Raw genomic sequence first — 112743 nt, 5'->3', positions numbered from 1 at the left:
GAACGCCGGCGGTCACCGGGTCTCCTCTCGCGTCGTGCTCAAGTCGGACGCCTTGTAGCAAAGGGCAGGGCGGCTCAGGGCATGGCGGTCGGTGAGGATCAGGACCGCGACCCGTACCGGAAGTGCAACATCAAGATGGTGAGCCCGGCACCGAGCACGATGCCCACCGGAAGCAGGAACTGGGTGCCGAAGAGGCGATCCAACCCGAACCCGATGCCCCCGTAGACGAGGACACCGCCGATCAAGTAGGACAGGACCCGCCAGCCGTCGCCCCCTCCGGGTGATGGCTTCGGATCCTGATGCTCGCTCATTGGCACCCGAAACGTACCAGTCGGCGACAGTTGCGGTCACATCGGGGCCCGTAACTTCCACCACAGCTCGGGCGTTGTCACCCACGGTGCTCATGCCGTCACCTCCTTGTCGAGGTCGTAGATCGGCACCCGCAGCCGGGACCAGGCCCAGATCTCGCCGGCCATCCAGCCCATCACGACGACCATGGCGACCAGGCCGAGGACGGTCAGGTTCACGTGCTTGTCCAGGCTGTCCGAGCTCAGCGCGATCGCGAGCAGGCCACCGAAGACCGCGATCCGCCCGGTGTACGACGCCATCGCGACGGCGAGCTGCATCGTCGGGGAGGTCTTGCGGGACAGGTGCAGCGCGAGCAGACCGACGCCGGAGAAGACGATCACGATCAGCAGACCCAGCAACGCGCCCCAGAGGCCACGCAGACCGGCGGCGACGGTGGACACCGCGGCAGCGTTCACACCGACGACCAGGGCGGCGACGAGAGCGCCACGCAACATTGCCAGCGCCGGGTGCTTGGTCGCTTGTCCGGCGGGCTTCGGGCTGTGAGCCGTGGGAGCCATCTGGTGGTTCCGTCCTGCAGGCGGGCTGGTCTCGCGGCCAACTCGTCGGGTGGGCGGGGTCAGGGGTGTCGCTGTTCTTTGCTGGTGCTTGTGAAAACTAGCACAAAGTCTGCACGGTCAGCAAAACGAGACCTCTTCCGCTGTACACGGACCACCCTATCGGTAGCCCACGCGACCGAGTGGTCTGGTCCCTCCCAGCGGGGATCAGACCTTGGCGAGCGGTTTCCGGGATCGCCTCGGCAGACCGGTCGTGAGCAGCACCGCGGTGATCGCGACGGCCAGCACGACGAGCACGGTCCACCAGGTCAGGACCAGGCCGAGGACCACCACGCCGTACGCGATCAGGGCGGTCCAGAGGTACATCAGCAGGACGGCCCGGCGGTGCGAGTGGCCGCGCTGCATCAGCCGGTGGTGCAGGTGCTGCTTGTCGGCGGCGAACGGCGAACGGCCGGCCTTGGTCCGGCGGACGTAGGCCATCGTCAGGTCCAGCGCGGGGATCGCCAGGATCGCGATCGGCAGCACCAGCGGGAGCAGCGCCGGCAGCAGGCTCGAGCCGCCGACCTCGTACGGCACCGCGTTCGGGTCCATCTGGCCGGTCAGGCTGATCGTCGACGCGGCCAGCATCAGACCGATCAGCAGGGCGCCGGAGTCGCCCATGAAAACCCTTGCGGGGAAGAAGTTGTGCGGCAGGAAGCCGAGGCAGGCGCCGGCCAGCGCGACCGTGATGAGCGTCGAGGTGGTGGCGCGGTCGAGGTTCTCGTGCACGTTCAGCAGGTACGAGTACGTGAAGAACGCGGTCGCCCCGATCGCGGTGACGCCGGCCGCGAGGCCGTCCAGGCCGTCGACGAAGTTCACCGCGTTGCAGGACACCAGCAGGATGCCGGCGGTCAGCACGGCGAGCTGGGCGGGCGACGGCGAGATCACGCCGCCGGGCAACGGCAGCCAGTACAACTGGATGCCTTGGACAACGAGTACGCCGACCGCGAGCACCTCGCCGGCCAGCTTGGTGATCGCGTCCAGCTCGTACAGGTCGTCGACCACACCGACCGCGCAGATCACCACGCCGCCGACCAGGATCGCGCGGGCGTCGTGCGCGACCTGCAGGCTGTTGCCGAGGAACGGCAGGCTGGAGGCGACCGCGAAGCCGGCGATCAGGCCGCCGAGGATGGACAGGCCGCCGAAGTACGGGATCGGGACCTTGTGTACGTCACGGGCCCGGACCTTGGCGACCGCGCCGTACCGCAACGCGATCTGCCGGGCGACGCCGGTCAGCAGGAAGGTCGTGGCCATCGCCACGAACAGGACCAGCAGGTACTCGCGCACTAGTCCGCAGGCCTCACGTCGGGATCGGTCGTCTTCGCCTCATCCTGCTTGGACGCCACAACCGCCCCGTCAGTTGGCTCCCCACCAACCACCTCACCCGGCTTCTCGTCTACAGGCTCGTCCACAGCCGGCTTCTCGTCTACAGGCTCGTCCACAGCCGGCTTCTCGTCCACCGGCTTGTCCTCGGCCGGCTTGTCCTCGGCCGGCTTGTCCTCGGCCGGCTTGTCCTCGGCCGGCTTGTCCTCGGCCGGCTTGTCCTCGGCCGGCTTGTCCTCGGTCAGCTCGTCTTCCGGTTTGGCCTCGGACGTGTCGGGGGTCGGATCGGCGGATTCGCCGGTTTCGGTGAGGACCTCGGGGACGATCGCGCGGAGCTGGTCGAGGGAGACGGCGCCGATGCGGACCACGCGCGGGGTGTCGGTGGTGAGGTCGACGATCGTCGACGGCTCCCCCGCGGTCGCCTCGCCGCCGTCGAGGTACACCGCGACCGCGTCGCCCAGCTGCTCCTCGGCGTCGTACACGTCCAGCGCCGCCGGCTGCCCGGACCTGTTGGCGGCGCTGACCGCGAGCGGCCCCGTCCGCGACAGCAGCTCGCGGGTGTTCTCGTGGTCCGGCACGCGCAGCGCGACCGTGCCCTGGGTGTCCCCCAGGTCCCACAGCAACGACGTCTGCGCGTGGCAGATCACCGTCAGCGGCCCCGGCCAGAACTCCTCGCAGAGCTTGCGGCCGTTGTCCGGTACGTCGGTGGCGAGCGCGTCCAGCGACTCGACGACCGAGATCAGCACCGGCGGCGGCACGTCACGGCCGCGCCCCTTGGCATCCAGCAGCCGTTGCACGGCGTCGGCCTTGAAGGCGTCGGCGGCGAGGCCGTACACAGTGTCGGTCGGCATGACGACCAGGTCGCCGGCCTCGATGGCGTCCACCGCAGCGCGGTAGGCCGGTGCCAGTTCGTCCCCGGTGAAGTCGAAGCGCTCACTCACGGAGTGAATCGTGCCACTCGCGCGGGCTCCGACTCCAACCGGGCTCTTCCTTACATTCGATTGTCAGCTTTCGCGCCGGGAACCCCGGCGACTCCTTAGGATCCCCGGCATGACTGTGTCGCACGAGTTCCTCGCCGGGTTGCCGAAGGCCGAGCTGCATGTCCACCACGTCGGGTCCGCGTCGCCGCGGATCGTCGCCGAGCTCGCCGCCCGGCACCCCGGGTCGCCGGTGCCGGCCGACCCGGCGCTGCTGACGGAGTACTTCAAGTTCAGCGACTTCGCCCACTTCATCGACATCTACCTGTCCGTCGTCGAGCTGATCAAGACGCCCGAGGACGTCCGGCTGCTCACCTACGAGATCGCCCGCGAGATGGCCGGGCAGCAGAACCTGCGGTACGCCGAGCTGACCGTCACGCCGTACACGTCGGTGATCCGCGGGATCGCCGCCGAGGCGTTCTGCGAGGCGATCGAGGACGCCCGGGTCGCCGCCGAGAAGGACTTCGGCCTGGTGCTGCGGTGGATCTTCGACATCTCCGGCGAGGACGGCCTGCCGGGCGCCGACGAGACGCTGCGGATCGCGACCAAGATCCGGCCCGAGGGTCTGGTCGGGTTCGGGCTCGGCGGGCCGGAGATCGGCGTCCCGCGGCCGCAGTTCCAGCCGCACTTCGAGGCGGCGGTCGCGGCCGGGCTGCACAGCGTCCCGCACGCCGGCGAGACGACCGGCCCGCAGACCATCTGGGACGCGCTCCGGGTCCTGAAGGCCGAGCGGATCGGCCACGGCACGTCGACGATGCAGGACCCGGCCCTGGTCGAGTACCTCGGCGAGCACCGGATCCCGCTCGAGGTCAGCCCGACGTCGAACATCGCGACCCGCGCGGTCGCGTCGTACGACGTGCACCCGCTGCGCGCCATGGTCGACGCCGGCCTGGTGGTCACGATCAACTCCGACGACCCGCCGATGTTCGGCACCGATCTCACCAACGAGTACGCGGTCGCGGCCCGGCTGCTCGACCTGGACGAGGCCGGTGTGGGTGAGCTGGCGAAGACCGCGGTCCGGGTGTCGTTCGCCGAGGACTCGGTGAAGTCGGCCCTGCTGACCGAGATCGACACCTACCTGGCGGACAACGCGCAGCAGTAGCCGACAAGCGTCGTGGGGGGGTGTGGTTGGCTGGTGCGGTGCGGAAAGTCTGTGGGGCACTGGCCGTCCTCATGCTGGGTTTGGCGGCCTGCAGTGACGAGCCGGCACCGGCCGGTCCGCCACCGGCTGCCGCCAGGTCCAGCGCGACGCCCAGCCCCACTCCCCCGCCCGCACCCGGCGGTCTGCCGCGCGGCGGGCGGGTGATCTTCCCCAAGCACCAGCTCGTCGGGTACGTCGGCCTGCCGGGCTCTCCGGCGCTCGGACCGCTGGACAAGGACCTGGACGCGAAAGCGGCCAAGCTGGACAAGCTGTCGCGCGCCTACGCGGCCGGGCGGACCCCGCTGCCGGTGATGGAGCTGATCGCGGTCGTCGCCAAGGGCTCGCGAGGCAAGGACGGCATGTACCGCGGGCGGCTCGACGACGCGAAGATCGAGGAGTACCTGACCGTCGCGCGCAAGCACAAGATGCTGTTGCTGCTGGACCTCCAGCCCGGGCGGGCGAAGATCCTGCCCGAGGTGAAGCGGCTCGAGCGCTGGCTCAAGGAACCGGACGTCGGGCTGGCCTTCGACCCCGAGTGGGCGGTCGGTCCGACCCAGGTGCCGGGCCGGGTCTTCGGTCACACCACGGGCGCCGAGCTCGACAGCATCGCGGCGTACCTCTCGGGGCTGGTGCGGGCGAACGACCTGCCGGAGAAGGTGTTCGTGTTCCACCAACTGTCGACGCGGATCGTCAGCGACGAGAAGGCGCTGAAGCCGCATCCCGGGGTGGTGACGATCAAGTCGGTCGACGGCATCGGCGCCCGGACCGACAAACTCAAGACCTGGGCGAAGCTGACCACCAGCCTCCCGCCGGCGGTGCATGCCGGCTTCAAGCTCTTCTACACCGAGGACACCCGGCACGGTCCGCTGATGACGCCCGCGCAGGTGATGGCGCTGAAACCTCGTCCGGAGCTGGTGATCTACGAATGATCTCGGTCGCGTTCGCCAACATCGCGGGCGGCCGGCTGGTCGGCCCCGACGGGTACGACGACGCCGACCGGACGGCGGACTTCGGGCACGCGCTCGCCGGGCTGCGGCCGGACGTGCTGATCGTGACCGAGCTCGACCCGGACGGCGACCAGCTCGAGCGACTGGCCGCCGCGGCGATGCCGGGCCGGACGGCGTACTACGCGCGGCACGGATTCTCGGACTCGCACATCCCCGGCGTGCAGCGGCTCGGCGTGGGGATCGCGTCGGCGTACCCGTTGACCGAGCTGGAGCGGATCGACCTGCCGGACCCGTCGATCGACTTCCTGCATTGGCGGACCGGTGAACCGATGGACCCGCATCCGAAGGGTTTCCTGGTCGCGCGCGGGGATTTCGGGGCGCTCGGCGAGGTCGATCTCGTGGGTGGTCAGGTGTGCCCGATCCACATGTTCCGGAGCGCTGCGGGGGTCGAGTACACCTACGAGGAGGGCGCGGGGCGGGAGTTCGGCGCCGAGCTGACGGCGTACCTGCGGGACGAGCTCGCGGCGCGCGGCGGGCGGCGGGCGGTGGTCGCGGGTGATCTGAACATGCCGAACCCCCGGGACGTCTTCGGCGAGCCGCTCGGCCTGGTCGACGCGTTCGGCGACCCACCACCGGTCACCACCCCGGACGGGCGCTCGATCGACCGCCTGTTCTCCACCCCGGACCTGGTCGCCCACGAAGTCGAGGTGGTCCACGTACCCGGCGCAGATCACTTCCCGGTCGTCTGCCGCCTCGCCCGCCGCACTCCCCAGCCGCCGCTTATCGGCCGCATCCGCGAGCAGGACCTCGCGCGCCCGCCGGTCCGCCCGGCGCCGAGCGGGACCCGCCGCGGCCTGACGCGGTGATCTCGACAGTACGTATACGCCCACTGGGCGCTCCTGGCGGCTCGCTCAGGCGGGCGGGGTGCCGATGGTGGCCGGCACCTCCTGTCGAGCTGCAGATTCAGATCCGGCGGCCGGTGGCGAAGCGGTGGCGGCCGGCGAGGTCCAGTTGGTCGCGGACCTCGGTGAACTGTCCGGTGGCGGCGAAGACGGCGGGGGCGGACTCGCCCTGGACGTCCGCGTGTTCGCAGGCGAACCAGCCGCCCGGCTTCAGCAGCCGTGCCGCCGTCGCGGCGACCACCTTGATCTCGTCGAGGCCGTCGTCACCGGACCACAAGGCGAGCGCCGGGTCGTGGTCCCGGACCTCGGCCGTCACCGATTCCCAGGCGGTCAACGGGATGTACGGCGGGTTGGAGATCACCGCGTCCACCTGACCGTCGAGCTCCGGCAGACAGCCGTCGATGTCGCCCTCGTGCAGCACCGCGCCGGTGCCTTCGAGGTTGCGCCGCGCCCAGCCGGCCGCCTCGGGCGACAGCTCGACCGCGTGCACCGTGCTGTCGGGGCGCTCCGTCGCGACTGCCCCGGCGATCGCGCCGGATCCGCTGCACAGGTCCACGACCAGCGGATCCTTCAGGCCGGCGATCCGCTCGAGAATCCAGCCGACCATCACCTCGGTCTCCGGCCGCGGCACGAACACGCCGGGCCCCACCGCAAGCTCCCGGTACCGGAACGCCGCCGTCCCCGTCAGGTGCTGCAACGGCTCCCGCGCCGCCCGCCGAGCGATCAACTCGTCGTAACGAACCCGCTGGTCAGCCGTCGGCTCGCTCAGATGCAGCCGACTGGATCCGGTCACAAAGGCGAGCAACTCCGCCGCATCGAACTCAGGCGAAGCAACCCCCGCCTCCCGCAGCCGCTCAGCTGCCTCCGAGACGAGTGATTTGGTGCTCACTGGGACTCGACGGCCTCTAGGCGGCTGGCCAGGTCGGCGTCGGTGAGGGCCTTGATGACCGGCTCCAGTTCGCCGCCGAGGACCTGGTCGAGGTTGTGGGCCTTGTAGCCGACGCGGTGGTCGGAGAAGCGGTTCTCCGGGAAGTTGTACGTGCGGACGCGCTCCGACCGGTCGACGGTGCGGATCTGCGACCGCCGGGCGTCGCTCGCCTCCTGGTCGGCCGCCTCCTGCGCCGCGGCCAGCAACCGGGCCCGCAGCACGCGCATCGCCTGCTCGCGGTTCTGCAGCTGGGACTTCTCGTTCTGCATCGAGACCACGATGCCGGTCGGCAGGTGGGTGATCCGGACCGCGGAGTCGGTCGTGTTCACGCTCTGCCCGCCCGGCCCGGACGACCGGAACACGTCGATCCGCAGGTCGTTCGGGTCGATCTCGACGTCGACGTCCTCGGCCTCGGGCAGCACCAGCACGCCGGCCGCGGACGTGTGGATCCGGCCCTGCGACTCGGTCACCGGCACCCGCTGGACCCGGTGCACGCCGCCCTCGAACTTCAGCTTCGCGTACGGCGCGTCGCCCGGCTCCGGCGTGCCTTTCGCCTTCACCGCGACGGTGATCGACTTGTACCCGCCGAGGTCGGACTCGGCCGAGTCCAGCACCTCGGTCTTCCAGTTCTGCGACTCGGCGTACTTCAGGTACATCTTCAGCAGGTCGCCGGCGAACAGCGCGGACTCGTCGCCGCCCTCACCCGCCTTGATCTCGAGGATCGCGTCCTTGTCGTCGTTGGGGTCCCGCGGGACGAGCAGCGTCTGCAGCCGCTCGGCGAGCTCCTCGCGGCGCGCGGAGAGCCGGGTCGCCTCCTCGGCGAACGCCGGGTCCTCGGCGGCGAGCTCCTGCGCGGCCTCGATGTCGTCACCGGTCTGCAGCCACTCGTCGTACGTCCGGACCACCGGCGCCAGAGCCGCGTACCGCTTGCCGACCCGGCGGGCGTTGGCCTGGTCGGAGTGCAACTCCGGCTCCGCCATCTGCCGCTCCAGCTCGGCGTACTCCGCCTTCAGCGTCTGCACTGCCTCGAACATGCCGCATTCCTCCCTTCCCGACGGACAAACACAAACCGCGCGCCGGTCCCGCCCGGGAACGGGCAGAACCGGCGCGCGGCGTGGAAGCTACTTCTTGGCGTACCGCTTCTCGAAGCGGGCCACCCGGCCACCGGTGTCGAGAATCTTCTGCTTGCCGGTGTAGAAGGGGTGGCACTGCGAGCAGACGTCGGCGTGGATGACGCCGTTCTCCGCGGTCGAGCGCGTCTGGAACGTGGCGCCACAGGTGCAGGTCACCGTGGTTTCCACGTACGTCGGGTGGATGTCGCTCTTCAAGACAGTCTCCTAGGTTTCAGGTGCCCCGGGTCGTTCGCACGGTACGAACGTGAACCGGAACCAGCGATCTAGTCTGCCACGCCGGGCCGTTCCGCCGGAAATCCGGGTCAGGGCCGCCGCCCCACACGACGGGTTATCCCCTCGAGCCGGGGGTTCTTCGCTGGTATGCGATGGAAGAACCCCCAACTCAAGGGGATATCGGTCCGCGGGGTCAGTCGCCGTTGGTGGTGTTGTGCGAGCTGCCGGTCGACGGGGTGGTCTTGTTGACCTGGAGCAGGAACTCGATGTTCGACTTGCTCTCCTTGAGCTTGCCGATCAGCAGCTCCAGGGCGGCCTGCCCGTCGAGGGCGGACAGCACCCGGCGGAGCTTCCAGACCACCTGGGTCTCTTCCTTGGACATCAGCAGCTCCTCGCGGCGGGTGCCGGAGGCGACCACGTCGATGGCCGGGAAGATCCGCCGGTCGGCGAACTCGCGGCGCAGCCGCAGCTCCATGTTGCCGGTGCCCTTGAACTCCTCGAAGATCACCTCGTCCATCTTCGAACCGGTCTCGATCAGCGCCGTCGCGAGGATGGTCAGCGAGCCGCCGTCCTCGATGTTGCGGGCGGCGCCGAAGAACCGCTTCGGCGGGTACAGCGCGGACGAGTCGACACCGCCGGACAGGATCCGGCCGCTGGCCGGCGCCGCGATGTTGTACGCCCGGCCGAGCCGGGTGATGGAGTCGAGCAGGACGACGACGTCGTGGCCGAGCTCGACCAGCCGCTTGGCCCGCTCGATCGCCAGCTCCGCGACCGTGGTGTGGTCGTCGGCCGGCCGGTCGAACGTCGAGGCGATGACCTCGCCCTTGACCGTGCGCTGCATGTCGGTGACCTCTTCGGGCCGCTCGTCCACCAGCACGACCATCAGGTGCACTTCGGGGTTGTTCGTGGTGATCGCGTTCGCGAGCGCCTGCAGCACCATCGTCTTACCGGCCTTCGGCGGCGAGACGATCAGGCCGCGCTGGCCCTTGCCGATCGGGCTGACGATGTCCACGATCCGGGTCGTCAGGATGCCCGGCTCGGTCTCCAGCCGGAGCCGCTCGGTCGCGTACAGCGGGGTGAGCTTGTTGAAGTCCTGCCGCTGCTTGGCGATCTCCGGGTCCGCACCGTTCACGGTGTCGATCCGGACCAGCGGGTTGAACTTCTCCTTGCGCTCGCCCTCCTGCGGCTGCTTCACCGCACCGGTGATCGCGTCGCCCTTGCGCAGGCCGTAGCGCTTCACCATCGACAGCGCGACGTACACGTCGTTCGGCCCGGGCAGGTAGCCGCTGGTCCGGACGAACGCGTAGTTGTCGAGGACGTCGAGGATGCCGGCCGCGGGGACGAGGATGTCGTCCTCGGTGATCGTCGGCTCGGCGTCGTACCGCTCGCCGCGGCCGCGGTTACGGCTGCTGTCGCGTCCGCTGTCCCGGCCGCTGTCGCGGGTGCCGGTGCTCTGGCCGTCGCGGTTGCGGTCCCGGTCGCGGCCCCGGCGGCGCCGGCGACGGCCCTCGCCGTCCTCGCCGCGGTCGCTCTGGTCCTGACGGTCCTGCCTGTCCTGACGGTCCTGGCGGTTCCGCTGGTTGTCACCGCGGTTGTCGCGGTTGCCGTCCCGGTTGTCCCGGGCCTGGTTGCCGTCGCGGCCGTCACGGCCCTGATCGCGGCCCTGCTCACGGCTCTGATCGCGGCCCTGTTCGCGGTTGCCGTCGCGGTTGCGGTCACGGTTCTGGTTGCCGTCGCGGCCGTCCCGGGCGTTGTCCCGGTTCTGCTCGCGGTTGCCGTCGCGGTTCCGGTCGCGGTTGCGGCCCTGGTTGTCGCCACGGTCGTCGGCGCGGTCGTCGCCGCGCTCCTCGGCGCGCTCACCGCCGCGGGTCTCGACCCGCTCGGCCGCGCCGGTCGCGGCAGCCTGCTCCGGCTGCGCGGTCTTCGCCGCGGGCGCTTCGACGGCGGCCTCGAAGACGGCGCCGTCCTGCCGCGGGTCCTTCTGGGTGTCCTGCTCGGCGTCCTTCTGGGCGGCGGCGCGGGTCCGGCGGCTGCCGCCCTCGCGCTTCGCCGGCGCCTCGGCGGTCTTCGCCGCGGGCGCGTCGGCGGCCTCGTCGAGCGTCGGCTGCGTCGCCTTCGGCTGCGCCTTCGCCCGGGTGCCGCTCGTGGCGCCGCCCGCGGAAGCACCGGCGGATCCGCCGGCCTGGGCGGCCTTGATCGCCTCGATCAGCTGGCCCTTGCGCAGTGCGCCGGTGCCCTTGATGCCGAGCGTCCCGGCGAGCTGCTTGAGCTCGGGGAGCAGCATGCCCTCGAGGCCGCCGCCAGCTTTCCGGCGACGCGTCGCGGTGGTCGCCGCGGCGTCAGCTCCGCTGGAGGCTTCAACAGTTTCTGTCACGTGAGGTCCTTCCCACACGGATCGTCGAGGGCCTGCACGGCACATCGACCAATTTCATTCCACCCACGACCGCACAACGGGCACGTGGGGTACAAGAGTGTCTCGCTCGATCTGAGTCCCCCCGGACTTCTCCGACGCAGGCGGCGCAAGGTCACATCCACAGGAGGGTCGCCACACAACACAGGGTGCCGGGAGCACAGCCCGGATCGTGACGAGAGCACACCGATCACCTGGAGGGGATCGGGTGAGTCGAGACTAGCACCACTACAGGTCCTTCTGCCGACTCCAGGGGTTCCAACGCGTGTCAGCAGTCCCGCATTCCCGGCGTCAGCCCGCCTCCATCGACCAGACCTGTACGCCGACTGGATCGATCTCCAGCTCGTACTTCGCCCAGCCGTCCGGGGGCTCCGGCGTACTGCGGAAAAAGTGGCTCTGACCTGCGCTGTCACCGTCCTGACCGCCGAGTACGGCGACGGTCGGGCCGGCTCCGCTGACGATCGCGGCGAGCCCGCTGCCGCGCAGTTTGTGCACCAGCGCGAGGCTCTCCGGCATCGCCGGTTCGCGGTACTCCTGGTGCAGCCGGTCCTCGGTCGCGGTCAGCAGCAACTCCGGCCGGCCGGTCACGGCCGCGACGAGCAGAGCGGCCTTACCGGCGTTGGCGGCCGCGTCGGTGTGGGAAACAACGCCCGGCAGCAGCCCGCGCGCCTCCTTGGTCAGCACGCGATTGTCAGGTACGTAAGCGATCGCGGCCAATCCGTCCGCCGGGTCGAGACGGACCGCGCGGCCCGTTCCGCCTTCTGTCCAAGCGATCGTGAACCCGCCGAGGGCCGCGGCCGCGACGTTGTCCGGGTGGCCTTCGATCTCGTTCGCGAGGACGACGAGGCGGTCGCGGTCGAGGGGTTCGCCGGCCAGCGCGAACGCGGCCGCGAGCCCGCCGACGATCGCCGCCGACGACGACCCCAGGCCGCGCCCGTGCGGGATCCGGTTCTCGCACCGCAGCGTGAATCCGGGCACCGGAGCGCCGAGGGCCTCGAGCCCGGCCCGGATCGACCGCACCACGAGATGGGTCTCGTCGAGCGGCACTTCGCCCTCGCCGCAACCGGTCACCTGCACGGTCACGCCGGATCCGCACGGCGTGACGACCAGGTCGTCGTACAGCGTCAGCGCCAGCCCGAAGGCGTCGAAGCCGGGACCGAGGTTCGCGCTCGTCGCGGGGACCCGGACCCGCACCTGGTCACACGGCCGACGGTTGCCGCCCTCCTGCTCGCCGCCCATCCCGGCACCACCCATCTCAGGCGAGACCGGCGATGCGGGCGACGGCGTCGGTGTCGGCCTGAGTCACCGGCGGCTCCTCGAACGCGACGTGGCCGAGGGCCGTGTCGATGTCCTTCAGGCCGTGGCCGGTGACCGTGATCACCACGGTCGAGCCGCCCGGCAGCCAGCCCTGCGCCTTGGCGTGCAGCAGGCCGGCGACCCCGGCCGCGGACGCGGGCTCGACGAACACACCCTCGCGGGCGGCCAGCTCACGCTGCGCGGTCAGGATCTGCTCGTCGGTGACCAGCTCGATCCGCCCGCCGGACTCGTCCCGCGCGGCCTCGGCCAGCGTCCAGGACGCCGGGTTGCCGACCCGGATCGCGGTCGCGGCGGTCTCGGGCTTCTCGACGATCGCGCCGCGCACGATCGGCGCCGCGCCCTCGGCCTGGAAGCCCCACATCCGCGGCGTCCGGGTGGCGAGCTTGTCCTTGGCGTACTCCTGGTACCCCTTCCAGTAGGCCGCGATGTTGCCCGCGTTGCCGACCGGGAGCAGGTGCAGGTCCGGCGCGTCGCCGAGCGCGTCGCAGACCTCGAAGGACGCGGTCTTCTGCCCTTCCAGGCGGACCGGGTTCACCGAGTTCACCAGCGCGACCGGGTAGTTCTTCCCGAGCTCGCGGACGATCCGCAGGCAGTCGTCGAACCCGCCGTCGATCTGCACCAGCTTCGCGCCGTGCACAACCGCCTGGGCCAGCTTGCCCTTCGCGATCCGGCCGGCCGGGATCACCACCAGCGGCAGCATCCCGGCGCGGACGGCGTACGCCGCGGCCGACGCCGAGGTGTTGCCGGTCGAGGCGCAGACGACCGCCTTGTCACCGGCCTGCGCGGCCAGCGAGATCGCCACCGTCATGCCACGGTCCTTGAACGAGCCGGTCGGGTTGTTGCCCTCGACCTTGAGCCAGACCTCGCACCCGGTCTGCTCGCTCAGCCACTGCGCGGCCACCAGCGGCGTCCCGCCCTCGCCGAGCGTGACCACCGGCGTGTCCGCCGAAACGGGAAGCCGGTCTCTGTACTCCTCGATCACGCCACGCCACTGGTGAACCATTCAATTACTCGCCTTCTACCCGCATCACACTGCTGACTTCACGGACGATGTCCATGTCGCGCAAGGACTCCACGGTCGCGGACAACGCGGCGTCGGTCGCGGTGTGGGTGACCACCACCAGCTGCGCGTCACTGCCCCGGCCTTCTTGGCGGACGGTCTGGATCGACACGTCGTGCTCCGCGAAGGCATGGGCCACCGCCGCCAGCACACCGGCCTTGTCGGCCACGTCGAGCGACACGTGGTAGCGGGTCGTCGCGTCGCCCATCGGCCGCACGGCCCGCTGGGTGTACGACGACTCGCCGACTCCCGGCACACCCTTGAGCCGGTTGCGCGCGGCGGACACCAGATCCCCGAGGACGGCACTGGCCGTCGGGGCGCCGCCGGCACCACGACCATAGAACATCAGCTGGCCGGCCGCTTTGGATTCCACGAAAACCGCGTTGTACGCGTCCCGGACGTTCGCCAGCGGGTGGGTCGCCGGGATCATCGCCGGGTACACGCGGGCGCTGACCGAATCGCTTACCTCGTCCAGCTCGCAGATCGCGAGCGACTTCACCACGCAGCCCATCTCCCGGGCCGACGCGATATCGGTCGCGGTCACCTCGGTGATGCCCTCGCGGTGCACGTCGGCGATCGAGACCCGGGTGTGGAACGCCAGGCTGGCCAGCAACGCGGCCTTCGCGGCGGCGTCGAAACCCTCGATGTCCGCGGTCGGGTCCGCCTCGGCGTACCCCAGCGCCTGGGCCTCCTCGAGCGCCTCGTCGAAGCCGGCGCCGGTGCTGTCCATCTTGTCGAGGATGTAGTTCGTGGTGCCGTTGACGATGCCCATCACCCGGACCACGTCGTCACCGGCGAGCGACTCGCGCAGCGGCCGCAGGATCGGGATCGCGCCGGCCACCGCGGCCTCGAAGTACAGGTCACGCTGGTACTTCTCCGCGGCGGCGAACAGCGTCGGGCCGTCCTCGGCGAGCAGGGCCTTGTTCGCCGTGACGACCGAGGCGCCCTGCTCGAGCGCGGTCAGGATCAGGCTGCGGGCGGGTTCGAGACCGCCGATCACCTCGATCACCAGGTCGAGGTCGCCGCGCGACACCAGCGCCTGCGCGTCGGTGGTGATCAGGTCCGGGTCGACGGCGATGTCACGCGCGCGGCCCGGCCGCCGGACGGCGATGCCGGCGATCTCCAGCCGGGCGCCGACCCGGGCCGCGAGATGGTCCGCCTGCTCGGTCAGGATCCGCACCACCTCGGTGCCGACCACTCCGCAACCGAGCAGGCCTACCTTGAGAGGTTTTGCGTCGTTCATTCGGCGGCCCCCATGTCGAGGAGAAGCAGGTCGTCTTCGGTCTCACGGCGTACGACGACGCGCATGTGGCCGTCCTTGACCGCGATCACCGGTGGCCGCGGTACGTGGTTGTAGTTGCTCGCCATCGACCGGCAGTACGCACCGGTGCCCGGGACGGCGACCAGGTCGCCGGGCCGCACGTCGGCGGGCAGGAACTCGGCCTTCACGACGATGTCACCGGCCTCGCAGTGCTTGCCGACCACGCGGGCGAGCGTCGGGCCGGCGTCGGAGTACCGGTTGGCGAGCGTGCAGGAGTAGTCGGCGTCGTACAGCGCGGCGCGGATGTTGTCGCTGATCCCGCCGTCGACCGACACGTACGTCCGGGAGGCGCCGGCGTCCAGCTCGACCTCCTTGACGGTGCCGACCGCGTAGACCGTGCACATCGCCGGGCCGACGATCGCGCGGCCGGGCTCGATCGACACCTTCGGCACGTCGACGCCGAACGCGCGGCACTCGTGCTCGACGATCTTGCCCATCTCGGTCGCCAGCTGCGCCGGGTCCGACGGGTCGTCCTGGGTGGTGTACGCGATCCCGAAGCCGCCGCCCAGGTCGAGCTCCGGCATGTCGACGCCGAGCTCGTCGGAAACCCTTGCGTGCAAGGCGATCACGCGCTTCGCGGCGACCTCGAAACCGGCCGAGTCGAAGATCTGCGAGCCGATGTGCGAGTGCAGGCCGAGCAGCTCCAGCTCCGGCGCTTCGTTGACCCGGGCAACGGCTTCGTACGCCGCGCCGGAGGTGATCGAGAAGCCGAACTTCTGGTCCTCGTGCGCGGTCGCGATGTACTCGTGGGTGTGCGCCTCGACGCCGGCGGTGACCCGGATCATCACCGGGGCGACCACGCCGCGCTCGCCGGCCAGCGCGATCAGCCGGGAGATCTCGTGCTGCGAGTCGACGATGATCCGGCCGATCCCCGCGTCCAGCGCGCGGGCCAGCTCGGCCTCGGACTTGTTGTTGCCGTGGAACCCGAGCCGCTTCGGGTCGGCGCCGGCCCGCAGCGCGACGGCCAGCTCTCCCCCGCTGCAGATGTCGAGGTTCAGCCCCTCCTCCATCACCCAGCGGACGATCGTCGTGCACAGGAACGCCTTGCCCGCGTAGTAGACGTCGAAGTCCTTGAACGCGTGCTTGAACGCGCGCGCCCGGGCGCGGAAGTCGTCCTCGTCCAGCACGTACGCCGGGCTGCCGTGCTCGGCGACCAGGTCGCGCACGTCCACGCCGCCGACGACCAGCGAACCCTCGGCGGTCTTCTTCGCGGTGGACGACCAGAGCTGCGGGACCAGGTCGTTGACGTCGCGGGGCGCGCGCAGCCAGGACGGGCCGCGGTGGCCGATGTCGGCGTGCAGCGCGCCCGCCTCGTGCGCCCTCACATCCGCTCCGGTGCGGAGACGCCGAGCAGGTCGAGCCCGTTGGCGAGAACGGTCCGGGTCGCGGACACCAGGGTCAGGCGAGCCTTGTGCACCGGCTCCACCTCCTCGTCGCCGCGCGGCAGCACGCGGCAGCTGTCGTAGAACTTGTGGAACGCGGACGCGGTGTCCTCGAGGTACCGCGCGATGCGGTGCGGCTCGCGCAGCTCCGCGGCGGTGGCGACGACCCGCGGGAACTCGGCCAGCGCGCGCAGCAGGTCGCCCTCGCGCTCGTGGCTGAGCAGGCCCGGGTCGAACTCGTCCAGCTTGATACCGAGCTCGTCGGCGTTGCGCAGGATCGACGCCAGCCGGGCGTGTGCGTACTGCACGTAGTACACCGGGTTCTCGCTGGCCTGGCGGGTCATCTCCTCGATGTCCAGGGTCAGCGGCGAGTCGGCCGGGTAGCGGCAGAGCGTGTAGCGCAGGGCGTCGACGCCGCCCTCCTCGACCAGCTCGGCGAGCGTGACGATGGTGCCGGCCCGCTTGGACAGCCGCATCTCCTCGCCGCCCTTGAGGATCTTCACCAGCTGGCCGATCAGGATCTCGATGTTGTGCTCGGGGTCGTCGCCGGCGCACGCCGCGATCGCCTTCAGCCGGTTCACGTAGCCGTGGTGGTCGGCGCCGAGCAGGTAGATACAGGTCTCGAAGCCGCGCTCGCGCTTGTTCACGTAGTACGCCGCGTCGGAGGCGAAGTACGTCGGCTCGCCGTTCGACCGGATCAGCACCCGGTCCTTGTCGTCGGTGAAGTCCGTGGTCCGCATCCAGAGCGCGTCGTCCGCCTCGTACAGATGGCCCTGGTCGCGGAGCTTCTGGATCGCGTGCGGCACGCCGTCCTGCTCGTGCAGGCTGCGCTCGGAGAACCAGACGTCGAACTTGGTCCGGAAGTGCTCGAGCTGGTCCTGCTGCTCCTTGAGCTGACGCTCGTACCCCGCCTCGCGGAAGGCGATCACCTGTTCGTCCTCCGGCAGGGACAGGATGTCCGGCACCTCGGCGACGATCCGCTGGGCGAGCTCGACGATGTACTCCCCGTGGTAACCGTCCTCGGGGATCTGGTGCCCGTGCGCGGCGGCCTGCAGGCTGGCGCCGAACTTGTCCATCTGGTTGCCGCGGTCGTTGATGTAGAACTCACGGCTGACGCTCGCGCCCGCCGCGGCCAGCACGCGGGCGAGCGCGTCGCCGACGGCCGCCCAGCGGGTGTGGCCGAGGTGCAGCGGACCGGTCGGGTTCGCCGAGATGAACTCGAGGTTGATCGTCCGGCCCTGCAGGCTGTCGCTCGTCCCGTACGCCGGGCCGGCGTCGAGGATCGACTGCGCGACCTTGCCCTGGGCATCGGCCGCGACCCGCAGGTTGATGAAGCCCGGGCCGGCGATCTCGACCGCGGTGATCGCCTCGTCGTCGCGGAGCCGGGCGGCCAGCAGCTCGGCGAACTGGCGCGGATTCAGCCCGGCGCGCTTGCCCAGCTGCATGGCGACGTTCGTCGCGTAGTCCCCGTGCTCGGGGTTCTTGGGTCGCTCGACCTTCAGCTCGCGCGGCAGCCCGCCCTCGACGGTGATGGTGCCGTCGGCGGCGAGCGCGGCCAGGGCCTGCAGGATCTTCTCAGCGAGCTGTTCCGGGGTCACCGGATCAGCCTAATGGGCCTCGGGCGAAACCCTTGACTCACCATCCACAGCCCGGTACGCGGGCTGTGCTGCTGCTTCCCCCACCCCACCGCCCTGGTCAGGTCCGCGCACTCACCGTGACGTGACTGTTGCGCGCCAGCGGGGTGTCCCACGGCGCCGGCTTGCCGTCGACGGTGACCAACAGGTCATGGCAGGCGTCCGCGAGGCATTTCGCGTCGTACCGCACACCCCACAGCGTGAAGAACTGAGCCAGCGTCGGCTTCTCGGCGGCGGTCTTGGCCTCGACCCAGACCTGGCCGTCGGTGGTGTGGGTGTGGACGGCCGCCTGCTCGGCGCGGAGCTTGTCGACGCCGATCCCGGCCGGGACCTGCACCGGCCGGCCGTCGACCGTGACCGCGATGGTCAGCGTGTACGGCGAGGGGCCGGAGAAGTCGAGCGGGAGCCGTTCGAAGCCGGCCTTGTCGATGTACGAGACCGCGTCCCGGGGCGCGTCCCAGGGTGGTGCGCCGGTCCGGAGCTCGGCGGCCGCCGGCGCCGCCGGGCCGACCTGGCACCCGGCCAGTACCCCGCAGACGAGCAGGACCGCCGCCGTCGCGACCGACGGGCGCCACCTGCCTGCTCTCATGATGAGCAGGTTGCCAGGTGCGCCGCGACGGCCGGCGGCCGGGGGTCAGTCCTCCGACGGCATCAGGATCCAGAGCACGATGTAGATCAGGAACTGCGGGCCGGGGAGCAGACAGCTGATCACGAAGATCAGCCGCATCGTGTTCGCGGAGATACCGAACCGGCGAGCCAGTCCGGCGCAGACACCGCCGATCCAGCGATCACGCGACGGGCGAACCAGAGAGCTAGCCATGAGAACCGAATTCCTTTCCGCTGTTGGGCTTACCTCCACTATGACGCTGCCCAGGACGGATCTGATCCCCCTCCGCCGCGGTTCCAGGGTCCGCTCAGGGGTCCCCCGTACGACGATCGGCAGGGGTCGGTGTCGCCGGCCCAATTCGGGGTTTCGCCGCACTTCCTGCTACTGTTCTGCTCGTTCCTGAGCCCCCGTAGCTCAGGGGATAGAGCACCGCCCTCCGGAGGCGGGTGCGCAGGTTCGAATCCTGCCGGGGGCGCGACCGATCTGGCCGATCCTTGTGCGCAGAAAGCGCGCACCTGGGATCGGCCGTTGTGTTTTCTGGGGGTGCAACCCCCAGACCCCGCCCGGCGGGGCTTCGCCCCCCGGACCCCCCACAGGTATGTGGCGCGGCGGGAATGTGGCGTTATGCGGCGCGGCGGGAGTGTGGCGTTATGCGGCGCGGCGGGAATGTGGCGTCGGGCGCGGCGGGAATGTACGAGCGCACCCGCGAACTCCTAGCCGTGGCGTCGGGCGCGGCGGGGAGGCGGCGGCCGGCGGGGCGGGGATGCGGCGTCGGGCGCGGCGGGGATGCGGCGGCCGGCGGGGCGGGGAGGCGGCGGCTGGCGGGCTGGGGTTCGGGGGACGGCGGGGTGTGGGTCAGGGGATGCCGGCGGTGGTTCGGCAGTGGGTCCAGAGGTGGTTTGTTTCTGCTTCGGGGCTTTGGGTGTGGCGGAAGTAGTGGGGTGGGCGGGGTTCGCGGTCGTGCCAGAACTTGCCTGTTGGGGGTGTCGGGTGGGTGGCGGCGAGCCAGAGGGTGGTGTCCACGCCTTCTTCGGGGGTTCTGAGGAACGGCTTGGTGAGGCGGGTGAAGCCGGGGAGGGAGTCGGTCAGGCCGGGGGTTTCGGACCAGCCGGGGTGCATGGTGGCGACGAACGTGGGGGCCAGGTCTGCTGCCAGGAGTGGGGTCAGGGCTACTTGGATGCGCTTGCTGCGGGCGTAGGCCGTGGCGCCGTGGTAAGTGCCCTGGAGGTACTCAGGGTCGTCGGCCGGGAGCCGCTGCGTGTACATGCCGCCGGAGGCCACGAAGATGACCCGGCCGTCCTTCAGGTTGGCACGCAGAAGCTCAGTCAGTAGCAGTGGCCCGAGGACGTGGGTGGCGAAGGTCAGTTCGTGGCCCTGGGCGGATTCTGTACGGCTGGGTGGCATGACGCCGGCGTTGTGGACCAGGACGTCGACAGGGCCGGTCAGTCCGGCCGCGTAGCGGCGTACGGCGTCCAGGTCGGAGACGTCGCACTCGTCCAGGACGAGGTCCGCGTCGGGGAGTTCGCGGCGCAGCTCGGTCAGCGTGGCGGCGGCCCGGTCTGCGTCGCGGACGACCAGCCGGACTCTGGCACCCAGGCGGGCGAGGCCCGCCGCTGTTGCCTTGCCGAGGCCGGAGCGGGCTCCTGTGACCACGGCGGTCTTGCCAACCAGAGAGCCTGGCGCTGGGTCGTTGTCCGGCCAACGACGGCTGCGCAGGCGATAGCCGAGACGGGTGTAGCCGGGCACGATCGTGCGGTCCAGAAGGGTGTCCAGGACTCCGCTCATGCGGCCAGCCTTCCCAAGGCGTTGCGGAGGCCTTCCTCGGCCTCCTCCCCCAGCCGGTCGAACGACCTGCGCAGGAAAGGTTCGGCGAGGCCGACGAGACCCTTGAGCCGGAACTCGGCCCGGTAGGTGACCCGGGTCAGGTGGGACTCGCTGTGGAACGTCATGGTGTCGCGGGCAACGATTGTCCGGTTCTCGCCGCGCAGGACGATCCGGTCCGGCCGGACGCACTCCTCGACCACGTAGGTGAGCTCGGTCTCGCGGCCGTTGAAGCGGGAGGTGTTGTGGTACGTCGTGCCGACCCCGCCGTCACCTGAGACCAGCGTGGTGCGCACCGTGCCCGGGTCCCATTCCTGGGTGGTGCGGAAGTCTGCGAGATAGCCGAAGACCCGTGCGGCGTCGGCCGCTACCGTGACTTCGCGTTCGATGACGATCATCTGTTCTCCTCCGTTCGTTCGGCGGCATGGGCGATGTTGCGTTGCATGCCGCCGAAGACGACGTCGTGGAACGGTCGGATGGCCGCCCAGTACAGCTCCCCCGGTAGACCGCGGGGGTGGAACAGCGCGCGCTGCCGGAACAGCGTGCGGCCGTTCCCGTCGGTACCGGCGCGCAACTCGAGCCAGGCCTCGCCGGGCAGTCGCATCTCGGCACGCAGGCGGAGCAGCCGGCCGGGCTCCACGGTCTCCACCCGCCACCAGTCGAGCGGGTCCCCCACGGCCAGCCTGTCGGGGTGCAGCCGGCCGCGGCGCAGGCCCGGGCCGCCGACGACCCGGTCGAGCAGACCGCGGGTCCACCAGCCGAGTCGCCACGAGTACCAGCCGCGGCGGCCGCCGATGCCCTCGATCACCTTCCAGAGCCGCTCCGGCGCCGCGTCGACCGTGCAGTCGCGCTCGTCGACGTACAGCGAGCCGCCGGACCAGTCCGGGTCGCTCGGCAGCGGATCACTCGGCGCACCGGGTGTCGAGGCGGAGGCCCAGGACGTGGTCACGTCCAGGTCGTGCACCTTCTTCAGCGCGAGCTCGACGGCCCGGTCGAAGCCGATGGCACCTCCGCGGCGCGGAGGGACGTACTGGTCGATGTCGTGGTCCTTGCAGACCACCTCGTGCACCAGGCTGTCGACCAGCGGCCGGGCAATGCCGCTCGGCACCGGCGTGACCAGACCGACCCAGTGACTCGACAGGCCGGGCGACAGCAGCGGCAGCGTCACGATCCGCCGCGGCCGCAGGCCTGCCACGGCTGCGTAGCGCTGCATCATCGCGCGGTACGTCAGCACGTCCGGTCCGCCGATGTCGAAGCCACGGTTCACGTCGACCGGCATCTGCGCGGACCCGACGAGATAGCGCAGTACGTCGCGGACCGCGATCGGCTGGATCCGCGTGTCCAGCCAGCGCGGCGTGAGCATCACCGGCAGCCGCTCGGTCAGGTAGCGCAGCATCTCGAAGGACGCCGAGCCGGAGCCGATGATGACCGCGGCCCGGAGCACGGTCGTCGGCACGCCGCTGGCCAGCAGGATCTCGCCCACCTCGCGGCGGGACCCGAGGTGCCGGGACAGGTCCTCGTCGTCCGGGTGCAGCCCGCCGAGGTACACGATCCGGGCGACGCCGGACTCGCGGCAGGCTGCCCCGAAGGCCAGGGCGGTACGCCGGTCGCGCACCTCGAACTGCTGCCCGGAGCCCATCGAGTGGATCAGGTAGTACGCGACGTCGACGCAGTCCAGCGCTCTGGTCAGCACCGCCGGATCGGAGGCGTCCCCGGCCACGACCTCGATCCGGGACCGCCACGGGCGGGTGTCGAGTCGCTCCGGGTGCCGCGCCAGGACGCGCACGTCGTACCCGGCGGCCAAGAGCTCAGGGACCAGCCGTCCGCCGATGTAGCCGGTCGCTCCGGTGACGAGGATCCGGGTCATCGCTGGGCCAATCGCTCGGCGGCGGTCGCCGGGTCCAGGTCGACGTACTGCGCTCCGACCGTCGCCGCCAGCTCCATCGAAGCGCCCGCGCCCGCGAGTGCGACCGATCGGCCGTGCGAGAGCTGGACGAGCTCCGGACGGATCGCGTCGAAGCGCGACCGGTCCGAGGCGGACAGCATCACCAGGTCCGGTCCGAGCGCCCCGGCCGTCCGTTCGACGTCGGCCATCGGCGAGTCGGCGCCGAGGAAGACCACCCGCCAGCCGGAGCGGCGCAGGACCAGACCGAAGGACAGCAGGGCGATGTCGTGCAACTCGCCGGGCGGACAGGCGAGCAGTGCTCGCGGACCGTGACCTGCTCCCCAGCCCGTCGACAAAGCGGCCAGCCGTGACCTGATGACGTTGCTGGCGAAGTGTTCCTGGCCGACGGTCACGTCGCCGCGCTCCCACCGGTCACCCAGCTCCCGCAGATACGGCATCAGCACCTCGCGGATCACCGCCTCGACGGTCAGCGCACCGAACAGTTGGTCCAGGACGGCGTGCGCTGCCCGCTCGTCGAGATCGTCCAGCGCGGACCGCAGCCGCGCCGTGCCGCCGGCCTCGGCCATCCGGACCAGCAACGGGTCCGCGGCCGCCGGCGCTCCGTCGGGCTCGGCCAGCACCGCGCGGGCCGCCTCGGCGGCGGACAGACCGTCGGCGATGTAGGCCCGCATCCGCTGCACCCGGCGCACGTCGGCGTCGGAATACAGCCGGAAGCCGCCCGGCGAACGGGTCGGGGACAGCAGGCCGTAACGGGATTCCCAGGCCCGCAGGACGTGCTCGCTGACACCGGCGCGCTTGCTCAGCGCGCCGATCCGCAGACCGCCCGGCACCGAAGTCTCCATGAGCACACTATACAAACTCTAGACAGACCTTTGACTAGAGGCCCTCGATATGCCTAATCTCTAGACAAACCTTAGACAGCCTTGGAGGCCAGACCATGACCGAGTCCGTGGCTGTGATCGGCGCCGGCGTGTCCGGCCTGACAGCCGCCTATCTGCTCGGCCGGCGCTACGCCGTCACGCTGCTCGAGGCCGAGCCGCGGCTCGGCGGGCACGCGCACACGCACGACGTCACCGACCCCGCCGGGCAGCGGCTCGCGATCGACACCGGCTTCATCGTGCACAACACCCGCACCTATCCCCTGCTGCGGAAGCTGTTCGGCGAGCTCGACGTCCGGACCCGGCCGACCGAGATGAGTATGAGCATCTGCGATCCGGCCACCGGACTCGAGTTCGCCGGCGGCCGCGGCGCGACCGGGATCTTCGCCCAGCGCCGTCGGCTCGCCGACCCGCGCTTCCTCGGCCTGCTCCGCGAGGTGCGCCGCTTCCACCGCAGCGCCGCGCGCTACATCGCGCGCACCGGCGACGACGACCTCGCGACGCTCGGCGAGTTCCTCGAGGCCAAGCGCTTCGGCCCGGACTTCACCCGGCTGTACGCCGTCCCCGTGGTGTCCTGCGTGTGGTCGTGCGGCGGCAACTCGGCGCTGACGTACCCGGCGCGGTACCTGTTCCGTTTCCTCGACCACCACGGCATGCTCTCGGTCAGCGGCTCGCCGCAATGGCTGACCGTCACGGGCGGCTCCCGGCAGTACGTCGACGCCGTCGCCGCGCGGATCGGCACGGTCCGCACCAGCCGGCCGGTGCGTTCCGTCCAACGGCACCCGGACGGCGTGACGATCACCGGTGCCGACGGCACCACGAAGGAGTTCGACCGGGTCGTGCTGGCCACCCACGCGGACCAGGCCCTCGACCTGCTCGCGGACGCGTCACCCGAGGAGAAGGCGGTGCTCGGACCGTTCGGGTACAGCGACAACGCGACGGTGCTGCACACCGACACCTCCTTGCTTCCGGCAACGAAGAACGCCCGCGCCTCGTGGAACCACGTGATCCGCCCCGGCGCGCCGCTGACGACGTACTGGATGAACAAGCTGCAAGGTCTGGAGACCGGCGAGACCTACCTGGTCACGCTGAACGGTGCCGACGCGGTCGATCCGGCGCGGGTGATCGCCCGGATGGACTACCGGCACCCCCTGTACACCCCGAAGGCGGTCGCCGCCCAGCCCCTGCTGGCGACCCTCAACACCAGCCGTACCGCGTTTGCAGGGGCGTATCACGGCTGGGGTTTCCACGAGGACGGCTGCCGCGCCGGCGTAGCGGCAGCCGGGGCCTTCGGGGTTCGCTGGTGACGGTCGCCGGGTTGTACCCCACAACGCCGGCGATCGTCATCGGCTCGGTCAAGCACGGGCGATCCGTCCCGATCCGCCACGCTTTCCGGTACCGGGTGTACCAGTGGCTGGTCGATCTGGACGACCTGCCGCGGCTGCCGTGGTACCTGCGCCCGCTGGCCCGGTTCGACGCGCGTGACCATCTCGGCGGCCGCGGTCCCACGATCAAGGCCGAACTGCGCCGCTATCTCCACAGCCAGGGCATCGAGTACGACGGACGCGTGCTGATGCTCGCCAACGCCCGCGTGCTCGGCCACGTCTTCGATCCGCTGACCGTCTTCTGGTGCGTGGACAGCCCGTACGTCGTGGCGGAGGTGCACAACACGTACGGCGAACGGCACGTGTATCTGCTGACGCCGGACGCGGGCGGCACCGCCGGGACCGCGAAACAGTTCTACGTCTCGCCGTTCAACGATGTCTCGGGCGACTACGAACTGCGGTTCCTGCTGGACCGCGACCGGGTGCGCGTCCAGGTGAACCTGTCCCGCGCCGGCCGTACGGTCTTCGGCGCCAGTTTCGACGGCGCACCACGGCCCGCCACCCGTCGGGCGATCCTCGCCGCCGCCGTCCGGATGCCGCTGATGCCGCAACGGGTGTCCGCGCTCATCCGGCTGCACGGCATCCGGCTGTGGGCCCGCCGCCTTCCCGTCATGCAGCGCCCCGAGCACCAACTCCAGGAGGGACTTCGATGAGCACGCTGACCGTCGCGCAACCACTCTGCCTGCGCCACCCGGCGTTCCGGCCGCTCTGCGTCCGGGCCTGGGTCGCCCGGCTGATCGTCGACCGGATGCTCGACGGCATCGCGGTCCGCGCGGTCTACCCGGACGGGACGGTCCGCGGCGGCGGCGGACCCGACGCTCCGGTCCTGCGGATCGTGCGGCCGGAGTCGATGTTCGAACGGCTGGCGCACAACCCGAAGATCGGGCTCGGCGAGGCGTACATGGCCGGCGACTGGGTTGCGGCCGACGGCACCGACCTCGGTGATCTGCTGACACCGTTCGCGGAGCGCGTCGCCCATCTGGTGCCGGCCGCGCTGCTCCGCTTCCGGCGGCTGGTCGACCGGCGCGTACCCCGCTGGCAGCGCAACACGCTGACCGGTGCCCGCAGCAACATCAGCGCGCACTACGACCTCAGCAACGCATTGTTCGGGGCGTTCCTGGACCCTGGCATGACATACAGCTCCGCGCTCTTCGATCACGACGGACCGGTGTCCGGTCAGGATCTCGAAGCGGCGCAGACCCGCAAGGTCGAGCGGATCCTCGACCTCGCCGGCGTCGGCGCCGGCAGCCGGGTGCTGGAGATCGGGATCGGCTGGGGCACGCTGGCCATCGCCGCGGCCCGCCGCGGTGCCCACGTCACCGGCGTCACACTGTCGACCGAGCAGCTGCAGCTGGCCGAGAAGCGGGTCGCCGACGCCGGGCTCGCCGACCGCGTCGACCTGCGGCTCCAGGACTATCGGGCCGTCACCGGTTCGTACGACGCGGTGGTCAGCGTGGAGATGATCGAGGCGGTCGGCGAGGAGTACTGGCCGGACTACTTCCGCACCCTGGACCAGCTGCTCGCACCGCGCGGCAAGGTCGCGCTGCAGGCGATCCTGATGGACCACGACCGGATGCTCGCCACCCGCCACTCGTACAGCTGGATCCAGAAGTACATCTTCCCCGGCGGCCTGATCCCGTCCCGGACCGCGATCGACGAGACCGTCGCGCGGCACACCACCTTGACGGTCGACGACGACTACCGGTTCGGCCAGGACTACGCGGAGACGCTCCGCCGCTGGCGGCAGCAGTTCACCGCCAACTGGCAGGCCGTCCGGACCGAGGGCTTCGACGAGTCCTTCCGGCGAGCCTGGGAGTACTACCTGGCCTACTGCGAGGCAGGCTTCGCCGCCGGCTACCTCGACGTCGGCCAGCTCCGCCTGACGCGTGATCAGCTGTCCGGCAAGGAGAACGTCGACAGCACGACGCGGTCCTTGCCCGGCGACTCGGCCAGGTAGGGCTCGACGAGTTTCGTGAAGCCGGCCCGGAAGGCTGCCATGTCGTCCGGGCTCAGGTAGAGGGCGAGCTGCGAGTAGCCCAGTTGGTCCAGCCGCGGTTGCAGGTCGCCGCTGTCGACCGCGCGGTCGAAGTCGGCGGCCAGGCGGGTCAGCATCATCAGGAACGCCTGGCGGTGCTGGTCCGCCGTCATGGCGCGTGCCTCGCGCTCGTCGATCCGGCCGACCTTGGTCTGGTCCAGGCTGAGCGTCCGTTCCGTCGTACCGCGGATCTTGCGCTCGCGGACCACGGTCAGGTACCCGGCGTCGATCAGCGCGGCGACGTGGCGGTAGAGCGTCGTGGTGGGGATGTCGGGCAGGTCGCGCTTCAGGTCCGTGGTGGTGACCTCACGACCGAGGGCCCGCTGCGCGATCCGCCAGCGGATCGGGTGCAGCAGCACGTCCAGCACCGGGGTCGGCGACTCGTCCATCGACGCTCCATCAGGGTTCTTTCAGGGTATCCATTGATACCAACGCTGGTAATAATAGCGGCATTGGAAGCATTCCCGTTCGCCCGAGGAGACGTTGACGTGTCGCTCACCCGTCGCACCGTGCTCAAGTCCGCGGCCGCTGTCGTACCTGTTGCCGCATTGTCCACCGCGCCCGCCGCGGCCACCGGGCCCGCCGCCGGTCTCCGGGAGCCGGTCGCGATCGGGCGGCTGGCCGAGAAGATCGAGGCCGGCCTGGCGAAGTACGCGATCCCCGGCGCCGGGCTCGGCGTCTGGTACCGCGGCCGGGAGTACGTCCGTGGCTTCGGCGTCACGAGTGTGGACACCGGCGAGCCGGTGTCCGGCGACACCGTGTTCCGGATCGGCTCGACCAGCAAGACGTTCACCGCGACCGCGATCATGCGGCTCGTCGAGCGCGGCCGGATCGGTCTCGACCGGCCGGTCCGCGCGTACCTGCCGGACTTCGCGACCCAGGACCCGTCGGTCGCGGCGCGGGTCACTGTCCGGCAACTGCTGAACCACTCCGCCGGCTGGCAGGGCGACTACTTCGAGGACACCGGCCAGGGCGACGACGCGCTCGCGACGTACGTCGGCGGCATGCCGAAGGTCCCGCAGCTCACGCCGCTCGGGAAGGTGTTCTCGTACAACAACGCGGCGATCGGCGTCGCCGGGCGGATCATCGAGGTGGTGACCGGGAAGCCGTACGAGGTCGCCGCCCGCGAACTGGTCGTCGACCCGCTGGGACTCGGGCACAGCCGGTTCTTCCGCAGCGAGCTGGACGGCTTCAGCGTGGCCGCGTCGCACAACATCGTCGACGGCAAGCCGGTCGTCGAGCCGACGTTCGACGCGATGCCGCGGGCGCTGCACTCGATCGGCGGGCTGATCTCGAGCGCGCGGGACCAGCTGCGGTACGCGCGGTACCACCTGGGGCATCGGGACATGCCCCAGCTGCTGAGCGACCGCAGCAGGCGCGCCATGCAGTCGCATCCGGGTCCGGGCGGCACGCTGTTCGTCGAGCTGAAGGGCGTCGGGGTCGGCTGGATGTTGCGCCCGACCGCTCAGGGCCCGACCGTCGTGCAGCACGGTGGGGACTGGAACGGGCAGCACTCCGGCTTCCTGCTCGTTCCTGAGCGGGACTTCGCCATCACGCTGCTGACCAACTCCGAGAGCGGGCCGTTGCTGGTCGCGGACCTGTTCGCCGATGACTGGGCGTTGCAGGAGTTCGCCGGTGTCAGCAACCTCCCCGCCGTACCGCGGGAGCTGCCGCCGCGCCGGCTGGCGGAGTACGCGGGCACGTACGTCTCACAGCAGATCGGGTTCGACGGCAAGCCGGAGGAGCTCGGACTGGATGTCTCCGCCGACGGCGGCGAGCTGGTCGCGGGGGTGGGCGGCCAGACGCTGTTCCGGTTCGCGTTCTACCGCAAGGACTACGTGCTTGCGCTGAACCCGGACGGTACGCCCACGCACGTCCGGGCCAACTTCGTCCGCGGCAACGACGGACAGGTCGAGTGGCTGCGGTACGGCGGCCGCCTGTTCCGCTTCCACCCGGCCGGAACGCGACAGGCGACCGCCTTCAGCCACCGCGTGCTCTAGTCGGTGCTCTAGTCCGTGCTCCAGTCCGTGCTGACCATCCACAGGTGGCCGTCGGGGTCGGTGAACGTGGTCAGGTAGGCCCACGGCTTGCGAGTCGGGACCGTCACCTGCACGGCCCCGGCGGCGACCGCCTTGGCCGACGCCGCGTCGACCGCGTCCTCGCTGTCGACGCGCAGGCCGAGGATGCACTCGCTCTGCCCCGGTGGCGCGGCGGGCTGCTCGCCGAGCACCCAGCCGAAGCCGCCGGTCGGGATCAGCATCATCGTGACGTCCGCGGTCAGCTGGAACTGCAGCGGTTCCGGGATGCCGTCCTCGTCGGGCTCGCCAACGGGCGTCAGGCCGAGCGCCTCCTGGTAGAACGCGTACGAACGCGGGCGGTCCTCGATCGGCAGGCTGATGATCATCGGGTCACTCCAACGGTGAATCGGTCGGCGTCACGTCCGGACAAGTGGTTCGGCGGGAGGCTACGACCGCTGAGGACCAGCAGGAGGTCCTGCGCCGTTCCGGTGAGCGGTACGCCGGTGCCGTAGCTCCAGGCGAGATCGGTGGCTCGCAGTTGTACGCCGGCCAGGTCGACGCCGAAGAACTTGACCTGACGCGGCTTCAGCGCGTCGAAGATGATCCGCATCTGCTCCTCCGGCACCCGGCGATCGATGCCCAGCGCAACGGTCAGGTCGAGCCCGTGCGTCACGTCGTGCGCCAGCGCGCCGGCATACCCGCCACCCGGCGGTTTCCACGCGTGATCGACGTTCTGCCGCAGACACCCGACCAGCTCCGCCGGCGTCAGCTCCACCGCATCCCGGCGCGCCTGCCGATCGGCGTACCGGTTGAAGTTCCCTCCCGCCCGCAGCATCCCGGCGACGAACCGCGGTCCAGAGACCCGGAACGGCATGGTGATATGCGCAACCAACTCCCGCACCCGCCACCCGTCACACAACGTAGGCCGGTCCCAGTCCTCCTCCCCCAGCCCGGCCAGCACCCCAACCAACTCACTCCGCTCAGCCGCCACAGCAGCCCTGATATCCGTCATGCCCCACCGACGAACGGCTCAGGCCCGGACAGACACCTCCCGCAGTCTTTTTTCCAGATACCTGCGTTCGGCGTCCGTGGTGGCCAGCGTCAGGGCTTCCTGGTACGCCGTGGTCGCCTCCGGCCAGCGCTGCAGGCGGCGGAGGAAGTCTGCTCGGGTGGCTGGGAGGAGGTGGTAGCCGGAGAGGTCGCCGGTGGCCAGGGCGTCTACTAAGCGGAGGCCTACTGCTGGGCCGTCGGCCATGCCTATGGCTACGGCGCGGTTGAGGGCTACTACGGGGGTTTGTGGGAGTTGGGCGTAGAGGGCGGCGATCTGGGGCCAGTCGGTGTCGTTGGGGGTGCGGGCGGTGGCGTGACAGGCGGCGATTGCTGCCTGGATCTGGTACGGGCCGGGCTCGTTGCGGCGGAGTGCTGCGTCCAGGACGTCAACACCTTCGGCGATCCGGGCGTGGTCCCAGCGGGTGCGGTCCTGGTCGTCCAGCGTGATCAGGGCGCCGTCAGGTGCCACGCGGGCGTCGCGGCGGGCGTCGTGGAAGAGCATGAGAGCGAGGAGACCCGCCGCCTCGGGCTCGTCGGGCATCAGCTGGACGAGCAGCCTGGCCAGCCTGATCGCTTCACCGGTCAGATTGCTCCGGACGACGTCGGTGTACCCCTCGTTGAACAGCAGATACAGCACCGCCAGTACGGCCGGTGTCCGCTGCGGCAGCAGATGCGCCGGCGGGACGCGGTACGGGATGCCCGCGTGCTGGATCTTCTGCTTCGCGCGGGTCAGGCGCTTCGACATGGTGGTCTCCGGGACCAGGAACGCCCGCGCGATCTCCGCCGTACTCAGACCGGCCAGGGTCCGTAGCGTCAACGCGACGCGGGCCTCCATCGCCAGGGCGGGATGACAGCACGTGAACATCAGCCGCAGCCGGTCGTCCGGTACGTCGTACGGCGCGTCCTGCTCGGACCCGACCGCGGCCACCTGCCGCAGCTTGGCCGCACCGACGGCTTCGCGGCGCAGCCAGTCGATGGCCCGGTTGCGGGCGGTCCTGGTCAGCCAGGCGCCCGGCCGATCCGGTACGCCGTCCTTCGGCCACCGCAGCAGCGCCGCGGCGAACGCCTCCTGCGCGCACTCCTCGGCCAGCTCCCAGTCGCCGGTCAACCGGATCAGCGTGGCGACCACCTGGCCCCACTCCTGCCGGTAGATCTCCTCGAAGGTCACACCGGTGGTTCCAGCACGGGCCGGATCTCGATCGTGCCGTAGCCGGCCGCAGGGTGCCTGGACGCGATCTCGATCGCCTCGTCCAGGTCGGCGCAGTCGATCAGCACGAACCCGCCGATCTGCTCCTTCGTCTCCGCGAACGGCCCGTCGGTCAGCAGCAACTCCCCGGCACGCACCCGGACCGTGGTCGCCTCGTCCGGCGGCCGCAGCCCGGCCCCGCCGGCCACCACCCCGCGGGACTCCATCTCCTCCGTCCAGCCACCGCACCCGTCGTTGGCGTGCGCGGCGGCCGACTCGTCTCCACAGATCATCAGCAGGTACTTCACCGCTTCATCCTCGCAGGTCTAGCGTCGGCAGCAAGGGAACTCTTTGGGGGAGGTACAGCAGATGACAGGGCGGATCGTGCACTTCGAGGTGCCGTACGACGACGGTGAGCGAGCGCGGGTGTTCTACCGCGAGGCGTTCGGGTGGAACCTGATGGAGATGCCCGAGCTGAGCTACACGATGGCCTCGACCGGACCGGTCGACGAGCAAGGGATGCCGGCCGAACCCGGCTTCATCAACGGCGGGATGTTCCAGCGCACCGAGGATCTCACCCGGCCGATGCTGACGATCGACGTCCCGGACATCGACGCGGCGTGGAAGACGATCGAGAGCCTCGGCGGCGAGCGGGTCGGCGAGAAGCTGCCGGTCGGCGACATGGGCTTCGCGGCCTACTTCAAGGACCCGGAGGGCAACACCCTCGGTCTCTGGCAATCAGCCTGACCCCTGGCTGTCACCGGAGCCACCTAGACTGCGGAGAGTGTTGGCTCCGGTGGCGTCCTCGGGAGGACTGAATGCCTGACCGTACTCAGACCATTGCGTATCCGGCCCCCGGATCGCGACCGTCGCGGCGGGATCCGGAGCCGCTGGCGCCGCACGTGATCGTGCTGTTCGGCGCCACCGGTGACCTGGCCAAGCGCAAGCTGCTGCCAGGGCTGGCGTACCTGCAGCAGTCCCGGTTCGCCCCGGACGTGCGGATCATCGGCACCGCCACCGAGGAGCTCAGCTGCGACGAGTTCCGCGAGCGGGCGCGGCAGGCGGTCGAGATGTTCGGCACGCACGCGATGAGCGACGCGGAGTGGGCGCAGTTCGCCGAGCGGCTCGAGTACGTGCCGGTCACCGCCGGCCCGGACGCGCTGGCGGCCGCGGTCAAGGCGGCCGAGGAACTGCTCGGCCCGGACACCCGGCGGCTGCACTACCTCTCGGTGCCGCCGAAGGCCGCCCAGGCGGTGATCGCGATGCTGCGCGACGCCGGCCTGGTCGAGCGGGCCCGGGTGGTGATGGAGAAGCCGTTCGGCGACGACCTGGCCAGCGCGATCGAGCTGAACGACTTCGTCCACGAGACGTTCGACGAGTCGCAGATCTTCCGGATCGACCACTTCCTCGGCAAGGAAGCCGCGCTGAACATCCTGGCGTTCCGGTTCGCGAACGGCCTGTTCGAGCCGATCTGGAACCGCAACTTCATCGACCACGTGCAGATCGACATCCCCGAGGCGCTCGGCCTGGACCAGCGGGCCACCTTCTACGAGCCGACCGGCGCGTTCAAGGACATGGTCGTCACACACCTGATGCAGGTGATGTCGTTCGTCGCGATGGAGCCGCCGACCGCCCTGGAGCCGCGGGCGATCTCGGAGGAGAAGAACAAGGTCTTCCGGTCGATGCTGCCGCTCGATCCGGCCTGTGTGGTCCGCGGTCAGTACGGCGGCTACCGCAGCGAGGAGGGTGTCGCGCCGGACTCGGACACCGAGACGTTCATCGCGCTCAAGGTCGAGATCGACAACTGGCGCTGGGCCGGCGTGCCGTTCTACCTGCGCACCGGCAAGAAGATGGCCGAGGGCCAGCGGATCATCTCGATCGCCTTCAAGGAGGCGCCGAAGACGATGTTCCCGGCCGGCTCCGGTGTCGGCTCGGAGGGTCCGGACCACCTGACGTTCGACCTGGCCGACTCGTCGCGGGTGTCGCTGTCGTTCTACGGCAAGCGTCCCGGCCCGGGCATGCGGCTGGAGAAGCTGTCGATGCAGTTCTCCACCCAGGAGACCCAGAGCGCGGGCGACGTGCTGGAGGCGTACGAGCGGTTGATCCTGGACGCGATGCGCGGCGACCACACGCTGTTCACGACCGCGGAGGGTATCGAGTCGCTGTGGGATCGCTCCGCGCCGCTGCTCGACGACCCGCCGCCCGCCAAGCCGTACCAGCCCGGCACCTGGGGGCCGAACGCGATCCACCAGCTGATCGCGCCGCGCGCCTGGCGGCTCCCGTTCGAACGTGAGTGGCGCCAGGCCAAGTCGTAAGCCATTGCCGTCGTCGGCACCGAGGCGCACTATCGAGGTGTGATGTAGGTCATGAACACCTCGGAGGGCGAGGAGGTGGGCGCATGACGGGGACCAAGACGCATCTCACCGGGGAGCGGGCGCCGTGCGGGCGGCTCGGGGATGCGGATCGAAGCCAGGAGGACGACTTCGAGGGCCTCCGGATCGACAACATGCTGTTCGCGTGCGGGTGCCGCCAGATGCGGCACGAGTTCCACGACGGCAGCGTCCGGATCCGGACCGTGCGGCACGACGGCAAGGTGCTGATGGACGAGCACAGCGGCGACCACGAAGCCTAGCCATGCCGGACTATCACGACGTCGTGGTGATCGGAGGCGGCGGCGCCGGGTTGAGAGCTGCCATCGCGGTGGCCGAGACCAACCCGGCGCTGCGGGTCGCGGTGATCTCGAAGGTCTACCCGATGCGCAGCCATACCGTGTCCGCCGAGGGCGGTGCCGCAGCCGTCGCCGGGCCGGACGACTCGCTGGACGAGCACGCGTACGACACCGTGTCGGGCAGCGACTGGCTGTGCGACCAGGACGCGGTGGAGGCGTTCGTCGCGGAGGCGCCGCGTGAGTTGCTGCGGCTCGAGCACTGGGGTTGTCCGTGGAGCCGGCAGCCGGACGGGAAGGTCGCCGTCCGCGCGTTCGGCGGCATGAAGAAGATGCGGACCTGGTTCGCGGCCGACCGGACCGGCTTCCACCTGCTGCACACGCTCTTCCAGACCGCGCTCTCGTACACCGACATCGTCCGGTACGACGAGTGGTACGTCACGAAGATCCTGGTCGACAACGGCCGCGCGTACGGCGTCGTCGCGATCGAACTGGCGACCGGGCGGATCGAGACGATCACCGCCAACGCCGTGATCGTCTGCACCGGCGGCTGCGGTCGGGTGTTCCCGTTCACGACGAACGCGAACATCAAGACCGGCGACGGGATGGCGCTCGCCTACCGGGCCGGCGCCGCGCTGAAGGACATGGAGTTCGTCCAGTACCACCCGACCGGGCTGCCGTTCACCGGCATCCTGATCACCGAGGCGGCCCGGGCCGAGGGCGGCTGGCTGCTCAACAAGGACGGCTACCGCTACCTGCAGGACTACGACCTCGGTACGCCGACACCGGAACCGGTGCTGCGCAACATGGAACTCGGGCCGCGCGACCGGCTCTCGCAGGCGTTCGTGCACGAGGTGGAGAAGGGCCGCACGATCGATACGCCGTACGGGCCGGTGGTCAACCTGGATCTGCGGCACCTGGGCGCGAAACTGATCGACGCGAAGCTGCCGTTCGTCCGCGAGCTGTGCTCGAAGTACCAGAACATCGATCCGGTGCACGAGCTCGTGCCGGTGCGGCCGGTCGTGCATTACATGATGGGAGGCGTCCACACGGATCTGCACGGCGCGACCTCACTCGACGGGCTGTACGCGGCCGGCGAGGTGGCCTGCGTCAGCATCAACGGTGCCAACCGGCTCGGCTCGAACTCACTGCCGGAGTGCCTGGTCTTCGGCAACCGCGCCGGGCGGGCCGCCGCGGTGTTCGCCGGGCGGTACCACCGCGCGATTCCTGCGTCGATCCTCGCCCAGGGCCGGGACGAGGAGCAGCGGCTGACAACGGAAGTCCGGCGGCGTACGGACGAGCGGATCGCGGACCTCCGGACCGAGATGCAGACCACGATGGAGAACGGCGCCGGGATCTACCGCGACGGCGACTCGCTCGCGAAGGCCGCGCACCAGCTGCAGGAGCTGCAACTGCGCTTCCGGCACGCGGGGATCGACGACCACAGCACGAACTTCAACACCGAGCTGATCGCCTGGCTCGAGCTCGGGTTCATGCTGGATGTTGCCGAGAGCATCATCGCCTGCGCGATCCGCCGGGAGGAGTCGCGCGGCGCGCACCAGCGCACCGACTTCCCGGCCCGCGACGACGAACGTTTCCTGACGCACTCGCTGGTCCGGCGCCAACCGGACGGAACCAGCCGCGTCACGTACCTCCCGGTGACGATTACCCGCTGGCCGCCGGGAGAACGGGTGTACGGGAGGTAGCGATGGCGGACGAGATCACTCTGGAGGTCGCGCGCTACCGGCCGGGCGTCGACACCGAGCCGGTGCTGCAGTCGTACCAGGTCCCGCTGCGGGAGCACTGGGCGATCCTGGACGGCCTCACCTACATCAAGGACCAGGTCGACGGCACGCTGTCGTTCCGGTGGTCGTGCCGGATGGGCATCTGCGGCAGCTGCGGTATGACGGTGAACGGCGAACCGCAGCTGAGTTGCGCCACGTTCCTCACCGACTATGCGCCGGGTCCGGTCCGGGTCGAGCCGTTGCGCAACTTCCCGGTGCTCCGCGACCTGGTCGTCGACATCGACGACTTCATGACCAAGCTGCCGACCGTGAAGCCCTGGATCGTCCGAGACGTGCAGAGCCCGGTCGAGCAGGGCGAGTACCTGCAGACGCCGGAGGAGCTGGACGAGTACAAGCAGTTCAGCATGTGTATCAACTGCATGCTGTGCTACTCGGCCTGCCCGGTCTACGCGTTGGACCAGGACTTCATCGGCCCGGCTGCGATCGCACTGGCGCAGCGCTACAACCTGGACTCGCGTGACGATGGTGCAGACGAGCGTCGCGCCGTGCTGACGTCGCCGGAGGGCATCTGGTCGTGCACCTTCGTCGGTGAGTGCAGTGCGGCCTGCCCGAAGGGCGTGGACCCTGCTGGCGCCATTCAGCGCTACAAGCTGACTGCGGCGACTCAGTCGATCAAAGAGCTGCTCATGCCTCGGTCGCTGAGTCATCGGAGCAAGGGATGACCGCCTACCAGCGCCCGGTCCAGTTGCTCTGGTGGCTGGAGCGCCGTTCATACCTGCTGTTCGTACTGCGGGAGCTCAGTAGCGTGTTCGTCGCTTGGTTCGTGGTGTACCTGCTGCTGCTCGTCAAAGCGATCAGCGACGGCGCTGCGTCGTACCAACGGTTCCTGGACTGGAGCGGGCAGTGGTGGGCGGTCGCGCTCAACTTGATCGCGCTGTTGTTCGTGCTGCTGCATGCAGTGACCTGGTTCGCACTGGCGCCGCGAGCCATGGTGATCAAGGTGCGCGGAAAGCGGCTCCCGCCTCAGCAGATCGTTGTCGCACACTACCTGGCCTGGCTGGTGCTGTCGGCCGTTGTCGCGTGGGTAGTGCTCCGATGAACCGCCGGCCGACGCCAGAACCGTTCCTGTGGATGCTGTTCAGCTCCGGCGGCATGGCGGCCGCGCTGATGGTGCCGATCCTGCTGTTCCTGTTCGGTATCGCGATCCCGCTCGAGCTGTGGTCACCGTCGCACGCGCACCTGCTCGCGGTTCTCCGGAACCCGATCACGCGACTCGTCCTGTTCGGGCTGTGCGTGCTGGCGTTGTTCCATTGGGCGCATCGCTTCCGGTACACGCTGTACGAGGGGCTGCAGCTCCGGCCGTACGCCGTACCGATCGTGACGTTCTGCTACGGCGGCGCGATCGTGGGTTCCGTCATTGCCGCTGCGGTGCTGCTGACGGTCTGACAAAGGCTGCGCTGGGGCCGACAGGGCGTTGACCCTGCGCCACGTTGCGCGCACTCTGAGGTTTGAGGGGCGAGTTTCCTCGGGCTGTGGGGGTTGCCATGCCGCGTCGACGCATTGCACTCGGCCTGCTGCTGGTCGTTGCGCTGCTGCCGGCCGGTTGCGGGTCGGACAGTACGGCGGGCGATTCGGGCACGTCGGGCTCCGGTCCGACTGCCGGCACCGGTGGAGACAGCAACGGTGGTGACGACGGCGGGGACAACGGCGGGGACAACGGTGGCGACAACGGTGGTGGGTCGTTGTCCTGGGTGCCGTTCGGGCCGAAGGATCCGCAGTCGCCGACGCCGACCTGGTCGGCGTACAACTATCTTGCCGACGGCAAGTGCGCGGACCTGGCGGGCGAGGTCGCGAACCTGACGGCCGACCAGGGCGGTGACTTCGGGAAGGCGATGGTCGCGCTCTGCCAGGCCGCGGTCAAAGGACAGTCGAAGCAGTGGGCCGTGGTCCAGGCCAACCAGAACGCCGAGACCGGTGCCCTCAACCACGACTGCCTGACGCCCCTGGTCAAGGATCTGATGGAGCGCGGCCTGGCCTGGCGCCGTGCCCATCCCGGCGCAGTACCGAGGGTGCGCTTCCAGCGGGTGACGACGGGCTCGGGCGAGACCGAGTGCGGCCACGCCGCGAACCAGGAGAACGGCGAACAAACCACCGAACCCACCGACGAACCGACCGAGCAGCCCACAGAGGAGACCCCACCGACCGAGAACCCGTCCGAATCGTCGTCACCTGACGCGGCCCCCACCCCAGACGAATGACCACCCCGACCGGCCGGCCGCCCGTACCGCCATCCACCAGCGAACCGCAGCCCAACGGTCGGACCAGCGAGCCGCCGACCACAGAACGCCGCGCCGCCGAACCGGCGAGTGACGAGGCGACGGGTGGCCAGTCGGCCTTGCGGGCTGTGGTTTCGGTGCTCACCACCTTGGGGCCGCCGCTGACGATCGCCACCGCGCTGATGATCTACTTCGGCTGGGCGCGCTCGGATACGCAGGCCCGGGCGATGGGGCTCGACGTCAGCCTGTTCGGCTACACGACGCGCGACTACGTGATGAACAGCATCAGCACCCTGTACCTGCCGCTCCTCGTCCTTGCCGGCCTCACGCTCGCTTGTCTCGCCGTACACCTCCGGATCGACGCGGCACTCCGCCGTCCCGAGGCTCGTCCGGCACTGCGGAAGGCGGGGCGGATCGCCCTGCTGGCGGGCCTCGGCGCGGTGGCGGCCGCGGTCGTCGCAGCCTCGGTGGCCGGGGACGCGGTCGACCTGGCCGCTCCCCTGATCGTTGCTGCAGGCACCGTTGTCGCGGCGTACGGCGCCCGGCTGCGGACGGCCGCGAGCGACAAGTCCGCAGCGGCTCAACGCGGGGCGCTGCCCGTCTGGTACCGGGCGTTCCGGCTGCTGCTCATCGGCGCTGTCGTCACGGCCGCGCTGTTCTGGGCGGTGTCGGACTATGCGACCGCGGTCGGCCGTGGGTACGCGCGTCAACTGCAGGACAACGTTCGGTACCTCCCGCGAGCCACTGTGTTCAGCAGCACACCACTCGGACTCGAGGCGCCCGGAGTCGTCGAGGAACCGATCGTCGAGGGCGGTAGGACCGTGCACTACCGCACCACCGGGCTGCGTCTGCTGGTTGTTTCCGGCGGGCGGGCGTTCCTGCTGCCCAACGGGTGGCGGGCTGGGTCCGGCACGGTCGTGGTCCTTCCTGACAACGATGAGATCCGCTGGCAGTTCTCCCGCTGAGGGCGGCCTCCTCTACGCTGCGGGCATGCGCGAGATTGTGGTGATCGGGGTCGGTGCGGGCGATCCGGAGCAGGTGACGATGCAGGCCGTGTCGGCGCTGAACCGGGTCGACGTGTTCTTCGTGCTCGACAAGGGCGAGGTCAAGCAGGAGCTGGTCGACCTGCGGTCGGAGATCCTGCGCCGGTACGCGACGAGCAAGGACTACCGCGTCGTCGTCGGCCGGGACCCGGAGCGCGACCGCACCACCCCGGCGTACGTCGAGGCCGTCGACGACTGGCGGCGGCGCCGCGCCGACGTCTGCGCGGACCTGATCGCGACCGAGCTGGGCGAGGACCAGGTCGGCGCGTTCCTGGTGTGGGGCGACCCCTCGCTGTACGACAGTACGCTGGCGATCCTGGACGACCTCCAGGCGCGCGGCGAGCTCGCGTTCTCGATCGAGGTGATTCCCGGGATCAGCAGCGTGTCGACCCTGGCCGCGCGGCACCGGGTCGGGCTGAACCAGGTCGGCCGGCCGATCCAGATCACCACCGGCCGCCGCCTCGCGAAGGAGTGGCCGGACGGGGTCGACGACGTCGTGGTGATGCTCGACGCGCAGACCGCGTTCACCGAGCACGTCGACCAGGACGCCGACATCTACTGGGGCGCCTACCTCGGCACCCCGGACGAGCTCCTGATCTCGGGTCCGCTGCGCGAGGTCGCCCCCGAGATCGAGAAGGTCCGCGCCGAGGCGCGGGACCGCAAGGGCTGGATCATGGACACCTACCTGCTCCGGCGTCACAGCTAGGCACAGGTAGGCACAGGTAGGCACAGGTAGGCACAGGTAGGCACAGGTAGGCACGGCTAGACCAAAGTCTTAGTGGCTTTGGCCGTCGGGCCGAAGTGCTGGGGGCGTCTGCCGGCGGAGGGTGCCGGTATGACGAAGAAGAGGATGTTGGCGATGGTGGCGGCGGCCGGGCTGGCCGCAGCCGGGGCGCTGGTGAGTGGCGCCGGGGTCAGCGACGCGGCCGAGCACGTCGTACGGACCGATGCGGGGCGGGTGGCCGCGCGGTCGGTCGGGGACGCGCTGGTGTACGACGGGATCCCGTACGCCGCGCCGCCGACAGGCGCGTTGCGGTGGAAGGCACCGCAACCGGCAAAGCCGTGGAGCGGGGTGCGCGAGTCGAAGGTGGGCAGTGTCTGCGCACAGCAGCCGAACTCGGAGGCGCCGGACGGTTCGGTGGCCGAGGACTGCCTGTACCTGAACGTGACGACCCCCGCCGCGTCGTCCCCGAAACCCCGCGCCGTCGTGGTGTGGATCCCCGGCGGCGGCTTCTTCTCCGGCGCCGGCAGCAGCTACGAGGCGTCGAAGTTCGCCGCCCGCGGCGACGTGGTCGTCGTCACGGTCAACTACCGCCTGGGCATCTTCGGCTTCTTCGGCTACCCGGGCCTGCCAGGCTCCGGCACCTTCGGTCTGCAGGACCAGCAGGCGGCGCTGCGCTGGGTGCAGCGCAATGCCGGCGCGTTCGGCGGCGACCCGCGCAACGTCACGGTGGCGGGCGAGTCCGCCGGCGGGATGAGCGTGTGCGCGCAGCTGACCTCGCCGACGGCGTCCGGCCTGTTCGCGAAGGCAATCATGCAGAGCGGCTCCTGTGCGTTCGACTGGGCCGACAACAGCCAGTACCCCGGCCAGAGCGCGGACTCCCCGTGGGTCCCGGTCAGCCGGACGCAGGCGAACGGCAAGGAGTGGGCCGCCGGCAAGCACTGCACCACGATCGAGTGCCTGCGCGGTCTGAAGGCCGACGTCCTGGTCGACGACCTGCTGCAGTTCACGCAGATCGGGTACGGCGGGAGCCCCGTCGTACCGCTCAGCCCTGCGAAGGCGATGCGGGCCGGGCTGTTCCACCGGGTGCCGATCATCTCCGGCAACAATCACGACGAGGCCAACGCCTGGCTGTCCGCGTTCGGGGACATCAAGGATTACCCGGCGCTGGTGCGGAACATGGTCGGCGCTCAGAAGGCGCCGCAGGTCCTGCGGCACTACCCGCAGGCCCGCTACGAGTCGCCGGCCGCGGCGTGGGGCGCTGTGACGACGGACCGGATCTGGTCGTGCACACAGGTCGCGACAGACCAGCAGGCTGCGCGCAAGGTACCGGTGTACGCGTACGAGTTCGCTGACAAGCACTCGCCGATCGCAGCGCCCGGGCTGGGAGCCGCACACGCCATGGAACTGCCCTACTTGTTCCGGCTCGGTGGATACGACTTCCCGATGTCGGAGACGCAGCAGAAGCTGTCGACCCGGATGATCGACTACTGGACAGCGTTCGCCCGGACCGGCGACCCGAACGGCCCCGACCGCCCGCAGTGGTCACCGACCGGCGTACGGACGGTCAACGGGCTGTCGCTGGCGCCGACGGACCAGGGCGGCATCCGGCGCGTCAATCTGACGGCTGGGCACCAGTGCGGGTTCTGGAGCGGGCTTTCCACGCACGCCTGAAGATCGGCGACAGCAGGAGCAGGAGCATCGCGTAGAAGTTCACGCCTGGCACCAGGGACGCCAGGAGGAAGGCAACCAGGGTCAACCCGGTCAGCAGCAGGGAGCCGACGAGCTCCCGCTGCCGGACCGGGTTGTCCGGCTTCTCCAGTTCGCTGTGCCCGTGGACCATCCAGGTGAGCGCGGTCTGGCAGATGCTGAGCGCCAGAATCGTGCCGGTGTACAGCCCGGCGGTGAACCGGTCGCTGTCGAAGGCGCCGATGATCTCGGTCGGGAACGGCAGGACGACGATCGTGAGCAGCCAGAGCAGGTTCAGCCGCATCATGGCCGGCGTGTACGCGCGGACATGCTCGAACACCCGGTGGTGCCCCAGCCAGAAGTTCGCGATCACCACGAAACTCAGCAGGAACGTGAAGATCTCCTGGCGGTGCTCACTGATCACGCTGACCGCGTCGCCGCCGTCCGCCCGCACCTCGGGCACCAGGTCGACCAGTGGCAGCACCAGCAACGTGATGGCGATGGCGACGACCGCGTCGGTGAACAGGACCAGCCGGTCAGGGTCTCTCGGCGTACTCACGGCCGCCAAGACTAGCCGTGCCGCGGAGCAGGCTGATCGACAGCAAGGCCGCTGCCAGGACGAAACCGGCTGCCGCGAGCCAGGCGGCACCGTAGCCGTCGCGCAGTGCCAGCAGGTTGCCGGCGCCGTCGCTGAGGCGGTTGGAGGTCGTGGAAGCGGCCAGCGTGGCCAGTACGGCGGTGCCGACGGCGGCACCGGCCTGCTGAGCCGTGTTGTTGAGGCCTGAGGCCAGTCCGGCGTCGGTGGCGTCCGCGCCGGACATGGCCAGCATGATCGCCGCCGGGATCGCCACACCGATGCCGGCGCCCATCACGGCCAGCACCGGGCCGACATCGACGACGTACGAGCCGTCGACCGGAGCCCGGCTGATCCAGAGCAGCGCCAGCAGGAAGACGACCAGTCCGGCGACCAGCATCTTGCGCGGACCGAAGCGGACGGTGAGGCGGGGCGCCAGGGACAGCGACATCAGCGCGTTCATGATCGGCGCCGGCAGGAAGGCGAGGCCGGTGGTCAGCGAGTCGTAGCCAAGGACGCGCTGCACGTACAGCGCGGTCGTGAACTGGAAGCCGAAACCGGCCGCGAAGAGCAGGACGACCACACCGTTCGCCACGCTGAGCTGGCGGCGACGGAAGATGCGCAGGGCAAGCAACGGGTGCTTGATGCGTGCCTGCCGCACGACGAACGCGGCCAGCAGGAGCAACGCGGCACCTGCCTGCAGGAGCGTACGGCTGAGAGTCGCGTGCGGCTCCGCCGTCTGGACGATCGTGTAGACCGCGAGTGACAGTCCGGAGGTCACCAGTACGGCGCCGACGATGTCCGCACCGTCGGCGAGGCCCAGACCGGGCCGATGAGCCAGCAGCCGTACGGCGAACACCAGCGAGACCACGCCGATCGGGACGTTGATCAGGAACGCCCAGTGCCAGCCGACGGTCTGGGTGATCACACCACCGAAGATGAGCCCGATCGACGCGCCACTGGCTGCCGTGAAGCTGTAGACGCCCATCGCCCGCGCCTGCTCACCGGGAGCCGGATAAAGGCTCACGATCATGCCGAGGATCACCGCCGACGCCAGTGCGCCGCCGACACCCTGGAGGAAGCGTCCGGCGATCAGGATCTCCGCGTTCCCCGCCACGCCGCACAGCAGCGAGGCCGCGGTGAACAACGCGAGCCCCGCGACGAACACCTGCTTGCTCCCGATCAGGTCCCCGATCCGCCCGGCCAGCAGGAGCAGACCGGCGAACGCGATCAGGTACGCGTTCATCACCCAGGCCAGCCCGGCCTGCGAGAACCCCAGATCGCCCTGGATCGTGGGCAGCGCCACGGTCACCACGGTCCCGTCGAGGATGATCATCAACTGCATCACACACAGCACGACCAGGGCCTGGGTCCGTCCCCGCACCCGCCCGGCCGGCTGCACAGATTCCACCGCCACAGCACTCTCCCGTCTCGATGCCAACAGGAGAGACCATAACAGATAGTCCCGTAACAGACGATCTTTTATGGGATGACTATGCGGTGCGTTGCCGGGAGCGCCGGACGGGCTGAGCGGTGACCGGGGTGGCCAGCGGGCCGTCGACCAGGGTGGTGATGGACTCGACGAAGGTCTTGCGGTGCGCGGCGGTCAGGGCCTCGAGAGCCTCGGCGTGGACGCGGTCGACGATCTGCTGCCCCTCGGCGGCGATCGCGGCGCCGGCCTCGGTGACGGCGATGATGCGGGCGCGGCGGTCGGTCGCGGACGGCTTGCGTTCGGCGTACCCGGCCTTCTCGAGGGCGTCGACGGTGACGACCATCGTGGTCTTGTCCAGGTACGCCAGCTCGGCGATCTGGATCTGGGTGCGTTCGGCCTCCAGCGCGTGCCGCAGCACGCACTGCATCCGCAGCGTCAGGCCGATCTCCGCCAGCGCCGCGGACAACTGGGTCTCCAGGACGTGACCCGCGTGCGTGAGGTAGCCGGTCAGGTCGGGGACGGTACGTTCCGGAAGCTGCGCCATCCTTCGAGGTTAGCTCGGATCATCCGCCCGGAGATCATCCCGAGCCGGATCATCGAGCGCGGAAATGCGACGGCGTGCTCGCTGCCGACCGCGCTGTCGCGAAACCGCGAGCGGCCCGCTGCCGCGGCCAGTTGCCTGGGACGCATGACTGTTCTGACAACCCGGTCGTCGCCGCGGGCGATCCAGTGGTTCGGCGTCGGCGCGCTGACCCTCGGGATCTTCGCGATCGTCACCACCGAGATCCTCCCGATCGGCCTGCTCACCCCGATCGGCGCCGACTTCGCGCTGACACCCGGCCGCACCGGCTTGCTGATGACGATGCCGGGCCTGGTCGCGGCCGTTGCCGCGCCGGTCGTGACGCTCGCGACGGCACGGCTGGACCGGCGTCTGATGCTCTGCGCCCTCATGGTCCTGCTCGCCGTCTCCGGCCTCGTCGCCGCCACCGCACCGGTCTTCTGGCTCGAACTGGTGGCCAGGTTCCTCGTCGGCCTGACCATCGGCGGCTTCTGGTCCATCGGCGCCGGTCTCGCCGGACGGCTCGTCCCGGAGCGATGGGCGGCGCGGGCCACCGCTGTCATCTTCTCCGCGGTCCCGCTCGGCTCGGTGCTCGGCGTACCGGCGGGAACGTTCGTCGGCGAGCTCGCCGGCTGGCGTACCTCGTTCGCTGCGCTCGGCGTACTGGCAGTGCTCGCCCTGGTCGCACTGCGCACCACGGTGCCGCGCCTCCCGCCCCTGCAGGTCACGAAGCCGGCCGTGCTCGCCGCGGCCCTCCGCCGGAGCCGGACCCCTCTGATCGTCACCTCTCTGATCGTCACGGCACATTTCGCGACCTACACCTACGTCACACCGTTCCTGCGCGAGGTCGTGCGTCCGGAGCTGATCGGCCTGTTCCTGCTCGTCTACGGCGCGGCCGGTCTGGTGGGCAACCTCGTCGCCGGACCGACGGCACATCGCCGCAGCACGTTCGTCACCTGTGCCGCACTCATCGCCACAGCCACACTCCTGATGCCCGTGATCGGGCGCAGCACCGCGGGAGCGCTCGTGCTGCTCGTCGTGTGGGGGCTCGGGTACGGCGGCGTGCCCGTCTGCTCGATGAGCATGTTCGCGCAGGCCGCGCCGGAGTCGCGGGAGGCGGCGACCGTGTGGTTCACCTCGTCGTTCCAGGCGGTGCTCTCGATCGGCGCGCTCCTCGGCGGGCTGGTGGTGGACGCGTGGTCGGTCCCGGTCGCGATGACGGCCGGAGGCGTGTGTGCGCTTGCGGCGGTCGGGTTCCTGCTGTGGGCCAGAACACACGAGGTTTCGGGCACGTAGCATCACCGCTGTGGCGAGGACTGAAGGCGATCGGTGCCCTGGTGTGCTGGCAGTGCACCAGGCGGCTGACGGCGGTCTCGCACGCGTACGAATTCCCGGCGGGCGCCTGACGGCCGAGCAGGTCGACGTACTGCGTCTTGCTGCGGCCGAGCTGGGTGACGGCCGGCTGGAGCTGACGTCGCGGGGCAACCTACAGATCCGCGGACTGCGAGCCGACGGGCCGCGGCAACTGTCGGACCGGCTGTACGCCGCCGGACTGCTGCCGTCGATCGCGCATGAGCGCGTGCGGAACATCCTGGCCTCACCGCTGTCCGGTCTGGACCAGCAGTCGAGGTACGACGTCCTCCCCGTGGCGGCTGCCCTGGACCGGGCACTGTGTGACCGCCCTGCGCTGGCTGACCTGCCGGGACGCTTCTTGTTCGCCCTGGACGACGGGCGCGGCGATCTGGCCGAGCTGCACGCAGATGTTGCGGTACGGGCAGTGGACGAGCGGACGGCGTTGCTGAGCCTCGGGCCTCGTGGTGCGCGTGTGGGGTGGAGTGAGGTGCCGGAGCTGATGCTGGCTGCGGCCGAGGCCTTCCTCGACGTACGTGACCAGGAATGGCGGATCGCCGAGGTCGCCGGTGGTGCGGAGCGCGTGCTCGAGCGGCTAGGGCTGCGGGCGGACGAGGCCCTGCCGACAGAGACGACGCGGGTCACAGCGGGTCGGAACGGTGCCGCATTTGTTGTGACCGTGCCCCTCGGCAGCCTGACGCAGGAGCAGTCTGCTGCGCTGGCCGAGTCGGGCGATGAGGTCCGCATCACGCCGTGGCGGTCTGTCGTTGTGCCGGTCGGCGCTGCAGGGTTGGAGGACGTCGGCCTGATCACCTCACCGGACTCGGTCTGGGAAGGTGTCACGGCCTGCACAGGGAAGCCCGGGTGCGCGAAGGCTCTGGCCGATGTCCGCGCGGACGCCGGCCGGCTGGTCCCGGGGATGCGCAGGGACGACCGGCGGGTGCACTGGTCGGGCTGCGAGCGGCGGTGCGGGAAGCCGAGCGGTGTGTTTGTGGATGTTCTTGCTGTCGGTGACGGATATCTGGTGGACGGGAAACGGGTGTGAGTTACGAGTACGAGCGGGACGGCGCGGAGATCTACCGGCGGTCGTTCGCGACGATCCGCGCCGAGGCGGCGCTCGACGGGCTGCCGGCCGACGTGGCGCAGGTCGCCGTACGGATGATTCACGCGTGCGGGATGACCGACCTGGTCGCGGATATCGCCTGGTCGCCGAACGTCGTGAAGAACGCCCGGGCCGCGCTGCAGAGCGGAGCGCCGGTCCTGTGCGACGCGCAGATGGTCGCGGCCGGCATCACCCGGCGCCGGCTCCCGGCGGACAACGAGGTGATCTGCACGCTGCAGGACCCGCGGACCGCGGACCTCGCCCAGCAGCTCGGTACGACGCGCAGCGCGGCCGCGGTCGACCTGTGGCTGGACCGGCTCGACGGCGCGGTTGTTGCTGTCGGCAACGCACCGACCACACTCTTCCGGCTGCTGGAGGTGATCGCGGCCGGGGGTCCGCGGCCGGCGGCGGTGCTGGGCATCCCGGTCGGCTTCATCGGCGCGGCCGAGTCCAAGGAGGCACTGGCGGCGAACGAACTCGGGCTCGAGTACCTCGTGGTGCGGGGCCGCCGGGGCGGCAGCGCGATCACCGCGGCGGCCGTCAACGCGATCGCGAGTGAGGCCGAATGAGCGGGCGGTTGTGGGGTGTCGGGCTGGGGCCCGGCGACTCCGAGCTGGTGACGGTGAAGGCGGCCCGGCTGATCGGGGCCGCCGACGTGATCGCGTTCCACAGCGCACGGCACGGGCGGAGCATCGCGCGGGCGGTCGCCGCGCCGTACCTGACGCCGGGGCAGATCGAGGAGCATCTCGTCTACCCGCTCACCACCGAGACGACCGACCACCCGGGTGGCTACCAGGGCGCGATGGACGACTTCTACGCCGAGTGCGCCGCCCGGCTCGCCGCGCATCTGGACGCGGGCCGTGACGTGGTCGTGCTCGCGGAGGGCGACCCGCTGTTCTACGGCTCCTACATGCACATGCACAAACGGCTCGCGGACCGCTATCCGTGCGAGGTGGTCCCCGGTGTGACCTCGGTCAGCGCCGCGGCCGCGGTCCTCGGACGCCCGCTGTGCGAGCGCGACGAGATCCTCACCGTCCTGCCGGGCACGCTGCCGCCGGACGTCCTGGCGGACCGGCTCCGCTCCACCGACGCCGCGGCCGTGATGAAGCTCGGCCGCACGTTCGCGAACGTGCGGGAGGCGTTCGAGCTGGCCGGCCGCGCCGACGAGGCCTGGTACGTCGAACGCGCGACCACCGACGCGCAGCGCACCGCGCCGCTCGGCCAGGTCGACCCGGACGAGGTGCCGTACTTCTCCCTCGCCCTGCTCCCGAGCCCGATCAACAACACGTTCACTCCCCCGGAGACCAAGACGGCTGCCGAAGGCTCCGTCACGGTGGTCGGTCTCGGACCGGCCGGTCCGGACTGGATGACGCCCGAGGCCCGCGCCGCGATCGCGGGCGCGGACGACGTGATCGGCTACACGACGTACGTCGACCGCCTGCCGGACCGGGCCCGGCAGCGCAAGCACGGCTCGGACAACCGCGTCGAGTCCGAGCGGGCCGCGTTCGCGCTCGACCTGGCCCGCAAGGGCTCCACGGTCGTCGTGGTCTCGTCCGGCGACCCGGGCGTGTTCGCGATGGCCAGCGCGGTCACCGAGGTGGCGGCGGAGCCGGAGTACGCCGACATCGCCGTCCGGGTGCTGCCCGGCATGACCGCCGCGCAGGCGGTCGCCAGCCGGGTCGGTGCGCCACTGGGGCACGACTACTGCGTGTTGTCGCTGTCGGACCGGCTCAAGCCGTGGGACGTGATCGCCCAGCGCCTGAGCGCGGCAGCACAGGCCGACCTGGCGATCGCGATCTACAACCCCGCCTCCAAGACCCGTACGTGGCAGGTGGCGGCGACGCGGGACCTCCTGCTCGACCACCGGTCCCCCGAGACGCCGGTGGTGGTCGGACGCGATGTCGGCGGTCCGGAAGAGGCGATCACTGTGACAACGCTGGCGGAACTCGACCCTCAAACGGTTGACATGCGGTGTCTGCTCCTGGTCGGGTCGTCACAGACGCGTACCGTGCCCCGCCCGGCCGGCTCGCTGGTCTTCACTCCGCGCCGATACCCGGCGACAGGCAGTGACAGCACACCAGGAGTCGGTTAAATCCGCACTCCGGCCGTGTCAGGCGCGGTGCGGGCGGGTAGGGACCGCCCGAAGCCGACCTGTGAGGAGCCCGCGGAGATGAGTCAGCAGTACCCCGGCGACACCGCCACGATCGCCACGCCCGCCGGCGACGCCAGCACCCAGAAGTACGAGGAGGCCCGTGCGGCCGCGAGCCGGGCGATGAGCACGATCTCGGTCACCCCGGACCCGCCGCTGCGGACACCGCCGGCGCTGCCCGGAGACGACGAGGTCGACGCGGACCTGCTGTCGTACCGCGGGTTCAAGTTCGGTGCGGCGTTCTTCGGCTGGCTGATCGCGATCTCGATGTCGGTGCTGTTGCTGGCCGCCGCGGCGGGCGCCGCGCTCGGTACCGCCGAGGTCCTGGACTACACCACCAGCGACGCGAAGGCGCAGCCCGGTGCGGCCTCGATCACCGCGGCCGGGGTCACCGTGTTCATGCTGACGCTGGCGTTCTACATCGGCGGCTACGTGGCCGGCCGGCTGGCCCGCTTCGACGGCGGCCGGCAGGGCTTCGGCGTCTGGATGATCGCGGTGCTGCTCGCCGTGGTGGCGGGCGGCGCCGGCTGGGTGCTGGACAGTCAGTACGGCGTCGTCGACGACATCAACTGGCCGAACGTCGACCTCGCCGGCAACACCCTCCTGCTCGGCAGCATCGCCGCCACAGCCACTCTGCTGGTCCTTACGCTGCTGGCCGCGATCCTCGGCGGGAAGTCGGGCCGCCGCTACCACGACCGGATCGACGAACTGCTCTGAGTCACCCTGAGTCACCCGTGAGTCACCACTGCTGGTTTCACCCTCGGGTACCGGACTCACACACGGGGCTTGTCCGGTGAGGAGAAGCTGACATGACTCAGCAGCATGACGAAGACACCCGCGTCGAGCGGCTCGGACCGTCCGAGGCGTATGTCGACGACCGGCCGACTATGGCCGATCCCGAGCGGGACGAACGGGCCGACGAGGTGCTGGAGCCGAGGCGCCGCGGTTCGGCCGGTGGCTCGGCGTTCTACGGCTGGCTGGTCGCGATCGGCATGATCGCGGTGCTGACCGGGATCGTCGGCGCGGTCGCGGCCGCCGTCGACTACGCGCTCACCATCGACTGGAATGCGGCCCAGGGCAGCGCCGGGACGGCCGGCACCATCGGGATCGCGTCCGTCGTGGTCCTGCTGGTCGTCCTGGGGATCGCCTACTACGCCGGCGGATCGGTCGCCGGCCGGCTTGCCCGCGCCCACGGCGCCCTGCACGGCTTCGGCGTCTGGCTGATCGGGGTCGTGGTGACCGCGATCGTCGCCGGGCTGGCGGCGCTGGCCGGCTCGGAGTACGACGTCCTGAACCGGATGGACCTGCCGTCGCTGCCGATCGCCGACACGACGCTGACGACCGGCGGCCTGGTCGCGGTCGCCGCCGCCGTGCTGATCACGCTGGTCGCGGCGGTCGCCGGCGGCCGGGCCGGGACCCGGCGCACCATCTGAGGATCGACCCGGGCGGCGGATAGCAGCTATCCGCCGTCCGGGTCGTGCTTGCCGGGGGTCGCACCCGGCGCGCAGGATGCGGGGCATGACACGGGGCATGACACGGACCGCGCTGGTCGTCGGAGGAACGAGCGGGATCGGCGCGGCCGCGGCCCGCCGGCTCGCGGCGGACGGATTCCACGTCGTCGCGGCCGGCCTGGGCGCGGGACGTGAGCAGGTCGAGCTCGATCTGCGTGTGGACGGCTCGGTCGAGGACCTGATCGGGTCGCTCGACCGGCTCGACGTCCTGGTCAACGCGGCCGGGATCATCCGCCGGGGCGACGAGCACCGGCCGGACGTGTTCCGCGACGTCGTGGAGATCAACCTGACCGGCGCGCTGCGGGCGTCCGAGGCCGCGCACGGACGACTCGCGGCGTACGACGGCTGCATCGTCAACGTCGCGTCGATGCTCAGCTACTTCGGCGGCCCGCTGGTGCCGGCGTACAGCGCGTCCAAGGGCGGGATCGTGCAGCTGACCAAGTCGCTCGCGGTCGCCTGGGCGCCGGACGGGATCCGGGTGAACGCGGTCGCGCCCGGCTGGATCGCCACCGACCTGACAAGCGCGCTGCAGGCCGACCCGGTCGCCTCGGACCGGATCCTGTCCCGGACGCCGATGGCGCGCTGGGGTACGCCGGACGAGGTGGCCGGCGTGATCGCGTTCCTGGCCGGTGCGGACGCGGGGTTCGTCACCGGCGCCGTCGTACCGGTCGACGGCGGCTACCTGAGCATGTGAAGGAGAACTGGATGATCCCGGTATCGGCAGGTGTCCCGGCGGAGATCGCCGTCCGGGCGGTTCCCGACGACGAGCGGCTCTGGGTGCCGCAGGCTCCGGACGTATGGTTCCGGCCGCTGATGCTGAACACCGTCACCGGCCAGTGGTGCAACCTGCTCAAGGTCACCCGGGCCGGCATCGTCTCGCGGCACCGGCACCCGAGCGCCGTCTTCGGCTACGTGATCAAGGGCAAGTGGCAGTACGACGAGCACGACTGGGTCGCCGACGCCGGCTCGTTCGTGTACGAGCCGCCCGGTGAGATCCACACGCTCCGGGTGCCCGAGGACTGCACCGAGATGATCACGTTCTTCAACATCTCCGGCGCGATGATCTACGTCGACGAGGCCGGCAACCAGACCGGCTACGAGGACACCTTCACCAAGATCCAGCTCTGCCGGGACCACTACGGCGCCAACGGCCTCGGCGCCGGCTACGTGGACCAGTTCATCCGCTGAAGCACCTGGACGACCTTCTCCAGCGCCGCTGAGCGCGGCTGGTCGCGGCGGGTGAACAGCGCCACCTGACGCTCCACACCCGCTTCGTGGATCGGGACGAGACGGACGCCGGTGAGATTGGCGGTCGTCACGGCCAGTTCGTTGGTGACGCCCACGCCCAGGCCGTGGCGGACCAGCGACAGCAGCGTCTGCGGCTGGTTCGTCCGGAAGGCGGACTCCGGGCTCAGCCCCTTCGAGGCGAACGCCAGATGGGACTCGAACTGTCGCGGCCCGTCGCTCTCACCGATCGAGATCAGCGGCAGCTCGGCGAGCTGCGCGAGGCCGACCGACTCGTGGGCGGCGAGCGGATGGGACTCGGGGAACACCGCGACCAACGGCTCACGCCACAGGACCTCGTGCTCCAGATTCTCGCTCGCCACCAGCGGATGCACCGGGCGGACGGCGAGGTCGATGTCACCACGGACCAGTTCGGCCTCGAGATCGACGCTCGGCCCCTCGACGAGGAGCAGCCGGACGTTGTCGGGCAGGCGCCGTACGACCTGCGGGAAGAGCCAGGCGGCCGCGCTGGGGTACGCGCCGAAGCGGACGTCTCCCCCGGCGGACAGGTTCTGCACGCGGCGGAGGATCTCCTCGGCCTGCGGCAGCAGCGCGCGGCCCTCGGGCGTGAGGCGGGGCGGGTGGGCGGTGCGGTCGAAAAGCTGGACGGCGAGCGCGCGTTCCAGCTCCGCGACGTGCTCGCTGATCCGCGACTGGCCCCGGTACACCGCCTTCGCCGCGGCCGAGAACCCGCCGTACCGCGCGACCGCCACGAAGCTGACGATCCAGTCCATCCGGAAGCTGTACGCCGCGCCGAGATCCATGCGCGTCACGGTAGCCGGGAAGACGCGGACCGCGCCGGGCGTTGGTGCTGATGTGCTCGAGGTAGCGGTGATCGGTGCGGGACAGGCGGGGCTGTCGGCTGCGTACCACCTGGTGCGGATGGGGTTCACGCCGTACGACGAGGTCCTCGTCCTGGACCGAAACGCGGCGCCCGGCGGCGCCTGGCAGCACCGGTGGGACTCGCTGACCATGCACGACGTGCACGGGATCGCGAACCTGCCCGGCGTGCCGGTGCCGTCCAGTGCCGGCGCGGAGCAGGCCAACGCGTTCGTCCCGGCGTACTTCGCGGACTACGAGAAGCAGTTCGACCTGCCGGTGCTGCGACCGGTTGCCGTCGAGAGCGTTCGGGCGGTGGCCGAGGGGTTCGAGCTGGAGACGTCCAACGGTCGCTACGACGCGGCGTCGCTCGTGAACGCGACCGGGACGTGGGACCGGCCCTTCATCCCTTGGTACCCGGGCATCGAGACGTTCGAGGGACGTCAGCTGCACACCGCCGACTACGGCGGCGCAGCTGAACTGGCCGGACAGCATGTCCTGGTGGTCGGTGGCGGGGCCTCGGCCGTCCAGCTGCTCGCGGAGATCTCCGAGGTCGCCACAACGACCTGGGTGACGCGCCGGGCACCGGAGTGGCGCACCGGCGACGACTTCACCCCGGAGTACGGGCGACAGGTCGTGGCCCGCGTCGAGGAGCGTGTCCGGGCCGGCCTGCCGCCGCGCAGCGTCGTCAGCGTGACCGGGCTGCATCTGAGGCCGCAGGAGCAAGCCGCGGCGGACCGTGGCGTCTACACCCGGCTGCCGATGTTCTCGCGCATCACGAAGGACGGCGTCGAGTGGGCTGCCGGCACGGGTCCCGACGGCGTCGCCCCGCCGGATCACCTGCGGGTCGACACGATCCTGTGGGCGACCGGCTTCCGGGCCGACCTCGCGCACCTGGCGCCGCTGCACCTGCGTGAGCCGTCCGGCGGTATCCGCATGGACGGCACGGCCACTGTCGTCGACCCACGCATCCACCTGGTCGGCTACGGTCCGTCGGCCAGCACCATCGGCGCCAACCGGGCCGGGTTCACCGCGGCCCGCGCACTGCGCGACCTGCTCAAACCTGTGGCTGCATAACCGGTTCCGGCTCCTGCACCACGACCGGTACGAACAGTCCGGCGACCAGGAACACCCCTGCCGTCAGCAACCAGCCTGGCCAGCCCCACGACACTGCGACCGTCGTGATGAGCAGCGGGGCCACGAGGTCGCCGATCTGGTGCCCCATGGCGTAGGCGCCCTGGTACTGCCCCTGCGCGCCCGGCGGCGCCAACTCGAAGCTGATGCCCCAGCCGCCCGCCGACTGCAGCATCTCCCCCAAGACATGTGCGAGCGCCGCGGCGACAAGCAGACCGATCGTCACCGCTCCGGAGGTCGCGTCGCTCAGCGCCAGGACCAGACAGGTGACCGCTAGCAGCAGTCCGGCGCGTCGACCGGCCCGGGCCGCTCCGCTGAGACGCTCGGTGCCGCGAGAGATCCGGACCTGCAGCAGGATCACAGCGGCCGAGTTGAGGACCAGCAGCACCGAAATGATCCACCGTGGCGCATCGGTCGCCGTCGCGACCCACAGCGGGATGCCGACCTGCGCGAGCGCGCCATGCATGCTCAGTACGCCGTCCAGTCCGACGAACACCAGGAACCGCCGGTCGCGTATCGCCGTCAGCCCGGACGGGCCCGAGGCGGACGGCACCGGCGCGACGGCCGGCATCCCGAACCGCACCAGCCCGGCCGTGACCAGGTACGTCGCCGCGTTCGCCAGCAGCGCCACGACGTACACCTCGCGCCGGTCGACCGCGAGCACGACGCCGGCGGCCGCCATCCCGACGGCCATGCCGATGTTCGTGACGACGCGGAGGATCGCCCGCGTCCGCACCCGCTGATCGGCCGGTGCGACTCCGGCGATCAACGCGCCCTTCGCGCCACGCTGCCCCGAGTCCGCGATCGCGGTGACCGCGGCCACGGCGGCGTACCATCCGAACGACCGCACCTGGGTCAGTGCGGTCATGGTGATCGCCTGGAGCAGCAGGGACCCGACGTACGCCCGGTTGGGTCCAAGGCGGTCCGCGACGACGCCCAGCGGCGTACTCGCGACCAGGCCGACCAGTGCGGCCACTGTCAGCCCTACGCCGACGTGAGCGACCGACAGGCCGACCGCGCGGGTCAGGTAGAGCGCCCCGACGGCTGCGTAGACGCCGTTCCCCAGGGTGTTGACCAGAGTGGCAGCGATCAGCCGCCGGACAGCGGGCGAGAAGGATGAGGTCACAGCTGCTCATCCAACAAGCGGTGGCCCAGCCGCGCCGGTGGATTGCCGACTTCCGTCAGTCGATCAGCGCATGATCAGCGTCAGCAGGTCGGTGCCGAGGGTGGTCAGGGCGTCGTTGTTCAGGCGGTACGCGACGAAGCGGCCCTGGCGTTCGGCGGTGACCAGCCCGGCTCTCGTGAGGGCCCGGAGGTGGCGGGTGACCTGCGTGGGGTGGAGGCCCCAGAGTGCGGCGATCTCGCCCGCGGTCCGGGCCTCGCTGGCCACCGCGCGGCAGACCTGGAGGCGATCGGGTGACGCCAACGCGTCCAGCCGGGCCCGGATCTCCTGTGCGGTGGGTACGGCGGCCGCGCGGCCGGTGGCGGGGTAGATCATCGTGACGGGCTCGCCCGGGATCTCGCCGACGAACAGGTGCGGTGCGATGTAGTTGCTCGGGACAAGCAACAGCGAGCGGGTGCTGATGTCGATCCGCTTGCTCTGCACCTTCTGCAGTACGACGCTGTCCGCGTCCCGGACGGCGATCGCGCTGTCCAGCGAGCGCAGCATGGTGCGGACACCGTCGCGGACGGCCAGGTCGCGGTCCTGCCGGCCGCGAGCAGCCAGGGTGTCGTGTGACGTCTCCCAGAGCTCACCGAACCACTCGCGCCAGCAAGCGTCCAGTACGTCGAGAAACCGGCGGACCGGTTCGGCAGGCGACGTCAGCAGCGACTCGACCAGTGCGGCGACCGACCGGCCGCGGCTGCGAGCCCAGTGCTGTACGGCGTCGGTGTCGATCGACCGGCTGCTCAATGGGCGACCACGCAACGGCCTGACCAGTTCCGCGGCCACGTCCTCCGCCGGGCGTGAACGGAGTGCTGCCAGCTCGTCGGTCCACGTCGGTACGCCGGTGGCGGCGCTGGTGGCGAAGAAGCTGGCCCGTACTGCCCGCACGGTCCAGGTCCACTGCGCCAGCTCCGCCCGCAGCTCAGCAGACAACGGGAGCGAAGCGGCCCAGTCGACCCGGTCGTGATGCGCCGGCTCGGCCAGCACGTGCAACGCACAGCCCAGCTCGATCAGCGGCGAGGCGACATGACGAATCCGCTCCGCATCGAGCCGGGCCACGCCTGCGAGGACGGTCGGCACTCAATCCTTCAGCTTGAACTGGAGGTCGGTGTCCCAGTTGTTCATGTCGGGGACCTCACGCGGGTCGGAGCGGTAGACCTCGAGGCGGGCGGTCCAGTGGTCGCCGTCGGCGTCCCACTCGAGGCCCTCCTTCTCGGCCCAGCCGAGCAGATCACGGGTCGCGCCCAGCAGGCCGTCCGGGTGACCGTGGTGCCTGACCGTCGCGTAGCGCCCGGCCGGCAGCACGCCGGTGACGATCTCGCCCTCGCCGGAGCGCAGGTCGTCGACCGGGAAGCCGATCTCCATCACCAGCCCGGCCTCCATGTCGACCACGTCGTACTTGAAGAACGGCGCGTCGTTCGGCGCGATCTCCTTGGCGGCGAGCCAGGCGATCACCTCGCCCATCCGGTCCGCGAACGCCGCGATCCCGTCCATCGCGACCTTGCCCCGCACCGCGACGTACGGCCGTTCCCCGATCTGCACGATCTCCGGCATGACGTGTTTCCCTCCAAGAACGTCGTTGCCTCAACTTAACCCGAACCGGCCTTGCCGCGGCGCATTACCGAGCGTCTACTGAGAGCTGGGGGTGGCCATCATGGTCAAGGTCAAGCTTCTCGTCGCTGCTCTCGCACTCGCCGTCGGCGGTCTGGGCGCCACGGTCCCTGCTGCTGCCGAGCCCACCACGCCGCTGCCCTACCCTGCCGGTGCGACGGCCACCCGCTACACCGGGCTCGCGTTCGACACCTGTACGGCGCCGAGTGTCGCGCAGATGACCGCGTGGCTGGCCTCGCCGTACCGGGCGGTCGGCATCTACATCGGCGGCGTGAACCGGAGCTGCGCGCAGCCGCAGCTGACCCCGAGCTGGGTCAGCAGCGTGACCCGGATGGGCTTCCGGCTGATCCCGATCTACATGGGCTACCAGGCGCCCTGCACGTTCCGCACCAACGCGGTGAAGATGACCGTGCCGTCGGCGACCTTCCAGGGTGGCCTGCTGGCCAGGGACGCGGTCAACGCGGCCAAGGCCCTCAACCTGCTCGGCGGTAGCGCGATCTACGCGGACATGGAGCACTACAACATCGCCGACAGCACCTGCCGGACGACCGTCCTGCGCTACCTGTCCGCGTGGACCAAGCAGCTCCACGCGCTCGGCTACCTGTCCGGCGTCTACGCACACCAGAACTCCGGCGCGGTCGACCTGGCCGCCGCCTACAACTCCAGCTCGTACGCACGCCCCGACGCGCTCTGGATCGCACGCTGGGACAACAGCAGCTCGCTGACCAACTGGCCGACCGTGCCCAACACGTTCTGGCTGGTCGGCCAGCGCGGCAAGCAGTACCGCGGCGACCACAACGAGACGTACGGCGGCGTGACCCTCAACATCGACAACGACCGCTTCGACGCACCGGCGGCCACGGTCTGGTACACCTACACGGTCCGCGCCACCATCTACTCCTACAGCGGGCCGTCGACCGCGTACGCGATCCGCTCGACCATTCCGGCGAACTCCGCGGTCCGCATCGTCTGCCAGACCTTCGGACCGAAGATCGGCACCAGCACGGTCTGGAACCGGCTGGTCGACGGCACCTACGTCATCGACTACTACGTGCGCACCCCGAACAAGACCGGCTACAGCGCACCGATCCCCGGCTGCACCTTCCCGTACCAGACCACGATCAACAACCTCACCCGCCGGCACGGTCCGGGTACGGCGTACTCGGCGTACCCGAACCCGCTGCCGATCGGCTCGCTGGCGTGGATCAGCTGCCAGCGAGCCGGCTCGAAGGTCGGCACCACAGTGGTCTGGGACCGCCTCACGGACGGCTCGTGGGTCACCGACTACTACGTCGCCACGCCCAGCAAGACGACGTACAGCCCACCGAACCGGCGGTGCTGACCGCTACTTCGACCAGGGCGGCTGGACCGTCGTGCCGTCGGCCAGGTAGCCGGTGAAGCCGGCCGTGATGGCGACGATCAGCTCGGCCTTGCCCTCGCCGAGGTTGGTCAGCGCGATCGGCTCACCGGCCGGCACGACGACGGAGTCGCCCGGGCCGAGCTTGTCGCCGTCCGGCGCGAGCTGCACCGTGCCGCCTAGCACGGTGAAGATCTCGTCGCGGTCGAGCGTGTGCGGCGCGTCGCCGCCGTGGCCCTCGTCGACCGTGAGCCGCCACGCGCACAACCCGGCCGAACCGAGGCTCGGCGCGGCGAACACGGTGAACTCCACTCCCGGCAGCCGGAACCGCGGCGCCTCGGACGCGTGCAGGACGTGCATCTGGTCCCCCTTGGTATTTAGTAAAGCTGACTTGTCCAAGCCAGCTTGACTATCATGGGGCACATGACGCGATCGGGCAAGGTGGATATCGGGATTCTGCTGCTGCTGGCCGACCAGGAGTTCGTCCGCGAGCTCCGCGAGCAGACGGCAGCCCAGGGGTTCGACGACCAGGGCCGGTCGGACGGCTTCGTGTTCCGGACCCTCGACGACGGGCCGACCACGATCAGCGGACTGGCCGAGCGGCTCGACATCACCAAGCAGGGCGCCGGCCAGATCGTCGACGACATGGAACGCCGTGGGTACGTCGAGCGCCGGCCGGACCCGACCGACGCGCGCGCCCGGCTCCTGCACCTGACCGACCGCGGCCAGGCGGCGCTGGCCGCGGCGCGCAAGTTCCACCAGAGCTACGAGCGCCGGCTCCGCAGGAAGTTCGGCGACGAGGCGATCGACAGCCTCCGCGGCGTACTGGCCGGCATGGCCGGCGAGGCCCAGGTCAGCACGCCGCACTTCCGCGCGCTGATGTTCTAGCCGAAGTACTGCGGGAACAGGTCGTGCGTAGGCCAGGACTTCACACCGTTGGCGGCGGTCCACATGGCCGCGTCGATATCGCCGTACGACTTGCCGCTGGCGTCGTCACGACGGTTGAACAGCGCGGCCCAGCTCAGCCCGCCCGACGTGCGGACCAGCAGCGTGTACGTACCGGGCATGCTGCCGGTGTGCCATGTGTTGCGCCCGGTGCCGCTGCTGACCGGGCGGATCTGCCAGCCGAGACCGTAGTACCAGCCGTCGGCGTTGACGCCGGTGGACGGCTTCGCCCACACGCGGCCGAGTGAGGTGCTGTTGAGCACGCTCGACGGCGCGTCGAACATCTTCGCCCAGCGCACCAGGTCCGGCGCGCTCGCGATCCAGCCGCCGTTCGCGTCCTGGATCCGCATGCTGAACGAGCCGTACGGCGCGGCCACGGTCTTGCCGGAGCCGTCCAGCACGGTCGGGCCCGAGTACTGCGACTCGTACGACGTCTCGCCGCTGTGCTTGGCGATCGAATAGCCGAGCGACATCCGCGTGATCTTCAACGGGGCCAGGAGTTTCTGCTTCACGTAGGTCTCGTAGCTCAGGCCGCTGACCTTCTCGATCACCCGGCCGGCCAGCATGTAGCCGAAGTTCGAGTAGGCGTACTTCGCGCCGGGTGTGAAGTCGAGCTTCTGACCCGCCATGTACTTGATGACGTCCGCGTGCTGCAGCTCCAGCGGTACTCCGAGGGTGCGCGAGATGGTCGCGTCCTTGAAGTTCGGGTCACCCGACACCTCCCGGTCCCAGCCGCCGAGGTGCTGCAGCAGCTTCCACAACGTGATCGTCGACCACCGCGAGTCGGCCGGGGTGATGCCGAGAATGTTCGCGACCGGCGTCGACAGGCTGAGCTTCCCGTCCTGCACCAGCTTCACGATCGCCGCCGCGGTGAACGACTTCGACAAGCTGGCGATGCGGAACAACGAGGTCGGCTGCACGCTCAACGCGGTCGACGTACTGTAGCCCCGGGCAAGCACCAGCCGCCCCTTGTACGTCACCGCGAGCTGCCCCGCCGTCACCCCACGGGCCTGCATGAAAGCCTTCATCTGACTGTCGAACCCGGCCAACGCCGACACCGCGGTCCCGGTCACCTTCCAGGTCGCCGCAGCATCCGCAGGCCGCCCGATCACATAACCGGCACCGGTACCAACCGCAGCGGTAGCACCGGTCGCGACCGCAAGCTTCCCCAGATTCCGACGCGACAACTCCACGACCGTCTACTCCTTCAATACGAGACTCCCAAGCCAACGAAAGTCTTTCACCCCAACAGGTCCAACCACGTCAACAGACCAGCAAGTCGGCTACGACGTCGCACCTTCCGCCTGACTTCTCCGAGGCGGCCTGGGCTACAACCCCCGCCCTGCGGCTGGCCGTCGCACAGTTGGCCGGCAAAGACAGGGCTCCCCGCACTCCGCCGAAGGCGGCAACAACAGCCACCGCGAAGCGGTGTCCTTCGTCCGGTGTGGTGGGTGGGTTACTCGACCATGGAGGCGTAGGAGATGACGCCTCGGCGGATTTGGTCTACTACGGCTCGGGCGGTGCTGCGGAGGGGGGTGTCTCCGGCGGCGTCGGCGATTTGTTCGGTGAGGTCGATGAGTTGCTTGACCCAGCGGACGAAGTCGCCGGCGGCGAGGTCGGACTCGTACAGGACCTCGGCGAGCGACGCACCCGACGCCCACCGGAACGCGGGCCAGCAGAAGTTCAGGTCCATCGAGCGCAGGAAGTCGACCCGCATGTCCCGCTCCAGCGCGGACAGATCCCGCCAGATCGAGCCCATCCGCTCCAGCGCGATCCGTACGTCGCCCCGCGGCAACCGCGGCGAGGTCGGCTCGTCCTTGGACCGCGACTCGTACACCAGCGCCGCCAGGCAGGACGCCAACTCCGGCACGGTCAGCTCGTCGAAAACCCCTTGCCGCAGGCACTCGGCCGCGACGAGATCGAGCTCGGTGTAGATCCGCGCGAGCCGGTCACCGGCCTCGGTGGTCTTGTCGCCGTCGAGGTAGTGCAGCGCGTCCAGCACCTGGCAGACCCGGTCGAACTGGCGGGCGATGGTGTTCGTCCGCTGCTCGATCTTGCGCTGCACGTCCCGGTTCTCCCGGTCCAGCCGGAAGTACCGCTCGGCCCACCGCGCGTGGTCCTCGCGGTCCGAGCACCCGTGGCAGGGGTGTGCGCGCAGCTGCGCCCGCATCTCCTGCAGCTCCGGGTCGTCGGCGTGGGACACGATGTCGCGGCTGCGCGACGGCGGTCCGTCCTCGCCGAGCAGGTCGGTCCGGTTCCGCAGCACCTGCGCCAGCTCGCGCCGCTGCTGCGGGTTGCGCGGGTTGAACTTCCGCGGGATCCGCAACGTCCCGATCGCCTCGACAGGGGTCGGGAAGTCGACCATCGACAGCTTCCGCACCTGCCGGTCCAGCGTCAGCACGGTCGGCCGCGGCCCTTCCCGCTCCGAGCGCATCCCCGGGTCGAGCACGAGCGCCCAGCCCGCACTGCGGCCGGCCGGGATCCGGATGATGTCGCCGGTCTTCAGCTTCTCGATCGACTCCTGCGCCTCGATCCGGCGGTCGAGCTTGCGCCGCTTCGACCCGGACGCCTCGCGGTCACCGATCCGCCGGCGCAGCGCGGCGTACTCGAGGAAGTCGCCGAGGTGGCACTCGATCGACTCCTTGTACCCCTCCAGCGCCTCGGTGTTGCGCTGCACCTGCCGCGCCAGCCCGACCACGGCCTGGTCGGACTGGAACTGCGCGAACGACAGCTCGAGCATGTCCCGCGCCCGCGTCCGCCCGACCTGACGCACCAGGTTGACGGCCATGTTGTACGACGGGGAGAACGAGGACCGCAGCGGATACGTACGTGTCGACGCCAGCCCGGCGACCTCGCGCGGGTCGAACCCGGGCTGCCAGAGCACGACCGCGTGCCCCTCGACGTCGATCCCGCGCCGCCCGGCGCGCCCGGTGAGCTGGGTGTACTCCCCCGGCGTGATGTCGACGTGCGCCTCGCCGTTCCACTTCGACAGCTTCTCCAGCACGACGGTGCGCGCCGGCATGTTGATGCCCAGGGCAAGCGTCTCGGTGGCGAACACGACCTTGATCAGGCCGCGTGCGAACAGCTCCTCGACGACCTCCTTGAACGCCGCCAGCATGCCCGCGTGGTGCGCCGCGATCCCGCGCGACAAGGCTTCGGCGAAGTCGTGGTACCCGAGCACGCCGAGGTCCTCGTCGGGAAGGTCCGCCGTCCGCTCCGCCACCACGCGCTTGATCTCGTCGCGCTCCGACGGCTTGGTCAGCCGCAGCCCGGACCGCAGGCACTGCACGACCGCGTCCTCACACCCCTTGCGGGAGAAGATGAAGAAGATCGCCGGTAGCAGCGCGCCGGCGTCCAGCTCCTCCACGACGTCCGAGCGGTACGGCGTGAAGTGGGTCTTGGCCGGCCGGTTCCGCGGCAGGTCGCGGCGGCGGCGCGGCTTGCGCGAGTCGTCACGGAAGATCCGGTTGTCATCCCGCGCGATCCGCACCAGCTGCGGGTTCACCAGGTCCTTCAGGTCGGACTTCGCCGCCTTCGCCGGGTTGCCCGACTTGGACGGCTTGCCCACCGCAGGAGCGCCGACCCGAGCGGTCGGCGCTTCCCCGGCGAACAGGTCGTGCAGCCGCTTCCCCACCATCACGTGCTGGAACAGCGGCACCGGCCGCTTCTCCTCCAGGACGACGACGGTGTTGCCGCGGACGGTCTCCAGCCAGTCGCCGAACTCCTCGGCGTTGCTCACGGTCGCCGACAGCGAGACCACCGACACCGAGTCCGGCAGGTGGATCAGCACCTCTTCCCAGACCGCGCCGCGGGACCGGTCGGCCAGGTAGTGCACCTCGTCCATCACGACGTACGACAGGCCGAGCAGGGTCTGGGATCCGGCGTACAGCATGTTCCGGAGCACCTCGGTCGTCATCACGACGATGGGCGCCTCGGAGTTGACCGAGTTGTCGCCGGTGAGCAGGCCGACCTTGTCCGCGCCGTACCTGCTCACCAGGTCGCCGTACTTCTGGTTGCTCAGCGCCTTGATCGGGGTGGTGTAGAAGCACTTCTGGCCGCGCTCCAGCGCGAGGTGGACGGCGAACTCGCCGACCAGCGTCTTGCCGGACCCGGTGGGCGCCGCGACCAGCACCTGGTGACCGTCCTCGAGGGCGGCGCAGGCGCGCAGCTGGAACTCGTCCAGCTCGAAGTCGTAGAGCGCCCGGAACTCCTTCACCGCGGGATGCTCCTGGTCCGAGCGGAACGAGGCGTACTTCTCGGACGGGGTGCTCATGGGACCCAATCTATGCGACCCCACCCCCAAACCCACGACGGGTCAGCCATAGCGCCGCTCGCGTCAGCGCGGCGTCGGCCTCGTCCATCACGCCGACGTTGAACTGGTACACGTGCGGAGCGCCCGCGACCACGTCCAGGCTCACGTCCACCTCCTGCTCCGCGGCGCGGACCGCGAGCCGCAGCGAGTCGTCGAGCAGCACCTCGGCGGACCCGACCTGGATCAGCAGCGGCGGCAGACCGGCGAGGTCCGCGAGCAGCGGGCTGGCCAGCTCGTCCTTCGGGTCGTGACCGGCCAGGTAGGCGTCGACGTACGCCACGAAGTGCTCCCGGCTGAACAGCGGGTCCAGGTCGCCGCGGGAGTCGATGCTGGCGCCGGACAGCGTCAGGTCGGCCCACGGCGAGAACACGACGGCCGCGGGCGGCAGCCGCAGACCTTCGCGGCGCGCGGCCACGATCGTGGCGAGCGCCAGTCCGCCGCCGGCGGAGTCTCCTGCGATCACCACGTCACGACCGCTTTCCTGCAAGGCGGTGTACGCCGCCAGTGCGTCGTCGACCGCGGCCGGGAACGGGTTCTCCGGCGCCAGCCGGTAGTCCAGCGAGACCGCCGGCAGACCGGTGCGACGGGACAGCGGCGCCGCCAGGTTCGCGCCGGTGCGCGCCGAGCCGATCATGTAGCCGCCGCCGTGCAGGTAGAGGATCATCGTGCTCGCGTCCGCGTCCGCACCGTCGACCTGGACGTCCAGCGCCGGGACGCCGCCCACGGTGGTCTCGACCAGCGTGACGTCGTCGCCGAGCGGCCGCCCGGCGAACCCGGCGTCGAAATCGGCCCGTTGGTCGGCGGGCGTCCTCCGGGGGTCGCCCTTGGTGATGAAGCCGCGTGCCACTCCGCGTTGTTCCCGGCTCATAGCTGCCTCCTGATAGATTCCGAGGAATATAGTTCTCTGCAACTACATTCCTAGGAATCTAATTCCCGTGACCGATCTCACAGCATTGTTCACGGACCTGGTCCGGCTGGAAACGCGGCTCTACAACGTGCTCGACGCGCGCCTGAAGGCCGAGCACGCGCTGCCGCTCGGCCAGTTCGAGTTCCTGCGGTTCATCGCGGCCCACGGGTCCGCACGGGTCTACGACCTGGCGCGGGAGATGGCGATCACGGTCGGCGCCACCAGCAAGGCCGTCGACCGGCTCGAGGCAGCGGGGCGCGTCCGGCGGACGGCGAACCCGTCGGACCGGCGCTCGTCGCTGGTCGAGCTGACCCCCGCGGGCGCCGACCTCCTCGCCGCCGCGACGCCGACGGTCGAGGCCGAACTGCAGACCTGGGTCGGCTCCGTCCTGCCGGCGCCGGTCGTCGAACAGCTCGCCACCAGCCTGTCGATGCTGCGTCAACGCGCCGAGCTCGACGAGCGCACGGACCGCCACCACTCATCAACCGCCGACAGCTGACCGGGCCGACGCTCAGCCGCGGTCGTCAACAGGCCTGCGGCGAGGGTTGGTGAGTGATGGAGATCCGCACTAGCTAGCCGATGTGGTACGGGTCCCCGTACACCTTCCAGTCCAGCGGTGTGTTCAGGTTGAAGTTGCCGTTGCGCAGGAACACCCGCTGCGCGGTGTCGACGCGGCTGGTGTCGCTGTGCGCCTCTTCCTGCTTCATCGCCCAGACGCGGGCGTCCAGGAACGCGTTCAGGTACGTCGTCTCGTTGCCGCCCTGCGCCGGCGGCTTCGCCTTCGCGAGCGCCCGCTTGCGGATCCCGCCGAAGCTGGTCGCGTCGTCACCGTCGCCGTGCATGACGATGGCGTCGTAGTAGCAGAACTGCCCGAGGGTGCGCAGGCCGTCGGACTTGCCGCGGCTGACCGCCGGGTTGAAGTACACCCGGTCGCGCTCGTCGTTCTGGCACTGCTGGAACACCGAGTCCTTGGCCGCGGTCTTCCAGTCCCTGGTGTAGTTCGGGTCGAGACCGGAGTGCGAGTCGCTGCCGTCCACACGACGCAGGGCCGGCAGGTACTTCTCCAGCACGTTGCCCGGCTTCCGGTCGGCGTACAGCTCGACCAGCTCGAGCATGTCGTGGGTGCCCGAGCAGAACCCGATGATGCCGGCGGTGTACCCGCGGCCGTCGTCGATGTCCTCGATGTACTTGTACTGCGCCTTCCAGTCCAGCGACGAGTTCTCCGCGCTGCAGACGATCTGCATCGCGATCTCCTTCTTCGCCGGGTCGTCGAGGCCGGTCGCCTGCACCGCGGCGTCGGCGTGCGGCGCGTACCGGGAGACGGCGAACCCGGTGGCCGGGACGGCGGCGAGCGAGAGGCCGAGCAGCAGGGTGGTCCGGCGCGTGGGGCGGTACTCCATGTGGTCCTCCGAGGGGCGTCCGAGGATGAACTGTTAGGAAGCTTTCCTATCAGAAGAACGCCAGTCGTGAGAACAGCTCACTTCATGTCAGTTGTGTCTCAGGCGAAGACGGTCAGGGCGCCCGGTGCGACCCCGATGTCGACCGGCAGCGGGCCGAGCACCTCGCCGTCGGCGTACGCCGTGATGCCCGGCGACTCGATCCGGACCGAGCGGCCGCGGATCGCCCGCACCGCCGGGTGGCCGACGTGGGTGCCCTTGGACAGCTTCGGGAACAGCTGCAGCAGCGTCATCCGGGACACCGGCTCGATGATCGTCACGTCCAGCAGCCCGTCGTCGATCTCGGCGCCGGCGCAGATCTGCAGGCCGCCGCCGTACGTCGGCCCGGTGCCGACCGCGACCAGCATGGCGCTGGTCTCGATCACCTGGTCGTCGACGGTCACGACGTACTCGAGCGGCGTGAAGGTGCGGAGCTCGGCGAGCGTCGCGACGGTGTAGCGGGAACTGCCCTTGGGCCAGCTCATCGCGTTGGCGCGCTTGTTGACGAGCGAGTCGAAGCCGCCGGCCACGACCGTGGTGATGAACTCGTCCTTGGCCACCGCGAGGTCGATCGTCCGGGTCCGCCCGGCGACCACGAGGTCGGCCGCCGCGGCCGGATCGTTCAGCGGTACGCCGATCCCGCGGGCGAAGTCGTTGCCGGTGCCGGCCGGGATGACGCCGAAGGGCATCCCGGAGTTGGCCAGCACCTGGGCGCCGAGGTGGATGGTGCCGTCGCCGCCGATCAGCGCGACCGCGTCCGCACCCGAGGCGACCACCTCGGCGGAGATCCGGCCGACGTCCTCGGCACACGTGGTGGTGTGCACGTCGACACTCAGCCCGGCGGCGGCGATCCGCTCGCGAACCGCCGGCGCGATCCGCGCACCACGTCCTCGCCCGCTGGTGGGGTTGACCACCAGCGCGATCCGCCGGCTCATCAGTCGGCCAGGAGTTCTTGGCTGCGGCGGGCGCGGCGCTTGTCGTTGAAGCGCGAGATGATCTCGGCGACGAAGAACAGCAGGCACATCGGGATCGCCAGCAGGCACATCGTGAACGGGTCACCGGACGGCGTCGCGACGGCGGCGAACACGAAGATCACCAGGATGATGTACGGCCGGAACTTGCCGAGCGCGGCGGCCGGCACCACGCCGACCATGTTCAGCAGCACGACCACCAGCGGGATCAGGAACGCGACACCGAAGACCAGCATCGTGCGGAGCACGAAGTCCAGGTAGTCGGGCAGCTCGACCAGGTTCTGGATGTCCAGCGGCGTGAAGCCGAGCAGGATCTCGATGCCCTTCGGCAGCGTCCAGTACGAGACCGCGATCCCGGTGGCGAACAGCGGGGTCGCGATCGCCGAGAAGATGTAGGCCCACTTGCGCTCGCTGCGGTGCAGTCCGGGCGCGACGAAGGCCCACAGCTGGTACAGCCAGACGGGCGCGGCCAGGACCAGGCCGAACAGCGCCGAGATCTTGATCCGGAACGTCAGCGCGTTGCCGACACCCGGGAACGTCAGCTGCGGCGTCTTGGTCTGACCGGCGTCCTTGGCCATCTCGGCCACGCTCGTCACGAACGGCTTGGTCAGGAACTCGAAGGCGTGGTTGTAGAAGATCCAGCCGACGACCGTCCCGACCACGATCGCGAGCACACTGATGAGCAGCCGGTTACGGAGCTCGACAATGTGCTCGCGCAGGGTCATCCGACCCTCTGGGTCCTTCGGGTGGCGTTCTTTCTTTTCCTTACGCCGCCCGAACTTCACCATCGACACAGGTGGGGCGTTCGGCTCAGTTGGCCGTGTGCGGCGGCAGGCCGTCGCCCGGCGCCTGGCCGTTCACCTGGTTCGGCTGCTGGGCCGGCTGGGCCTGGGCCTGGGTCTGCTGCACGGTCTGCTGCGCCGGCGGCTGCGAGGCTTCTTCGGTCAGCTCCGGGTCCTTCTTCTTCGGGCCGACCTCCTCCTCCCAGATCTTCTTCGACTTGCCGAGCTGCTTCACCAGCGCCGGCAGCTTGGCCGAACCGAACAGCAGCACGACGATCGCGAGAATGATCAGCCATTCTGCGCCTTGGGGCATACCGATGAGCGGTGCTGCCATGTCGATCTCCCTTTCGAACATCAAACACTGCCAACATCAACTCGGGACTCGAGCCTGAGTTCGTGGCCGAATACTACGCCGGAGCGCTTGCGTCCTCACGGGTCTGTCCAGACCCGGCCGCGGACTGCGCTGCCTCCAGCTTGGACTGGGCGGCGACCAACTCACGCGTCAGTGCCTTGCCCTGGCCCCACAGCTTCCACGCGAGCAGGGCGAGGACGATGAGCCACACCGCCACCACCGCGAGGAACAACAGGAACCAGTACATACCCAGGAGCCTAACCGCTTCCTGCCCGGGACCCACGCCCCGCGGTGCGTCTCCGGGGACAACGGTGTCGGAACGTGATGGTAAAACCGAGTGTCCCGCAGTGGCGGTCCAGCGTGGATCGCGGGCGGTCGGGGCGAGGCGAAGGGGCACGGATGGTGCGGATCGGGGTCGAGGAGCGGCGGACGCGGCTCGGGCGGCGGCACCGGCTCGGAGCGGGCTGCCAGGCGGCCGATCCGGTCGAGGCGGCGGCGTCGATGGTGGCGTTGCACGCGTCCGATCCGGCCACGGTCCACCTGAGCGTGGCCGCCCGTGTGCCAGGCAGTGACGTTGCGGACACGGAGCGTGCGCTGTACGACGAGCGGTCGCTGATCCGGATGCTGGGCATGCGCCGGACCGTGTTCGTCGTACCGACGCCGTTCGCGCCGATCGTGCAGGCCGCGTGCACGAACGACATCGCCGTGAAGCAGCGCAAGTTGCTGGTCAGGCATCTGCTCGAGTCGGAGGTCGCGGAGGACGCTGAGGCCTGCGGGCAGTGGCTGGCCGCCGTCGAGGAGTCGACCGCGACCGCTCTGGCACTGCGTGGTTCGGCCACGGCGCAGGAGTTGTCCGCCGACGAGCCGCGGTTGCGGACCCGGCTGAACATGGCAGCCGGGAAGTCGTACGGCGCCCAGCCGTACGTGACGAGCCGTGTGCTGTTCCAACTGGCCGCCGACGGACGGATCGTGCGAGGGCGTCCGCTGGGCACGTGGCTGAGCGGACAGCACCAGTGGTCGCCGGCCGTGAACTGGCTGCCTGCCGGGCTCGGCGACAAGCTGGCCGCGGAGGAGGCGCGGGTGACGCTCGCCCGGGCCTGGCTGGCGTCGTTCGGGCCGGGTACGACGGCTGATCTGCAGTGGTGGGCAGGGTGGACTCTGGGTCAGACGCGGAAGGCGCTGGCTGCCGTCGAGGCGGTCGAGGTGGACCTGGACGGCCAGGTCGGGTGGGTGCTGCCCGGTGACGAGGCGCCGGAGGTCCCGGTCGAGCCGTGGGTGGCGTTCCTGCCCGGCCTGGACCCCACGCCGATGGGCTGGAAGGAGCGCGACTGGTTCCTGGGTCCGCACAAGTCGAAGCTCTTCGACAACACCGGCAACATCGGCCCCAGCATCTGGTCCGACGGCCGGATCATCGGCGCCTGGGGGCAGCCCGAGTCCGGCGAGGTCCGCTACCAGCTGCTGGAGGACGTCGGTGCGGACACCACGGCATTGGTCGACGCCGAGGCGGCCCGGTGGACCAGCTGGCTGGCCGGTGTGCGGGTCACGCCGCGCTTCCGCTCCCCGCTGGAGAAGCAGCTCAGCCAGGGCTAGACGTCGTACGCCGAGAGCGCGTCGCGGGCCGTGGCGGCGATCTGGGTCGTGAGGTCCTCGGGGTCCAGGACCGTGGCGGCCCCGCCGAGACGGAGGACCAGGCGCTGCAGCCAGGCGGTGTCAGCGACCCGGAGCTTGACGATGAGCGAGTTCTCCGGACCCTCTTCGACGGACTCGTTGGGGTAGTACTCCGCGACCCAGCGGGCCGGCGGGGCGAGCCTCACGGTCGCCAGCAGGTCGCGCTCCGACGGCTGGAACATGCCGTTGGACAGGTCCCGCGGTGTCGCCTCCGGCGGCGGCTCGCTCGGCAGGTCGAGGAGCTTGACGGCGGCGATCCGGTCCAGACGGAACAGCCGCACGTCCTCGGCCAGCCGGCACCAGGCTTCCAGGTAGGTGCGTCCCTCGGACACGACGAGCCGCATCGGGTCGACGTCGCGCTCGGTCGTCTCGTCCCGCGACGGTACGTCGTACGTCAGGTGCAGGCGCCGCTGCGTGGCCAGCCCGCGGTTCACGATCTCGGCGATCTCGGGAGCCGCCGGCTCGACGTGGACGTGCGCGGCCGCGCCCTCGCTCGCCGCCGCAGCCTCGCCGGCCGCCCGCTCGAGCTTCGCGATCGCGCGGTCGACGGCGTCCCGGTCGGCGCCGGCCGTCACCTCACGCAGCGTCCGCAGCGCGGTCAGCAGTGCGAGCGCCTCCGCCGCGGCCAGCCGCAGCGGCCGCGCCAGGTAGTCCGCGTTGTTGATGTGGATGACGCCGTCGCCCTCGGCGGCCTCGATGTCGATCTCGATCAGGTCGCCCATCTGCGCGCCCGGCAGCCCGCAGAACCACAGCACCTTCAGGTCCGCGATGATCTGCTTCGGCCGGACGCCGAACTCCTTGGCGACGTCGTCGACGCGGGCGCCGTCGTTCTCCCGCAGGTAAGGCACCAGCGCCAGCAGCCGCTGCACCTGGTCACGCGCATTACTCATACGCCGGCCACCGTCCGCAGCCGCCAGAGCACTCCGTCCAGCACGTCCCCAGGGCCTTCCACCACAGCGTCAGGTCCGTACGACGCGATCTCCTCGGCCAGGACCGACGAGTCGGCATACGGGACGTGCAGCAGGTCCCAGCCGTCCTCGTACGGCTCGATGGCGTTCGCGCGGCGCCGCAGGCTCACACACGAGCCGGTCCGTGCCCGCACCTTCGCCTCCGAGGTCGGCCGCGGCGGGGCCAGCTCGGTCACCAGCGACCGCAGGTCCGTCCCTTCCGGCACGGTGAACGCGCCCGGCTCCCCCACCGTCTTCACGTCCCCGCCGATCCGCGACAGCCGGAACATCCGGGTCGCCTCGCGGTCCCGGTCGCGACCGACGACGTACCACCGGCCGTGCCAGGACACGATGCCCCAGGGCTCGAGGGTGCGCGTGGTCGGCTCGGAGGCGCCGCTGCGCAGGTGCTGGAAGCGCACCGCCTGCCGCGCCACCACAGCGGTCCAGAGCGGGTCGAACGCCGGCTCCGACGCACCGACGTGCGGCTCGATCGCACTGAGCGCCGACTGGTCGGTCTGGATCCCGGCCGCCTTCAGCTTGAGCACGGCCGACGTGGTTGCCTCGGACAGGCCGGCGTGCTGCCACACCCTGGCCGCGACCCCCAGGACGGCGGCCTCGTCCGGCTCCAGGTGCACCTCGGGCAGCTCGAAGACGTCCCGGCGGATCCGGTAGCCGACGTCGTCGGAGAAGAACTTGTCGATCGTGCCCATCTCGATCGGGATCCCGAGGTCGCGCAGCTCGTCCTTGTCGCGCTCGAACATCTTCTCGAAGGCGTCGTCGGTCTGCCCCGCATACCCTTCGACGGCCTCGCGGATCCGCTCCTTGGTCACATAGGTGCGCGCGACCAGGAGGCAGATGACCACGTTGAGCAGCCGCTCACTCTTCCGCGCCGACACCCGACCACCTTACGGCCTCCAGGCGTCCAAAACCCGCCATTTCGCACCGAAACTTCGAACACCGGTTCGACCCAGTAGGGTCAGGCTGTGATTCGGTGGCGGGACGGTGTGGTGGCGCAGGCCGGGCGGAGCTGGGCCGGTGCGCTGGAACTGACAGTAATGGTCGGCGAACAGCCTGTGCGCGCGCTGGCCTACCCGGACCTGGTCGGTACGCCGGTGCCGGGTGACCGCGTGCTGCTCAACGTGAGTGCGCTCGACCGCGGCCTGGGCACGGGTGGCTACGCGCTGGTCGTCGCCGTACCGGACCGGCTGCCAGAAGACCCTCCCGAGCGCGGGCATCTGGTGAAGGCGCGGTACACGCCGCTGCAGGCGATGGTGCTGGGGGCCGACGAGCAGGACTCCCCCGACCACGACGTGCTGCGGGACGCGGACGACCTCTTCAGTACGCCGGTGGTCGTCGCAGACCTCCACTCCGCGCTGCCGGCCGTGCTCGCGGGTGTGTACGAGGCACGGCCGACCACACGGGTGGTTTACGTGATGACAGACGGCGGGGCGCTGCCGCTGGCGTTCTCGCGGAGCGTTGCGACGCTGCGGGACGCCGGCTGGCTCAGTGGGACCGTGACGGTCGGCCAGGCGTACGGCGGGGACCGTGAAGCGGTGACCGTCCACACCGGGCTGTTGACCGCCGTACAGGTCCTGGCGGCCGAACTGGTCGTCATCACCCAGGGCCCGGGCAATCTCGGCACCGGGACGCGCTGGGGGTTCTCCGGCGTGCAGTCGGGCGAGGCGGTCAACGCGATCGGCACCCTGGGCGGACGAGCCGTCGCGTCGCTGCGGATCTCCGAGGCGGACCCGCGTCCCCGTCATCGCGGTATCTCGCACCACAGTCTCACGGCGTACGGCCGCGTGGCGCTCCAGCCGGCCGATGTCGTCGTACCGGATCTCCCTGGCGACTTCGGTGACGCAGTACGGGACGCGGCAGAGCCGTTGAAGGCACGGCACCGGGTGGTGCGTGTGGGTGTCGACGGCCTGTACGACGCGCTCCAGGCCGCGCCGGTGAAGCTGTCGACGATGGGGCGGTCGCTGGACCAGGACCGCGCGTATTTCGAGGCAGCCGCGGCAGCGGGACGCCACGCGGCCGGTCTGGTGGACGTACCACCACCTGCAGTGGGGTCGCAGTACTCCTGATCTGACGGGCTCACGCCGCGACAGTGGTTGGTATGAACAGCACCAAGCACCGCGACCTCCCGCTTCGACCCGTCGCCCGGCCGGAGCCGCCGCTGGCGGTTCGCGGCGCGGCCACGCTGTGGTTCACGGCCGTCGGTGCCGGTGTCGCCGAGTCCGTCCTCGGGGTCCTCGGCGCCATCGCCGACGGCGCCCCGGTCCTCGGCCTGCTGGTGCAGATCGCTTTCCGCGCGATCGTGTACGGCGGCCTGTTCGTGGTCATCGACCGCTACTTCCGGCCCGGCGTCGGGTGGTCCCGCTGGTTGCTCACCGGCCTGCTGGGCACCGTCGGCGTCGCCTCGCTGGTCGTCGGTCCGATCAGCTGGTTCGTTCGCGACGGTGACTTCGGAGCACTCGACTGGTCCGCGTCCTTCATCGCGTTCGCCGCGATCCGCTGCGTTCACCTCACCGCCGTGATCAGCGCGATCGTGCTCAGCTTCCACGCCGACGCGAACCGCTGGTTCAGCGGCCGCCCGGTGCGCCGGACCCGCTGAAACGCCGAAGGACCGGCCTCCCGTGAGCGGGAGCCGGTCCTTCGGTGGCGACGCTGCTACTGCCCGGTCTGCTTGGGGGCCGGGAAGGCGTTCAGGACGTCGATGACCGCGAAGGCGTTGACGACCTTGCCGGCCTGGTCCTTGGAGGCCGGCAGCTCGACGAGCACGCGGCTGCCGACCGGGATCCCGACGAAGCCGTCGAGCGGTCCGGCCTGGGCGCCGCCGACGGTCGGGAGCTGGTCGGTCGGAGCGGCGGGCTGGGCCGGGCTCTGCGCGGTGGCCGGCTGGGCGTCCCAGGTGCTGGCCTGCTTCTTGCCGGCGTAGTCGTAGATGACGAACCGGCCGATCAGCTGGTCGCCCTTCTCGATCGGCTTGCCCTTGCCCTGCGCGAACACGACCGGCTTGCCCGGCTTCGCCGGCGGCTTGGTGCCGGCCGGGACGGTCACCGTCGGGGCGGCGTTCAGCGCGCCGGAGACCTTGATCTTGGTCGGCGCCGACGGGGTGACCGGATCCGCGTTCAGCGGGGTGTCGTTGGCGGCCGCGCCGACCAGGTCGACGACGAAGATCAGCGTGTCGTCGCCCTTGATCCCGGCCTGCTCGTTGCCCTGCGTCTTGTAGCCCTTGTCGGACGGGATCGACAGCAGCACGCGGCTGCCGATCTTCTTGCCGACCAGACCCTCGTCCCAGCCGGTGATGACACCGCCGACACCGATCGGGAACGACGACGGGGCGCCGCGGTCGTAGGAGTTGTCGAAGACCTTGCCGTCGCGCCAGATCTGGCCGAGGTAGTTCGCGGTGAGCAGCTCACCCTTCTTCACCTCGGGACCGTCGCCCTCCTTGAGGACCTCGGTCACCAGGGTCTTGTCCGGTTCGCCGTCGCGGTGGGTGATGGTCGGCTTCTGCCCGAAGTCCGAGGTCACCTTGATACCGGCCTCCCCGAACTCGTCCTTCTTGTCGGAACCACAAGCCACCAGGGACGCCCCCAGCGCCGCGACCACGACGAGACTCAACAACTTGCGCACGAAACCAGCACCTCGAACCATCCCGGCGCTCGCGTGCGCCGATTGCCTCCGGTCAACAACGCCGACCACCCTAGCCTGCGCATTCAACCGCGTGACCGGCCGCCCGCGTCACTGTTGCGTCACACCACGCACAGTCACAAGCTCAGAAACCGACTGCGTTGTGAGGAGCCCGGTCGGGCCGCAGCAACGCGTCCAGCCGCCGGACCGCGCCAGGTCTGCGCTCCACGATGCGGCCGGCGTACGCCAGCTCACTCGCACGCACACCGCCGAGGTACAGCGAGCCCAGCTCGTTCACAGTCAAGCTGAGGTCTGCCTCTGCGTCTGTAGCAGTACAGGCAGCCCCGTCAGGTGCAGCGTCGAGTCGCCAGCGTCCGGCGCCGTACAGGTCGTCGGCCACGTCCAGCACGAGTGAGTCGGTTGCTGCGTAGCTGCGGACCTCGAGAGCCCGCCGTACGTCGAGTATGCGCAGCCAGAGGTTGTCCCGGGTCCGGCTGAGCTTGAGAGCGCGTGGATTGGTCAGCATCCACCGCAGCGGCTCGTCGACCGGTCGCCGCGCGGCCACAACGCGCTTGGTGAGGTCGAAGTCCAGCAGCAACGCCCAGAGCGCCCGGTACGCGTCCGGTGTCAGCGCTTCGAACGCCTCCACCTGCAGTACGCCGGCCCGCGCCGGATCCGGCGACCACGGCAACCGGAAGATCGCCGCACCGTCCACAGCGCCCTTGGTGTTGCGATGCACCAAGTGGTGCGCCGGACCCGATCCGTCCGCGGGCAGACCGCCGGCCGCGAGCCCGTCCCACTTCCCCGGCAGCGGGCTGACCTCCCCGACCCGCTCGGCCCGCACCTGCTCGTGCAGCACCGGCCACACCTCGGCCGCGACCGCACCGTCGGCGAGCTCGAGCTCGCCCGGATCCGTGAACTCCGAGCGGAAGGCGACGTCGGTACGGCGTACCTCCCACCGGTGCTGGAACGTCGCGGGCGAGAACCCGTACCGGCCGTAGATCGTCGCCTCGCTCGCACTCAGTCCGGCCAGGAACTCGCCGCGCTCACGGCAGTCGTCCAGCATCGCCGCCATGACCTTCCGCAACAGCCCGCGCCGCCGGTACGTCGGCAGTACGGCGGTCGACGTCACGCCGCCGAGAGCAACCTGCCGCCCGCCCGGCACGGTGACCTGTACCGAGACGATCGCCGACCCGCCTGCGATCTTGCCGTCCACGAACGCCGCCTGCGGCCGGAACCAGTCCGACAGCAGCTCCGCGGCGTCCTGCTTCAGCTGCGCCGCGGTCCGCTGCACCTGCGGCGGCCAGGCCGCGCTGCCGGCGTACCAGGCCGACGGCTCGGGCTCCTCCTGCGGGAAGCCGTTCACGTACGGCAGGACGCGCAGGTACTCGGTTGCCTCGGCCGGTGTGATCGGCCGGATCTCGATCGCCATACCAGAGTTGTAGGCGGCGCGATCCGGCCGAGCACTGGATTTAGCGTCGCCCTACATGCTGGCGATGAGCTTCTCGACTCTTTCGTCGTGCGACTTGAAGGGGTCCTTGCACAGCACGGTGCGCTGGGCCTGGTCGTTGAGCTTCAGGTGCACCCAGTCGACGGTGAAGTCCCGGCGGCGCTCCTGGGCGCGCTTGATGAACTCGCCGCGCAGCCGTGCCCGCGTGGTCTGCGGCGGCACCGACTTGGCCTCGAAGACCCGCAGGTCGTCGACGACGCGCGTGACCGCGCCCTTGCGCTCCAGCAGGTAGTACAGCCCGCGCGGGCGGTGGATGTCGTGGTAGGCGAGGTCGAGCTGCGCCACCCGCGGGCTGGCCAGGCCGAGGTTGTTCTGCGAGCGGTAGCGCTCGATCAGCCGGTACTTGATCACCCAGTCGATCTCGCGCTCGATCCCGGACAGGTCGCCGGACTCGATCGCCTTCAGCGTCCGCTCCCACAGCGACAGCGCCCGCTCGACGGCCGGCGTGCCCAGCTCGCGCCGGTCGACGAAGTCGCGGGCCTTCGTCAGGTACTCCGTCTGGATGTCGAGGGCGCTCGCCTCGCGGCCGTTCGCCAGCCGGACCTCGCGGCGGCCGGTCATGTCGTGGCTGATCTCGCGGATCGCCCGGATCGGGTTGTCCAGGGTCAGGTCGCGCATCACGATGCCGGCCTCGATCATCCGCAGCACCAGGTCGGTGCTGGCCACCTTGAGCAGCATCGTGGTCTCGGACATGTTCGAGTCGCCGACGATCACGTGCAGCCGGCGGAAGCGCTCGGCGTCGGCGTGCGGCTCGTCGCGGGTGTTGATGATCGGCCGGGACCGGGTGGTCGCGCTGGAGACGCCCTCCCAGATGTGCTCGGCCCGCTGGCTGACGCTGTAGACCGCGCCGCGCGGCGTCTGCAGCACCTTGCCGGCGCCGCAGATCAGCTGCCGGGTGACCAGGAACGGGATCAGCACGTCGGCCAGCTTGGCGAAGTCGCCGTGCCGGCTGACCAGGTAGTTCTCGTGGCAGCCGTAGCTGTTGCCGGCCGAGTCGGTGTTGTTCTTGAACAGGTAGACGTCGCCGAAGATGCCCTCGTCGTGCAGCCGCTTCTGGGCGTCCACCAGCAGTCCCTCGAGGATCCGCTCACCGGCCTTGTCGTGCGCGATCAGGTCGGTGACCGAGTCGCACTCACCGGTCGCGTACTCCGGGTGGGAGCCCACGTCGAGGTAGAGCCGGGCCCCGTTGCGGAGGAAGACGTTGCTGCTCCGCCCCCAGGACACGACCCGCCGAAACAGATACCGCGCCACCTCGTCCGGGGTCAGTCGCCGCTGCCCGCGGAACGTACAGGTGACGCCGTACTCGTTCTCCAGACCGAAGATTCGCCGGTTCACATCACCCACACTACGGCGCGCCCCCGACAACCGGGGTGTGTCTCAGGCGCGCCGTCGTCCGGCGTTATCCCTTTGATGCCCGCAACAATGAGGCGTCCGCCCGCATCGAGACCGTTGACGAAAGGTTTTCAGATGATCAGATACGGGCGAATGCTCGCCGCCGGAGCGCTGCTCGCAGCAGGGTTCGCGGCCATACCTGCCAGTGCGGCCCCGGCCGGCGCCACCGCGGACTGCTCGCTACGGCTCGGCTCGGTTACCCCCGGTGGTGACCACACCTCCCAGACCATTACGGCGGCGCCCTCCGCCGGTGTCCGCCTCCTCGGCCCGATGAACCTCTATCCGGACGGCCAGGCCCACCTGCCGACCTCCGTGCGCACTGAACTGGTCGTACCGGCCGGTGAGCAGCGCAACGGGCTGGTAGCCCTCGGCCCGCGCATGTACGGCACCAGCTACATCACCGACGGCACCGGCGTCTCGGTCGTCCCGGGCACCGTCAAGCAGACCCTCGTCGGTGGCGGCTGGGACGAGCTGCACAAGTACGTCGAAGTCAGCCAGTACTCGGCAGCGGGCTACAGCCGGTCCAACGTCTACTCGCTGATCAACCAGTTCACCGACGGCCTGATCGCTCGCTGGACCGTGACGCCGGGCGGCTGGAAGTACTACACGACGTTCGGCGGCTTCAAGTCCGTCAAGACGATGGTGCTGATCGGCCAGGGACGCACGTACGACACGTTCCTGGCGACGACCAACGGCGGCGCGCTGTACACCGTTCAGGTGCCCACGGGCTCCGGCAAGCCGGTGGTGACCAAGATCCGTACCTCGACCTGGCAGGGCTTCGAGACGCTCATCGCCGAGAAGTGCGGCAACTACGGCACCCTGCTGCTCGGCATCGACAAGGAAACCGGTGCGGGCTTCCTGTACGCCGTCGGCCACGCCAACGGCGCCGCCACGGTCATCAACGGCCTCGGCAAGGTGCCGACCACCTTCCCGGCCACGGACTCGTACTTCCGCTACTACACGGCAGGCACTCAGCTGACCGGCGCCTGACGACCCCACCGGCATCTCCACCCGGGGCTGGAAGTCCAGGTGGAGATGCCGGTGCATCAGCTGACCTGCCGCGGCAGGCATGCCAGCGTCGTCGGCATGAGACGACGAACCTTCCTCACCGCCACCGCCGCCTCCGCACTCCTTCCGCTGCAGACGGCCAACGCTGCGACCGACCTCACGCTGCGCCTGCCAGCCCCTACGGGACCCTGGCCTGTCGGTACGACGACGCGCGCACTGACCGACCCGCACCGCTCCGACCCGTGGAACGGCGCGCCCGCCCGGGAGCTCGCGCTGACGGTCTTCTACCCCGCACGCGCCGTACAGGGGTATCAACTCGCGCCACAGCTCGCTCCAGCCGCAGCAGCGGTCTTCAAGGACCTCGACGCCGGCGTACTGCATCCGGAGCTACCCACGAGCGGCGTTAACTGGGCCGCCACGCTGACCCATTCGTACGTCGACGCGCCCGCCCTGCCCGGCCAGCGCCCCACCCTGCTCTACAGCCCGGGCGGTGCGGACCCACGCACCGTCGGCACCTCCCTGGCCGAAGACCTGGCCAGCCACGGGTACGTCGTACTGACGCTCGACCACCCCGGCGAGGCGAGCGAGGTGGTGTTCCCGGACGGACGGTTGCGGGTCATCGAGATCAGTCCGGACGTGCAGACCGATCCGGTGCGGTCGCGCCTGATGATGGACACGCGGTTCGCCGACCTGCGGTTCGTACTCGAGCACCTCCCTGGGCTGCACGCCTCGATCGACCTGCGCCGCGTCGGTGTCTACGGGCACTCCGCTGGTGGCGCGACCGCGGCTGTGTCGCTGGAGCAGCCACAGGTCCGAGCTGCCGCCAATCTGGAGGGCTATCTGGACACGCTCGACGGTGAGCTCTATCCGATCGCACAGCACGGCACCCGGAAGCCCTTGCTGCTCGCCGGCACCGACGGCTTCCGGGACGAGCGTTTCGACCGGACGTGGTCGGCCGTGCTGTCGCACGGCGGTCCGGTGCGTCGGGTGCAGTTGTCCGACGCGAACCACTGGATCTGGACGGACTACGCCGCTTTCGCCCCGCAACTGCAGTCCGCCGGCCTGATGACGGTCGCCGCGCGGGCCGAGCTCGTCGGGGCGTCCCGCTGCGCCGTTCCCGCCGTCCGACGGCTCGTCCGCGAGTTCTTCGACCGGTCCCTAACCTTTCCGGCATCCTCTGCATCGAGTGAGTGACACGACTCCTCGAAGGGGGCTGGATGACCAGAACTCGGATCGCCGCGGGTGCGCTGGGCGCGGCGATGACGGCGGCGGCGGTAGTCACGGCAGTGCCGGGACCGGCACAGGCTGCCGCCGGGCAGGCGAGCGCGGCCTGCTCGATCACGCTCGGCACCGCGACCGTGCAGGGTGACCACAAGTTCCAGCGGATCACCGCGACCGCACCGATCACGGCGTCGCCGCCGAGCGTCGGGCCGAAGGCGTTGTTCCCGGTGGACCGGGTACGCCTCGCGTCGGCGGTCGGCTGGGAGCCGGACCCGCCGTCGGGTACGGCGCGGAGCGGGTACGTGGTGATGGGCACCGAGCTGTACCGGTTCCGCTACGTCACCGACAACACCACCGGTGAGCTGGACCCGGAGTCGGTGCAGAAGACGCGGGTCGGTGGCGGCTGGATCCACCAGACCTACCTGGAGAAGTCCACGTCGCACGCCTACGCGTTGGAGGGTGACGTGATCACGCGCTGGGCGGTAGAGGGGTCCGCCTGGCGCAGCAAGTCGACGTACGGCGGGTTCTCCGCGGTCAAGACCATGACGCTGATCAGCCAGACCGCGACGTACGACACCTTCCTCGCCAACACGCGCGCCGGGGCGCTCTACACGATCCGGATCCCGTTCAGCGGCGCACCCGTGGTGAAGAAGGTGCGCACGTCGACCTGGCAGACCTTCGAGACGCTGATCGCCGAGAAGTGCGGCACGCAGAGCACACTGCTGCTGGCCATCGACAAGGACACCCGGCGCGGCTACCTGTACGCCGTCAGCCACGCCAACTGGGCCGCCACGGTCATCAAGGGCCTGGGCCGGGTGGGCGACCAGCTCGTCGCGCCGGAGGACAAGGCGTACTTCCGCTCGTATCCCGGCGCCCCCGAGGCCGGCGTCCTACTCTACGGAGAGTGAACATGATGAAACGCGCAGCCGGGCTTCTCGGCCTCGCGATGGCCGCCGGTGCACTCGTCCAGGCGGCGCCTGCCGCGGCACACACCAGCGAGGTGCCGTTCTGCCAGATGTCGCTGGCCTCGACCACGAGCGGCGGCGACCTGATCCTGCGTGGGCTGTACGGAGTGGTCCCGCCGGGTGCCAGCCCGAGCAGCTGGGGCGGCAAGGACCTGCTGCCGGACGACGAGGTCCGGCTCACCAGCGGGCTCGGCACACAGATGAACGCCGAGCAGCACGGCGAGTCCCGCCGGCAGTACGTCGTCCTGGGCGGCAGCCTGTCCCTGCTGACGTACAAGGTGAACGACTTCTACGGCGACGTCGATCCCGCCTCGGTGCAGCGGACCCCGATCGGCGGCGGCTGGGGAGACGTCCGCTACCTGGAAAGCTCCCGGTTCAACCGCGGCACCACGCTGGTGCGGCACAACGCGTACGCCGTTCTGGGCGACACCATCCTGCGCTGGAACGTCGACGGGACGTCGTTCAGCGCGAAGACGACGTACACCGGGTTCAGCGCTGTGAAGACGATGGCGCTGATCAGCCAGACAGCGACGTACGACACCTTCCTCGCCAACACGCGCGCCGGGGCGCTGTACACCATCCGGATCCCGGTGTCGGGTCAGCCGGTGGTCAAGGTGGTCCGGCGTTCAACCTGGCAGGGATTCGAGTCATTGGTCGCGAACGGATGCGGCCTCAAGACCGTCGTGCTCGGTGTGGACCAGGAGACCGGAGCGCCGTACCTGTACGAGTTCGGGCACGCCAACGGCACCGCGACGGTGATCAGGGCGCTGGGCAAGGTCCCGCGGACGTTCACCGAGGTGGCACACGCCCGACGCTTCGAGGACGACGAGGAATACGCGCAGCTGTCCGGCGAGTAGGCCCCGGCGCCGCCGCCAAACGAGGGGTTATCCCTCCCAGCGGGGCGTTCTCCCCTGGTACACCAACGGAGAACCCCCAACTGGGGTGGATAACCCCTCGTTTGGTCAGAGGTCGACGAGGTCGAGGAGCTGGCCGAGTTCCTTCGAGTCGAGTTCGCGGAGCTCACCGGTGTGCAGGTTGCCGCGGCGGACCGGGCCGATCGCCGTTCGGGTCAGCCGCTTCACCGGGTGACCGACCGCGTCGAACATCCGCCGGACGATCCGGTTGCGGCCCTCGTGGAGCGACATCTCCACGAGGGTCCGGCCGGGCACCGTCGACACGATCTTCACCGTGTCCGCGCGGGCCGGCCCGTCCTCGAGCTCGACGCCGTCCAGGAGGCTGCGCAGGACAGCGGGTTTGACGTTGCCCTCGACCTCGGCGACGTACGTCTTCGAGACCTCGTACGACGGGTGCGCGAGCCGGTGCGCGAACTCCCCGTGATTCGTGAGCAGCAACAGCCCTTCGGTGTCGGTGTCGAGCCGCCCGATGTGAAACAGCCGCTCGGGCCGGTCGTGCACGAAGTCGGTGATACAGGGCCGCCCCTGCGGATCGGACATGGTCGTCACGACGCCGCGCGGCTTGTTGAGCACGAGATAAACGTTCGCACTGACCGGCGGGATCCGCGCTCCGTCGACCCGGATGACAGCCGTCTCGGGATCCACCCGAACCCCGAACTCCGTCACCACCCGCCCGTCGACCTCGACCCGCCCCTCCTCGATCAAAATCTCCGAACTCCGCCGCGAAGCCACCCCCGCCCGCGCCAGCACCTTCTGCAACCGAACCCCACCGTCATCCCCCATCCCGAACCCCACCCTCCACACCACGCACACCATCCACGCGAGAGTCCGCGTCGCCGGACCCCGCTTCCTCTACACGCCCGCCGGCATCATCCGCCCCCACGCCGTCCACAACCAGTCCGTCCGCGTCGTCGACGTCCGCATCCCCGCCGCCTGAGTCGCCCGCGTAGCCCGCACCATCCGGCTCCAGTCCGTCCAGATGCCCGGCGCCCGCGTCGTCTGCGTCTCCGGCGTCCGCCTCGTACGCACGGCCGCCCGGCTCACCACTCGCCGTACCCTCCGGCACCAGTTCGCCTACGTCCTCAGCGCCCGAGTCCCCGGCACCGGCGTCCGCGGCCCAGCCGCCCGCCGGCCCCTCGTCAGATGCGTCGTTGGCGTCCTCGACAGCATCAGCCACAGCCGACGCCCCTACTGCACCGTCATCCCCGTGGTCCTCCACGTCCAACTCACCGCCGTCCACACCATCGACACCACTCACCGACGCCTCAGCTCCATCGGCTCCAGCAGCAGCGCCGCCCGACGCCTCCACGTCCAGCTCGCCACCATCGACACCACTCACCGACGCCTCAGCTCCATCGGCTCCAGCAGCAGCACCGTCCGACGCCACCGCGTCCAGGTCGCCACCATCCGCGCCATCCACACCACTCGCCGACGCCTCGGCCTCATCCGCTCCCGCGGCAACATCACCCGACGCGTCCGTGGCCGGCTCGATGTCTGCGCCTACGTCCTCCGTGCTTCCGGCGTCAATGCCCGGGGCTTCCGTGGCCTCAGCTTCGCCGCTCTCGGCCTCCGGGGCTGGTGTCTGGTCGGCGTCCGTCGACGTGCCTTCGGCTTCCTCGCCCTCGGGGGTCGGCTCGGTGGGAGCTTCTGGGGGTGGGAGGGTTTGGGCGGCGAGTTCGTCCTCGATGTCGTCCATGTCGGGGAGGTACGGGGCGAGTTCGGGGAGGTCGTCGAGGGACTGCATGCCCATGCGTTCCAGGAAGTACGACGTGGTGCGGTAAAGCGTCGCCTGGGACTCGGTGTCCGAGCCGGCCTCCTCGACCAGCCCGCGCGCGACGAGGGTGCGCATAACACCGTCCACGTTCACGCCGCGGATCGCGGAGACTCGGGCGCGGCTGACGGGCTGTTTGTACGCGACGACCGAGAGGGTTTCCAGGGCGGCCTGGGTGAGGCGTGCCTGCTGGCCGTCGAGGACGAAGCGTTCGACGTACGGTGCGCAGTCGACGCGGGTGTAGTACCGCCAGCCGCCGCCGACCTCACGCAGGTCGAATCCACGGCCCTGCTCGGTGTACTCCGCCGCCAGCTCCGCAAGCGCCGCGGCAATATCACCCGTCGGCCGGCCAACCGCCCGCGCCAACGTCAGCACCGGCAACGGCTCGTCCGTCACCATCAGAATCGCCTCGAGCGCCCGCCGCATCGTGTCGTCGTCAACAACCCCCTCATCCCCCACCGGCACCGAAGTCTGCCCCGGCGGCAAGTAATCCTCATCATCCCCACCACCACCCGCAGCCCCAGTCCCTGAAGCATCAGCCGGGTCAGCATCCTCAGCAGCCGCGGCCACCTCGGAAACCTCCGCGCCGCCCGAGGAGTCGGCGGCGGCGTCGGTCGCTTCGGCGGTCGCGTCTGTCAGGTCAGCGGGCTCTGCGGCGCCTGTTGAGCCGTCGGCGTCCGCGGCTGCGGTCGCGTCCGCGGGGTCACTCGCTTCGGCGGCTGCAGGGGCTGCGGCGTCGGCTGCTGCGGTGACGGAGGAGGCGGACGCGTCAGTTGGGTCGGTCGGCTCTGCGGCACTCGTCGGGTCGTTGGGGGCCACGGCGTCGGTTGCGCTCGACTGGTCGGCTGCCTCGTCGGCGTCGGCGGTGGCTTCGGTCGCGTGCGACGGGTCAGCTGCGTACGCGGAGTCGGCGGCGTCGGCTGCGTGCGACGGGTCGGCTGCGTACGACGGGTCGGTGGTGTCAGCGGCTTCAGGTGGGGTGGACGGCTGGTCCGTGGTGTTGGTGGGGGGTTGGGTGTTGGTCACTGGTCTGCCGTCTCGGGGGTGTCTGGGGCGGGGGGTTCTGGGTCGGTGTGGCTTTCGCCTGGTTCCAGGAAGTCGGGGTCGTCCTCGACGTGGGGGGCTTCGCCGGACTCGTCCGCCGGTTGTTGTTCCTCGTCGAACTCGTCGCTGACGGCGATCTCGCCCTCGTCGGTGCCGGTCCAGCGGATGGTGAGTTCGCCGAGTGGGGTGACCTGGTCGAACGACACCGCCGCCTCGCGGAACAGCTCCAGCAGCGCCAGGAACCGGCACACCGTCGTGACCGTGTCCGGCGAATCAGCCACCAGCGAGCGGAACGTGGCGCTCCGCTGCCGGCGCAACCGGTCGACGATCACTTCGGCCTGTTCCCGCACGGTGACGGCCGGCGCGTGCAGGTGGGCGAGCGACACCCCGGCGGGTACGTCGTCCTTCGGCGCCATCGCCTTCGCAGCGAGCGCCGCCAGCCCGGCCGGATCCAGCCCCAGCAAGACCTCGGGCAGCAACTCCGCGAACCGCGGCTCCACCCCGACGGCCCTTGGGAACCGGCGGGACTCGACCGCCATCCGCTCCTGCACCAGCGCCGCGATCTGCTTGAACGCCCGGTACTGCAGCAGCCGCGCGAACAACAGATCCCGCGCCTCCAGCAGCGCCAGGTCCTCGTCGTCCTCGACCTCGCCCTTGGGCAGCAGCCGCGCCGCCTTCAGGTCGAGCAGCGTCGCCGCGATCAGCAGGAACTCCGACGTCTGGTCGAGGTCCCACTCCGACCCCAGCGCCTTGATGTGCGCGATGAAGTCGTCGGTGATCACCGACAGCGCGATCTCGGTGATGTCCAGCTTGTGCTTGGAGATCAGCTGCAGCAGCAGGTCGAACGGCCCCTCGAAGTTCACCAGGTGAACGCTGAACCCCTTGCCCTCGGCAACAGCCGGGGCGGCGTCCAGGTCCAGCGGCACCGCGTCCGAGGAGGACACGGTCACTCCGACGCCTTCAGCCGCCGTACCAGCACCGAGTCCGGTCCGTGGTCGACGAAGTCGGCGAGCAGGACGTCGATCGCCTCCCGGACGATCCGGCCCCGGTCGGCCGTCAGGCCGTGCTCCGCACGGAGCGCGAGTCTGGTCTGTTCCAAGCCGAGCAGCTCCTCCTCCGTCACGTACACGGTGATCTTCGTGTCGTGCCGGATCCGACCACTCGACTTCCGGTCGTCGACGACCGTGGTCCGGGACCGCACTGAGGACGGTCCGTCGGTGGTGCGCTTCTCGGGTTGGGTCTGCTTGGGTGCCGCACCCCCGAAGAGTTCACTGGCACCTGGCAGGCTCACCCGGCGGGACAACGCGCCAGCACCTCCTTGGCAAGATCGCGGTACTGCGTGGCCGCTTGGGACGAGGGGGCGTAGGTGGTGATCGGCTCGCCGACGACCGTGGTCTCGGGGAACTTGACGGTACGCCGGATGACGGTGTGGAAGACGCGTTCGTCGAAGGCCTGGACCACCCGGTCGAGGACCTCCCGGGCGTGCGTCGTCCGCCCGTCGAACATGGTGCCGAGGATCCCGACGATCTCCAGCTTCGGGTTCAGCCGGTCCTGCACCTTGCCGATCGTGTCGGTCAGCATGGCCAGGCCGCGGAGCGCGAAGAACTCGCACTCCAGCGGTACGACGATGCCGTTCGACGCGGTCAGCGCGTTCACGGTGAGCAGACCGAGCGACGGGGCGCAGTCGATCAGGATCACGTCGTAGTTGGGGATGATCGGGTCCAGCACGCGCTGCAGCGTGTACTCCCGCGCGACCTCCTGGACGAGCTGCACCTCGGCCGCGGACAGGTCGATGTTGGCCGGCAGCAGGTCGAGGTTCGGCACGTTGGTCGGCTGGATCACCTCGTCGGCGGTGATGTCGCGCTGCATCAGCAGGTTGTAGACCGACAGCTCGAGGTCGTGCGGCTGGACGCCGAGGCCGATCGACGCGGACCCCTGCGGGTCGAAGTCGATCAGCAGCACCTTGCGACCGGTCTCGGCGATCGCCGCGCCGAGGTTGATCGTGGTGGTGGTCTTGCCGACGCCGCCCTTCTGGTTGCACATCGCGATCACCTGGGCCGGGCCGGTCCTGGTCGGGGGCTGCGGCTCCGGCAGGTCCGGCAGCGGCCGGCCGGTCGGCCCGATCTTGTGACGCGGACCGTTCGGGTCGTTCACGGGTGCAAGGTCCTCCGCGGTCAGCTTGGCCGTCGGCTTCGGCATCTCCGCATAGTTGTCGGGCAGGGCTCGCGGCGGCGTGGGGGCCGGCCGGGGCGGGCTGCTGGGCTGGGGGGCGGGTTCCGTGCTGGGGTACGTGCCGGGAGGCACGCTGGGCGGCGTGCTGATCGGCCGGACCGGCTCCGGGTGGTGCCCCGGAAGGTGGCCCGTCACGTGTTCGGTGCCCGGGAATGTCGACTCGTTCATGACTCGTCAAACCTTTCAACCGATACGGGCGATCCCAGCGACTGTAAGCGTGCATTCAAGCACTCTCAACCAGCCACTCCGCACCGGGGTGGGGTGGTTTGTCGACAAAGCTCCGAACCCGGCCGATCACCCTCCCTGAGTCACCAGCCGTAGCCAGATGATCGCACACCGTTCACAATGCCGCGTCATCGGGGGTCAGGACGACAGCGCCCTCGGGTGGGACGTCGCGTAGACCTCACGGAGCTTGTCGACCGTGACGAGGGTGTACACCTGGGTCGTCGTCACGGACGCGTGTCCCAGCAGCTCCTGGACCACGCGGACGTCGGCGCCGCCGTCCAGCAGGTGGGTCGCGTACGAGTGCCGCAGCGTGTGCGGGGAGATCTCCTTCGAGATCCCGGCCCGCTGTGCGGCCCGGCGCAGTACCGTCCAGGCGCTCTGCCGGGACAGCCGGCCGCCGCGGGCGTTCAAGAACAGCGCAGGCGTGCCGCGACCACGAGAGACCAGATCAGGACGCCCGCGGACCTGGTACGCCGACAGCGCCTCACGGGCGTACGTGCCGACGGGTACCACCCGCTCTTTACTGCCCTTGCCGCGCAGCAGCACCGCACCGGCGTCCAGGTCGATGTCGTCGACGTCCAGCCCGACGGCCTCGGAGATGCGGGCGCCCGTGCCGTACAGGAACTCCAGCAGCGCGGCGTCACGCGTGGCGAGTACGGCAGGCTCCGCCTCGGCGCCGGCGGCCGCTGAGAGGATGCGGGTGACCTCGTCGACAGACAGTGCCTTCGGCAGCCGTTGCGGCGGCGTAGGTGGCTTCACGGCCGCCGCAGGGTCCACAGCGGTCAGGCCCTCACGCACACAGAACTTGTGGAACCCGCGGACCGCCACCACAGTCCGCCCCGCGCTGGACGCGGTCAGTGGCGGGTGGTCCGCGTCGCCTTCGCGCAGCCGCATCAGGAAGTCGCTGATCACGGCCTCGGTGATCCGCCCGAGGCTGTCGATCCCGGACGCGGCCAGGAACCCGCCGTACCGGCGCAGGTCCCGCCGGTACGACGCCAGCGTGTTGGCGGCCAGGCCCCGCTCGACCGTGAGGTGGTCGAGGTAGGCGCTGACCGCCCGCGCGATGTCGTTCAGACCAGCACCTCGTCGAGCTTCAGCTGCGGCAGGTCGTGTGCCTCGGCGACCGGGCCGTACGTGACGTGGCCGTCGAACGTGTTCAGGCCGAGCGCCAGGCTGTGGTCCTGCTTGAGCGCCTCCCGCCAGCCCAGGTTCGCCAGCTCGATCGCGTACGGCAGCGTCACGTTGGTGAGCGCGTACGTGGACGTGTTCGGCACCGCACCGGGCATGTTCGCGACGCAGTAGAACAGCGAGTCGTGGACCTTGTACACCGGGTCGGCGTGGGTGGTCGGCCGGGAGTCCTCGAAGCAGCCGCCCTGGTCGATGGCGATGTCGACGAGCACGCTGCCCGGCTTCATCCGGCGGACCATGTCGTTGGTGACCAGCTTCGGCGCCTTCGCACCGACCACCAGCACCGCGCCGATGACCAGGTCGGCCTCCAGGACCGCCTTCTCGATCTCGTACGCGTTCGAGGCGATGGTCAGCAGGTGGCCCTGGTAGATCTGATCAGCCTGCCGCAGCCGGGCGATGTTGCGGTCGAACAGCTGCACCTGCGCCTGCATACCGAGCGCGATCGCGGCCGCGTTCATCCCGGACACGCCCGCGCCGAGGATGACCACGCGGGCCGGGTGGACGCCGGACACGCCGCCGAGCAGCACGCCCCGGCCGCCGCCCTGCGCCATCAGGTGGTACGCGCCGGACTGCGGGGCGAGCCGGCCGGCCACCTCGCTCATCGGCGCCAGCAGCGGCAGCGTGCCGTCCGGGAGCTGGACCGTCTCGTAGGCGATCCCGGTGGTCCCCGACTTCAGCAGCGCGTCGGTGCAGTCACGGCCCGCGGCCAGGTGCAGGTACGTGAACAGGACCTGGTCCTTGCGCATCCGGTGGTACTCCTCCGCCACCGGCTCCTTCACCTTGAGCACCAGCTCCGCGTCCGCCCAGACGTCGTCCGCCTGCGGCACGATCCGGGCCCCGGCGGCGACGAACTCCGCGTCCGGGATCAGCGACCCGCCGCCCGCCCCCTGCTCGATCAGAACCTCGTGCCCGCTGCGCACGAACTCGTGCACGCCGGACGGGGTGATCGCCACCCGGTACTCGTGGTTCTTGACTTCCTTGGGAACTCCGACCTTCACAACTTGCCCCTTCTTTCACGATCCAGGTGTGCGGCCCACGTCGTTGTGTCCGCGGCCCGGCGGTTGAGGGGTGGTTGCCAGGTCGCTGCCGAGTGTATGCCCGCGGGGTTCATACCACCCGGCCGGATGGTCTGATCGTGACTCGACACTCTGCCGGTACCCCAGCGGTAACCGAACGGAAGCACAGCGGCAAGCAGCCGGACGCGGAACGGAGACGTTCGGCTACCTTCCGGATACGCCGTCCAGGTTGACGCGGCAACCATCATTGACGGCCATTCGTGGCGGTCAGGGATGCTTGCGGTAGGACGCTTCACGAGAGGAGCACGGCGTGGCGATGGAACTGGGACGCTACGGGGTCTGGCACGGAGCCCAGCACTACGGGCCGGAGCTCGCCGCGGGACTGGAGCAGGCCGGGTACGGAACCTTGTGGCTGGGCAGCTCGCCGGAGGCCGGCCTGCGCGACGCCGAGGTGTTGCTGGCCGCAACGAGTTCGGTTGCCGTCGGCACCAGCATCGTCAACATCTGGAAGTCGCCGGCCGCCGACGTCGCGGCGTCGTACCACCGGCTGGAGGACGAGCACCCGGGCCGGTTCCTGCTCGGCGTCGGGATCGGGCACCGGGAGGCCACCGGCGAGTACCGGTCGCCGTACCGCACGATCGTCGGTTATCTCGACGAGCTGGACGACGCGAAGGTGCCGGCCGACCGGCGGGCGCTGGCCGCGCTCGGCCCGAAGGTGCTGCAGCTGGCCGGGGCCCGGACCGCCGGGGCGCTCCCCTACCTGACGACGCCGGAGCACACCCACGAGGCCCGCCGGATCCTCGGCGGCGGGGTCCTGCTCGCGCCGGAGCAGATGATCGTGCTGGAGACCGACCCGGACATCGCCCGCGCGACGGCGCGCGACCGGCTCGCGTCGTACCTGCAGCTGAGCAACTACACCGCGAGCTTCCAGCGCCTCGGCTTCACCCCCGCCGACTTCGCCGAGGGCGGCAGCGACCGGCTTGTCGACGCCATGGTGCTGCACGGCTCGGCGGTCGAGATCGCGGCCGGTCTGAAGGCCCACCTGGACGCCGGCGCGGACCACGTCGCGATCCAGCTCCTGGGCCACGAGGGCATCGACCTGCTCCCCGGCTACGAGGCCCTGGCGACCGTTCTCGGATAGGGCTTGATTCCGGCCCGGAACGGGGGAACATCAGCAGTAGGTGCACCACATCGGCGTGGTGCGCGTTGGAGGTGTTCCCCATGACTGAGCGACACGAGTTGCGATGGGGCGGCTTCGCCGGACTGGCCTTCGTCGTCCTGGCGATGCTGGGCAGGTTCCTGCCCGGTACTGCTCCGACGGTCGGTGACTCCGACAGCACGATCTCGAGCTGGCTCTCCGACACCCGATCCATGATCCTGCTCAGCTCGCTGATGTGGGCGGCCGCGGCCGGACTGGTCATCTGGTTCTCGGCGGCCTTCGCCGAGGCGATGCGGGAGCGGGCCGAGCGCAGCGACGTCCATCTGGCGTTGCTGGCCGGGTCGGTCCTGGTCGGCGGCGCGATCTTCGTGAATGCCGCGCTCACCGCCGCGGCCGCGTTCGGCATCGCCGGCCGGGACCTGGCGATCACGACGACGTTGTACGAGCTGAGCGCGGTGATGACGACGATGATCGGCATCGCGGCGGCGCTGCCGCTGGCCGCGGCCGGGATCGGCGTACTGCGGACGCACGTGATGCCGAACTGGCTCGGCTACCTCGCCCTGCTGGCCGCCGTGGTCTCGTTCCTCGGTGCGTTCGGCGTGTTCGCCGACAGCGGCACGTTCGTTGCCGGCGGCACGTTGATGACCACTGTCCCGCTGCTGCTGTCGGCGGTCTGGATCGTCTGCGCGAGCGGCTACATGGTCCGCGAGCACCTGCCGGAACTGACCACCGGGGAGAGCACCGTCCCGCAGCTGTAGATCGCCCGCTAGCGCATCGTGAAGTCGGCGAAGTCGAAGCCCGGTGACACGATGCACGACACCAGCACCGCCTCGTCACCCTCGGGCCGGGCCGCCTGCCAAGCGCCCGCCGGGATCACCACCTGCGGCCGTTGACCGGCGCGTACGTCCGGCCCCAGGGTGACCGACTGCTCGTCGTACTCGAGCGTCAGCGGGCCGCCCGAGTGCCACAGCCAGAGCTCCGTCGAGCGCACCCGGTGGGACCGCGACTCCTCGCCCGGCGCCAGCAGGAAGTAGATCGCGGTCGCACTGGCCCGGCTGCCGCCGTACCCCTCCGGTTCGAACTCGACCGGCGAGCGCCACGTCTGGCGGTACCACCCGCCCTCCGGATGCGGTTCGAGATCCAGCAGGACGGCCAGCTCCGGCTTCTGCATGATCCGATTCTCCGGCAGAGTGCGGTCCATGAGCGATCTGCCCTCCGAATACCACCGACGGCTGCCGTACGGCGAGCGCGTGTCGGCCGAACCGTTGCTCGGCGAACCGTTCTTCCCGTTCGAAGGTGATCTCCAGGTTGTCAGGCTGGCCGACCCGGTGCTGCCCGAACCGCCGCGCCGCGGCGAGGACGGCGGTCAGCCGTGCCCGAAATGCACGGATCCGGACCAGTTCGTGATCTGGCGCGACGACCAGTGGTCGCTGAAGGCGTTCGAGCCGACCGGGCTGCCGCTGGTCGCGCTCCTCGAGCCGCACGAGCACTACCGCCTCGACAACCTGCCGCCCGAACTGACCGCCACGCTCGGCCCGATGATCCAGCGTGTCGCGAAGGCGATCCAGGACATCGACAGCGTCGGCCGGACACACTTCAGCCGCTGGGGCGACGGCAGCGAGCACTTCCACCTGTGGTTCCTCGCCCGTCCGCTCGGCATGATGCAGCTGCGCGGGGCGATGATCGCCGCCTGGGACGACATGCTGCCGAAGATCCCCGCAGACGAGTTCAGCGCGAACGCCCGCCGGGTCGCCGCCGCCCTCGCCGAGGACGGCGGCGAAGCGATCGGCTAGCGGGTCCCGAGGGAGCGCGCGACCAGGATGTCGGTGGTGCGTACCGGCGCGCCGTCGACCCCGTCCGGGTCGTCGGGCGTCGGGGCGATCCCGCCGGCCGCCACCCGGTCCAGCGTGGCGAGCCCGAGCCGGTCGACCGAGCCGAAGACGGTGTAGTCCGGCCGCAGCCGCGAGTCCGCGAAGACCAGGAAGAACTGCGACCCGTTGGTGTTCGGGCCGGCGTTCGCCATCGCGACGGTGCCCCGCGCGTACACCTTCCGCGTGCCGGTCGGGTCGTCCGGCCAGTTCGGCAGGTCGGTGGGCAGCTCGTCCTTGTACGAGTAGCCCGGCCCGCCTTCGCCGGTACCGCTGGGGTCACCGCACTGCAGCACCTTCAGCGTCGGGTACAGCGTGAGCCGGTGACAGGTAGTGAAGTCGTAGAACCGGCTCTTCGCCAGGTGCAGGAAACTCTGCACCGTGCACGGCGCCTTCGCCCGGTCCAGCGACAGGATCATCGGCCCCTGGCTGGTGGCGACGACGACCCTGACGATCCCCTTGTCCGGCGTGTGCACCGGGTCCGGCGGCAGCGACACCGGCCGCGCCGGCGGATCGTCCGGCGTCGACGTGTAGCCGCAGGGTCCTGTGGTGCTGGTCGGCGTACCGGCCGCGTCCGCTGGTGCGGTCGCCACCAGCAGACTCGCCACTGTCAGCACCGCGATCACGATGGTCTTCCTCATCAAGACGTCCCTCCCGCAACGGTGAAGATCCGTAGGTCACGATTCGTAGGCAGCCTGATACTCACCGGCGTCCGAGTCAACGTCACAGCTGCGGTCGCGAAGATGTGAGTCGTCACGTTGTCCTTTCCGCCGCCGGACTCGTTGCGGTACGGCGTGGTGGCGACGATGGCGTTGCCGTAGTGAACGGTGTCGCCGCCCCCGCCCAGCGTCCAGTCGCTGAACGACAGGTCGATCTGCGACGTCGTACCGTCGGCGTAGTTGAGCGTCGCGGTGGTCTGCTGGTTGCCGTTGACCGCACTGCCGATGAAGGACAGCTTGGTCGTACCGGCGGGCAGGTCCAGGTTGAGCAACTGTCCGTCGGCTGGCACGTTGTCCGGGTCGCCAGCTGGTACGTCGGGCCACGTGAAGCTGAGGCCCTGGACCGTACCCGTTCCACCGGCGGTCAGACCGGCCGCGGCCAGCGCCTGACGGGAGTAGCTGACACCGCCACCGTCGTAGTCCGCCTCGGTGTGGTCGCTGGCGTCGTCGGAGATGCCTACGCCCTCACGTAGTACGAAGAACGAGTTCGGCCGGCCGACGACGACGGTGAAGCCGACTTGTGGCAGGGCCGTTCCGTCCGCCGCTTTCATCTGCACTGTGACCGGGTAGCGGCCGTCCGGCGTACCAGCGGCCGCGGTGATCGTCACTGACGCGCTACCGACCTTGTCGACGTGGAACGCGCCACTAGTCGGTGTCGCCGCGAGACCCGGCGGCGTCTTGACGGTGTAGGTGACGTCCTGCGCGGTCCCACTCAGGCGGTAGGCCTGCAGTGCGACCGGTGCGCTCGTCGTACCGGGCGCGACCACCAGACGGCTCGTGTCGGTGGAGGTCTGGAACGGGATCTCCCCGGTCCGCCACGACGGCGGCGTGTCCGTCGCGCCCCAGGTCTTGTTGGGCGTCGTACCAAGGGTGAAGTCCAGCGTCCCGCCACGCTGCACGAACGACTCCGGCAGCCACGGCTTGGTCGTCGTCTTCCCGTTCACCTTCAGCGACTGGACGTACTGTGCGTCCGCGCCTGCCGAGTTGATCCGGATCGTGTTGCCGTCGCGATGGATCACCGCGCGCGGGAACAGCGGCGCCGCGACCTGGAGCTCCGCCCGGCTCGGCACGTCCGGGTACAGACCGAGCGCGGTCCACACGTACCACGACGACATCGCGCCGAGGTCGTCGTTGCCCGGGATCCCGCCGGTGGTGGTGTTCCACAGCTGGTTCATTGCCTGCCGCAACGTCTCCTGCGTCTGGTACGGCCGGCCGGTGTAGTTGTAGATCCAGGGCGTGTTGATCGACGGCTCGTTGTCCATCTCGGCGTGCAGCTCGCCCGCTCCGGTCAGCGCCCAGGTCCCGTCCGGGTTCTTGAAGAACGCGTCCAGCCGCTGGTTGACGGCGTCCGTACCGCCCATCGCGTCGACCAGACCGGCCCGGTTGTGCGGCACCATCCACGTGTACTGCGCGCTGCTGCCCTCGGCGAACCCGTCGTACGTCGACGGCGTGAACGCTGGCCAGGCGCCGTTGTCGTCCCGGTTCTGGATGTAGCCGCCGTTGGCCGGGTTGAACACGTTCTGCCAGTACTGCGACCTGGCGAGGAACTTCTGGTACGTCGCCTTGTCGCCGGTGCGCTGCGCCAGCTGGGCCAGAGCGAAGTCGGCCGTCACGTCCTCCAGCGTCTCGACCGCACCGCCCCAGGCGTTCGACTTGGTGGGGATGTAGTGCAGCGCCAGGTACTTGTCGAGCGACGGGCGCTGACCGATCGACATGACCGGCTTGCCCGCGGAGCTGAGGTCCTTCTCGGTCGGAACAGTCGCTGCTTTCACCAGCGACCTCAGAGCTTCTGGTGCGTCGAAGTTCGTGCCGCCGAACGCGTAGATGCCCGCCACTGCTGGTGCGGACGGGTCGCCGGTCATGACCGCCGTACTGCCGGAGGCATGGGTCCAGCGGTCCCAGATGCCGCCGTTGTACGTTGCCTGGTTGAGCAGCGACTGCGCGATGTCGCCGGCCCGCTCCGGTTCCAGCAGGGTCAGCAGTTGCAGCTGCGACCGGTAGACGTCCCAGCCCGAGAACGTCGCGTACTGCGCCTGCTGTCCGCGGGAGAGGTAGTGCGGCTTCTGGTCGAAGCCCCAGTACTGGCGGTTGACGTCGCTGAATACGTTCGGGTGCAGCAGCGCGTGGTACAGCGCGGTGTAGAACGTGGTGCGCTGGTCCGTCGTACCGCCGGTCACCTCGATCCGATCGAGCTGCTTTCGCCACGTCTGCTGGGCTTTTGCGGCTGTGACGGCGACCGACGTGCCGCGCGGGTTCTCGGCGCGCAGGTTCGCGAGCGCGTTGGCGGTGCTGACGTAGGAGATGCCGATCCGCATGGTCACCTTGTCGCCTGCGAATCCCACGTAGCCGCCGGAGCCCTTGTTCGGCGGCATCCAGCCGTCGGCGCCGTACGTCGTACCGCCGCTCGCCTGAGCGCTCCCCGGCGTGACCGTGGTGTCGGTCCAGGTGCCCTGGTTCTTGAACGGCTGGTCGAACTCGGCGACGAAGTGCAGGGTGTAGTAGCTGTGCCGTCCGACGCTGGCCAGGTAGCCGCAGAAGTTCCCGCTGGCCACCGACCCGCTGACGGTCCGGTGCGCGGCGTCGATGCTGATGTTCGCGTCACTCGACCCGACCTCGGAGTTCGACGTACGGAACATGAGCGTCTTGGCCTTGTCGGCCGGGAAGGTGAAGGCGGCCGACCCGGTGCGCGTCGTCGCCGCGAGCTCGGCCGTCACACCTGAGTCGAGCCCGACCTTGTAGTAGCCGGGCTTGGCGACCTCGCTGGCGTGGCTGTAGGTCGACGCGTAGACCTCGTCCTTCGCGTCGCTCTGCGGCGAAGTCGTCACGTCGCCGGCCAGCGGGAAGATCGGGATATCGCCCGACCCGCCCGCGCAGCCGGTCCCGCTCATATGCGTCAGGCTGAAGCCGCGGATCCTGGTCGCGGAGTACAGGTACCCGCCCGGCGCGGCGGTCCGGTACGCGTTCCCCCGGCTCGTCTCCGGGCTGAACGAGAACATGCCGAACGGCAGGACAGCACCCGGAAACACGTTCCCGGCATTCGTCGTACCGATCAACGGATCCACCTGCTCGGTCGGATCGAGCGAACTACTGGTGATCCGGCTGCTCCCGGTCACCTCCGGCGTACGCAACCCGGCCACCGTCGGATCCGGCGGCGTCGCCGTCGTCGGGTGCCGAGCTTCGCCGACCGGCGACGGCGTAGGCACGGCTCGAGCCAGGGACGGGAGACCTGCAATCAGAACGCCGGCAAGCAGAAGACTCACACGACGGGACACCACAGAACGACGCATGGGCAGACCAACCTCGGGGCGGAGTGAGCTGGACAATGTGACATCGTTGTCAGCAACAAATACCCGGCTACCCACCGCACGTCAAGCACTACAGCAAGTTCCGCAACCATCCATCGAAGGCCGGACGGTGAGGTTGGGGAGGATCTCCTGCCCGATCCGGGACAGGATCCTCCCCAACCACTTCGGACCTTTCAGGCGTCCTTTGCCGGCCAGGGGGTGTCGGCTGGGCGGAGGGTGTCGAAGCCGGGGCCGTTGAGGGCTGTCCAGGCGGCCAGGGCGCCCATGATGAGGATGGGGTTCTGGAGGTGGCCGGCCAGGGCGGCTGCGACTACGTCCAGGAGCGGGGCCCAGACCGTTTCCATGTCGGCCTCCTCGTGGAGGCGTTCGAAGGACTCGTCGGCGGGTGAGAGGTCGCGGGCCAGGAAGATCCGGACCGCCTCGTTCGTCAGGCCGGGTGAGGTGAACGCGTCGACCAAAATGCGCCAGTCGGCGGCCTTGGTCGCGGTCTCCTCCCAGAGCTCGCGCTCGGCACCCAGGCGGTACTGCTCCCCCTGCACGTCGAGCAGCCCGGCCGGCGCCTCCAGCAGCTTGTAGCCGACCGGATGACGGTACTGGCGCACCAGCAGCATCCGGTTGTTCTCGTCCAGCGCGACCACACCGACGGCCCCGGGATGGACGACGACATCCCGCACGAACTGCTCACCGCCGGGCGGCTCGATGGTGTCGCGGCGGACCGAGATCACCCGGCCGGTCTCGTGCACGGTCTCCGACGCGGACACCGGCCAGCGCTCGGGCTGATCCGCCAGCCCGGCGCCGAACCGCAGCTCGGGGTAGTCCGTCATCGAGCCTTGACCGTCTCGGCCTTGGCAGCCTTCTTGGCGGCCGGCTTCGGGTCCTCGACCGGGAGCCTGGACTCGCGCTGCCGGTCGAGCGCAGCCGCGACCAGGCCGGAGAACAGTGGGTGCGGCTTGGTTGGCCGCGACCGCAGCTCCGGGTGCGCCTGGGTGGCCACGAAGTACGGGTGCACGGACCGCTCCAGCTCGATGAACTCGACCAGCTCGTTGTCCGGGGACAGCCCGCTGAACACCAGCCCGGCGGTCTCCAGCTTGTCCCGGTACGCGTTGTTGACCTCGTAGCGGTGCCGGTGCCGCTCCTGCACCGACGGGGCGCCGTACAGGTCGCGGACGATCGAGCCGTCGGCCAGGTTCGCCGGGTACAGCCCGAGCCGCATCGTGCCGCCCATGTCCCCGGTGCCGGAGACGATGTGCTTCTGCTCCTCCATGGTCGCGATCACCGGCTGCTCGGCGTCCGGGTCGAACTCGCTGGAGTTCGCCTGGTCCAGGCCGGCCAGGTGCCGCGCGACCTCGATCACCATGCACTGCAGGCCGAGGCACAGCCCGAGGATCGGCACGCCCTGCTCCCGGGCGTACCGGATCGCGCCGATCTTGCCCTCGATCCCGCGCACCCCGAAACCGCCCGGGATGCAGATCGCGTCGACGTCGCCGAGCAGCCGGGCCGCGGCCTCGGGCGTGGCGCACTCGTCGGAGGCGATCCAGCGCAGGTTCACCTTGGCGTCGTTGTCGAACCCGCCGGCGCGCAGCGCCTCGGCGACCGACAGGTACGCGTCCGGCAGGTCGATGTACTTGCCGACGAGCGCGACCGTGACGTCGTCCTTCGGGTGGTGCACGACCCGCAGCAACTCGTCCCAGCGGGTCCAGTCGACGTCGCGGAACGGCAGGTTCAGGCGGCGGACGACGTACGCGTCGAGGCCCTCGGCGTGCAGCACCTTGGGGATGTCGTAGATCGACGGCGCGTCCGGCGCCGCGACCACGGCCTCGGTGTCGACGTCGCACATCAGCGAGATCTTCCGCTTCACACCGTCCGGGATCGGCCGGTCGGAGCGGCAGACGACCGCGTCCGGCGCGATACCGATCGAGCGCAGCGCGGCGACCGAGTGCTGGGTCGGCTTGGTCTTCAGCTCGCCGCTCGGCGCGAGGTACGGGACCAGCGAGATGTGCAGGAAGAACACGTTGTCCCGGCCGACGTCGTGGCGGACCTGGCGGGCCGCCTCGAGGAACGGCAGCGACTCGATGTCGCCGACCGTGCCGCCGATCTCGTGCAGGACCACGTCGACGTCCGGGCCCGCCATCGCGAGCATCCGTTCCTTGATCTCGTTGGTGATGTGCGGGATCACCTGGACGGTGTCGCCGAGGTACTCGCCGCGGCGCTCCTTGGCGATCACGCTGGAGTACACCTGGCCGGTGGTCACGTTCGCCACGGCGGACAGGTCACGGTCCAGGAAGCGCTCGTAGTGGCCGATGTCCAGGTCGGTCTCGGCGCCGTCGTTGGTGACGAACACCTCGCCGTGCTGGAACGGGTTCATCGTGCCGGGATCGACGTTGAGGTACGGATCCAGCTTCTGCATGGTGACCCGGATGCCGCGCGCCGTCAGCAGACTGCCGAGGCTGGACGCCGTCAGTCCCTTGCCGAGACTGGAGGCCACGCCGCCGGTGACGAATACGTGCTTGGTCTGCTGGGAATTCAAAGCCCTGTCCACGGGCCTCCAGCCTACCGCTTGTCAACCACCGGTCGCGACGAGACCCGCGTAGATGTCGAGCAGATTCTTCGCCACCGCGTCCTCGTCCATCCACCGGGCGGCCAACTCGCGGCCACGTGTCCGCATAGCGTTCGCGGTGTCGGGCTCCGCCAGGACCGCCCGGACGCCGTCCGCCAGCCCGTCCACGTCACCGGGAAACGCCAGGACAGCGCTGTCGCCGACGAGTTCGGGCACGCCGCCGACCGCGGTCGACACCACGGGTACGCCGACCTGCATCGCCTCCTGCAGCACCAGCGCGCGGGCCTCCCAGTGCGATGTGAGCAGAAACACATCGGCCGCACCGAGCAGATCGGCCACGTCGCCGCGATGGCCGAGCAGCCGGACGGGGAGTTGCTCCGCGTCGATCCGCGCCTGCAGGTTGTCCCGCAGCGGCCCGTCACCGACGACGACGAACACAGCGTCCGGAGTCGACTCGTGGACGCGGGCAGCCACGGACAGCAATGTCGGGTAGTCCTTCTGCGGCGCCAGACGACCCACCGTGAGCACGACACGACGGTCGCCGAGGCCGAGATCCCGGCGTACCTCTGCACGCGGCGTCCGGATCTGTGGCATCGCCGGAGCGGCGACAGGTGCGAGCTGCGCGTTGCGGGCGCCAAGGCTCCTGGCGAGCTCCACGAGGTCGCTGGACGCGCCCAGAGTCACGTCGGCGCCTCTGGCAACCAGCCGCTGTCCCATCCGCATCACGAGGCCCTTGGGGCCGGGCGTGATCACCGCGTTGTGCCAGGTGACGACCAGCGGGCGCAGCCTCGACCGGTCGCGCAGCGCGGTCATGCCGGCGCGGTAGCCGTGCGCGTGGATCACGTCGCAGCCACGCAGCCCCGCGGCCTGGGAGACGACCGTCGCCGGAGCGAAGTCGAAGTGCTCGGCCGTGCCCGGCGGGGCGCACACCAGCACCTCGTGACCGGCGCTCACGAACCGCGGCACCAGCGAGGCGACATGCTGCCCGATGCCGCCCCGCGACTCCGCGAGCAGCAGCCCGATCCTCATGGTTTCTCCCGTCGAACGAGTGCGCGGGCGTCCGCGCGATCCAATGCAAACACGACCACGGCGTACACGACGACGACAGCCAGCCCGGAGAGTACGGCGAACACCACCGCCTTGCCCGGACCGGCGTCTCCGGCCGGTACGGAGACGGCCCAGCCCGCCGCGCCGGCCAGCGCAGCACCTGTCAGCGCGGCCAGCGTCGCACGGGGCAGCCCTGCGAGCGCTCCGCCTCCCGCTTCGCGCCAGAGGGCCAGCAGCAGTACGACGGCGCCGGCCACCATCCCGACCGACATGGCCGCCGCCAGGGCAGGTACTGCGGCCCACTGGGCAGTCAGCACCACACCGGCAACCGCGACGAGCACCCACGCACCAGAGGTCACGACTGCGACCTCACGCCCGCGATGTCGTGCATAGAGCACCCGACCGGCATGCATCAGTACGGCGAACCCGATCGCCGCTGGTGCGAAGAACAGCAACGCGTCGACCAGCGCCGACGCCCGCGACTCCTGCACGGCGCCGTCGTCGTACGCGAAGATCCGCGCGACCGGCACCGCCGTACCGACGAGCAGTGCGGCACCGGCTCCACCCGCCAGCATGACCGCTCGCGTAGAGGCCGCCGCGTAGCGGTCGAAGCCCTCCCCTGACTGGAAGGCTGCGGCCAGCCGCGGGAAGACGGCCGTGGTGATCGGCACAGCCAGCACCGCGTACGGCAGCAGGTAGACCGCGTTTGCCCAGGTGTAGACAGCGATGCTGCCTGCCACGCCACGGTGGTTGGCCAGGTACGTCGTGACGACGAAGGTGAGCTGTTGCGCGACAAGTACGGCCAGGCCGGCGACTGCGAGCTTCCGCAGGACCGGTCCGACACCGGGGTCGAGTCTTAGCGTCGGTCTGATCGGCAGGCGAAGCACGAGCATCGGGACCAGCACTGTCAGCGCAAGAGCGAGCACACCAGCTGTGGTACCCCAGGCCAAAAGGTCGGTCGCGCCTTGCGAAGCACTGTCCGCATTCGGTGCCGCCGCGGCGAACAGGAAATACGTGCCGACGACGACCAGGCTAGAGATCAGCGGGGCCCAGGCACCGGCCGCGAAACGCTTGTGGGACTGGAGAACGGCCGTGGCAACCACCGCCACGGCGTACCCGAAGACCTGCGGTACGAAGATGGCCAGCATCCGGGTCGCGGTCGCCGTCGACGAGCCGCAATCCGCGCCGGGGTCCAGCATCGCGTCGGTGTACTGCCCGGCCAGAAGCCAAGCCAGCAAGGCGACCGGGGCCAGCAGCACGAACGACCAGGACAGCAACGCCCCGATGATCCGCCCCTGCGCCGCCCGGTCCCCGCGCGCCACCGGCCCGGCCAGCACCGGAATCACCGCACCCGCAAGCGCTCCGCCGGCGACGACTTCGAACAGGATGTTCGGCAGCTGGTTCGCCGTCGTGTAAGCCTCGGCCAAACAGCCGGCACCGACGGTCTTGGAGAAAACCAGCCACCGCCCGAACCCGACAACCCGCGCCAGAACAGTGACGGCCGCGACAATCAGAGCAGCGCGGGCGAGTCTGCTCACCTGGGGCGTCGGCCCCACTGGTCGATCTTGTCGAGCACGGGGGTGTCGGCGATCACCTTGGTGAAGCTGACCTTCTCGCTGGCCAGGTTCAGGCCGACGACGGCCGCCAGGACGAGGGTCTTGAGCGGACGCGGCAGCGACGCAGCGAGCGCCGTGCCGGTGATGGCGCCCAGACCGTTCGCGCCGCAGTCGCCCAGCATCGAGCGTTCGCCGAGGTCGGACGGCGCGGACGCGGCCGCGGCACCGACGACGGCGGCGGCCGGACCGCTCACGACCGCCAGCGGCGCGTTCACCGCGGCGACAGCCTTCAGCGCACGGCCCGGACGCAGGTCGAGCAGGTTGGTGAGGTTCGCCGTGCCGGCGATCAGGGCGCCGTCGGCAACGACCCCGGCGACAGCCTGCACGCCACGCGACTTCCGCGGCAGCAGCGCCGCGGCCGCGATCCCGGCCGCGCCGACACCGAGGATCTTCACCGCGCCGCTCGTCACCTCACCGCGCTTCAACGCGCTCAGGTGACCGCGGAAACCCTTCGCCTGCGTGGTTCCGCGCAAGTCGTCGTACGCACCGACCGCGCCCGACACGGCACCGGCGACCAGGGCGGCCGTCTTCACCTTGCCGTTGCCGCGCGACGCCGCGACACCGGCCAGCGCGCCGAGCACCGCCACCGGGCCCTCGAGCAGCGTCACCGGCTCACCGCGGTGGTTGGTGCGCACGAACGGCTCCCGGTTCTCCTTCGGCAGCTTCTCCGCCGCGCGCTCCAGCCCGGCGGTAGCGGCCGCGGCGATGGCGGCGCTGAGAATTCCCACGTCAGTTGTCCTTAGTCTGTACGGCCGACGGCGCGACGCCGTTCTTCGCGTTGATCGCGCCGTACTGCCCCGCCTTGCCTTCCGCCTGCTCGACCAGCGAGAAGACGACCGTTGCCTGTCCGGCGGGGATGTCGGCCACGTCCACCGAGGAAACGATCTTGGTGGCCTCGGAGTCACTCCGCAAGGCCTTGAGCAGTCCGCCGTCGCCCGCGGTCGCCGGCGTCCCCGCGACCACGGCACCGCCGCTGCCGGTGTCCAGGCCCTCGATGAAGTCGACACTGTCGTTGTACGCCGAGTTGTCCGGCAGCGGCGTCGGCGGCTTCGCCGCGATCACCAGCACCAGCGTCGCCCGGTCCTTGATCTGCGACGGCTTCAGCGACAGCAGCTTCGCGCCGGTCATCCCGCTGATCACCTTGGTCGAGTCGGCGTCGCCGGTCTTGCCGTCCTCCTTGGCCGCGATCCCGCGGGCGAGCAGCAGCCCGGCCCGCTGGTACGTCGTGCTGTCGGTCGGGATGTCCATGTCCGCGGTGACCAGCTGGTTGACCAGCGTCTCGACGAGCTGCCGCTGCCCGGTGTCGAACAGCTTCGTGTCCAGCGCGACCTTGGTGCTGACGACGGCGCCGGCCTTCTCGACCTCGTCCTGCACGCTGTTGGTCAGGTCGTTGTCCGCGTTCGGCATCGTGACGATCGCGATCTTCTTGTTCGCCAGCTTGCCGCTCGTCATCCCGGCGGTGACCTTCGCGACGTAGTCGTCGCGGTACTTGTCGAGCGCCTTCACCTGCACCAGCTCGGCCCGGGCGTCGGCCAGCTGCTGCCGGTCCTTCTCGGCCTGGCTGGCGACGAAGTCCTTGCCGGTGCTCTTCAGCGGCCCGGCGCCGAGCACCACACCGGCGCCCAGGGCGAAGAAGATCGCCACGATCGAGACGATGTGGTAGCGAAAGTCGATCACGTGAACAGCTCCCGGATCCAGTAGACGAAGTCGCTCCAGCGCGCCCGCAGGATCGACCAGACGACGTCGTCGGCGCCGATGGCGACCATCGCCACCCCGACCGCGAACAGGCCGGCCACCATCAACGCGACCACCTGCAGCGTCGAGACCCGGCTGCGGTACAGCCGGCCGACGCCCTTGGCGTCCACCAGCTTGGCACCGACCCGCAACCGGGTGATGAACGTGCTGGCCATACCGGAGCGCCCCTTGTCGAGGAACTCCACCAGCGAGTTGTGGGTGCCGACCGCGACGATCAGCGACGCGCCCTTGGAGTCGGCCAGCAGCATCGCGACGTCCTCGCTGGTCCCGGTGGCCGGGAACTCGATCGACTCGACACCGAGCCGCTCCAGCCGCTCCGAGCCCGGCGCGCGGCCGTCGCGGTACGCGTGCACGACCACCTCGGCGCCCGACTTCAGCGTGTCGTCCTTCACCGAGTCCATGTCGCCGACGATCAGGTCCGGGGCGTACCCGTTCTCGACCAGCGCGTCCGCGCCGCCGTCGACCCCGATCAGCACCGGCCGGTACTCACGGATGTAGGGCTTCAGCGCGACCAGGTCGTCGCGGTAGTCGTACCCGCGGACCACGATCAGGACGTGCTTGCCTTCCATCGGCGTGTGGATCTCCGGCACGCCGACGCCGTCGAGCAGCAGGTCCTTCTCGCGGCGCAGGTACTCCAGCGTGTTCGCGGTGAAGGCCTCGAGCTGCGTGGACAGCCCGGCGCGCGCGTCGTCCATCAGCTGCGCGACCGATTGGCTGTCCTGCGACAGGCCCTTCGCGACCACCTCCTGGCCGCGGTACAGCGTGCCCTCGTCGAGCCGCACCTGCTCGCCCTCGTGCAGGACCGAGAACACCTCGCGGCCGACGCCGTCGACGAGCGGGATACCCGCTTCGACGAGGATCTCCGGGCCGAGGTTCGGGTACCGGCCGCTGATCGAGTCGGCCACGTTCACCACGGCGGCGACCCGGCAGTCGACGAGGGCCTCGGCGCTCACCCGGTCCAGGTCGACATGGTCGATGACCGCGATCTCCCCCGGCTTGAGCCGTTTGGTGAGATTCTTGGTACGCCGATCCAGCCGGACCACGCCGGTGATGCCGGGCAGTTCAGTGGGTCGTGCTCTCCGCAGGCTGGGCAGTTTCATCGCACCCTCATCCTGCCATGTCAAGAGCCCTCTCCCGGCTCATTTACCCGGCGAGGGACTTGTTCACGCACTGAAATAACAGTGACTGTGCGTCAAATCATCCTTTTGAACGACTCTTCCGTCGCGGTTTGTGGCGCTCGGCCGCCAGCGCGAGCAGCTCCTCGGCATGCGCCTGCGCGGCGTCGGAGTTCTCCAGGCCGGCCATCATCCGGGACAGCTCCTTCAACCGGGCGTCGTCGTCGAGCGCGACCAGACCACTCGTGGTGACGGACCCGTCGTCGCTCTTCAGGACGACGGCATGACGGTCCGCGAACGCCGCGACCTGCGGCAGGTGGGTGACCACGATCACCTGCGCCTTCTCCGCCAGCCGGGCCAGCCGCTTGCCGACCTCGACCGCGGCGCGGCCGCCGATCCCGGCGTCGATCTCGTCGAACACCAGCGTCGGCACCGGGTGCGTGTCGGACAGGATCACCTCGAGCGCCAGCATCACCCGGGACAACTCACCGCCGGACGCCGCCTTCTGCAGCGGGCGGGCCGGACTGCCCGGGTTCGCCGCGAAGCAGAACTCGACCTCGTCGATGCCGAACGGGCCGGGCGTGGTCTCGTGCACCTCGACCGACAGCTTCGCGTGCGGCATCGCCAGCCCGGTCAGCTCCTCCGACACCGCGACGCCGAGCCGCTCGGCCGCCTCGATCCGGGCCTCCCGCATCTGCCGGCCGAGGTCGGCGAGCGTCGCGTCCAGCTCGGCCAGCTCGGCCGTCAACTGCTCCACCCGCTCGTCGCTGCCGTCGAGCTCGGCCAGCCGCTCGGCCGACCGCTTCGTCCACTCGATGACCTCGTCCACGGTGCCCTGGTCGGCGCCGTACTTGCGCACGAGGTTGGTGAGCAACGCCCGCCGCTCGCTCACCACCGCCAGCCGGGCCGGATCCGTGTCGACATCAGCGGCGTACGACGAGAGCTCCTGCGCCAGGTCGGCCGCGAGGTAGCCGAGCTCGCCGGCTCGATCGGCCAGCTCCGCGAGCTTCGCGTCGTGCTCACGCTCCCCGTCCAGAACCTGTTTCGCCAACGCCAGCAGGCCGAGCACGTCATTCGGCCGGGTGGCGTCGAGGTCCTCCGACGCCAGCGCGTCGGCCGCCGTCGTCGCCGCGGTCCGCAGACCGTCGGCGTACGCGAGGCGTTCTTCCTCGGCCGCGAGCTCGGCGTCCTCACCGGGCAACGGCTCGGCCTTCGCGACCTCGTCCAGGCCGAACCGCAGCAGATCAGCCTCGGCGAGGCGCTCGCGCTCGCGGGTGGTCAGCTCGGTCAGCTCGGCCTCGACGTCGCGGTGCCGCTTGTACGCCGCGGAGTACTCCTGCAGCGGCACCAGGACCGCCTTGCCCGCAAAGGTGTCCAGCGTCTCGCGCTGCCGCGCCGGCTGCAGCAGCCGCCACTGGTCGGCCTGTCCGTGGATCGCGACGAGATCGCCGGAGACCTCCCCCAGCACCGACACCGGGACGGACGCGCCACCGAGAAAGGCTCGCGACCGCCCCTCCGACGACAGCTCGCGCGCGATCAGCAGCTCGTCGTCGTCGAGCTCACCGCCACGGTCCTCCGCCTGCTGCACGATCGCCCGCGGTACGGCGCTCGCGCGGCCCTCCACGCGGGCGCGGCGCGTCCCGTGCCGCACCAGACCGCTGTCGGCGCGGCCGCCGAGCAACATGTTCACGCCGGTCACGACCATCGTCTTGCCGGCCCCGGTCTCGCCGGTGACGGCGGTGAAGCCCGGGTCGAGGTCCAGCGTCGCGTCCTCGATCACGCCCAGCCCGGTGATGCGGATCTCCGAAAGCATCAGTTCTCCTGTTGACCGTTGCTGCCGTTGCGTTTGCGCTCGGCGGCCCCACGCCAGCCGAGCACCGGGAGGTCGAACTTCGCCACCAGCCGGTCGGTGAACGGCGCCTCGTGGGCCCGGGCCAGCCGGACCGGCACCGAACCACGCCGGACCTGGATCTCGGCGCCGGGCGGCACCTCGACCATCCGCCGGCCGTCACACCACAGCACGCCGCGCCCGTGCCAGGACGGGACCAGCTCGATCGACAGCCGCGACGTCGGCGCCACCACGATCGGCCGCGAGAACAGCGCGTGCGCGCTCAGCGGCACCAGCAGGATCGCCTCGACCTCCGGCCAGACGATCGGCCCGCCGGCCGAGAACGCGTACGCCGTACTGCCGGTCGGGGTCGCGACCACGACACCGTCACAGCCCCACCGCGACAGCGGCCGGTCGTCCACCTCGACCAGGACCTCGAGCATCTTCTCCCGGGCGGCCTTCTCGACACTCGCCTCGTTCAGCGCCCAGGTCTCGAAGATCAGGTTGCCGTCGAGCCGGACGTCGACGGCCAGCGTCATCCGCTCCTCGACCGTGTAGCTGCGGTCCACCACCACCTGGACGATCCGCTCCAGGTCGTCGACCTCGGCCTCGGCCAGGAACCCGACATGGCCCAGGTTCACCCCGAGCACCGGTGTGCCGTGCGGGCGGGCGAGCTCGGCGCCGCGCAGGATCGAGCCGTCGCCGCCGAGCACCATGATCAGCTCGACGTCGTTGGCGGCCTTCTCCGGGTCGTCGACGATCTCGGCCGGGTCGAGCTTGAGCTCGTCGGCCTCGCCGCCGAGCAGCCGGACCAGCATCCCGGCGCCGGTCAGCAGCCGGTGCGCGTCGCGGGCCACCTCGACCGCCTGCTCCCGGCCGGTGTGCGTCACCAGCAGCACGCGCCGCGGCTCGTGCTCAGCCACCCTGCCTCCCACTCACTGTGGACCGCGCTCGATCGCGGTTTGCAGCATCGTCTCATCGAGAGGCGGTGCTTCCCTGCGTATCCACAGGAAGTATTCGACATTTCCTGACGGTCCAGGCAACGGGCTGGCCGCGACACCCTCGATCCCCCAGCCCAGCTCGTGCGCCTTGGCGGCGACATTCCTGACCGCGTCCGCGCGGAGTTCGGGGTCCCGGACGACTCCGCCCTTGCCGAGCCGCTCCTTGCCGACCTCGAACTGGGGCTTCACCATCAGCACCAGATCGCCGTCCGGCGTCACCACGCCGATCAGCGCGGGCAGCACCAGCGTGAGGCTGATGAAGCTCAGGTCGCTGACCACGAGGTCGACCGGTTCGCCGCCGATGTCGGCCGGGGTCAGCGTCCGGACGTTCGTCCGGTCCATCACCGTGACCCGCTCGTCGGTCTGCAACGCCCACACCAGCTGGCCGTACCCGACGTCGACGGCGATCACGTGCGCGGCCTCGTTGCGCAGCAGTACGTCGGTGAAACCGCCGGTCGACGCACCGGCGTCGAGCGCGCGACGGCCCTTGACCCGCACCGCCGGAAACGCCTCGAGCGCGCCGATCAGCTTGTGCGCGCCGCGGCTCGCGTAGCCGGGGTCCTCGTGCTCCGACGTGTCGACGACGATCGGGGCGTCCGCACCGACCCCGGTCGCGGGCTTGCCGGCCACCGTTCCCGAAACCTTCACCTTGCCGGCCGCGATCAGCTCGCTCGCGTGCTCACGTGAGCGGGCGAGCCCACGCCGGACCAGCTCGGCATCGAGTCGCGACCGCTTGACTCCTTTGGCCACTCGGGGTTTCCGGCTATCCCCGCTCGCCCTGCTCGGCGTCGGCCTCGACCAGGGCGGTCTGGAGCCGCTCGTGCAGGTCGGCGTACACCTCGCCGTGCTCGCTCACCGGCTTGTCCCGCAGCTCGTCCAGGCGCCCCATGGTCTCCTCGACCAGCGGGTGGCCGCCCTCCTCTGCCGGGTCCTCCGCGGAGCCTGCGTGGAAGGAGTGTTCGTGTTCCTCGCCGGGGGCACGGGCGAACTCCGGGCCGAACTCGACCTCCGCGGGGTCGACGTGCTCGGCGGGGTGCTCAGCGGCGTCCTGGGCACCGGGCTCGGTGTCGTAGTCGGGGTGGGTCTGCGGCTCGTCGTAACGGTCCGGCTCCTGACCGGGCTCGACGTCCGGGTCCACGTCCGGTGGGAACTGCTCGCCGGGATGCTCGGTCATGTCAGGCCTTCTTCGCGGTCTTCTTCGCCGGAGCCTTCTTGGCCGCCTTCTTCGCCGGGGCGCTCTTCTTGGCCGCCTTCTTCGCAGCCTTCTTGGCCGGAACCGGAGCGTCGACCACGGTCGCCTCGACGACGTCGTCCACGTCGTCCAGGCCAGGCGCCGGCTCGGCGACCCGCTCGGACGCGGCGGCGTGCGCCTCGGCGAGCTCGGTCTCCAGCGCCTTCACCCGGCGGGTGAGCGCCGCGACCTCCTCGGAGCGCACGAACCCGAGCCGCGCGACCGCGCCCTCGACCTCGTTCGACACGATCGCCTGCAGCAGCTGCCGGTTGCTCTTGCTGGTGGCAACGATCTCGTCGGCCAGCTCACTCGCTCTGCTGGTCAGCGCGTCCGCTCCGGTCTGCTGCAGCAACGCCTTCGCAGCCGTCTGGGCCTTCTGCTTGGTGACCTCGGTCAAGCCGCTCGCCAGTTGTACGTAGCCGCGCAGTGCGTCCAACACCATGACTGCCTCCTCGCATCGTCCCCAGCAACGGTATCGCCTCGCCGCCGCAATACCAGCCACCCCCGTGGTCCGGGCCCTACTTGTCGAGCCCGATGCGGTGCAGGGCGGCGTCCAGGGCGATGGAGTCGGCCGTGGGCGCTGGCTTCGGGCGGGGGCGGCGACCTCGGGTGGCCTTGGTGGGCTTGGGCGGTTCGGCGGGCGCGTCGACCGCGGCCCAGACCGCCGACAGGATCGCGCGGAGTCCGTCGTACGGCGCGCCCTCGCCCTTCACGGCAACGGCGTTGTTCACGACCTCCGCCGTCCAGCCGCCCGAGGTGTGCTTCGCGCCCTCGACGGTCACGCCGGCCTGCTTCTCGGCCAGCGCACCGAGCCCGGCCGCGACGTACGTCGGGCGCTGGTGCCTCGGCGCCCGCGCCAGGTCGTACGCGTCGTTGACGCCGGTCGCCACCCACAGGCTCGCGATGCCGACCGCGTTCGCGCCCTCGATGTCGGAGTCCAGCCGGTCCCCGATCATCAACGGCCGCTGGGCTTCCAGCCGCTCGATGCTGGTCTCCAGCAGCGGCGGCTCGGGCTTGCCGGCGACCACCGGGTCCACGTCGACAGCGGCCCGGACCGCCTGCACCAGCGTGCCGTTGCCCGGCGCCTTGCCGCCCGCGGTGGGGATCGTCAGGTCGAGGTTCGTCGCGAACCACTTCGCGCCCTCGTTGATCGCGTGCGCGCCGTCGGCGAGCATCACCCAGTTCACGTCCGGGTGGAAGCCCTGCACGACGGCGACCGGCCGCGCGTCGCTCGACCGCACCGGCGTCAGCCCGTACTCCTCGAGCGCGACGTGCAGCCCCTCGCCGCCGACCACGAGCACCGGGGACCCCTTGGGGAACTCGCTCGCGATCAGCTTCGCGGCCGCCTGCGCCGAGGTGACGACGTCGTCGGCGATCACGTCCAGCCCGAACGACGCGAGGTGCTCGGCAACGACCCGGGCCGGCCGGCTCGCGTTGTTCGTGATGTACCCGATCCGCATGCCTTCCTTGGCGGCCTTGCGGAGGTTCTCCGGCGCGTCCGGGACCGGATCCGGGCCGACGTACACGACGCCGTCCAGGTCCAGCAGCGCCACGTCGTACCGGCTCGCGAGCGGTTCGTCACACGCCGACAGCGGCTGCGGCGATTGACGTTCCGCGCTCATGCTTCACCCCGTACGATTCCGCGCATGCCGGATGCCAGGGCGGTGCTGCGACTCGACCCACTGCGTGCCTGGCGGTTCGTCGCGGGCAAGGTGAGTGCGCTCGGCGCGGTCACGTCGCCGCCGTACGACGTGCTGGAACCCGCCATCGTCCGGCGGCTGACTGATTCTGATCTGCACAACATGGTGAGGCTCATCCTTCCACGCGATCCGGACCTCGGCCCGGCCCGGTACGACGAACCCGCGCAGCGGCTCGCCGGGTGGCAGCGGGACGGCGTCGTGGTGCAGGACGAGCGGCCCGCGTTGTACGTGTACGAGCAGCGCCTGGGGAACGCCGTACTGTGCGGGCTGGTCGGTTCGCTGCGCCTGGACCCGACGCGTCAGGTGGTGCTGCCGCACGAGGACGTGATGCCGCACTGGGTCGACGACCGGCTACGGCTGATGGAGGCCACGGACGCCGACCTGGAGCCGATTCTGCTGGCCTACGCGGACGGGGGCGCGGCCAGCGATGCTGTGGACGCGGCGCGGTCCGGCGAGCCGTGGCTGGAGGCTGAGACGTACAACGGCGCCGAGCACACCATCTGGCGGATCGACGACCCTGCGGTGCTGGCGACGATCGAGGCGGAGCTCGCCAAGCACGAGGCGGTCATCGCGGACGGGCACCACCGGTATGCGGCGTACCTGGAGCGCCAACTGCGGGAGCCGTACCGGCCGAGCGCTGACGTCGGTCTGGCGATGCTGGTCGACTACGTCCGGCATCCGTTGACGCTGGACCCGATCCACCGCGTTGTGCCGGGTCTTGATCTGGCGACAGTGCAGTCCCGTACGCCGTCCGACTGGCAGGTGCGGCCGGGCCGCGCGGAGGGTGACCCGGACCGGATCTCAGTCACCGACGGTTCCAGCTGGCTGACTCTTCACACCACTTCCCCGGCGCCCTGGGTGACGTTGTTGCACGATGTGCTGTTGCCGGCGTGGGGTGTGGTCGAGGACGACATCACGTTCCATCACACGCTGGCCGACGCGCTGGCGCTGGCTGGCCCTCAACAGGCCGCTGTAGAGCTCACAGCTCCGCGGATGGACCAGGTACTGCGGTCAGCCGCGCTCGGCGTTGCCCTGCCGCAGAAGGCGACGTCGTTCGGCCCCAAGCCGCGGGTGGGTCTGCTGTTCCGGACGCTGTGAGGGGTCAGGGCCGGTGGTACAGGCTGAGGAACTGCTCGCGAAGCGGCTTCCGCGCGGCCCTGTGGCGCTCTGTGAGCCGTCCGAGGGTGAAAGAGAGCTCCGGGTCGTCCTGAGCGGCTGCGTCGACTGCCATGGCAGTCAGGGCGTCTGCCGCGGCGCAGTGGTCCTGGTGCTGGCCCAGTAGCTCCTGGTACGTCGCTGCGTGTGCTGCGGTGGCTCTTGCTTCGTCACCGAGTACGGACGCGCTGGTGTCGGCGGCGTACCGGACTCGCTTCGCCAGCAACCGCACCTCGTGCCAGTCGTCGTCGGACGTCCAGGGCTTGAGCTTGTCGGCTTCCTGGGTGAACTTGACCGTGGCGGATCGCAGGAGCTGCGGGAGGACCTCGCTGCAGGGCTTGGCTGCCTTGGCGTTGAGGTCGGGGCCCGCCGCGACGGCTTCGATGGTGGTGAGCAGGGCCTGGGTGGATTCGCCGAGGACGACCTCGGCGGAGCGGGCCGCGGCGCGCTCCAGGCCGAGTGTGAGGGTGGTCAGGATCGTGTCGACGTGCTCCTGGTTGTCCTCGCTGCTGGCGCTCTCGCGGACGAGTTCGGCGATCACCTCGAGGTCACGCGCTTCGCCACAGGCCTGTGCGAGCGCCGCCAGGTCCGCGCGCAGGTCGGTCGCCCAGTCCCCTGCCAGCAGCTTGCGGAACAGCTTCAGGTCGCTCCGCAGCCGCCGGCAGGACACCCGGACCTGATGAATGGCGTCGTCCTCGCCGTTCTCCACCATCCCGACAGCCTTCTCGAGCCGGCGCGCGCCTTTGGCGAGCGCCGCCCCCACCAGCGCCCCCACCGCGTCGCCGGCCACCGGTGCGCTCGCAACCCCCACGCGCTACTCCTCGCTGCTCTTGGACTCCCCGTCCGACTCCCCATCGTCGTCCACCCGAGCCACCCCGTCCACGCCACCCGTGTCACCCACGCCACCGGAAGCCACGCCCGCGTCGACCACATCGCCCGCGTCAGCCGCATCGACGACATCAACCACGCGGTCCCCGTCATCCACGTCTTCCGCGTCTTCTGCGTCGTCTACGTCGTCCAGGTCAGCCGCGTCAGCCGCGTCAGCCGCGTCGACGACGTCGACCGCGTCGTCCAGGTCAGCCGTGTCGGCCACATCGACGACGTCGGCCACATCGTCCGCATCGGCCACATCGCCGGCGTCAGCCGCGTCGTCCGTGTCCTCCACGTCGGCGCTGTCCTCCACGTCGGTGGGGTCGTCGTCCTCGTCCTCGAGGTACTCGTCGTCCAGGACGGTGTCGTCCTCGTCGAGGTCGGTGAACTCGAGGCCTTCGAGCTCGGCGGCGCGCTCGGCCGCCCCGGTCAGGCCGTCACCGTCGACGCCGGCAGCCCGGTGGAACCAGACCAGCGCCTCATCGGTGCGCCCGGCCTCCGCCAACGCATCGGCGTACGCGTACCGCAGCCGCGGCAGCCAGTCCGCCCGCGTCCGCTTGGTCAGCTCCGGCACCTCGAGCATCTGGATCGCCGCCGCGGTCTGCCCCTTGTCACGCCGCGCCCCGGCCGCCACGATCAGCAGCTCGACCTGAGTCGGCTCCGACAGATCGTGGACGTGCTTGTCCTTGGTCAGCGCCAGTGCCTTGTCCGGCCGCCCGAGCGCCCGCTCACAGTCGGCCATCATCGCGAGAACCTCGTGGTTCCCGGTCATCCGCCGTACGGCCCGGAACTCGGTGAGCGCCTCGTCGTAGTGCTCGGCCAGGTACGCCGTGATCGCCACAGCCTCCCGTACGCCGCCGAGCCGCGCAGCCAACCGCCGCGCCGTCCGCGCGTGCTGGTACGCCAGCTCCGGGTCCTCGTCGAGGAACCGCCCCGACGCCACCAGGTGCTGCGCCACCAGGTCGGCGAGCGTACGCGGCAGCGACCGCAGCTCAGCCTTCACCGACCGGTCGAGCTCGGCACCGGTGATCCCTTCCGGAATCTTCGGGTCGTCGCGCCGCGGACCGACCTTCTCCTCGCGCTCCTCCCGCCGGAACCCGCCCCGCCGGTCGTCCCGCCGATCATCACGTCCACCGGACCCACGCCGCTCGTCGCGGCCACCGGTCCGCCCACGCGAATCCCCGGTCGCCGAACGACCCCGCGAGTCACCCCGCTCGTCCCGCCGGAACCCACCACGCTCACCCCGCCCGGGCCCACCGGCCCGAGCCAGCCCACGCCCCCGCGAATCCCCCCGCTCGTCCCGCCGGAACCCACCACGCTCATCACCACGGTCGTCCCGCCGGAACCCACGGTCGTCCCCCGACCGCTCGTCCCGCCGGAACCCCCGCGAGTCCCCACCACGCTCATCCCGCCGCGCACCCCGCGCGTCGTCCCCACGGTCGTCCCGCCGGTACGACCCACCGCTCGCACCACGCTCGTCCCGCCGGTACCCGCCCCGGTCCCCACCGCGCTCGTCCCGCCGGAACCCACCGCGCTCATCACCACGGTCGTCCCGCCGGTATCCACCCCGGTCGTCACCACCACGATCATCGCGCCGGTACCCACCACGGTCGTCGCCACCACGAGCGTCACGCTGGTAGCCACCACGGTCGGTGCCGCCACGGTCGTCGCGCCGGTAGGACCCACGGCTCTCACTACCGCGGTCATCTCGCCGGTACCCGCCCCGGTCCCCACCGCGGTCATCTCGCCGGAAGCCACCGCGGTCGTCGCCGCCACGGTCATCGCGGCGGTAAGACCCGCGGCCCTCACCGCCGCGATCGTCGCGACCGCCGTCGCGCCGCGAGCCGGCTACACCACGGCCCACACCAGGCCCGCGCCCGGACCCACGATCATCCCGCCGGTATCCACCCGCGCGATCATCCCGCCCACCGCGCTCGGACATCTGCCCGCCGAACGGATCCCGCTCAGACTTGTCATCTCCTCGAGAGCCGGCAAACCCCCGCCGGTTCTCGTACGAACTCTCGTCCCGATCCCGGTACGACGAACCACCAGAACGCCCACCGGAGCCACCGGACCGCCCACCGGCAAAACCACCCGGCCGACTCGGCCCACCACTCCGACCACCGGCGCCACCCGCAGAACCGCCACGCCCCGCACCAGACCCCGTACGCCCCGCGCTGGAACCGGTACGACCAGCGCCAGACCCGGTACGACCCGTGCCGGAACCCGTGCGACCAGCCCCGGACCCGCCACCAGAGCCCGAACGACCCGCGCCGCTACCGCTCCAACCAGATCCTGTGCCGCCACGGCCGGCGGCAGAGCCTCCACGACTTCCGCCGCCCGTGCCCGAGCGACCTGCTCCAGGGCCCGTGCGGCCAGTACCTGAGTTCGAGCGACCGGAGTCCGACCGTCCACCACCGGAACCGCCCGAGCGGCCGGCGCCTCCGGAGGAACCGCGACGGTCCCCAGAGCCGGAACGAGGATTGCGAGGTGGCGTAGCCACGGTGACTCCTAACGATGCTGAAGAGCAGTAATCGGACAAACGTTACCGCGCCCGCAGCGGAGGTGACGTCCTGGTCGGCGGCCGCCGACCCTCCACAAATGTTAAGGGCCACCCCGATTGGGGTGGCCCTTAACAGTGTGAATGTCCGGCGGCGTCCTACTCTCCCACGACCTCCCGGTCGCAGTACCATCGGCGCTGGCGGGCTTAACTTCC

The 112743-nt window shown here is 70.2% G+C and carries 113 protein-coding genes and 1 tRNA gene (1 of these 114 only partly in view); 42 read left to right on the top strand and 72 right to left on the bottom strand.

What is annotated here, in order from left to right; all coding sequences use genetic code 11:
- From atpB to ABZW60_RS38820, 5 genes are all read right to left on the bottom strand, one after another.
- Positions 1-16, bottom strand: partial view of a F0F1 ATP synthase subunit A gene (gene atpB / locus ABZW60_RS38840; protein WP_355485661.1) — the beginning only. Its footprint begins 767 nt before the window's first position; only the first 16 of its 783 coding nucleotides appear in the window; its start codon is at positions 14-16; its stop codon lies beyond the left edge, outside the window.
- A gap of 82 nt (positions 17-98) precedes the next feature.
- Complete coding sequence (locus ABZW60_RS38835) at positions 99-311, bottom strand: hypothetical protein (protein WP_355485660.1); 213 nt, start codon at positions 309-311, stop codon at positions 99-101.
- 90 nt (positions 312-401) lie between these two features.
- Complete coding sequence (locus ABZW60_RS38830; protein ID WP_355485659.1) at positions 402-866, bottom strand: hypothetical protein; 465 nt, start codon at positions 864-866, stop codon at positions 402-404.
- A 204-nt stretch (positions 867-1070) separates the two neighbouring features.
- Positions 1071-2189, bottom strand: coding sequence for an MraY family glycosyltransferase (locus ABZW60_RS38825; protein WP_355485658.1), 1119 nt, complete (start codon positions 2187-2189; stop codon positions 1071-1073).
- Entirely contained in the window at positions 2189-3166 is a 978-nt protein-coding gene (locus ABZW60_RS38820) for an L-threonylcarbamoyladenylate synthase (RefSeq protein WP_355485657.1), read from the bottom strand. The genes ABZW60_RS38825 and ABZW60_RS38820 overlap by 1 nt, the downstream gene beginning before the upstream one ends.
- Before the next feature lie 109 nt (positions 3167-3275).
- Between ABZW60_RS38820 and ABZW60_RS38815 the strand changes: the two genes are divergently transcribed.
- The 3 genes from ABZW60_RS38815 to ABZW60_RS38805 are packed head-to-tail and all read left to right on the top strand — an operon-like array spanning position 3276 to position 6156.
- Positions 3276-4304 carry an adenosine deaminase gene (locus ABZW60_RS38815; protein WP_355485656.1) on the top strand — a complete coding sequence of 343 codons (1029 nt, stop codon included), beginning with the start codon at positions 3276-3278 and terminating at the stop codon, positions 4302-4304.
- A 38-nt stretch (positions 4305-4342) separates the two neighbouring features.
- On the top strand, positions 4343-5272 hold the full coding sequence (locus tag ABZW60_RS38810; RefSeq protein WP_355485655.1) for a hypothetical protein: 930 nt from the start codon (positions 4343-4345) through the stop codon (positions 5270-5272).
- Positions 5269-6156, top strand: coding sequence for an endonuclease/exonuclease/phosphatase family protein (locus ABZW60_RS38805; protein WP_355485654.1), 888 nt, complete (start codon positions 5269-5271; stop codon positions 6154-6156). The genes ABZW60_RS38810 and ABZW60_RS38805 overlap by 4 nt, the downstream gene beginning before the upstream one ends.
- 97 nt (positions 6157-6253) lie before the next feature.
- On the opposite strand, the gene prmC is transcribed toward ABZW60_RS38805, so the two are convergent.
- The 11 genes from prmC to ABZW60_RS38750 form a co-directional block, all read right to left on the bottom strand.
- Positions 6254-7081: a peptide chain release factor N(5)-glutamine methyltransferase gene (gene prmC, locus ABZW60_RS38800; protein WP_355485653.1), complete on the bottom strand. Its 828-nt coding sequence runs from the start codon at positions 7079-7081 to the stop codon at positions 6254-6256.
- Entirely contained in the window at positions 7078-8154 is a 1077-nt protein-coding gene (prfA, locus tag ABZW60_RS38795; RefSeq protein WP_355485652.1) for a peptide chain release factor 1, read from the bottom strand. Before prfA ends, prmC begins: the two co-directional genes overlap by 4 nt.
- Positions 8155-8241: 87 nt before the next feature.
- A complete protein-coding gene (rpmE, locus tag ABZW60_RS38790; protein ID WP_355485651.1) occupies positions 8242-8448 on the bottom strand; it encodes a 50S ribosomal protein L31 in 207 nt (68 codons plus the stop codon).
- Positions 8449-8659: 211 nt separating this feature from the next.
- The gene (rho, locus tag ABZW60_RS38785; RefSeq protein WP_355485650.1) at positions 8660-10840 is read right to left on the bottom strand and encodes a transcription termination factor Rho; all 2181 of its coding nucleotides are present in this window, start codon (positions 10838-10840) and stop codon (positions 8660-8662) included.
- A 327-nt stretch (positions 10841-11167) separates the two neighbouring features.
- Entirely contained in the window at positions 11168-12115 is a 948-nt protein-coding gene (thrB, locus tag ABZW60_RS38780) for a homoserine kinase (RefSeq protein WP_355485649.1), read from the bottom strand.
- Between the two features lie 16 nt (positions 12116-12131).
- The gene (thrC, locus tag ABZW60_RS38775; protein WP_355485647.1) at positions 12132-13196 is read right to left on the bottom strand and encodes a threonine synthase; all 1065 of its coding nucleotides are present in this window, start codon (positions 13194-13196) and stop codon (positions 12132-12134) included.
- A 4-nt stretch (positions 13197-13200) separates the two neighbouring features.
- Positions 13201-14496 (bottom strand): homoserine dehydrogenase, encoded by a 1296-nt coding sequence (locus ABZW60_RS38770; RefSeq protein ID WP_355485645.1) that lies wholly within the window; start codon positions 14494-14496, stop codon positions 13201-13203.
- Positions 14493-15899 (bottom strand): diaminopimelate decarboxylase, encoded by a 1407-nt coding sequence (gene lysA, locus ABZW60_RS38765; protein ID WP_355485643.1) that lies wholly within the window; start codon positions 15897-15899, stop codon positions 14493-14495. Before lysA ends, ABZW60_RS38770 begins: the two co-directional genes overlap by 4 nt.
- Complete coding sequence (gene argS / locus ABZW60_RS38760) at positions 15896-17554, bottom strand: arginine--tRNA ligase (RefSeq protein WP_355485641.1); 1659 nt, start codon at positions 17552-17554, stop codon at positions 15896-15898. Before argS ends, lysA begins: the two co-directional genes overlap by 4 nt.
- 97 nt (positions 17555-17651) lie before the next feature.
- A complete protein-coding gene (locus ABZW60_RS38755; RefSeq protein WP_355485639.1) occupies positions 17652-18179 on the bottom strand; it encodes a hypothetical protein in 528 nt (175 codons plus the stop codon).
- 45 nt (positions 18180-18224) lie between these two features.
- A complete protein-coding gene (locus tag ABZW60_RS38750; protein ID WP_355485637.1) occupies positions 18225-18410 on the bottom strand; it encodes a PspC domain-containing protein in 186 nt (61 codons plus the stop codon).
- Between the two features lie 190 nt (positions 18411-18600).
- On the opposite strand from ABZW60_RS38750, the gene ABZW60_RS38745 reads away from it, so the two are divergent.
- A tRNA-Arg gene (locus ABZW60_RS38745) sits at positions 18601-18672 on the top strand.
- A 380-nt stretch (positions 18673-19052) separates the two neighbouring features.
- Here ABZW60_RS38745 and ABZW60_RS38740 read toward each other — a convergent pair.
- The 4 genes from ABZW60_RS38740 to ABZW60_RS38725 are packed head-to-tail and all read right to left on the bottom strand — an operon-like array spanning position 19053 to position 22766.
- Positions 19053-19982: an SDR family NAD(P)-dependent oxidoreductase gene (locus tag ABZW60_RS38740; RefSeq protein WP_355485635.1), complete on the bottom strand. Its 930-nt coding sequence runs from the start codon at positions 19980-19982 to the stop codon at positions 19053-19055.
- Positions 19979-20416: an SRPBCC family protein gene (locus ABZW60_RS38735; RefSeq protein ID WP_355485633.1), complete on the bottom strand. Its 438-nt coding sequence runs from the start codon at positions 20414-20416 to the stop codon at positions 19979-19981. The genes ABZW60_RS38740 and ABZW60_RS38735 overlap by 4 nt, the downstream gene beginning before the upstream one ends.
- Positions 20413-21885 (bottom strand): SDR family oxidoreductase, encoded by a 1473-nt coding sequence (locus ABZW60_RS38730; protein ID WP_355485631.1) that lies wholly within the window; start codon positions 21883-21885, stop codon positions 20413-20415. Before ABZW60_RS38730 ends, ABZW60_RS38735 begins: the two co-directional genes overlap by 4 nt.
- Entirely contained in the window at positions 21882-22766 is an 885-nt protein-coding gene (locus ABZW60_RS38725) for a cobalamin B12-binding domain-containing protein (RefSeq protein ID WP_355485629.1), read from the bottom strand. Before ABZW60_RS38725 ends, ABZW60_RS38730 begins: the two co-directional genes overlap by 4 nt.
- Positions 22767-22861: 95 nt before the next feature.
- On the opposite strand from ABZW60_RS38725, the gene ABZW60_RS38720 reads away from it, so the two are divergent.
- From ABZW60_RS38720 to ABZW60_RS38710, 3 genes are read left to right on the top strand one after another with little or no spacing between them, the layout of a single operon-like run.
- Entirely contained in the window at positions 22862-24109 is a 1248-nt protein-coding gene (locus tag ABZW60_RS38720; protein WP_355485627.1) for an FAD-dependent oxidoreductase, read from the top strand.
- Positions 24106-24840 (top strand): DUF1365 domain-containing protein, encoded by a 735-nt coding sequence (locus tag ABZW60_RS38715; protein ID WP_355485625.1) that lies wholly within the window; start codon positions 24106-24108, stop codon positions 24838-24840. The genes ABZW60_RS38720 and ABZW60_RS38715 overlap by 4 nt, the downstream gene beginning before the upstream one ends.
- Complete coding sequence (locus ABZW60_RS38710) at positions 24837-26144, top strand: cyclopropane-fatty-acyl-phospholipid synthase family protein (protein ID WP_355485623.1); 1308 nt, start codon at positions 24837-24839, stop codon at positions 26142-26144. The genes ABZW60_RS38715 and ABZW60_RS38710 overlap by 4 nt, the downstream gene beginning before the upstream one ends.
- Here the strand turns inward: ABZW60_RS38710 and ABZW60_RS38705 are convergent.
- Positions 26078-26611 carry a hypothetical protein gene (locus ABZW60_RS38705; RefSeq protein WP_355485621.1) on the bottom strand — a complete coding sequence of 178 codons (534 nt, stop codon included), beginning with the start codon at positions 26609-26611 and terminating at the stop codon, positions 26078-26080. The genes ABZW60_RS38710 and ABZW60_RS38705 overlap by 67 nt on opposite strands.
- 99 nt (positions 26612-26710) lie before the next feature.
- Between ABZW60_RS38705 and ABZW60_RS38700 the strand changes: the two genes are divergently transcribed.
- Positions 26711-28222, top strand: a complete 1512-nt coding sequence (locus ABZW60_RS38700; protein ID WP_355485620.1) for a serine hydrolase domain-containing protein — start codon at positions 26711-26713, stop codon at positions 28220-28222.
- A gap of 8 nt (positions 28223-28230) precedes the next feature.
- On the opposite strand, the gene ABZW60_RS38695 is transcribed toward ABZW60_RS38700, so the two are convergent.
- Genes ABZW60_RS38695 through ABZW60_RS38680 form a run of 4 tightly spaced genes read right to left on the bottom strand, consistent with a single transcriptional unit; the run spans position 28231 to position 30784 of the window.
- Positions 28231-28626 (bottom strand): VOC family protein, encoded by a 396-nt coding sequence (locus tag ABZW60_RS38695; protein WP_355485618.1) that lies wholly within the window; start codon positions 28624-28626, stop codon positions 28231-28233.
- Positions 28623-29252, bottom strand: a complete 630-nt coding sequence (locus tag ABZW60_RS38690) for a maleylpyruvate isomerase family mycothiol-dependent enzyme (protein WP_355485617.1) — start codon at positions 29250-29252, stop codon at positions 28623-28625. The genes ABZW60_RS38695 and ABZW60_RS38690 overlap by 4 nt, the downstream gene beginning before the upstream one ends.
- 18 nt (positions 29253-29270) lie before the next feature.
- Positions 29271-30458: an RNA polymerase sigma factor gene (locus tag ABZW60_RS38685; RefSeq protein WP_355485615.1), complete on the bottom strand. Its 1188-nt coding sequence runs from the start codon at positions 30456-30458 to the stop codon at positions 29271-29273.
- Positions 30455-30784, bottom strand: coding sequence for a YciI family protein (locus ABZW60_RS38680; RefSeq protein ID WP_355485613.1), 330 nt, complete (start codon positions 30782-30784; stop codon positions 30455-30457). Before ABZW60_RS38680 ends, ABZW60_RS38685 begins: the two co-directional genes overlap by 4 nt.
- A gap of 61 nt (positions 30785-30845) precedes the next feature.
- On the opposite strand from ABZW60_RS38680, the gene ABZW60_RS38675 reads away from it, so the two are divergent.
- The 11 genes from ABZW60_RS38675 to ABZW60_RS38625 all read left to right on the top strand — a co-directional run bounded on the left by ABZW60_RS38675 (position 30846) and on the right by ABZW60_RS38625 (position 40600).
- Positions 30846-31223, top strand: a complete 378-nt coding sequence (locus tag ABZW60_RS38675; protein WP_355485612.1) for a VOC family protein — start codon at positions 30846-30848, stop codon at positions 31221-31223.
- A gap of 71 nt (positions 31224-31294) precedes the next feature.
- Positions 31295-32791: a glucose-6-phosphate dehydrogenase gene (zwf, locus tag ABZW60_RS38670; protein ID WP_355485610.1), complete on the top strand. Its 1497-nt coding sequence runs from the start codon at positions 31295-31297 to the stop codon at positions 32789-32791.
- Between the two features lie 83 nt (positions 32792-32874).
- Complete coding sequence (locus tag ABZW60_RS38665) at positions 32875-33108, top strand: hypothetical protein (RefSeq protein ID WP_355485608.1); 234 nt, start codon at positions 32875-32877, stop codon at positions 33106-33108.
- A 2-nt stretch (positions 33109-33110) separates the two neighbouring features.
- Positions 33111-34847 (top strand): fumarate reductase (quinol) flavoprotein subunit, encoded by a 1737-nt coding sequence (gene frdA, locus ABZW60_RS38660; RefSeq protein ID WP_355485606.1) that lies wholly within the window; start codon positions 33111-33113, stop codon positions 34845-34847.
- A 2-nt stretch (positions 34848-34849) separates the two neighbouring features.
- The gene (locus tag ABZW60_RS38655; RefSeq protein WP_355485604.1) at positions 34850-35608 is read left to right on the top strand and encodes a succinate dehydrogenase/fumarate reductase iron-sulfur subunit; all 759 of its coding nucleotides are present in this window, start codon (positions 34850-34852) and stop codon (positions 35606-35608) included.
- Entirely contained in the window at positions 35605-35985 is a 381-nt protein-coding gene (locus tag ABZW60_RS38650) for a fumarate reductase subunit C (RefSeq protein ID WP_355485602.1), read from the top strand. The genes ABZW60_RS38655 and ABZW60_RS38650 overlap by 4 nt, the downstream gene beginning before the upstream one ends.
- A complete protein-coding gene (gene frdD, locus ABZW60_RS38645) occupies positions 35982-36332 on the top strand; it encodes a fumarate reductase subunit FrdD (protein WP_355485600.1) in 351 nt (116 codons plus the stop codon). Before ABZW60_RS38650 ends, frdD begins: the two co-directional genes overlap by 4 nt.
- Before the next feature lie 98 nt (positions 36333-36430).
- Entirely contained in the window at positions 36431-37144 is a 714-nt protein-coding gene (locus ABZW60_RS38640; protein WP_355485598.1) for a hypothetical protein, read from the top strand.
- Positions 37141-38127: a hypothetical protein gene (locus ABZW60_RS38635; protein ID WP_355485596.1), complete on the top strand. Its 987-nt coding sequence runs from the start codon at positions 37141-37143 to the stop codon at positions 38125-38127. The genes ABZW60_RS38640 and ABZW60_RS38635 overlap by 4 nt, the downstream gene beginning before the upstream one ends.
- A 25-nt stretch (positions 38128-38152) precedes the next feature.
- The gene (gene cobF / locus ABZW60_RS38630; RefSeq protein WP_355485595.1) at positions 38153-38911 is read left to right on the top strand and encodes a precorrin-6A synthase (deacetylating); all 759 of its coding nucleotides are present in this window, start codon (positions 38153-38155) and stop codon (positions 38909-38911) included.
- Positions 38912-39040: 129 nt separating this feature from the next.
- The gene (locus tag ABZW60_RS38625) at positions 39041-40600 is read left to right on the top strand and encodes a carboxylesterase family protein (protein ID WP_355485593.1); all 1560 of its coding nucleotides are present in this window, start codon (positions 39041-39043) and stop codon (positions 40598-40600) included.
- Here ABZW60_RS38625 and ABZW60_RS38620 read toward each other — a convergent pair.
- From ABZW60_RS38620 to ABZW60_RS38610, 3 genes are all read right to left on the bottom strand, one after another.
- Positions 40542-41174 carry a TMEM175 family protein gene (locus ABZW60_RS38620; RefSeq protein WP_355485591.1) on the bottom strand — a complete coding sequence of 211 codons (633 nt, stop codon included), beginning with the start codon at positions 41172-41174 and terminating at the stop codon, positions 40542-40544. The genes ABZW60_RS38625 and ABZW60_RS38620 overlap by 59 nt on opposite strands.
- On the bottom strand, positions 41152-42606 hold the full coding sequence (locus tag ABZW60_RS38615) for an MFS transporter (RefSeq protein ID WP_355485589.1): 1455 nt from the start codon (positions 42604-42606) through the stop codon (positions 41152-41154). The genes ABZW60_RS38620 and ABZW60_RS38615 overlap by 23 nt, the downstream gene beginning before the upstream one ends.
- Before the next feature lie 76 nt (positions 42607-42682).
- Positions 42683-43165 carry a MarR family transcriptional regulator gene (locus tag ABZW60_RS38610; protein WP_355485587.1) on the bottom strand — a complete coding sequence of 161 codons (483 nt, stop codon included), beginning with the start codon at positions 43163-43165 and terminating at the stop codon, positions 42683-42685.
- Positions 43166-43309: 144 nt separating this feature from the next.
- Between ABZW60_RS38610 and ABZW60_RS38605 the strand changes: the two genes are divergently transcribed.
- From ABZW60_RS38605 to ABZW60_RS38570, 8 genes are all read left to right on the top strand, one after another.
- Positions 43310-44476: an MFS transporter gene (locus tag ABZW60_RS38605; protein ID WP_355485585.1), complete on the top strand. Its 1167-nt coding sequence runs from the start codon at positions 43310-43312 to the stop codon at positions 44474-44476.
- A 10-nt stretch (positions 44477-44486) separates the two neighbouring features.
- Positions 44487-45575 (top strand): precorrin-3B synthase, encoded by a 1089-nt coding sequence (locus ABZW60_RS38600; RefSeq protein WP_355485584.1) that lies wholly within the window; start codon positions 44487-44489, stop codon positions 45573-45575.
- Complete coding sequence (locus tag ABZW60_RS38595; RefSeq protein WP_355485582.1) at positions 45572-46201, top strand: precorrin-8X methylmutase; 630 nt, start codon at positions 45572-45574, stop codon at positions 46199-46201. The genes ABZW60_RS38600 and ABZW60_RS38595 overlap by 4 nt, the downstream gene beginning before the upstream one ends.
- Positions 46198-47724, top strand: a complete 1527-nt coding sequence (locus tag ABZW60_RS38590; protein WP_355485580.1) for a precorrin-2 C(20)-methyltransferase — start codon at positions 46198-46200, stop codon at positions 47722-47724. Before ABZW60_RS38595 ends, ABZW60_RS38590 begins: the two co-directional genes overlap by 4 nt.
- A 78-nt stretch (positions 47725-47802) precedes the next feature.
- Positions 47803-48498 (top strand): hypothetical protein, encoded by a 696-nt coding sequence (locus tag ABZW60_RS38585; RefSeq protein ID WP_355485578.1) that lies wholly within the window; start codon positions 47803-47805, stop codon positions 48496-48498.
- Between the two features lie 92 nt (positions 48499-48590).
- Complete coding sequence (locus ABZW60_RS38580; RefSeq protein WP_355485576.1) at positions 48591-49214, top strand: hypothetical protein; 624 nt, start codon at positions 48591-48593, stop codon at positions 49212-49214.
- An 85-nt stretch (positions 49215-49299) separates the two neighbouring features.
- Complete coding sequence (locus ABZW60_RS38575) at positions 49300-49986, top strand: SDR family oxidoreductase (RefSeq protein ID WP_355485575.1); 687 nt, start codon at positions 49300-49302, stop codon at positions 49984-49986.
- An 11-nt stretch (positions 49987-49997) separates the two neighbouring features.
- Positions 49998-50480, top strand: a complete 483-nt coding sequence (locus ABZW60_RS38570) for a 2,4'-dihydroxyacetophenone dioxygenase family protein (RefSeq protein ID WP_355485573.1) — start codon at positions 49998-50000, stop codon at positions 50478-50480.
- On the opposite strand, the gene ABZW60_RS38565 is transcribed toward ABZW60_RS38570, so the two are convergent.
- Entirely contained in the window at positions 50456-51340 is an 885-nt protein-coding gene (locus ABZW60_RS38565) for a LysR family transcriptional regulator (RefSeq protein WP_355485571.1), read from the bottom strand. The two genes, ABZW60_RS38570 and ABZW60_RS38565, sit on opposite strands and share 25 nt — an antisense overlap.
- On the opposite strand from ABZW60_RS38565, the gene ABZW60_RS38560 reads away from it, so the two are divergent.
- The gene (locus ABZW60_RS38560; RefSeq protein ID WP_355485570.1) at positions 51339-52472 is read left to right on the top strand and encodes an FAD-dependent oxidoreductase; all 1134 of its coding nucleotides are present in this window, start codon (positions 51339-51341) and stop codon (positions 52470-52472) included. The genes ABZW60_RS38565 and ABZW60_RS38560 overlap by 2 nt on opposite strands.
- On the opposite strand, the gene ABZW60_RS38555 is transcribed toward ABZW60_RS38560, so the two are convergent.
- From ABZW60_RS38555 to ABZW60_RS38545, 3 genes are all read right to left on the bottom strand, one after another.
- The gene (locus tag ABZW60_RS38555) at positions 52453-53655 is read right to left on the bottom strand and encodes an MFS transporter (RefSeq protein WP_355485568.1); all 1203 of its coding nucleotides are present in this window, start codon (positions 53653-53655) and stop codon (positions 52453-52455) included. The two genes, ABZW60_RS38560 and ABZW60_RS38555, sit on opposite strands and share 20 nt — an antisense overlap.
- Positions 53656-53718: 63 nt before the next feature.
- A complete protein-coding gene (locus tag ABZW60_RS38550; protein ID WP_355485566.1) occupies positions 53719-54774 on the bottom strand; it encodes a DUF5937 family protein in 1056 nt (351 codons plus the stop codon).
- Positions 54775-55248, bottom strand: a complete 474-nt coding sequence (locus tag ABZW60_RS38545) for a GyrI-like domain-containing protein (RefSeq protein WP_355485564.1) — start codon at positions 55246-55248, stop codon at positions 54775-54777. It abuts the gene before it with no gap.
- A 100-nt stretch (positions 55249-55348) separates the two neighbouring features.
- On the opposite strand from ABZW60_RS38545, the gene ABZW60_RS38540 reads away from it, so the two are divergent.
- Positions 55349-56647, top strand: coding sequence for a glycoside hydrolase domain-containing protein (locus tag ABZW60_RS38540; RefSeq protein ID WP_355485562.1), 1299 nt, complete (start codon positions 55349-55351; stop codon positions 56645-56647).
- A 3-nt stretch (positions 56648-56650) separates the two neighbouring features.
- Here the strand turns inward: ABZW60_RS38540 and ABZW60_RS38535 are convergent, their stop codons facing one another.
- Positions 56651-57022: a cupin domain-containing protein gene (locus ABZW60_RS38535; RefSeq protein WP_355485560.1), complete on the bottom strand. Its 372-nt coding sequence runs from the start codon at positions 57020-57022 to the stop codon at positions 56651-56653.
- A gap of 63 nt (positions 57023-57085) precedes the next feature.
- Here ABZW60_RS38535 and ABZW60_RS38530 point away from each other — a divergent pair, with 63 nt between their 5' ends.
- Positions 57086-57550, top strand: coding sequence for a MarR family transcriptional regulator (locus ABZW60_RS38530; RefSeq protein WP_355485558.1), 465 nt, complete (start codon positions 57086-57088; stop codon positions 57548-57550).
- On the opposite strand, the gene ABZW60_RS38525 is transcribed toward ABZW60_RS38530, so the two are convergent.
- The 3 genes from ABZW60_RS38525 to ABZW60_RS38515 all read right to left on the bottom strand — a co-directional run bounded on the left by ABZW60_RS38525 (position 57547) and on the right by ABZW60_RS38515 (position 62787).
- Positions 57547-58719 carry a serine hydrolase domain-containing protein gene (locus ABZW60_RS38525; RefSeq protein ID WP_355485557.1) on the bottom strand — a complete coding sequence of 391 codons (1173 nt, stop codon included), beginning with the start codon at positions 58717-58719 and terminating at the stop codon, positions 57547-57549. The genes ABZW60_RS38530 and ABZW60_RS38525 overlap by 4 nt on opposite strands.
- 344 nt (positions 58720-59063) lie before the next feature.
- Positions 59064-61880, bottom strand: coding sequence for a DEAD/DEAH box helicase (locus ABZW60_RS38520; protein ID WP_355485555.1), 2817 nt, complete (start codon positions 61878-61880; stop codon positions 59064-59066).
- Between the two features lie 10 nt (positions 61881-61890).
- Positions 61891-62787, bottom strand: coding sequence for an alpha/beta hydrolase (locus ABZW60_RS38515; protein ID WP_355485553.1), 897 nt, complete (start codon positions 62785-62787; stop codon positions 61891-61893).
- A gap of 67 nt (positions 62788-62854) precedes the next feature.
- On the opposite strand from ABZW60_RS38515, the gene ABZW60_RS38510 reads away from it, so the two are divergent.
- Complete coding sequence (locus tag ABZW60_RS38510; protein ID WP_355485551.1) at positions 62855-63325, top strand: MarR family transcriptional regulator; 471 nt, start codon at positions 62855-62857, stop codon at positions 63323-63325.
- Between the two features lie 73 nt (positions 63326-63398).
- On the opposite strand, the gene ABZW60_RS38505 is transcribed toward ABZW60_RS38510, so the two are convergent.
- The 5 genes from ABZW60_RS38505 to ABZW60_RS38485 all read right to left on the bottom strand — a co-directional run bounded on the left by ABZW60_RS38505 (position 63399) and on the right by ABZW60_RS38485 (position 66614).
- Complete coding sequence (locus ABZW60_RS38505; RefSeq protein ID WP_355485549.1) at positions 63399-64226, bottom strand: chitosanase; 828 nt, start codon at positions 64224-64226, stop codon at positions 63399-63401.
- Between the two features lie 98 nt (positions 64227-64324).
- Complete coding sequence (locus ABZW60_RS38500; RefSeq protein WP_355485547.1) at positions 64325-65197, bottom strand: YegS/Rv2252/BmrU family lipid kinase; 873 nt, start codon at positions 65195-65197, stop codon at positions 64325-64327.
- The gene (gene tatC, locus ABZW60_RS38495) at positions 65197-65958 is read right to left on the bottom strand and encodes a twin-arginine translocase subunit TatC (RefSeq protein ID WP_355485545.1); all 762 of its coding nucleotides are present in this window, start codon (positions 65956-65958) and stop codon (positions 65197-65199) included. The genes ABZW60_RS38500 and tatC overlap by 1 nt, the downstream gene beginning before the upstream one ends.
- Before the next feature lie 85 nt (positions 65959-66043).
- The gene (locus ABZW60_RS38490; protein WP_355485543.1) at positions 66044-66349 is read right to left on the bottom strand and encodes a twin-arginine translocase TatA/TatE family subunit; all 306 of its coding nucleotides are present in this window, start codon (positions 66347-66349) and stop codon (positions 66044-66046) included.
- 73 nt (positions 66350-66422) lie between these two features.
- The gene (locus ABZW60_RS38485; RefSeq protein WP_355485541.1) at positions 66423-66614 is read right to left on the bottom strand and encodes a hypothetical protein; all 192 of its coding nucleotides are present in this window, start codon (positions 66612-66614) and stop codon (positions 66423-66425) included.
- Positions 66615-66766: 152 nt separating this feature from the next.
- Here ABZW60_RS38485 and ABZW60_RS38480 point away from each other — a divergent pair, with 152 nt between their 5' ends.
- Positions 66767-67957 carry a winged helix DNA-binding domain-containing protein gene (locus ABZW60_RS38480; RefSeq protein WP_355485539.1) on the top strand — a complete coding sequence of 397 codons (1191 nt, stop codon included), beginning with the start codon at positions 66767-66769 and terminating at the stop codon, positions 67955-67957.
- Here the strand turns inward: ABZW60_RS38480 and ABZW60_RS38475 are convergent.
- Both ABZW60_RS38475 and ABZW60_RS38470 read right to left on the bottom strand, forming a co-directional pair.
- Positions 67954-68925 carry a WYL domain-containing protein gene (locus ABZW60_RS38475; RefSeq protein WP_355485538.1) on the bottom strand — a complete coding sequence of 324 codons (972 nt, stop codon included), beginning with the start codon at positions 68923-68925 and terminating at the stop codon, positions 67954-67956. The two genes, ABZW60_RS38480 and ABZW60_RS38475, sit on opposite strands and share 4 nt — an antisense overlap.
- Positions 68922-69878 (bottom strand): WYL domain-containing protein, encoded by a 957-nt coding sequence (locus ABZW60_RS38470; protein WP_355485536.1) that lies wholly within the window; start codon positions 69876-69878, stop codon positions 68922-68924. Before ABZW60_RS38470 ends, ABZW60_RS38475 begins: the two co-directional genes overlap by 4 nt.
- 87 nt (positions 69879-69965) lie before the next feature.
- Between ABZW60_RS38470 and ABZW60_RS38465 the strand changes: the two genes are divergently transcribed.
- Both ABZW60_RS38465 and ABZW60_RS38460 read left to right on the top strand, forming a co-directional pair.
- Positions 69966-71066, top strand: coding sequence for a DUF3866 family protein (locus tag ABZW60_RS38465; protein ID WP_355485534.1), 1101 nt, complete (start codon positions 69966-69968; stop codon positions 71064-71066).
- 32 nt (positions 71067-71098) lie between these two features.
- The gene (locus ABZW60_RS38460; RefSeq protein WP_355485532.1) at positions 71099-71596 is read left to right on the top strand and encodes a hypothetical protein; all 498 of its coding nucleotides are present in this window, start codon (positions 71099-71101) and stop codon (positions 71594-71596) included.
- 56 nt (positions 71597-71652) lie between these two features.
- Here the strand turns inward: ABZW60_RS38460 and ABZW60_RS38455 are convergent, their stop codons facing one another.
- From ABZW60_RS38455 to pafA, 3 genes are all read right to left on the bottom strand, one after another.
- The gene (locus ABZW60_RS38455) at positions 71653-72618 is read right to left on the bottom strand and encodes an FKBP-type peptidyl-prolyl cis-trans isomerase (protein ID WP_355485530.1); all 966 of its coding nucleotides are present in this window, start codon (positions 72616-72618) and stop codon (positions 71653-71655) included.
- Between the two features lie 142 nt (positions 72619-72760).
- Positions 72761-74047 (bottom strand): GNAT family N-acetyltransferase, encoded by a 1287-nt coding sequence (locus ABZW60_RS38450; protein ID WP_355485528.1) that lies wholly within the window; start codon positions 74045-74047, stop codon positions 72761-72763.
- 51 nt (positions 74048-74098) lie between these two features.
- Positions 74099-75460, bottom strand: coding sequence for a Pup--protein ligase (pafA, locus tag ABZW60_RS38445; RefSeq protein WP_344202029.1), 1362 nt, complete (start codon positions 75458-75460; stop codon positions 74099-74101).
- 132 nt (positions 75461-75592) lie between these two features.
- On the opposite strand from pafA, the gene ABZW60_RS38440 reads away from it, so the two are divergent.
- The 4 genes from ABZW60_RS38440 to ABZW60_RS38425 all read left to right on the top strand — a co-directional run bounded on the left by ABZW60_RS38440 (position 75593) and on the right by ABZW60_RS38425 (position 79568).
- The gene (locus tag ABZW60_RS38440; protein WP_355485526.1) at positions 75593-76507 is read left to right on the top strand and encodes a hypothetical protein; all 915 of its coding nucleotides are present in this window, start codon (positions 75593-75595) and stop codon (positions 76505-76507) included.
- Between the two features lie 96 nt (positions 76508-76603).
- Positions 76604-77719, top strand: a complete 1116-nt coding sequence (locus ABZW60_RS38435; RefSeq protein WP_355485524.1) for an alpha/beta hydrolase — start codon at positions 76604-76606, stop codon at positions 77717-77719.
- Positions 77720-77742: 23 nt separating this feature from the next.
- Positions 77743-78654, top strand: a complete 912-nt coding sequence (locus tag ABZW60_RS38430) for a hypothetical protein (protein WP_355485522.1) — start codon at positions 77743-77745, stop codon at positions 78652-78654.
- A gap of 2 nt (positions 78655-78656) precedes the next feature.
- Positions 78657-79568 (top strand): hypothetical protein, encoded by a 912-nt coding sequence (locus ABZW60_RS38425; RefSeq protein ID WP_355485520.1) that lies wholly within the window; start codon positions 78657-78659, stop codon positions 79566-79568.
- A gap of 105 nt (positions 79569-79673) precedes the next feature.
- Here ABZW60_RS38425 and ABZW60_RS38420 read toward each other — a convergent pair whose 3' ends face one another.
- From ABZW60_RS38420 to ald, 7 genes are all read right to left on the bottom strand, one after another.
- Positions 79674-80408: a pseudouridine synthase gene (locus ABZW60_RS38420; protein WP_355485519.1), complete on the bottom strand. Its 735-nt coding sequence runs from the start codon at positions 80406-80408 to the stop codon at positions 79674-79676.
- The gene (scpB, locus tag ABZW60_RS38415; RefSeq protein ID WP_355485517.1) at positions 80398-82422 is read right to left on the bottom strand and encodes an SMC-Scp complex subunit ScpB; all 2025 of its coding nucleotides are present in this window, start codon (positions 82420-82422) and stop codon (positions 80398-80400) included. The genes ABZW60_RS38420 and scpB overlap by 11 nt, the downstream gene beginning before the upstream one ends.
- Positions 82419-83390: a segregation/condensation protein A gene (locus ABZW60_RS38410; protein ID WP_355485515.1), complete on the bottom strand. Its 972-nt coding sequence runs from the start codon at positions 83388-83390 to the stop codon at positions 82419-82421. The genes scpB and ABZW60_RS38410 overlap by 4 nt, the downstream gene beginning before the upstream one ends.
- A complete protein-coding gene (locus ABZW60_RS38405; protein WP_355485513.1) occupies positions 83387-83731 on the bottom strand; it encodes a hypothetical protein in 345 nt (114 codons plus the stop codon). The genes ABZW60_RS38410 and ABZW60_RS38405 overlap by 4 nt, the downstream gene beginning before the upstream one ends.
- Positions 83728-84840, bottom strand: coding sequence for a ParA family protein (locus tag ABZW60_RS38400; protein WP_355485511.1), 1113 nt, complete (start codon positions 84838-84840; stop codon positions 83728-83730). Before ABZW60_RS38400 ends, ABZW60_RS38405 begins: the two co-directional genes overlap by 4 nt.
- 195 nt (positions 84841-85035) lie before the next feature.
- Positions 85036-85971 (bottom strand): site-specific tyrosine recombinase XerD, encoded by a 936-nt coding sequence (xerD, locus tag ABZW60_RS38395; protein ID WP_355485714.1) that lies wholly within the window; start codon positions 85969-85971, stop codon positions 85036-85038.
- On the bottom strand, positions 85968-87083 hold the full coding sequence (gene ald / locus ABZW60_RS38390) for an alanine dehydrogenase (protein WP_355485509.1): 1116 nt from the start codon (positions 87081-87083) through the stop codon (positions 85968-85970). Before ald ends, xerD begins: the two co-directional genes overlap by 4 nt.
- 334 nt (positions 87084-87417) lie before the next feature.
- Between ald and ABZW60_RS38385 the strand changes: the two genes are divergently transcribed.
- The gene (locus tag ABZW60_RS38385; RefSeq protein WP_355485713.1) at positions 87418-88242 is read left to right on the top strand and encodes an LLM class F420-dependent oxidoreductase; all 825 of its coding nucleotides are present in this window, start codon (positions 87418-87420) and stop codon (positions 88240-88242) included.
- Between the two features lie 80 nt (positions 88243-88322).
- On the top strand, positions 88323-89018 hold the full coding sequence (locus tag ABZW60_RS38380) for a hypothetical protein (protein ID WP_355485507.1): 696 nt from the start codon (positions 88323-88325) through the stop codon (positions 89016-89018).
- An 8-nt stretch (positions 89019-89026) separates the two neighbouring features.
- On the opposite strand, the gene ABZW60_RS38375 is transcribed toward ABZW60_RS38380, so the two are convergent.
- A complete protein-coding gene (locus tag ABZW60_RS38375; RefSeq protein WP_355485505.1) occupies positions 89027-89431 on the bottom strand; it encodes a cupin domain-containing protein in 405 nt (134 codons plus the stop codon).
- A 28-nt stretch (positions 89432-89459) separates the two neighbouring features.
- Between ABZW60_RS38375 and ABZW60_RS38370 the strand changes: the two genes are divergently transcribed.
- Positions 89460-90053 (top strand): hypothetical protein, encoded by a 594-nt coding sequence (locus ABZW60_RS38370; RefSeq protein ID WP_355485503.1) that lies wholly within the window; start codon positions 89460-89462, stop codon positions 90051-90053.
- On the opposite strand, the gene ABZW60_RS38365 is transcribed toward ABZW60_RS38370, so the two are convergent.
- The 15 genes from ABZW60_RS38365 to ABZW60_RS38295 all read right to left on the bottom strand — a co-directional run bounded on the left by ABZW60_RS38365 (position 90050) and on the right by ABZW60_RS38295 (position 107924).
- Positions 90050-90769 carry a peptidylprolyl isomerase gene (locus ABZW60_RS38365; protein ID WP_355485501.1) on the bottom strand — a complete coding sequence of 240 codons (720 nt, stop codon included), beginning with the start codon at positions 90767-90769 and terminating at the stop codon, positions 90050-90052. The genes ABZW60_RS38370 and ABZW60_RS38365 overlap by 4 nt on opposite strands.
- Complete coding sequence (locus tag ABZW60_RS38360; RefSeq protein ID WP_355485499.1) at positions 90769-94050, bottom strand: GH92 family glycosyl hydrolase; 3282 nt, start codon at positions 94048-94050, stop codon at positions 90769-90771. The genes ABZW60_RS38365 and ABZW60_RS38360 overlap by 1 nt, the downstream gene beginning before the upstream one ends.
- 275 nt (positions 94051-94325) lie before the next feature.
- On the bottom strand, positions 94326-94976 hold the full coding sequence (locus ABZW60_RS38355; RefSeq protein ID WP_355485497.1) for an NUDIX hydrolase: 651 nt from the start codon (positions 94974-94976) through the stop codon (positions 94326-94328).
- Positions 94973-96691 carry a CTP synthase gene (locus tag ABZW60_RS38350; RefSeq protein ID WP_355485496.1) on the bottom strand — a complete coding sequence of 573 codons (1719 nt, stop codon included), beginning with the start codon at positions 96689-96691 and terminating at the stop codon, positions 94973-94975. Before ABZW60_RS38350 ends, ABZW60_RS38355 begins: the two co-directional genes overlap by 4 nt.
- Before the next feature lie 21 nt (positions 96692-96712).
- Positions 96713-97738: a glycosyltransferase family 4 protein gene (locus ABZW60_RS38345; RefSeq protein WP_355485495.1), complete on the bottom strand. Its 1026-nt coding sequence runs from the start codon at positions 97736-97738 to the stop codon at positions 96713-96715.
- Positions 97735-99312: a lipid II flippase MurJ gene (locus ABZW60_RS38340; RefSeq protein ID WP_355485493.1), complete on the bottom strand. Its 1578-nt coding sequence runs from the start codon at positions 99310-99312 to the stop codon at positions 97735-97737. Before ABZW60_RS38340 ends, ABZW60_RS38345 begins: the two co-directional genes overlap by 4 nt.
- Positions 99291-100100, bottom strand: a complete 810-nt coding sequence (locus ABZW60_RS38335) for a hypothetical protein (RefSeq protein ID WP_355485491.1) — start codon at positions 100098-100100, stop codon at positions 99291-99293. Before ABZW60_RS38335 ends, ABZW60_RS38340 begins: the two co-directional genes overlap by 22 nt.
- 1 nt (position 100101) lies before the next feature.
- On the bottom strand, positions 100102-101049 hold the full coding sequence (locus tag ABZW60_RS38330) for a copper transporter (protein WP_355485489.1): 948 nt from the start codon (positions 101047-101049) through the stop codon (positions 100102-100104).
- Positions 101046-102227 (bottom strand): putative cytokinetic ring protein SteA, encoded by a 1182-nt coding sequence (steA, locus tag ABZW60_RS38325; RefSeq protein WP_355485488.1) that lies wholly within the window; start codon positions 102225-102227, stop codon positions 101046-101048. Before steA ends, ABZW60_RS38330 begins: the two co-directional genes overlap by 4 nt.
- Before the next feature lie 97 nt (positions 102228-102324).
- Positions 102325-104055 carry a DNA repair protein RecN gene (gene recN, locus ABZW60_RS38320; protein ID WP_355485486.1) on the bottom strand — a complete coding sequence of 577 codons (1731 nt, stop codon included), beginning with the start codon at positions 104053-104055 and terminating at the stop codon, positions 102325-102327.
- A complete protein-coding gene (locus tag ABZW60_RS38315) occupies positions 104055-104993 on the bottom strand; it encodes an NAD kinase (protein ID WP_355485484.1) in 939 nt (312 codons plus the stop codon). Before ABZW60_RS38315 ends, recN begins: the two co-directional genes overlap by 1 nt.
- 12 nt (positions 104994-105005) lie before the next feature.
- A complete protein-coding gene (locus tag ABZW60_RS38310; protein ID WP_355485482.1) occupies positions 105006-105821 on the bottom strand; it encodes a TlyA family RNA methyltransferase in 816 nt (271 codons plus the stop codon).
- A gap of 13 nt (positions 105822-105834) precedes the next feature.
- Positions 105835-106245: a hypothetical protein gene (locus ABZW60_RS38305; protein WP_355485480.1), complete on the bottom strand. Its 411-nt coding sequence runs from the start codon at positions 106243-106245 to the stop codon at positions 105835-105837.
- Between the two features lies 1 nt (position 106246).
- Positions 106247-106744, bottom strand: a complete 498-nt coding sequence (locus tag ABZW60_RS38300; protein ID WP_355485478.1) for a polyhydroxyalkanoate synthesis protein PhaF — start codon at positions 106742-106744, stop codon at positions 106247-106249.
- A 76-nt stretch (positions 106745-106820) separates the two neighbouring features.
- The gene (locus ABZW60_RS38295; protein ID WP_355485476.1) at positions 106821-107924 is read right to left on the bottom strand and encodes an HAD-IIA family hydrolase; all 1104 of its coding nucleotides are present in this window, start codon (positions 107922-107924) and stop codon (positions 106821-106823) included.
- A 24-nt stretch (positions 107925-107948) separates the two neighbouring features.
- Here ABZW60_RS38295 and ABZW60_RS38290 point away from each other — a divergent pair, with 24 nt between their 5' ends.
- On the top strand, positions 107949-109100 hold the full coding sequence (locus ABZW60_RS38290) for a DUF1015 domain-containing protein (protein ID WP_355485474.1): 1152 nt from the start codon (positions 107949-107951) through the stop codon (positions 109098-109100).
- A 4-nt stretch (positions 109101-109104) separates the two neighbouring features.
- Here the strand turns inward: ABZW60_RS38290 and ABZW60_RS38285 are convergent, their stop codons facing one another.
- Genes ABZW60_RS38285 through ABZW60_RS38275 form a run of 3 tightly spaced genes read right to left on the bottom strand, consistent with a single transcriptional unit; the run spans position 109105 to position 111836 of the window.
- Positions 109105-109968, bottom strand: coding sequence for a CHAD domain-containing protein (locus tag ABZW60_RS38285; protein ID WP_355485473.1), 864 nt, complete (start codon positions 109966-109968; stop codon positions 109105-109107).
- A 3-nt stretch (positions 109969-109971) separates the two neighbouring features.
- Positions 109972-111030, bottom strand: coding sequence for a hypothetical protein (locus tag ABZW60_RS38280; RefSeq protein ID WP_355485471.1), 1059 nt, complete (start codon positions 111028-111030; stop codon positions 109972-109974).
- Positions 111027-111836 (bottom strand): hypothetical protein, encoded by an 810-nt coding sequence (locus ABZW60_RS38275; RefSeq protein WP_355485469.1) that lies wholly within the window; start codon positions 111834-111836, stop codon positions 111027-111029. The genes ABZW60_RS38280 and ABZW60_RS38275 overlap by 4 nt, the downstream gene beginning before the upstream one ends.
- Positions 111837-112743 lie beyond the last annotated feature (907 nt).

This window comes from Kribbella sp. NPDC003557, from assembly GCF_040610805.1.
Lineage (GTDB): Bacteria > Actinomycetota > Actinomycetes > Propionibacteriales > Kribbellaceae > Kribbella.
This window is presented reverse-complemented; position numbering and strand designations above follow the sequence as displayed.

Coding starts and splice junctions, on each gene's coding strand:
- ABZW60_RS38580 (WP_355485576.1), top strand. CDS start 48,591: ATGACTCAGCAGCATGACGAAGACACCCGCGTCGAGCGGCTCGGACCG.
- ABZW60_RS38385 (WP_355485713.1), top strand. CDS start 87,418: ATGGAACTGGGACGCTACGGGGTCTGGCACGGAGCCCAGCACTACGGG.
- ABZW60_RS38530 (WP_355485558.1), top strand. CDS start 57,086: ATGACGCGATCGGGCAAGGTGGATATCGGGATTCTGCTGCTGCTGGCC.
- ABZW60_RS38605 (WP_355485585.1), top strand. CDS start 43,310: ATGACTGTTCTGACAACCCGGTCGTCGCCGCGGGCGATCCAGTGGTTC.
- ABZW60_RS38755 (WP_355485639.1), bottom strand. CDS start 18,179: ATGAGAGCAGGCAGGTGGCGCCCGTCGGTCGCGACGGCGGCGGTCCTG.
- ABZW60_RS38735 (WP_355485633.1), bottom strand. CDS start 20,416: ATGATCGTCATCGAACGCGAAGTCACGGTAGCGGCCGACGCCGCACGG.
- ABZW60_RS38435 (WP_355485524.1), top strand. CDS start 76,604: ATGAGACGACGAACCTTCCTCACCGCCACCGCCGCCTCCGCACTCCTT.
- ABZW60_RS38695 (WP_355485618.1), bottom strand. CDS start 28,626: ATGATCATCAGCCTGCCGATCGAGGACCGCCCGCGTTCGTACGCGTTC.
- ABZW60_RS38565 (WP_355485571.1), bottom strand. CDS start 51,340: ATGGATCTCGGCGCGGCGTACAGCTTCCGGATGGACTGGATCGTCAGC.
- ABZW60_RS38430 (WP_355485522.1), top strand. CDS start 77,743: ATGACCAGAACTCGGATCGCCGCGGGTGCGCTGGGCGCGGCGATGACG.
- ABZW60_RS38705 (WP_355485621.1), bottom strand. CDS start 26,611: ATGGACGAGTCGCCGACCCCGGTGCTGGACGTGCTGCTGCACCCGATC.
- ABZW60_RS38575 (WP_355485575.1), top strand. CDS start 49,300: ATGACACGGGGCATGACACGGACCGCGCTGGTCGTCGGAGGAACGAGC.
- ABZW60_RS38690 (WP_355485617.1), bottom strand. CDS start 29,252: ATGACGGATATCAGGGCTGCTGTGGCGGCTGAGCGGAGTGAGTTGGTT.
- ABZW60_RS38500 (WP_355485547.1), bottom strand. CDS start 65,197: ATGAGCCGGCGGATCGCGCTGGTGGTCAACCCCACCAGCGGGCGAGGA.
- ABZW60_RS38295 (WP_355485476.1), bottom strand. CDS start 107,924: ATGAGCGCGGAACGTCAATCGCCGCAGCCGCTGTCGGCGTGTGACGAA.
- ABZW60_RS38585 (WP_355485578.1), top strand. CDS start 47,803: ATGAGTCAGCAGTACCCCGGCGACACCGCCACGATCGCCACGCCCGCC.
- frdA (WP_355485606.1), top strand. CDS start 33,111: ATGCCGGACTATCACGACGTCGTGGTGATCGGAGGCGGCGGCGCCGGG.
- ABZW60_RS38805 (WP_355485654.1), top strand. CDS start 5,269: ATGATCTCGGTCGCGTTCGCCAACATCGCGGGCGGCCGGCTGGTCGGC.
- prfA (WP_355485652.1), bottom strand. CDS start 8,154: ATGTTCGAGGCAGTGCAGACGCTGAAGGCGGAGTACGCCGAGCTGGAG.
- ABZW60_RS38475 (WP_355485538.1), bottom strand. CDS start 68,925: ATGAGTAATGCGCGTGACCAGGTGCAGCGGCTGCTGGCGCTGGTGCCT.
- ABZW60_RS38375 (WP_355485505.1), bottom strand. CDS start 89,431: ATGCAGAAGCCGGAGCTGGCCGTCCTGCTGGATCTCGAACCGCATCCG.
- ABZW60_RS38640 (WP_355485598.1), top strand. CDS start 36,431: ATGCCGCGTCGACGCATTGCACTCGGCCTGCTGCTGGTCGTTGCGCTG.
- ABZW60_RS38485 (WP_355485541.1), bottom strand. CDS start 66,614: ATGTACTGGTTCCTGTTGTTCCTCGCGGTGGTGGCGGTGTGGCTCATC.
- ABZW60_RS38520 (WP_355485555.1), bottom strand. CDS start 61,880: ATGAGCACCCCGTCCGAGAAGTACGCCTCGTTCCGCTCGGACCAGGAG.
- ABZW60_RS38750 (WP_355485637.1), bottom strand. CDS start 18,410: ATGGCTAGCTCTCTGGTTCGCCCGTCGCGTGATCGCTGGATCGGCGGT.
- ABZW60_RS38835 (WP_355485660.1), bottom strand. CDS start 311: ATGAGCGAGCATCAGGATCCGAAGCCATCACCCGGAGGGGGCGACGGC.
- ABZW60_RS38710 (WP_355485623.1), top strand. CDS start 24,837: ATGAGCACGCTGACCGTCGCGCAACCACTCTGCCTGCGCCACCCGGCG.
- ABZW60_RS38290 (WP_355485474.1), top strand. CDS start 107,949: ATGCCGGATGCCAGGGCGGTGCTGCGACTCGACCCACTGCGTGCCTGG.
- ABZW60_RS38365 (WP_355485501.1), bottom strand. CDS start 90,769: ATGAGGAAGACCATCGTGATCGCGGTGCTGACAGTGGCGAGTCTGCTG.
- ABZW60_RS38300 (WP_355485478.1), bottom strand. CDS start 106,744: ATGGTGTTGGACGCACTGCGCGGCTACGTACAACTGGCGAGCGGCTTG.
- ABZW60_RS38675 (WP_355485612.1), top strand. CDS start 30,846: ATGACAGGGCGGATCGTGCACTTCGAGGTGCCGTACGACGACGGTGAG.
- ABZW60_RS38655 (WP_355485604.1), top strand. CDS start 34,850: ATGGCGGACGAGATCACTCTGGAGGTCGCGCGCTACCGGCCGGGCGTC.
- ABZW60_RS38665 (WP_355485608.1), top strand. CDS start 32,875: ATGACGGGGACCAAGACGCATCTCACCGGGGAGCGGGCGCCGTGCGGG.
- ABZW60_RS38740 (WP_355485635.1), bottom strand. CDS start 19,982: ATGAGCGGAGTCCTGGACACCCTTCTGGACCGCACGATCGTGCCCGGC.
- ABZW60_RS38440 (WP_355485526.1), top strand. CDS start 75,593: ATGATCAGATACGGGCGAATGCTCGCCGCCGGAGCGCTGCTCGCAGCA.
- zwf (WP_355485610.1), top strand. CDS start 31,295: ATGCCTGACCGTACTCAGACCATTGCGTATCCGGCCCCCGGATCGCGA.
- ABZW60_RS38635 (WP_355485596.1), top strand. CDS start 37,141: ATGACCACCCCGACCGGCCGGCCGCCCGTACCGCCATCCACCAGCGAA.
- cobF (WP_355485595.1), top strand. CDS start 38,153: ATGCGCGAGATTGTGGTGATCGGGGTCGGTGCGGGCGATCCGGAGCAG.
- ABZW60_RS38545 (WP_355485564.1), bottom strand. CDS start 55,248: ATGCCGGAGATCGTGCAGATCGGGGAACGGCCGTACGTCGCGGTGCGG.
- ABZW60_RS38450 (WP_355485528.1), bottom strand. CDS start 74,047: ATGGCGATCGAGATCCGGCCGATCACACCGGCCGAGGCAACCGAGTAC.
- ABZW60_RS38535 (WP_355485560.1), bottom strand. CDS start 57,022: ATGCACGTCCTGCACGCGTCCGAGGCGCCGCGGTTCCGGCTGCCGGGA.
- ABZW60_RS38420 (WP_355485519.1), bottom strand. CDS start 80,408: ATGGGGGATGACGGTGGGGTTCGGTTGCAGAAGGTGCTGGCGCGGGCG.
- ABZW60_RS38400 (WP_355485511.1), bottom strand. CDS start 84,840: ATGAACGAGTCGACATTCCCGGGCACCGAACACGTGACGGGCCACCTT.
- ABZW60_RS38770 (WP_355485645.1), bottom strand. CDS start 14,496: ATGAACGACGCAAAACCTCTCAAGGTAGGCCTGCTCGGTTGCGGAGTG.
- ABZW60_RS38380 (WP_355485507.1), top strand. CDS start 88,323: ATGACTGAGCGACACGAGTTGCGATGGGGCGGCTTCGCCGGACTGGCC.
- ABZW60_RS38590 (WP_355485580.1), top strand. CDS start 46,198: ATGAGCGGGCGGTTGTGGGGTGTCGGGCTGGGGCCCGGCGACTCCGAG.
- ABZW60_RS38505 (WP_355485549.1), bottom strand. CDS start 64,226: ATGGAGTACCGCCCCACGCGCCGGACCACCCTGCTGCTCGGCCTCTCG.
- ABZW60_RS38515 (WP_355485553.1), bottom strand. CDS start 62,787: ATGAGCCGGGAACAACGCGGAGTGGCACGCGGCTTCATCACCAAGGGC.
- ABZW60_RS38305 (WP_355485480.1), bottom strand. CDS start 106,245: ATGACCGAGCATCCCGGCGAGCAGTTCCCACCGGACGTGGACCCGGAC.
- ABZW60_RS38540 (WP_355485562.1), top strand. CDS start 55,349: ATGGTCAAGGTCAAGCTTCTCGTCGCTGCTCTCGCACTCGCCGTCGGC.
- ABZW60_RS38650 (WP_355485602.1), top strand. CDS start 35,605: ATGACCGCCTACCAGCGCCCGGTCCAGTTGCTCTGGTGGCTGGAGCGC.
- tatC (WP_355485545.1), bottom strand. CDS start 65,958: ATGACCCTGCGCGAGCACATTGTCGAGCTCCGTAACCGGCTGCTCATC.
- ABZW60_RS38425 (WP_355485520.1), top strand. CDS start 78,657: ATGATGAAACGCGCAGCCGGGCTTCTCGGCCTCGCGATGGCCGCCGGT.
- ABZW60_RS38490 (WP_355485543.1), bottom strand. CDS start 66,349: ATGGCAGCACCGCTCATCGGTATGCCCCAAGGCGCAGAATGGCTGATC.
- frdD (WP_355485600.1), top strand. CDS start 35,982: ATGAACCGCCGGCCGACGCCAGAACCGTTCCTGTGGATGCTGTTCAGC.
- ABZW60_RS38625 (WP_355485593.1), top strand. CDS start 39,041: ATGACGAAGAAGAGGATGTTGGCGATGGTGGCGGCGGCCGGGCTGGCC.
- thrB (WP_355485649.1), bottom strand. CDS start 12,115: ATGGGCGGCGAGCAGGAGGGCGGCAACCGTCGGCCGTGTGACCAGGTG.
- ABZW60_RS38460 (WP_355485532.1), top strand. CDS start 71,099: ATGAACAGCACCAAGCACCGCGACCTCCCGCTTCGACCCGTCGCCCGG.
- ABZW60_RS38570 (WP_355485573.1), top strand. CDS start 49,998: ATGATCCCGGTATCGGCAGGTGTCCCGGCGGAGATCGCCGTCCGGGCG.
- ABZW60_RS38370 (WP_355485503.1), top strand. CDS start 89,460: ATGAGCGATCTGCCCTCCGAATACCACCGACGGCTGCCGTACGGCGAG.
- ABZW60_RS38725 (WP_355485629.1), bottom strand. CDS start 22,766: ATGGAGACTTCGGTGCCGGGCGGTCTGCGGATCGGCGCGCTGAGCAAG.
- ABZW60_RS38830 (WP_355485659.1), bottom strand. CDS start 866: ATGGCTCCCACGGCTCACAGCCCGAAGCCCGCCGGACAAGCGACCAAG.
- thrC (WP_355485647.1), bottom strand. CDS start 13,196: ATGGTTCACCAGTGGCGTGGCGTGATCGAGGAGTACAGAGACCGGCTT.
- ABZW60_RS38345 (WP_355485495.1), bottom strand. CDS start 97,738: ATGAGGATCGGGCTGCTGCTCGCGGAGTCGCGGGGCGGCATCGGGCAG.
- ABZW60_RS38730 (WP_355485631.1), bottom strand. CDS start 21,885: ATGACCCGGATCCTCGTCACCGGAGCGACCGGCTACATCGGCGGACGG.
- steA (WP_355485488.1), bottom strand. CDS start 102,227: ATGAAACTGCCCAGCCTGCGGAGAGCACGACCCACTGAACTGCCCGGC.
- ABZW60_RS38560 (WP_355485570.1), top strand. CDS start 51,339: ATGCGCGTCACGGTAGCCGGGAAGACGCGGACCGCGCCGGGCGTTGGT.
- recN (WP_355485486.1), bottom strand. CDS start 104,055: ATGCTTTCGGAGATCCGCATCACCGGGCTGGGCGTGATCGAGGACGCG.
- ABZW60_RS38480 (WP_355485539.1), top strand. CDS start 66,767: ATGGTGCGGATCGGGGTCGAGGAGCGGCGGACGCGGCTCGGGCGGCGG.
- ABZW60_RS38720 (WP_355485627.1), top strand. CDS start 22,862: ATGACCGAGTCCGTGGCTGTGATCGGCGCCGGCGTGTCCGGCCTGACA.
- ABZW60_RS38610 (WP_355485587.1), bottom strand. CDS start 43,165: ATGGCGCAGCTTCCGGAACGTACCGTCCCCGACCTGACCGGCTACCTC.
- ABZW60_RS38355 (WP_355485497.1), bottom strand. CDS start 94,976: ATGACGGACTACCCCGAGCTGCGGTTCGGCGCCGGGCTGGCGGATCAG.
- ABZW60_RS38815 (WP_355485656.1), top strand. CDS start 3,276: ATGACTGTGTCGCACGAGTTCCTCGCCGGGTTGCCGAAGGCCGAGCTG.